At 35.3% G+C, this 115,343-nt stretch carries 123 protein-coding genes, 1 tRNA gene, 1 other RNA gene, 2 pseudogenes, 3 riboswitches and 1 other annotated feature (1 of these 131 running past the window's edge); of the genes and pseudogenes, 63 read left to right on the forward strand and 64 right to left on the reverse strand.

The window, feature by feature from the left end:
• Positions 1-27 precede the first annotated feature (27 nt).
• Positions 28-1,167: pseudogene (locus H7K77_RS07635) on the reverse strand (IS256 family transposase); the annotation flags it as partial.
• Positions 1,168-1,233: 66 nt separating this feature from the next.
• On the opposite strand from H7K77_RS07635, the gene H7K77_RS07640 reads away from it, so the two are divergent.
• The 3 genes from H7K77_RS07640 (at position 1,234) to H7K77_RS07645 (ending at position 2,687) form a co-directional block, all read left to right on the forward strand.
• Positions 1,234-1,644: a hypothetical protein gene (locus H7K77_RS07640; protein WP_235988871.1), complete on the forward strand. Its 411-nt coding sequence runs from the start codon at positions 1,234-1,236 to the stop codon at positions 1,642-1,644.
• A 166-nt stretch (positions 1,645-1,810) separates the two neighbouring features.
• On the forward strand, positions 1,811-2,029 hold the full coding sequence (locus H7K77_RS21010) for a hypothetical protein (protein WP_222599270.1): 219 nt from the start codon (positions 1,811-1,813) through the stop codon (positions 2,027-2,029).
• Between the two features lie 76 nt (positions 2,030-2,105).
• Complete coding sequence (locus H7K77_RS07645) at positions 2,106-2,687, forward strand: hypothetical protein (protein WP_222599271.1); 582 nt, start codon at positions 2,106-2,108, stop codon at positions 2,685-2,687.
• Between the two features lie 343 nt (positions 2,688-3,030).
• Here the strand turns inward: H7K77_RS07645 and H7K77_RS07650 are convergent, their stop codons facing one another.
• Both H7K77_RS07650 and H7K77_RS07655 read right to left on the reverse strand, forming a co-directional pair.
• Positions 3,031-3,762: an SDR family oxidoreductase gene (locus H7K77_RS07650; RefSeq protein WP_186577145.1), complete on the reverse strand. Its 732-nt coding sequence runs from the start codon at positions 3,760-3,762 to the stop codon at positions 3,031-3,033.
• Positions 3,762-4,031: an Atu4866 domain-containing protein gene (locus tag H7K77_RS07655; protein ID WP_186577146.1), complete on the reverse strand. Its 270-nt coding sequence runs from the start codon at positions 4,029-4,031 to the stop codon at positions 3,762-3,764. The genes H7K77_RS07650 and H7K77_RS07655 overlap by 1 nt, the downstream gene beginning before the upstream one ends.
• Positions 4,032-4,198: 167 nt before the next feature.
• On the opposite strand from H7K77_RS07655, the gene H7K77_RS07660 reads away from it, so the two are divergent.
• Positions 4,199-5,080, forward strand: a complete 882-nt coding sequence (locus H7K77_RS07660; RefSeq protein WP_186577147.1) for an AraC family transcriptional regulator — start codon at positions 4,199-4,201, stop codon at positions 5,078-5,080.
• A gap of 122 nt (positions 5,081-5,202) precedes the next feature.
• Here H7K77_RS07660 and H7K77_RS07665 read toward each other — a convergent pair whose 3' ends face one another.
• Positions 5,203-5,601 carry a hypothetical protein gene (locus H7K77_RS07665; protein WP_186577148.1) on the reverse strand — a complete coding sequence of 133 codons (399 nt, stop codon included), beginning with the start codon at positions 5,599-5,601 and terminating at the stop codon, positions 5,203-5,205.
• A gap of 798 nt (positions 5,602-6,399) precedes the next feature.
• Here H7K77_RS07665 and H7K77_RS07670 point away from each other — a divergent pair.
• The 3 genes from H7K77_RS07670 to H7K77_RS07680 all read left to right on the forward strand — a co-directional run bounded on the left by H7K77_RS07670 (position 6,400) and on the right by H7K77_RS07680 (position 8,606).
• The gene (locus H7K77_RS07670; protein WP_186577149.1) at positions 6,400-6,852 is read left to right on the forward strand and encodes a hypothetical protein; all 453 of its coding nucleotides are present in this window, start codon (positions 6,400-6,402) and stop codon (positions 6,850-6,852) included.
• Between the two features lie 171 nt (positions 6,853-7,023).
• The gene (locus H7K77_RS07675; protein WP_186577150.1) at positions 7,024-7,716 is read left to right on the forward strand and encodes a hypothetical protein; all 693 of its coding nucleotides are present in this window, start codon (positions 7,024-7,026) and stop codon (positions 7,714-7,716) included.
• Positions 7,717-8,084: 368 nt separating this feature from the next.
• Complete coding sequence (locus H7K77_RS07680; protein WP_222599272.1) at positions 8,085-8,606, forward strand: hypothetical protein; 522 nt, start codon at positions 8,085-8,087, stop codon at positions 8,604-8,606.
• 562 nt (positions 8,607-9,168) lie between these two features.
• Here H7K77_RS07680 and H7K77_RS07685 read toward each other — a convergent pair.
• From H7K77_RS07685 to H7K77_RS07720, 8 genes are all read right to left on the reverse strand, one after another.
• Positions 9,169-10,341: a DUF4317 domain-containing protein gene (locus H7K77_RS07685; protein WP_186577152.1), complete on the reverse strand. Its 1,173-nt coding sequence runs from the start codon at positions 10,339-10,341 to the stop codon at positions 9,169-9,171.
• Positions 10,342-11,195: 854 nt separating this feature from the next.
• Positions 11,196-11,762 carry a polysaccharide deacetylase family protein gene (locus H7K77_RS07690; protein WP_186577675.1) on the reverse strand — a complete coding sequence of 189 codons (567 nt, stop codon included), beginning with the start codon at positions 11,760-11,762 and terminating at the stop codon, positions 11,196-11,198.
• Between the two features lie 85 nt (positions 11,763-11,847).
• The gene (gene phnC / locus H7K77_RS07695; protein WP_186577153.1) at positions 11,848-12,621 is read right to left on the reverse strand and encodes a phosphonate ABC transporter ATP-binding protein; all 774 of its coding nucleotides are present in this window, start codon (positions 12,619-12,621) and stop codon (positions 11,848-11,850) included.
• Positions 12,622-12,687: 66 nt separating this feature from the next.
• A complete protein-coding gene (gene phnE / locus H7K77_RS07700) occupies positions 12,688-13,422 on the reverse strand; it encodes a phosphonate ABC transporter, permease protein PhnE (RefSeq protein WP_407926426.1) in 735 nt (244 codons plus the stop codon).
• A 32-nt stretch (positions 13,423-13,454) separates the two neighbouring features.
• Positions 13,455-14,321 (reverse strand): phosphate/phosphite/phosphonate ABC transporter substrate-binding protein, encoded by an 867-nt coding sequence (gene phnD, locus H7K77_RS07705; RefSeq protein ID WP_186577155.1) that lies wholly within the window; start codon positions 14,319-14,321, stop codon positions 13,455-13,457.
• A 201-nt stretch (positions 14,322-14,522) separates the two neighbouring features.
• Positions 14,523-15,557, reverse strand: a complete 1,035-nt coding sequence (gene selD / locus H7K77_RS07710) for a selenide, water dikinase SelD (protein WP_407926427.1) — start codon at positions 15,555-15,557, stop codon at positions 14,523-14,525.
• An 81-nt stretch (positions 15,558-15,638) separates the two neighbouring features.
• Positions 15,639-16,649, reverse strand: coding sequence for a glycosyltransferase family 4 protein (locus H7K77_RS07715; protein WP_186577156.1), 1,011 nt, complete (start codon positions 16,647-16,649; stop codon positions 15,639-15,641).
• 122 nt (positions 16,650-16,771) lie between these two features.
• Positions 16,772-16,868 (reverse strand) — tRNA-Sec (locus H7K77_RS07720).
• A 222-nt stretch (positions 16,869-17,090) separates the two neighbouring features.
• On the opposite strand from H7K77_RS07720, the gene selB reads away from it, so the two are divergent.
• The 4 genes and pseudogenes from selB to H7K77_RS07740 all read left to right on the forward strand — a co-directional run bounded on the left by selB (position 17,091) and on the right by H7K77_RS07740 (position 21,765).
• Complete coding sequence (selB, locus tag H7K77_RS07725; RefSeq protein WP_186577157.1) at positions 17,091-18,983, forward strand: selenocysteine-specific translation elongation factor; 1,893 nt, start codon at positions 17,091-17,093, stop codon at positions 18,981-18,983.
• 70 nt (positions 18,984-19,053) lie between these two features.
• Positions 19,054-19,239 (forward strand): annotated as a pseudogene (locus H7K77_RS21500) (Rdx family protein); the annotation flags it as partial.
• Positions 19,240-19,351: 112 nt separating this feature from the next.
• Positions 19,352-20,758, forward strand: coding sequence for an L-seryl-tRNA(Sec) selenium transferase (gene selA / locus H7K77_RS07735; protein ID WP_186577158.1), 1,407 nt, complete (start codon positions 19,352-19,354; stop codon positions 20,756-20,758).
• 176 nt (positions 20,759-20,934) lie between these two features.
• A complete protein-coding gene (locus H7K77_RS07740; RefSeq protein WP_186577159.1) occupies positions 20,935-21,765 on the forward strand; it encodes a sugar nucleotide-binding protein in 831 nt (276 codons plus the stop codon).
• Positions 21,766-22,019: 254 nt separating this feature from the next.
• On the opposite strand, the gene nhaC is transcribed toward H7K77_RS07740, so the two are convergent.
• A complete protein-coding gene (gene nhaC, locus H7K77_RS07745) occupies positions 22,020-23,405 on the reverse strand; it encodes a Na+/H+ antiporter NhaC (protein WP_186577160.1) in 1,386 nt (461 codons plus the stop codon).
• A gap of 377 nt (positions 23,406-23,782) precedes the next feature.
• On the opposite strand from nhaC, the gene H7K77_RS07750 reads away from it, so the two are divergent.
• The 8 genes from H7K77_RS07750 (at position 23,783) to H7K77_RS07785 (ending at position 28,891) form a co-directional block, all read left to right on the forward strand.
• Positions 23,783-24,367 (forward strand): histidine phosphatase family protein, encoded by a 585-nt coding sequence (locus H7K77_RS07750; protein ID WP_235988873.1) that lies wholly within the window; start codon positions 23,783-23,785, stop codon positions 24,365-24,367.
• A 28-nt stretch (positions 24,368-24,395) separates the two neighbouring features.
• Complete coding sequence (locus H7K77_RS07755; RefSeq protein WP_186577161.1) at positions 24,396-24,926, forward strand: NUDIX domain-containing protein; 531 nt, start codon at positions 24,396-24,398, stop codon at positions 24,924-24,926.
• 71 nt (positions 24,927-24,997) lie between these two features.
• Positions 24,998-25,246, forward strand: a complete 249-nt coding sequence (locus H7K77_RS07760; RefSeq protein ID WP_186577162.1) for a hypothetical protein — start codon at positions 24,998-25,000, stop codon at positions 25,244-25,246.
• A 254-nt stretch (positions 25,247-25,500) separates the two neighbouring features.
• A complete protein-coding gene (locus H7K77_RS07765) occupies positions 25,501-25,941 on the forward strand; it encodes a hypothetical protein (protein ID WP_186577163.1) in 441 nt (146 codons plus the stop codon).
• Positions 25,942-25,955: 14 nt separating this feature from the next.
• Positions 25,956-26,558, forward strand: a complete 603-nt coding sequence (locus H7K77_RS07770) for a hypothetical protein (RefSeq protein ID WP_222599273.1) — start codon at positions 25,956-25,958, stop codon at positions 26,556-26,558.
• Positions 26,559-26,655: 97 nt separating this feature from the next.
• Positions 26,656-26,811 carry a hypothetical protein gene (locus tag H7K77_RS07775; RefSeq protein WP_186577167.1) on the forward strand — a complete coding sequence of 52 codons (156 nt, stop codon included), beginning with the start codon at positions 26,656-26,658 and terminating at the stop codon, positions 26,809-26,811.
• Between the two features lie 678 nt (positions 26,812-27,489).
• The gene (locus H7K77_RS07780) at positions 27,490-28,014 is read left to right on the forward strand and encodes a sigma-70 family RNA polymerase sigma factor (RefSeq protein ID WP_186577168.1); all 525 of its coding nucleotides are present in this window, start codon (positions 27,490-27,492) and stop codon (positions 28,012-28,014) included.
• Positions 28,007-28,891: an LCP family glycopolymer transferase gene (locus H7K77_RS07785; protein WP_186577171.1), complete on the forward strand. Its 885-nt coding sequence runs from the start codon at positions 28,007-28,009 to the stop codon at positions 28,889-28,891. Before H7K77_RS07780 ends, H7K77_RS07785 begins: the two co-directional genes overlap by 8 nt.
• 771 nt (positions 28,892-29,662) lie before the next feature.
• Here the strand turns inward: H7K77_RS07785 and spoIIP are convergent.
• Together spoIIP and H7K77_RS07795 are read right to left on the reverse strand one after the other, a co-directional pair.
• Positions 29,663-30,583, reverse strand: coding sequence for a stage II sporulation protein P (gene spoIIP, locus H7K77_RS07790; RefSeq protein WP_235988887.1), 921 nt, complete (start codon positions 30,581-30,583; stop codon positions 29,663-29,665).
• Positions 30,570-31,112: an RNA polymerase sigma factor gene (locus H7K77_RS07795; RefSeq protein WP_186577181.1), complete on the reverse strand. Its 543-nt coding sequence runs from the start codon at positions 31,110-31,112 to the stop codon at positions 30,570-30,572. Before H7K77_RS07795 ends, spoIIP begins: the two co-directional genes overlap by 14 nt.
• Positions 31,113-31,367: 255 nt before the next feature.
• On the opposite strand from H7K77_RS07795, the gene H7K77_RS07800 reads away from it, so the two are divergent.
• The 8 genes from H7K77_RS07800 (at position 31,368) to H7K77_RS07830 (ending at position 35,824) form a co-directional block, all read left to right on the forward strand.
• Complete coding sequence (locus H7K77_RS07800) at positions 31,368-31,868, forward strand: DUF2975 domain-containing protein (RefSeq protein WP_186577182.1); 501 nt, start codon at positions 31,368-31,370, stop codon at positions 31,866-31,868.
• 438 nt (positions 31,869-32,306) lie between these two features.
• Positions 32,307-32,618: a hypothetical protein gene (locus H7K77_RS07805; protein WP_186577184.1), complete on the forward strand. Its 312-nt coding sequence runs from the start codon at positions 32,307-32,309 to the stop codon at positions 32,616-32,618.
• 263 nt (positions 32,619-32,881) lie between these two features.
• A complete protein-coding gene (locus H7K77_RS07810; protein ID WP_186577185.1) occupies positions 32,882-33,523 on the forward strand; it encodes a DUF6518 family protein in 642 nt (213 codons plus the stop codon).
• 119 nt (positions 33,524-33,642) lie between these two features.
• Positions 33,643-33,849, forward strand: coding sequence for a hypothetical protein (locus tag H7K77_RS21015; protein ID WP_235988874.1), 207 nt, complete (start codon positions 33,643-33,645; stop codon positions 33,847-33,849).
• 71 nt (positions 33,850-33,920) lie between these two features.
• Complete coding sequence (locus H7K77_RS07815; RefSeq protein ID WP_186577187.1) at positions 33,921-34,166, forward strand: hypothetical protein; 246 nt, start codon at positions 33,921-33,923, stop codon at positions 34,164-34,166.
• Positions 34,167-34,237: 71 nt separating this feature from the next.
• Positions 34,238-34,714 (forward strand): NUDIX hydrolase, encoded by a 477-nt coding sequence (locus H7K77_RS07820; protein ID WP_186577188.1) that lies wholly within the window; start codon positions 34,238-34,240, stop codon positions 34,712-34,714.
• Positions 34,715-34,799: 85 nt separating this feature from the next.
• Entirely contained in the window at positions 34,800-35,390 is a 591-nt protein-coding gene (locus tag H7K77_RS07825; RefSeq protein WP_186577189.1) for a histidine phosphatase family protein, read from the forward strand.
• 50 nt (positions 35,391-35,440) lie between these two features.
• Positions 35,441-35,824: a hypothetical protein gene (locus tag H7K77_RS07830; RefSeq protein ID WP_186577190.1), complete on the forward strand. Its 384-nt coding sequence runs from the start codon at positions 35,441-35,443 to the stop codon at positions 35,822-35,824.
• Between the two features lie 224 nt (positions 35,825-36,048).
• On the opposite strand, the gene H7K77_RS07835 is transcribed toward H7K77_RS07830, so the two are convergent.
• Positions 36,049-36,624 carry a CBO0543 family protein gene (locus H7K77_RS07835; RefSeq protein ID WP_186577192.1) on the reverse strand — a complete coding sequence of 192 codons (576 nt, stop codon included), beginning with the start codon at positions 36,622-36,624 and terminating at the stop codon, positions 36,049-36,051.
• A gap of 309 nt (positions 36,625-36,933) precedes the next feature.
• Between H7K77_RS07835 and H7K77_RS07840 the strand changes: the two genes are divergently transcribed.
• The 14 genes from H7K77_RS07840 to H7K77_RS07900 all read left to right on the forward strand — a co-directional run bounded on the left by H7K77_RS07840 (position 36,934) and on the right by H7K77_RS07900 (position 47,061).
• Positions 36,934-37,929 (forward strand): ABC transporter substrate-binding protein, encoded by a 996-nt coding sequence (locus H7K77_RS07840; protein ID WP_222599275.1) that lies wholly within the window; start codon positions 36,934-36,936, stop codon positions 37,927-37,929.
• A 37-nt stretch (positions 37,930-37,966) separates the two neighbouring features.
• On the forward strand, positions 37,967-38,998 hold the full coding sequence (locus H7K77_RS07845; RefSeq protein WP_407926423.1) for a FecCD family ABC transporter permease: 1,032 nt from the start codon (positions 37,967-37,969) through the stop codon (positions 38,996-38,998).
• A complete protein-coding gene (locus H7K77_RS07850; RefSeq protein ID WP_186577195.1) occupies positions 38,991-40,031 on the forward strand; it encodes a FecCD family ABC transporter permease in 1,041 nt (346 codons plus the stop codon). The genes H7K77_RS07845 and H7K77_RS07850 overlap by 8 nt, the downstream gene beginning before the upstream one ends.
• On the forward strand, positions 40,031-40,654 hold the full coding sequence (locus tag H7K77_RS07855; RefSeq protein ID WP_186577196.1) for a hypothetical protein: 624 nt from the start codon (positions 40,031-40,033) through the stop codon (positions 40,652-40,654). Before H7K77_RS07850 ends, H7K77_RS07855 begins: the two co-directional genes overlap by 1 nt.
• A gap of 207 nt (positions 40,655-40,861) precedes the next feature.
• Positions 40,862-41,281 (forward strand): hypothetical protein, encoded by a 420-nt coding sequence (locus H7K77_RS07860; protein ID WP_186577198.1) that lies wholly within the window; start codon positions 40,862-40,864, stop codon positions 41,279-41,281.
• Positions 41,282-41,384: 103 nt separating this feature from the next.
• Positions 41,385-41,732 (forward strand): DUF6054 family protein, encoded by a 348-nt coding sequence (locus H7K77_RS07865; protein WP_186577199.1) that lies wholly within the window; start codon positions 41,385-41,387, stop codon positions 41,730-41,732.
• Between the two features lie 166 nt (positions 41,733-41,898).
• Positions 41,899-42,450, forward strand: coding sequence for an NUDIX hydrolase (locus H7K77_RS07870; RefSeq protein ID WP_186577200.1), 552 nt, complete (start codon positions 41,899-41,901; stop codon positions 42,448-42,450).
• Positions 42,451-42,460: 10 nt separating this feature from the next.
• Positions 42,461-42,793, forward strand: a complete 333-nt coding sequence (locus H7K77_RS21265) for a GNAT family N-acetyltransferase (RefSeq protein WP_235988875.1) — start codon at positions 42,461-42,463, stop codon at positions 42,791-42,793.
• Positions 42,778-43,002, forward strand: a complete 225-nt coding sequence (locus H7K77_RS21270; RefSeq protein WP_235988876.1) for a GNAT family N-acetyltransferase — start codon at positions 42,778-42,780, stop codon at positions 43,000-43,002. The genes H7K77_RS21265 and H7K77_RS21270 overlap by 16 nt, the downstream gene beginning before the upstream one ends.
• Before the next feature lie 280 nt (positions 43,003-43,282).
• Positions 43,283-43,711: a GNAT family N-acetyltransferase gene (locus H7K77_RS07880; RefSeq protein ID WP_328701067.1), complete on the forward strand. Its 429-nt coding sequence runs from the start codon at positions 43,283-43,285 to the stop codon at positions 43,709-43,711.
• Positions 43,712-43,718: 7 nt separating this feature from the next.
• Positions 43,719-44,468: a class I SAM-dependent methyltransferase gene (locus tag H7K77_RS07885; protein WP_186577202.1), complete on the forward strand. Its 750-nt coding sequence runs from the start codon at positions 43,719-43,721 to the stop codon at positions 44,466-44,468.
• Between the two features lie 165 nt (positions 44,469-44,633).
• Positions 44,634-45,170 (forward strand): ATP-binding protein, encoded by a 537-nt coding sequence (locus tag H7K77_RS07890; RefSeq protein ID WP_186577204.1) that lies wholly within the window; start codon positions 44,634-44,636, stop codon positions 45,168-45,170.
• A gap of 337 nt (positions 45,171-45,507) precedes the next feature.
• The gene (locus H7K77_RS07895; protein ID WP_186577205.1) at positions 45,508-46,344 is read left to right on the forward strand and encodes an alpha/beta fold hydrolase; all 837 of its coding nucleotides are present in this window, start codon (positions 45,508-45,510) and stop codon (positions 46,342-46,344) included.
• A gap of 129 nt (positions 46,345-46,473) precedes the next feature.
• The gene (locus H7K77_RS07900; RefSeq protein ID WP_186577207.1) at positions 46,474-47,061 is read left to right on the forward strand and encodes a GNAT family N-acetyltransferase; all 588 of its coding nucleotides are present in this window, start codon (positions 46,474-46,476) and stop codon (positions 47,059-47,061) included.
• A gap of 506 nt (positions 47,062-47,567) precedes the next feature.
• Here H7K77_RS07900 and H7K77_RS07905 read toward each other — a convergent pair.
• A complete protein-coding gene (locus tag H7K77_RS07905) occupies positions 47,568-48,146 on the reverse strand; it encodes a CGNR zinc finger domain-containing protein (protein ID WP_186577209.1) in 579 nt (192 codons plus the stop codon).
• Positions 48,147-48,270: 124 nt separating this feature from the next.
• On the opposite strand from H7K77_RS07905, the gene H7K77_RS07910 reads away from it, so the two are divergent.
• From H7K77_RS07910 to H7K77_RS07925, 4 genes are all read left to right on the forward strand, one after another.
• Positions 48,271-49,503 (forward strand): MFS transporter, encoded by a 1,233-nt coding sequence (locus H7K77_RS07910; RefSeq protein WP_186577211.1) that lies wholly within the window; start codon positions 48,271-48,273, stop codon positions 49,501-49,503.
• A 16-nt stretch (positions 49,504-49,519) separates the two neighbouring features.
• Complete coding sequence (locus H7K77_RS07915; protein ID WP_186577212.1) at positions 49,520-49,984, forward strand: DinB family protein; 465 nt, start codon at positions 49,520-49,522, stop codon at positions 49,982-49,984.
• 389 nt (positions 49,985-50,373) lie between these two features.
• Positions 50,374-50,832: a DUF523 domain-containing protein gene (locus H7K77_RS07920; RefSeq protein WP_186577213.1), complete on the forward strand. Its 459-nt coding sequence runs from the start codon at positions 50,374-50,376 to the stop codon at positions 50,830-50,832.
• A gap of 435 nt (positions 50,833-51,267) precedes the next feature.
• A complete protein-coding gene (locus H7K77_RS07925) occupies positions 51,268-52,347 on the forward strand; it encodes an NAD(P)H-dependent flavin oxidoreductase (RefSeq protein WP_186577680.1) in 1,080 nt (359 codons plus the stop codon).
• 70 nt (positions 52,348-52,417) lie between these two features.
• Here the strand turns inward: H7K77_RS07925 and H7K77_RS07930 are convergent, their stop codons facing one another.
• Complete coding sequence (locus H7K77_RS07930; protein WP_235988877.1) at positions 52,418-53,317, reverse strand: LysR family transcriptional regulator; 900 nt, start codon at positions 53,315-53,317, stop codon at positions 52,418-52,420.
• Between the two features lie 67 nt (positions 53,318-53,384).
• Between H7K77_RS07930 and H7K77_RS07935 the strand changes: the two genes are divergently transcribed.
• Positions 53,385-54,479, forward strand: a complete 1,095-nt coding sequence (locus H7K77_RS07935; protein WP_186577216.1) for an oxidoreductase — start codon at positions 53,385-53,387, stop codon at positions 54,477-54,479.
• 170 nt (positions 54,480-54,649) lie between these two features.
• Here H7K77_RS07935 and H7K77_RS07940 read toward each other — a convergent pair whose 3' ends face one another.
• Both H7K77_RS07940 and H7K77_RS07945 read right to left on the reverse strand, forming a co-directional pair.
• Complete coding sequence (locus H7K77_RS07940; RefSeq protein ID WP_186577217.1) at positions 54,650-55,552, reverse strand: LolA-like protein; 903 nt, start codon at positions 55,550-55,552, stop codon at positions 54,650-54,652.
• Entirely contained in the window at positions 55,542-56,057 is a 516-nt protein-coding gene (locus H7K77_RS07945) for a sigma-70 family RNA polymerase sigma factor (protein WP_186577219.1), read from the reverse strand. Before H7K77_RS07945 ends, H7K77_RS07940 begins: the two co-directional genes overlap by 11 nt.
• 64 nt (positions 56,058-56,121) lie before the next feature.
• On the opposite strand from H7K77_RS07945, the gene H7K77_RS07950 reads away from it, so the two are divergent.
• From H7K77_RS07950 to H7K77_RS07960, 3 genes are all read left to right on the forward strand, one after another.
• Complete coding sequence (locus tag H7K77_RS07950) at positions 56,122-56,313, forward strand: hypothetical protein (protein WP_186577220.1); 192 nt, start codon at positions 56,122-56,124, stop codon at positions 56,311-56,313.
• Positions 56,314-56,553: 240 nt separating this feature from the next.
• Positions 56,554-56,988, forward strand: a complete 435-nt coding sequence (locus tag H7K77_RS07955) for an SMI1/KNR4 family protein (protein ID WP_186577681.1) — start codon at positions 56,554-56,556, stop codon at positions 56,986-56,988.
• 217 nt (positions 56,989-57,205) lie between these two features.
• On the forward strand, positions 57,206-57,508 hold the full coding sequence (locus H7K77_RS07960) for a hypothetical protein (protein ID WP_186577222.1): 303 nt from the start codon (positions 57,206-57,208) through the stop codon (positions 57,506-57,508).
• 328 nt (positions 57,509-57,836) lie between these two features.
• Here H7K77_RS07960 and H7K77_RS07965 read toward each other — a convergent pair whose 3' ends face one another.
• The 4 genes from H7K77_RS07965 to H7K77_RS07980 all read right to left on the reverse strand — a co-directional run bounded on the left by H7K77_RS07965 (position 57,837) and on the right by H7K77_RS07980 (position 63,931).
• On the reverse strand, positions 57,837-58,046 hold the full coding sequence (locus H7K77_RS07965) for a hypothetical protein (RefSeq protein ID WP_186577224.1): 210 nt from the start codon (positions 58,044-58,046) through the stop codon (positions 57,837-57,839).
• Positions 58,047-58,263: 217 nt separating this feature from the next.
• The gene (locus H7K77_RS07970; RefSeq protein ID WP_186577226.1) at positions 58,264-62,019 is read right to left on the reverse strand and encodes an alpha-L-arabinofuranosidase C-terminal domain-containing protein; all 3,756 of its coding nucleotides are present in this window, start codon (positions 62,017-62,019) and stop codon (positions 58,264-58,266) included.
• Positions 62,020-62,271: 252 nt separating this feature from the next.
• The gene (locus H7K77_RS07975; RefSeq protein WP_186577228.1) at positions 62,272-63,426 is read right to left on the reverse strand and encodes a serine hydrolase domain-containing protein; all 1,155 of its coding nucleotides are present in this window, start codon (positions 63,424-63,426) and stop codon (positions 62,272-62,274) included.
• Positions 63,427-63,556: 130 nt separating this feature from the next.
• On the reverse strand, positions 63,557-63,931 hold the full coding sequence (locus H7K77_RS07980; RefSeq protein WP_186577230.1) for an rRNA methyltransferase: 375 nt from the start codon (positions 63,929-63,931) through the stop codon (positions 63,557-63,559).
• 182 nt (positions 63,932-64,113) lie between these two features.
• Here H7K77_RS07980 and H7K77_RS07985 point away from each other — a divergent pair, with 182 nt between their 5' ends.
• Positions 64,114-64,380, forward strand: coding sequence for a hypothetical protein (locus tag H7K77_RS07985; RefSeq protein ID WP_186577231.1), 267 nt, complete (start codon positions 64,114-64,116; stop codon positions 64,378-64,380).
• Between the two features lie 710 nt (positions 64,381-65,090).
• Here H7K77_RS07985 and H7K77_RS07990 read toward each other — a convergent pair.
• The 16 genes from H7K77_RS07990 to H7K77_RS08065 all read right to left on the reverse strand — a co-directional run bounded on the left by H7K77_RS07990 (position 65,091) and on the right by H7K77_RS08065 (position 79,985).
• Positions 65,091-65,369: a DUF3219 family protein gene (locus H7K77_RS07990; protein ID WP_186577232.1), complete on the reverse strand. Its 279-nt coding sequence runs from the start codon at positions 65,367-65,369 to the stop codon at positions 65,091-65,093.
• A gap of 37 nt (positions 65,370-65,406) precedes the next feature.
• Positions 65,407-66,384, reverse strand: coding sequence for a ring-cleaving dioxygenase (locus tag H7K77_RS07995; RefSeq protein WP_186577234.1), 978 nt, complete (start codon positions 66,382-66,384; stop codon positions 65,407-65,409).
• A gap of 209 nt (positions 66,385-66,593) precedes the next feature.
• Complete coding sequence (locus H7K77_RS08000; protein WP_186577236.1) at positions 66,594-67,073, reverse strand: YjdJ family protein; 480 nt, start codon at positions 67,071-67,073, stop codon at positions 66,594-66,596.
• A gap of 189 nt (positions 67,074-67,262) precedes the next feature.
• Positions 67,263-68,282 (reverse strand): thiazole biosynthesis adenylyltransferase ThiF, encoded by a 1,020-nt coding sequence (locus H7K77_RS08005; RefSeq protein WP_186577237.1) that lies wholly within the window; start codon positions 68,280-68,282, stop codon positions 67,263-67,265.
• Positions 68,279-69,046 carry a thiazole synthase gene (locus H7K77_RS08010; RefSeq protein ID WP_186577239.1) on the reverse strand — a complete coding sequence of 256 codons (768 nt, stop codon included), beginning with the start codon at positions 69,044-69,046 and terminating at the stop codon, positions 68,279-68,281. The genes H7K77_RS08005 and H7K77_RS08010 overlap by 4 nt, the downstream gene beginning before the upstream one ends.
• A 1-nt stretch (position 69,047) precedes the next feature.
• On the reverse strand, positions 69,048-69,251 hold the full coding sequence (thiS, locus tag H7K77_RS08015; protein WP_186577241.1) for a sulfur carrier protein ThiS: 204 nt from the start codon (positions 69,249-69,251) through the stop codon (positions 69,048-69,050).
• A complete protein-coding gene (gene thiO / locus H7K77_RS08020) occupies positions 69,235-70,392 on the reverse strand; it encodes a glycine oxidase ThiO (RefSeq protein ID WP_186577242.1) in 1,158 nt (385 codons plus the stop codon). Before thiO ends, thiS begins: the two co-directional genes overlap by 17 nt.
• A gap of 15 nt (positions 70,393-70,407) precedes the next feature.
• Positions 70,408-71,040, reverse strand: coding sequence for a thiazole tautomerase TenI (gene tenI / locus H7K77_RS08025; protein ID WP_235988878.1), 633 nt, complete (start codon positions 71,038-71,040; stop codon positions 70,408-70,410).
• Between the two features lie 46 nt (positions 71,041-71,086).
• Positions 71,087-71,186, reverse strand: a riboswitch (TPP riboswitch).
• A gap of 24 nt (positions 71,187-71,210) precedes the next feature.
• Positions 71,211-72,014: an energy-coupling factor transporter transmembrane component T family protein gene (locus tag H7K77_RS08030; protein WP_186577244.1), complete on the reverse strand. Its 804-nt coding sequence runs from the start codon at positions 72,012-72,014 to the stop codon at positions 71,211-71,213.
• Positions 71,968-73,500 carry an ABC transporter ATP-binding protein gene (locus H7K77_RS08035; protein WP_186577249.1) on the reverse strand — a complete coding sequence of 511 codons (1,533 nt, stop codon included), beginning with the start codon at positions 73,498-73,500 and terminating at the stop codon, positions 71,968-71,970. The genes H7K77_RS08030 and H7K77_RS08035 overlap by 47 nt, the downstream gene beginning before the upstream one ends.
• Before the next feature lie 13 nt (positions 73,501-73,513).
• On the reverse strand, positions 73,514-74,095 hold the full coding sequence (locus H7K77_RS08040; RefSeq protein WP_186577251.1) for an ECF transporter S component: 582 nt from the start codon (positions 74,093-74,095) through the stop codon (positions 73,514-73,516).
• 14 nt (positions 74,096-74,109) lie between these two features.
• Positions 74,110-74,784: a thiaminase II gene (gene tenA, locus H7K77_RS08045; protein ID WP_186577256.1), complete on the reverse strand. Its 675-nt coding sequence runs from the start codon at positions 74,782-74,784 to the stop codon at positions 74,110-74,112.
• 126 nt (positions 74,785-74,910) lie between these two features.
• Positions 74,911-75,018, reverse strand: a riboswitch (TPP riboswitch).
• A gap of 123 nt (positions 75,019-75,141) precedes the next feature.
• On the reverse strand, positions 75,142-76,890 hold the full coding sequence (locus H7K77_RS08050) for a methyl-accepting chemotaxis protein (RefSeq protein ID WP_186577258.1): 1,749 nt from the start codon (positions 76,888-76,890) through the stop codon (positions 75,142-75,144).
• 330 nt (positions 76,891-77,220) lie between these two features.
• Positions 77,221-77,637 carry a VOC family protein gene (locus H7K77_RS08055; protein WP_186577260.1) on the reverse strand — a complete coding sequence of 139 codons (417 nt, stop codon included), beginning with the start codon at positions 77,635-77,637 and terminating at the stop codon, positions 77,221-77,223.
• A 149-nt stretch (positions 77,638-77,786) separates the two neighbouring features.
• Positions 77,787-78,782 carry a hydroxyacid dehydrogenase gene (locus H7K77_RS08060; RefSeq protein WP_186577261.1) on the reverse strand — a complete coding sequence of 332 codons (996 nt, stop codon included), beginning with the start codon at positions 78,780-78,782 and terminating at the stop codon, positions 77,787-77,789.
• Positions 78,783-78,845: 63 nt separating this feature from the next.
• Positions 78,846-79,985 carry a DUF2264 domain-containing protein gene (locus tag H7K77_RS08065; protein ID WP_186577263.1) on the reverse strand — a complete coding sequence of 380 codons (1,140 nt, stop codon included), beginning with the start codon at positions 79,983-79,985 and terminating at the stop codon, positions 78,846-78,848.
• A gap of 432 nt (positions 79,986-80,417) precedes the next feature.
• Between H7K77_RS08065 and H7K77_RS08070 the strand changes: the two genes are divergently transcribed.
• Positions 80,418-81,287: an AraC family transcriptional regulator gene (locus H7K77_RS08070; RefSeq protein ID WP_186577265.1), complete on the forward strand. Its 870-nt coding sequence runs from the start codon at positions 80,418-80,420 to the stop codon at positions 81,285-81,287.
• A 300-nt stretch (positions 81,288-81,587) separates the two neighbouring features.
• Here the strand turns inward: H7K77_RS08070 and H7K77_RS08075 are convergent, their stop codons facing one another.
• Positions 81,588-82,301, reverse strand: coding sequence for a YebC/PmpR family DNA-binding transcriptional regulator (locus H7K77_RS08075; RefSeq protein WP_186577267.1), 714 nt, complete (start codon positions 82,299-82,301; stop codon positions 81,588-81,590).
• A 227-nt stretch (positions 82,302-82,528) separates the two neighbouring features.
• Here H7K77_RS08075 and H7K77_RS08080 point away from each other — a divergent pair, with 227 nt between their 5' ends.
• The gene (locus tag H7K77_RS08080; protein WP_186577269.1) at positions 82,529-82,948 is read left to right on the forward strand and encodes a VOC family protein; all 420 of its coding nucleotides are present in this window, start codon (positions 82,529-82,531) and stop codon (positions 82,946-82,948) included.
• A gap of 415 nt (positions 82,949-83,363) precedes the next feature.
• On the opposite strand, the gene H7K77_RS08085 is transcribed toward H7K77_RS08080, so the two are convergent.
• Positions 83,364-84,017 (reverse strand): DUF4396 domain-containing protein, encoded by a 654-nt coding sequence (locus tag H7K77_RS08085; RefSeq protein WP_186577271.1) that lies wholly within the window; start codon positions 84,015-84,017, stop codon positions 83,364-83,366.
• A gap of 159 nt (positions 84,018-84,176) precedes the next feature.
• On the opposite strand from H7K77_RS08085, the gene H7K77_RS08090 reads away from it, so the two are divergent.
• Entirely contained in the window at positions 84,177-84,428 is a 252-nt protein-coding gene (locus H7K77_RS08090) for a DNA alkylation repair protein (RefSeq protein WP_186577273.1), read from the forward strand.
• A 30-nt stretch (positions 84,429-84,458) separates the two neighbouring features.
• Here H7K77_RS08090 and H7K77_RS08095 read toward each other — a convergent pair whose 3' ends face one another.
• Both H7K77_RS08095 and H7K77_RS08100 read right to left on the reverse strand, forming a co-directional pair.
• Positions 84,459-85,292 (reverse strand): deoxyribonuclease IV, encoded by an 834-nt coding sequence (locus H7K77_RS08095; protein WP_186577275.1) that lies wholly within the window; start codon positions 85,290-85,292, stop codon positions 84,459-84,461.
• 14 nt (positions 85,293-85,306) lie between these two features.
• Positions 85,307-86,116: an Fpg/Nei family DNA glycosylase gene (locus H7K77_RS08100; protein WP_186577277.1), complete on the reverse strand. Its 810-nt coding sequence runs from the start codon at positions 86,114-86,116 to the stop codon at positions 85,307-85,309.
• 90 nt (positions 86,117-86,206) lie between these two features.
• Between H7K77_RS08100 and H7K77_RS08105 the strand changes: the two genes are divergently transcribed.
• From H7K77_RS08105 to dapA, 3 genes are all read left to right on the forward strand, one after another.
• Positions 86,207-87,157 carry a DNA polymerase beta superfamily protein gene (locus tag H7K77_RS08105; protein WP_186577279.1) on the forward strand — a complete coding sequence of 317 codons (951 nt, stop codon included), beginning with the start codon at positions 86,207-86,209 and terminating at the stop codon, positions 87,155-87,157.
• Positions 87,158-87,252: 95 nt separating this feature from the next.
• Positions 87,253-88,068: an ATP-grasp domain-containing protein gene (locus tag H7K77_RS08110; RefSeq protein ID WP_186577281.1), complete on the forward strand. Its 816-nt coding sequence runs from the start codon at positions 87,253-87,255 to the stop codon at positions 88,066-88,068.
• 132 nt (positions 88,069-88,200) lie between these two features.
• A riboswitch (Lysine riboswitch) is annotated at positions 88,201-88,386 on the forward strand.
• A gap of 219 nt (positions 88,387-88,605) precedes the next feature.
• A complete protein-coding gene (gene dapA, locus H7K77_RS08115; protein ID WP_186577289.1) occupies positions 88,606-89,493 on the forward strand; it encodes a 4-hydroxy-tetrahydrodipicolinate synthase in 888 nt (295 codons plus the stop codon).
• 158 nt (positions 89,494-89,651) lie between these two features.
• Here dapA and H7K77_RS08120 read toward each other — a convergent pair whose 3' ends face one another.
• The 3 genes from H7K77_RS08120 to H7K77_RS08130 all read right to left on the reverse strand — a co-directional run bounded on the left by H7K77_RS08120 (position 89,652) and on the right by H7K77_RS08130 (position 92,102).
• Positions 89,652-89,903: a sporulation protein gene (locus tag H7K77_RS08120; RefSeq protein WP_186577291.1), complete on the reverse strand. Its 252-nt coding sequence runs from the start codon at positions 89,901-89,903 to the stop codon at positions 89,652-89,654.
• 101 nt (positions 89,904-90,004) lie between these two features.
• Positions 90,005-91,147, reverse strand: coding sequence for a M20 family metallopeptidase (locus H7K77_RS08125; RefSeq protein ID WP_186577293.1), 1,143 nt, complete (start codon positions 91,145-91,147; stop codon positions 90,005-90,007).
• A 94-nt stretch (positions 91,148-91,241) separates the two neighbouring features.
• Positions 91,242-92,102 carry a CvfB family protein gene (locus H7K77_RS08130; RefSeq protein WP_186577295.1) on the reverse strand — a complete coding sequence of 287 codons (861 nt, stop codon included), beginning with the start codon at positions 92,100-92,102 and terminating at the stop codon, positions 91,242-91,244.
• A gap of 131 nt (positions 92,103-92,233) precedes the next feature.
• Here H7K77_RS08130 and H7K77_RS08135 point away from each other — a divergent pair, with 131 nt between their 5' ends.
• Positions 92,234-92,680: a YaiI/YqxD family protein gene (locus H7K77_RS08135; protein WP_186577297.1), complete on the forward strand. Its 447-nt coding sequence runs from the start codon at positions 92,234-92,236 to the stop codon at positions 92,678-92,680.
• Between the two features lie 100 nt (positions 92,681-92,780).
• On the opposite strand, the gene ssrS is transcribed toward H7K77_RS08135, so the two are convergent.
• From ssrS to H7K77_RS08150, 3 genes are all read right to left on the reverse strand, one after another.
• Positions 92,781-92,968: non-coding RNA, 6S RNA (gene ssrS / locus H7K77_RS08140), on the reverse strand.
• Positions 92,969-93,063: 95 nt separating this feature from the next.
• Positions 93,064-93,540 (reverse strand): VanZ family protein, encoded by a 477-nt coding sequence (locus H7K77_RS08145; RefSeq protein ID WP_186577299.1) that lies wholly within the window; start codon positions 93,538-93,540, stop codon positions 93,064-93,066.
• Positions 93,537-93,686: a hypothetical protein gene (locus tag H7K77_RS08150; protein ID WP_186577710.1), complete on the reverse strand. Its 150-nt coding sequence runs from the start codon at positions 93,684-93,686 to the stop codon at positions 93,537-93,539. Before H7K77_RS08150 ends, H7K77_RS08145 begins: the two co-directional genes overlap by 4 nt.
• A 212-nt stretch (positions 93,687-93,898) precedes the next feature.
• Between H7K77_RS08150 and H7K77_RS08155 the strand changes: the two genes are divergently transcribed.
• Positions 93,899-94,267 (forward strand): hypothetical protein, encoded by a 369-nt coding sequence (locus tag H7K77_RS08155; RefSeq protein WP_186577301.1) that lies wholly within the window; start codon positions 93,899-93,901, stop codon positions 94,265-94,267.
• Between the two features lie 254 nt (positions 94,268-94,521).
• On the opposite strand, the gene H7K77_RS08160 is transcribed toward H7K77_RS08155, so the two are convergent.
• The 3 genes from H7K77_RS08160 to uvsE all read right to left on the reverse strand — a co-directional run bounded on the left by H7K77_RS08160 (position 94,522) and on the right by uvsE (position 97,181).
• Positions 94,522-95,166 (reverse strand): SDR family oxidoreductase, encoded by a 645-nt coding sequence (locus tag H7K77_RS08160; protein WP_186577302.1) that lies wholly within the window; start codon positions 95,164-95,166, stop codon positions 94,522-94,524.
• A gap of 22 nt (positions 95,167-95,188) precedes the next feature.
• Positions 95,189-96,109 carry a cysteine synthase A gene (cysK, locus tag H7K77_RS08165; RefSeq protein ID WP_186577304.1) on the reverse strand — a complete coding sequence of 307 codons (921 nt, stop codon included), beginning with the start codon at positions 96,107-96,109 and terminating at the stop codon, positions 95,189-95,191.
• A gap of 106 nt (positions 96,110-96,215) precedes the next feature.
• Complete coding sequence (gene uvsE, locus H7K77_RS08170) at positions 96,216-97,181, reverse strand: UV DNA damage repair endonuclease UvsE (RefSeq protein WP_186577306.1); 966 nt, start codon at positions 97,179-97,181, stop codon at positions 96,216-96,218.
• A gap of 558 nt (positions 97,182-97,739) precedes the next feature.
• Here uvsE and H7K77_RS08175 point away from each other — a divergent pair.
• Complete coding sequence (locus tag H7K77_RS08175; RefSeq protein ID WP_186577308.1) at positions 97,740-98,666, forward strand: 3'-5' exonuclease; 927 nt, start codon at positions 97,740-97,742, stop codon at positions 98,664-98,666.
• A 176-nt stretch (positions 98,667-98,842) separates the two neighbouring features.
• On the opposite strand, the gene add is transcribed toward H7K77_RS08175, so the two are convergent.
• The 5 genes from add to proB all read right to left on the reverse strand — a co-directional run bounded on the left by add (position 98,843) and on the right by proB (position 104,976).
• A complete protein-coding gene (gene add / locus H7K77_RS08180) occupies positions 98,843-99,901 on the reverse strand; it encodes an adenosine deaminase (RefSeq protein WP_235988880.1) in 1,059 nt (352 codons plus the stop codon).
• Between the two features lie 186 nt (positions 99,902-100,087).
• Complete coding sequence (gene ilvA / locus H7K77_RS08185) at positions 100,088-101,347, reverse strand: threonine ammonia-lyase IlvA (protein WP_186577312.1); 1,260 nt, start codon at positions 101,345-101,347, stop codon at positions 100,088-100,090.
• Positions 101,348-101,513: 166 nt separating this feature from the next.
• Positions 101,514-102,437 (reverse strand): manganese-dependent inorganic pyrophosphatase, encoded by a 924-nt coding sequence (locus H7K77_RS08190; RefSeq protein ID WP_186577314.1) that lies wholly within the window; start codon positions 102,435-102,437, stop codon positions 101,514-101,516.
• Between the two features lie 176 nt (positions 102,438-102,613).
• Positions 102,614-103,858, reverse strand: a complete 1,245-nt coding sequence (locus H7K77_RS08195) for a glutamate-5-semialdehyde dehydrogenase (protein WP_186577316.1) — start codon at positions 103,856-103,858, stop codon at positions 102,614-102,616.
• A complete protein-coding gene (gene proB, locus H7K77_RS08200) occupies positions 103,855-104,976 on the reverse strand; it encodes a glutamate 5-kinase (protein ID WP_186577318.1) in 1,122 nt (373 codons plus the stop codon). Before proB ends, H7K77_RS08195 begins: the two co-directional genes overlap by 4 nt.
• An 81-nt stretch (positions 104,977-105,057) precedes the next feature.
• Positions 105,058-105,268: a binding site (T-box leader), on the reverse strand.
• 205 nt (positions 105,269-105,473) lie between these two features.
• Between proB and H7K77_RS08205 the strand changes: the two genes are divergently transcribed.
• Positions 105,474-106,097, forward strand: a complete 624-nt coding sequence (locus tag H7K77_RS08205; RefSeq protein ID WP_186577320.1) for a YitT family protein — start codon at positions 105,474-105,476, stop codon at positions 106,095-106,097.
• Positions 106,098-106,179: 82 nt separating this feature from the next.
• A complete protein-coding gene (locus tag H7K77_RS08210; RefSeq protein WP_186577322.1) occupies positions 106,180-107,160 on the forward strand; it encodes a tripartite tricarboxylate transporter substrate binding protein in 981 nt (326 codons plus the stop codon).
• Positions 107,161-107,252: 92 nt separating this feature from the next.
• Here H7K77_RS08210 and H7K77_RS08215 read toward each other — a convergent pair whose 3' ends face one another.
• The 5 genes from H7K77_RS08215 to H7K77_RS08235 form a co-directional block, all read right to left on the reverse strand.
• Positions 107,253-109,217 (reverse strand): tripartite tricarboxylate transporter permease, encoded by a 1,965-nt coding sequence (locus H7K77_RS08215; RefSeq protein ID WP_186577324.1) that lies wholly within the window; start codon positions 109,215-109,217, stop codon positions 107,253-107,255.
• Between the two features lie 57 nt (positions 109,218-109,274).
• Positions 109,275-109,556 carry a hypothetical protein gene (locus tag H7K77_RS08220; RefSeq protein WP_186577326.1) on the reverse strand — a complete coding sequence of 94 codons (282 nt, stop codon included), beginning with the start codon at positions 109,554-109,556 and terminating at the stop codon, positions 109,275-109,277.
• Positions 109,557-109,572: 16 nt separating this feature from the next.
• Entirely contained in the window at positions 109,573-110,769 is a 1,197-nt protein-coding gene (locus H7K77_RS08225) for an MFS transporter (RefSeq protein ID WP_186577683.1), read from the reverse strand.
• A 185-nt stretch (positions 110,770-110,954) separates the two neighbouring features.
• A complete protein-coding gene (locus H7K77_RS08230; protein WP_186577327.1) occupies positions 110,955-111,914 on the reverse strand; it encodes an LLM class flavin-dependent oxidoreductase in 960 nt (319 codons plus the stop codon).
• A 115-nt stretch (positions 111,915-112,029) separates the two neighbouring features.
• Positions 112,030-113,103: a branched-chain amino acid aminotransferase gene (locus H7K77_RS08235; protein ID WP_186577328.1), complete on the reverse strand. Its 1,074-nt coding sequence runs from the start codon at positions 113,101-113,103 to the stop codon at positions 112,030-112,032.
• 283 nt (positions 113,104-113,386) lie between these two features.
• Here H7K77_RS08235 and H7K77_RS08240 point away from each other — a divergent pair, with 283 nt between their 5' ends.
• Entirely contained in the window at positions 113,387-114,133 is a 747-nt protein-coding gene (locus H7K77_RS08240) for a CBS domain-containing protein (protein WP_186577329.1), read from the forward strand.
• Between the two features lie 71 nt (positions 114,134-114,204).
• Positions 114,205-114,567 carry a hypothetical protein gene (locus H7K77_RS08245; protein ID WP_222599277.1) on the forward strand — a complete coding sequence of 121 codons (363 nt, stop codon included), beginning with the start codon at positions 114,205-114,207 and terminating at the stop codon, positions 114,565-114,567.
• Positions 114,568-114,620: 53 nt separating this feature from the next.
• Here the strand turns inward: H7K77_RS08245 and gltD are convergent, their stop codons facing one another.
• Positions 114,621-115,343, reverse strand: partial view of a glutamate synthase small subunit gene (gene gltD / locus H7K77_RS08250; RefSeq protein WP_186577330.1) — the end only. Its footprint extends 774 nt past the window's final position; only the last 723 of its 1,497 coding nucleotides appear in the window; the start codon falls outside the window, past its right edge; the stop codon is at positions 114,621-114,623.

The raw sequence follows: 115,343 nt of genomic DNA on the forward strand, positions 1-115,343 counted from the left end.
GGGCTTGTCAAGAAAAGTGTGTAAGTTTTAAATATATTTTAAAACCCTACTCTCCAATTTATCATGGATGAGTAGTTGATTCATGACCATGGACCAGTTTTGAATGTGGCCACCGTTCCACTTTTTCTCCAGTTCTTTTGTACGTAAAAATAAGACTTTCAGTAGAGCGTTCTCGTTGGGGAATGCTCCTTTTTTTGTGACTTTTCTGAAGCTGGAATGGATGCTTTCTACGGCGTTAGTGGTGTACATAATCTTACGAATGGCACTACCATAATCATAGAGCTGCTCGACATGGTGAAAGTTCCTTATCCACACATCAATGGCACCTGGATAAGCAGACCACTGCTGTTTAAAGGCTTCAAATGCACTTTGGCATGCTTTTAAACTTTGAGCTCCATAGACTTTCTTCAAAGAAGCTGTAAATGCTTTATAATCTTTGCTTGGGACATATTTAATAGCGTTTCGAATTAAATGAACGATGCATCTTTGAACGGTAACGTCAGGAAATATGGCACGGGCTCCTTCTTCTAAGCCACTTACGCCATCCATAGAAATAAAGAAAATATCTTCAATCCCTCTAGCTTTTAACTCATCAAATATCTGCATCCATTTATGCTTACTTTCTGTTTCATTCAGCCACAGACCTAGAATATCCTTCTTTCCATCTATCGTATAACCTAAAATGGTGTAGACTGCATATTTCTTTGTCTCATATTGATTCCTAATCGTTGTGTACATACAGTCGACAAATAGGAAAGCGTAGCAGTTGCTTAATGGGCGTGTCTGCCACTCTTCCAGTTCAGGTAGAACTGCATCTGTAATATCTGAAATCATTTCATGGGATACAGAAAAACCATAAATGTCCTCAACGGTGGCGGAAATATCTCGCTGCGACATTCCCCTCGCATACATAGAAATGACCTTATTCTCCATTTCCGAAACATCTTTTTGACGTTTTGGTATTAAATACGGTTCAAACGACCCATCACGATCTCTAGGAACGGATATTTCCACTTCTCCAGCTGTTGTTTTCACCGACTTTTTCCCGTATCCATTTCGTCTATTTGACGTTTCTTTTTCTCCTTTATCATTGGATTCATACCCCAAGTGATGGTTCATTTCACCTTTTAACATCGCTTCAAACATCGGGCCGAATATATCTTTTAAAGTAGGAAGCCAACATATAAACCTCTTTCGGAATTAAAACTAAAAGGAATTAGTTTAGATAAACATTTGAAAAAGAATAACGGTTCTAAACTCGTAGAGGTTTATGAAACAGAAGAAGATGCAAATGGAATTGATGTTTCTGACTTGATTTCTGGATATGAACCAGTAAGAAATAAATTTACAACGCCTTTTGTATATGAAGTACAAGGATACTTGCATGCAACCAATACACCGGGTCAACGTAAATCAATCAAATCACTTTTTAGTTATATTGATGAACATTTATTAGAAGGGGATTTCATTGAAATATACTCTTGTTGGGATGGGCATGAGGAAAAAGAAAAAGATGACAGTAAAGATGTAGTAATTAACCTTAGTACGTTACAATACGGAAACCATATAAGATTAGAAGACTTAAATCACCTATGCGAAACATTCTTTTTAAATGATAAGCAATATGTATTGGTGAAGAAATAAAAGAGTAAAGCACTCTTCAATTAACGGGATGCGAAAATAGAATAAGCAGTGGTCGATGCGGTAACTCCTATTGTGCTAAAGAAGCATTAAGTTTAATAAACGTTCAATTCAATTTATATGTGTAAATTATTGATAAAAATAAACGGAGAAAAGGGAAGTTATAACTATGAAAAAAAATTGTATGACGACTCTTCTTATTTTTATACTTATGATTACGTCAGCTTGTCAGAAGAGTTATAACGGGGAATATATTCAATGGGGAGATTCTGAGAAGACTGTTGATACAAAAAGTTTAGAAGATAGTAATATCCCTTATAAAATAAAAAATGGTCGAGTATATATCCCCGAAGATGCCTTTGATAAAGCTATTTACTGTTGTTCATAATAATATATAAGAAAATTGAATGGGCTTAGCAAGATAACGAGTGCGAATCTTCTACAAGGTTCGCTTATTTCCTTTATTGAAGTATAGAAGCAGTAATGTGGAACAAGAAAAGAAAATACAAGTGCCTAATATTATTGAAAGGGTTGATCTTTTGCGTTTTGTAATCTCAATATTGATAGTTTGTTTCATTTTACTTTCAGGTTGTAGTGAGGAAGAAATTAAAACTATTGAACAATCTATTTTGTTGGATAGTGACATTAGTTTAGATGCAGTATTCCACACGGAGGAGTTAAACGAGCAACAAGCTATTTCTCTTTACAACACTGATACTGGCTATGGCATACTACAATTTAAGAAACAAGACAATGGTTGGGAATATCAACAGGCATTAAGTGCAAGACATGAAGAATCTGAGCATCCACTGTCAACCAATTTTGTTTATAAAGATAACTATTCAGTTGCTATCGGAGAGATATTTGACCCTGAAATTAGTAAAGTTACAGTCGAGTATAATAACAATGAAAGAGTTGCAACGATAATAGAAGTTGATAAGAGAATGTTTTGGTATTTTGTATTTAAACAAGGTGGTGAAGACATTTTAAAAAGTCATATCTCTGGCTATACAGCAGATGGTGAATTGATTTATCAGAATAATTAGCTAATAGATCTTATTAAACATAAATTTGAGAAATTGATGGCTAACCTTATTTTGTAAAAATAGCAGTTTAGTTAAAGATAGATGTCTAACTTGTGTTCAACAATCGGGCCTATGGTGGACTAACTAACCTAAAGTGATGAATGAATGTACTTAATAAGAAATATGCTTAGGAAAAAGAAATACCCTCAAGTCCCTATCGTATGAGGAGTTAATGGCATTTAACTACATACAATTCTTCTTTGTGATGATATGGAGTCAGAAAAACGATGAATCCTAATGGTTAATTCGTGATCGGAGAAAGCTATATTTTTCTATTTGCATTCCTGATATCTCTTTGTTTCATTTACATTGCAGGTTTAATAACCAGTTCACTTACATCTACATGAACAGGCTGTTCAAGCGCATAGACGATCGCATGGGCAATAGCCTTAGCTGGCAGAGCGTTATGTCGGTATTCCTTCATAAATTCTCTAGCCTGGTTGTCGGTAATGCTCTCAGCTAGTTCTGATTCTGTTACTCCTGGCGATACAAGGGTCACACGGATGCCTTGGCCTACAGTCTCTTGCCGCAATCCGTCCGTTATTGCACGTACGGCATATTTGGTCGCGCAGTAGACAGCTGCCGTCGGGGTCACTTCGTAGGCGCCGATGGATGCGATGTTGATGAAATGTCCAAAACCTTGTTTTTTCATGACCGGAAGACCTGAGGCAATGCCATGGAGGACACCGCGTATATTGACATCAATCATCCGGTTCCATTCCTCAATTTTTAATGCTTCAAGCGAAGAGAGCGGCATCACCCCTGCATTGTTAATAATGGCATCAACTCTTCCAAAACGACTTTGGGCTGCACCTATAAATGCCTGCATCTGTTCAAGTTTTGTCACGTCGAGTTGTTGAATAACTACAGAACCGCCATCCCCTTGAATATCAGATGCCAATGACTCTAGTCTTCCCACACGTCTTGCCCCGATCACAACATGAGCGCCCAGGCTTGCGAGCAGTCGGGCTGTTGTTTCACCAATTCCGCTGCTTGCCCCTGTAATCACAACCACTTTTCCATTTAGTACAGACATTATTTCTTGCTCCCTTCTTCCAGATATAGCACCATACCGGCATGGTACAGAACCCCGTTGATAAAATCACCATTGGCAGTAAAGCCTGTATCATCAACATAATCGATATGATTGTCTTTGACGATATAGCTGCCTTGATATGCGCTTTCGCGGTTGCCGCGGGCTTCATCGTATCGGCCGTTTGAAAGCAGCTCGTGCCGAATATAACCGTCCGCGGTCAACCACATCCCCACATAGGGATGAGAATTTTTTATAGGATCTTTTTTCATTTTTAATCTCCTCCTAATTGAAGTGTCTGACCATAAACTAATTATGAACTTTTGCGCCAAAGAGGAGGTAGTCGGAAAATATACAATTGTTGCCTAATACTCCAATAAATTATAGTATAGAGAGCAAGAGATCCATAAATGTAACTGGAAAGGCGGAGGAATGGTTCATGGAGCGAATTAAGGAGTTAGCGGAGTTGATCGAGAAAAATGTGGCGGTGGATGGAACGTATGACACGTCTATATCAGGATTGCGATTTGTTCGTACCACCCAGATTTCTGAACCCGTTTACTCTGTTTATGAACCTTCCCTATGTGTTGTAGCCCAAGGATCAAAATTGGTCATGCTTGGGGAAGAAAGCTATCAGTACGATTCTGCCAGTTATCTGACTGCTTCCGTTCATTTGCCGATTACAGGACAAATCATAAAGGCTTCGCCCGAAAACCCTTATTTATGCGTACATTTGCAGCTTGATATGAACCAGATTTTCGAAGTCGTTCAGTCATCGAGTCAAGTAATTTCTAATGACTCCCCGGGACGTGGTCTAGTAATCAGCCTAATCAATGACTCGCTCCTTGAAGCGGTATTACGGCTTATTAGGCTACTTGAGACTCCACAGGATATACCAATTCTTGCCGATGGTATCAAACGTGAAATCATTTACCGGATTCTACAGAATGACCGGAATGATTCCTTGAAGCATTTTGCACTTATAGGGAGTCAGGCCCAACGGATTGCTAAGGTGATCGGGGTGATAAACCGTGAATTTGCGCAACCCTTAAAGGTAAACGAATTGGCGAAAGAAGCTAGAATGAGCTCCTCATCCTTCTACAATCATTTCAAGGAAATCACGGGCATGAGCCCAATCCAGTTTCAAAAACAGCTTAGGTTGCAGGAAGCGCGCCGATTGCTTTTAACGGAAAACCTAGAAGCGGCTGAGGCAGCGTTCCAGGTAGGTTATGAAAGTCCATCTCATTTCAACCGGGAATACAGCCGTAAATTTGGTCTGTCCCCAATCAAAGATATACGACGTCTGCGGGAAATGTTGTAATCAAAGAAGCATGCGTTTATCGAGACTAGAAGGGTTATTCTATGTACGTAGAAGGCCAAAGGAATAGTGAATTCAATGAGCTAAATATCGAACTAACGAGAGTATATCTGGAAAAAGAGATTTTAATCTACAACACCATTTCCAATGTAGTCACAAGTGTTCACATCTGCATAGACAATCATGTTATTTGGGACTGATTTACTTTTAGTAGGGAAATCGATTATATAGACTTCTTTTCCTTCGTATGACTTCTCATCAAGTTGAGTGATCATATTTTTGGTTAAGGTAATTTTAGAGACCTTTCCATCCTTCCAAGTACCATCAATCCATTCTTTTTGTTCTGATGATAATTGATTATAAACCACTTCTCTTATATCACTTTCGTTTATTTCCTCAGTGATTAACTCATTACGAACAACGTTTTGTTCATCGTTATAACTTACTTGTTTATTCTCGCTAGAACATGCCAATAAAGCTAATAAGAGACATGAGGAAAGAATACGCAAAACGGCTTTCTTCAAAACTATCACCTCCATTTAAGTAGACGACACATCTCACCTCTTCGTTTCAACTTCGAACAGATTTTCCTTTGTCATGATAACCGATTACAGCCATTGAAATGTACTACCTGACATATCATTTACAAGCAAATGAAAAAAGTACACCAATGAACGACAGAGCGTTTACGACTGAGAATGATCTATAAGAAAACAAAAAAATGTAATCAATATGATCAGCTCTCCCGTATGGTGCAGGTTAACTCTTTCTTACATAGTAGACTTATACTACGCAACAATGATATCCAAAAAGTTGGAAAAAGTGACCAAATACTCGTTCACATCTGGTATGATTTTGGTATAGAAATTTATGATATTGTGAAGTGTTGATCTTAAGCTAAAGAGCAGGTTTATTCAATAAGCTTGATAGCATTTTGTGCTAACAAAGCAAGATTATACAATAAGTAAGCTAAAAGGACGGTACTTTTTTAGAGACCAATCGTTATAGGTGCAAAGGAGGTAAAAGTAATTAAACATCTAAAGAATAAACGTTATTGGATACTTATGCCACCATTTATGATAGCTGCTACAATAATATTATTCTTTATTCCAAGTGAATACAGGGGTTATTATCCTCTTTTAGTAATCGTGGTATTTTGGATGACCTCTCATATTTGGAATTATCACGCAGAGAAGAAGTACAACAAAAAATTCAAAAATGAATCTTAAACAAATAGGTGATTATGTTGAACAAGAGGCTGTTAAATACGGCAGCTCTTATTGTGTTAAAGAGGCAGGTTAATGAAAGAAAGGGGAGATTAAATGGATGAAACACAATGGGATATAAAAGAAGTTAAGCATTTAAAAAAGAAGCAATTAGTCCAATACAATCTCGTAATGCTTTTGTTATTCGTGCTGTTTGGTTATTTTGCTGAGAACGGGAAGTCGACCCTCCTCATTGGCGGTTTTTGTGTACTGATATGGATAATAACAGGCATCACGCTGTACACTCTAATGTCGGGAATACCTATTGGTACAAAGACAAGTAGGATGGTGCAGGAATTTGACAGAAATCGTTTGGGCGAGAAGCGTTGGAAGCGAAAAGAAATAACTGAGGCTGTCATCATCAGTGTTATAAGTGTTTTTATTACAGTTTTAGTGTTTATGAAGGGTTTTAACTCTGTGAGATTGGACTTTCCTATAAATGCTTTCCCTTTTATCGGGGCGTGGGTAGGCTATAATATTGGAGAGATTATCAGAATGAAGAACTTGTAGTAAGGATAGTTGAAAAACAAGAAGAAGCTCTTCTTAAAGTAAAGGGAGCGAATGCTTAACAAGAGTATTCGCTTATCTTGTTGAAGTAACGAGAAGGAATGTTGAAATAACCTTGCCAGAAAAAGTGATGGAACGTCTATATACATAAGGACTTAAAAAAGGAGAAGAAAAATGAACTCTCACATTAAGGGAGAAATTAAATTATTGGTAGTCGTATTAAGCATCCTCTTTGCTTTATTTGTTGTTGTCTTGTTCTATTGCTACTTCATAAAGTCAGATTATAAAGGTGTAATAACAAACCTACAAGAAAATAATTTTACTTTAGAACCGATAAACGCTGATGAAGAAGCAGAGTACAGCGTATATAAAATTTTCTTTAACGAAGATACAAAAATAAGTGGAAAAGGAACCGCTGTCGATGACCTAGAAGCAACACAGCAAATAAAAGTTTGGGTAGAGGAAATTAACGAGAGCATGGTAGCTAATGAAATAAATATTACTAATCAAGCCATCATTTCTTTACCCGACATTACTTTAGAAGATGTTATAGCTGCTATAACCAAGCAAGGATTTGAATTAAAAGAAGCAGATTTACCTAGTAGAAACGCATTTATTCAAGAATTAAACGGAATCTCACCTAGTTATTATTATTTAGAAGGTGATGTTCTATCTATTTATACATTTCCAACAATTGCTGCAAGAGAAAAAGGAATAGCTATGTTTGAAGAGATGAATGCTGCAGCAGATGTAGTTGACCACAAAGAAATAGTTAGTAAAAATATATTGATTTTTTATGAAATGGGAACCGAGAAAACAGCAACTAAATTGAATAACACAATCAAAGCATTGGGAAAAGAAAACTAATTGTGAATAAATATACTTAAAGTAACGGGATGCTTATCTTGAACAAGGCATACAGTCTTTTTGGGTAGGATAGAGGAGGTTACTATGGATTGGTTATTTTCTTGGATTGCGATTTCAATTGCAATTGGTGCATATGTTGAAGTAGCTAATAAAAATAAGAAATTAGAAAAAAGAATACAGGATTTAGAAGATAGAATAAAGTAGTTATTTTTACTGAAATAGAATAAAGATATTTCTTATTACATTAACGGGATGCAATAGCTGAACAAGGGGATGTCATTGCGGCAGCTCCTATTGTGTTAAAGGGCAGGTTTATGTAAGAAGAAATGGTAATTTAAAACTCTAATGTAATAGAATAATGTTTGGTGATGAAAATGATAAAAAACGTCGAACTAATTACAAATGAAATTCAAGATTTTTCTTTCGTAAAAATTAGACTAATAAATAGCTTCTATGTTTCTTTTTATAAAGAATTTGGAGAAAACAAATCCTTACTTGAAATTGATTTTGTTATTGATGATGATAACGGTAATAGATTTCTCGTAAAATTCCACTTCCATAATCCAGAGAATATTCATTTCGAAAGTGGAGGTCCTTATCATCAAATATCAATAGAAATTCAGGACATTAAGGATAAAGGTTGGGAAAATAAAAGGTTTGAAGTGATTGACTATGAAGAAAATACACTTCACTTTTATAATAATGAGATTAAAGGTTTATATATGGCATTTTACGATGGAACAGCACAAGAATTTCAAGCAATTGTTAATTTTCAACAAGGCAATAGTCTAAATAATCAACAACAAATGGAAAAGAGTATTGAGCAATTTGAATTAGCTGATAAGAAGTTTAATGACTATTACGAATTAAAAGAAAAAGTATCTCATTAGTATGTATTTTTATTATGTCGTTACTCTCTTACCAAGACTCAAATAAAGTCAAATATATTTATAAAAGGTGTAATTACTCAATAAGGAGTTGCTGGTTTGATGAATCTATTTCTTATTTGAGCAGTAATGGGAAACAAGGGCTTATGTTCAACAAAAGCACTAATGCGATTTGCTTGGCAGTACAACTAAACTATGTAATAGAATAATAACCTTTAATCATCATTTATTAATTGGAAAGTCATAAGAATAAATTCCTTGCCAAATAACGCAAGAAAGGACTTTTTACTTTTCAAATTCCTTTTTCTATTAGTAAACGTAGTGAAATCAAGTTGTAAAGCCGTTGCAACTTGATAAAAAGTATCAGTGATGGTATATTCCTGTGGGGTAATCAATAAACCTTGAACGGCGCTTTATTGAATAACTCAATAAAAAGAAACGCTCACAGTAAAAAATCGGAGCGTTTCTATGTTGTGATTTACTATTATTCAAATAATTCCAATTCAAATCTTCTTCTCTATTGTTACCGATAATGTTTATTAATTATGATATTAAAATTAGGTAATTATCTACTGCCAAAAGCTTCTGGAATCATTGTGAACCCTTCAATGACTGTATCTTCTTCTACTTCAATCATAATACAAAGCTTTCCATTAAAATTAACCTGCTTTACATACCTTAAATCCTCTGGGCTAATAGAGATGTTCGCTACCTTTGTACTTATTTTAATAGATTTCGATTTATATTTAGGTAGTACACTACTTGCTTTTATTTCGTATTTTTCGTCATCAATAACTCTCTGATAAGCTTCTTCAATTTTTTCTGAATTGACTTGCTCCAATCCACTCATCTGTAGAACGCGTTCCACATCTCTACGGTCTAGTTTAGGTGTTTCTTCTTCTTCATTTTCCTCAATCACACGATTTATCTCTTCGTAAACATTCGCGAGGGTAGAGGTATTTAACTGATCACCTGTAACATGTTTTACGATCTCTTCAAATACAATTTTATCATCTTGGGCAGTCATGGTTTCTTCAGCGTTTAATACTTCTTCAATAAACTCTGGATCAGGCTCATTTACCTTTCCAGATGAATATAGTACGTGGTTAACGTCAGCCGCATTATCAGTAATACTAGGAAATAAAAATCCGGCTAATGGAGCATTGAGGTTGATAACTGGATCAACTTTTACATTGTACTTAAATTCCTTTTCCACATAATCAAATTGTAATTCTTTTTTAGGTTCCTGTGTTTTGTTTATACTACATAGAATGAATGAATGTGAATAGACGGTATCGCGTTCACTTTCCTCTGACTCTTCACTTCGACGCTTCATTGGTTTTAGAAATTCGGCACGTATGAATGTAACGACAAGGTCGTGCTCATACTGTTTATCGTTCAGCATCTTTTCTACAATTAAAAGCATTTCCGCTTTCCAGTCTTCTACGTCGTTACTCAGCAAGCCTCTATGAAGAATAAACTGGCTATTGTTCTCTGATTCTGACTTAAATTTCAATTCAAATAATTTTTCATCCATTTGACCAGTAAGTACTTTTTTGAAGTTACTAAGAAATAACTCTTGCTGATCTTCGTCTAACATCTCAAAAGGCTGACTTTGCTGATGATAAATGTCACTAGATTCTTTCATGACATAAACATTGAAAATTTCTGTGATTTTTAAAAGGTCATTACCTACTTTAAATTGTTTGCGAATATTAGCTACGTCTTTTTTGTTCATGTTACGTCCAACTCCTAAACTATGATAATCTTGTATTATTTTTAAAAAGAAAGATACATATCTTGCGCTAAAAAGGAGAGAGAACAAATTAAGTACTCTCTGTGAATTAAGTATCTACTTATTTTAACATAATGGTAGATTTAAAGAAGGGTAACACGCTCTTCAAATTACAACACTTCTCTACATAATGTAGAATCAATTAATGAGAAGGAGTTCTAATTATCCAATTTGATGTAATAGAGGGCTTTACTAATAAATTCTAGACAGATGCAACTCTATACCTTTTTTAAACCGTTGATAATTGGTTGGAGGAGAATGTTGAAGAATAAATTAAACAGGCCTAATTAGCCTTGAGTTGTTCTGTAAAGGAGGAGGTAGTTAATTTTTTCATCCCTATAATAGGTAAGGAAATATTATTCACAAATGGGAGAAGAGTTGGGAAAATATCTTTGTATTTTACAAGTATGTTGAAATCACACAGCTTTTAAATCGTATTATAAATAAGAGGTAGATATTTTTTTAAAACATCTCTATTATAGGTCGGGTGGGATAGTATGAATGAAATATTGTTTGGATCAATGCTCTTTATTGGGCATTTAATAACGGTTAGCTTAGCCTTAGCCATTTTATCTTCATTATTTGTTAGAAATAATAAAATGGGGTATATTTTCATCTTTTTTTTATTGATTTCTAGCGTGTATACTTTGGGGGTAGTGTTTAACTTTTCAGTAGTTCTTGGCTTCTCTATATTGTTTATGTACCTTTGTTTAGGTGTTTTGACATATTTTAATATAAAACGAAAAAGAGAAAGTCAAACATAGTAAAAGGGTATTAGAAGCTACTTCTAATACCCTTTATATTAAGCTGAATGTATATCCTTTTGCTCGAATTTTCTCAATGAGAATCGGGAGTACGTCAACGGTTTGTTTTAACTCATGCAGCAGAATGATAGCACCATCCTCTAGATTTTCGATTACGTTGTCAACGATTGTGTGTGGATTCCATTTTAGCTCCCAATCGATGGAAGCAATTCTCCACATAACCGTAGTTAACTGTAACGCCTTAGCTGCTTGAATTGTCTCGTTGTTGTATTGACCGAATGGAGGACGAAAATAGGTAACATTCTGACCAGTAATGTGCTCAATTTTAGCCTTACTACTTGCTAATTGCTTATATTGCTGTTCGTAGGTGAGTTTCTGTAGATTAGGATGATTAATCGTATGGGTTCCTATTACATGACCTTCATCTAAAACTCTTTTCCACGGCCTTTGTTCATACAAAAGCTTAGTTTGCCAAAAGAAAACAGCGGGTACCTTCTCTTGAGATAATATATCTAGTATTTTGGGTAATACCTTACTTGGACCATCATCAAAAGTTAATACAACTGACTTTTGGTCTTTTGTACTTGCTTTAGTTAACACATGTTGATCTGAGGAGTCGTACACGACCCTTGATTGATCAACAACTCATGGACTTTTGATTTGCATTCATATTCATCCTTTCATTCTAGTTATAAATCGGTAAAGTCCCTAATTTCTCGTTAGTGGAATGATAAGTTAAATGAAACTTATCTTCATCAAATGCTTCGGGACTGTCGTCAAAAATCACTTTTCCGTCTTTTAACGCAATAAGTCGAGTAGCATATCGTTTAGCAAGATTCACGTCATGTACATTGATAATCGTTAAAAGTTGATGGCGATTATGCATTTCCTGAATTAAATTAAAGATATGGTTGGATGTACCAGGATCAAGGCTCGATACAGGTTCATCCCCAAGAAATACTTTTGGTTGTTGTATCAGTGCTCTAGCAATGCCAACTCGCTGCTTTTGACCACCGCTCAGTTTTTCCACTTTTCTATCTAATTGATCGATTAAACCTACATCCTCAATTATTTTCTTGGCACGATTGATCTCATCGTCAGTAAACCACCCAATTAAGTTTTTGAATGTAGAGCGGTAGCCAAATGTACCGGTTAGAACATTTTGGATAACAGAGAGCCGGGGGACTAAATTAAAGTGCTGAAAGATCATCCCCATTTCTCTCCTAACTTTCCGTAACTGTTCTTCGTTCTTTTTGGCTAAGGAATTACTATTCCATAAAATGTCACCATTAGTAGGTTTTTGGAGTCCATTCAAACATCGAATGAGTGTAGATTTACCTGCACCGCTTTTCCCTAAAATACAAACGAAATCCCCCTTGTCAAAGGAGAGATTAATATCACTTATTGCCGCATCCTTACTACCTTGAAACTGTACAGATACATTTTTTATTTCTAACATGTAGTATTCCTCCCGAATTGCCTTGGATAATTAGGTGATACTTAGAAAATTAAACTAAACTGAGGGTCAAATAACTTTATTACGAAGATGACTACCAAGTAAATCAACAATGATCACGATAATCATAATAATGAAAACATCGAGTGATACAGAAGAGTATTGGAATGTTTTAAAGTCATTAAATAAGCGTTGACCAATTCCACCACCACCGATGAAGCCAAGGATAAGGGAAGTACGAATAGCAACCTCAAACCGGTAAAAGAAATGGGATAAAACGTTAGGCCATATTTGTGGAATAATACTGAAAAGATAGGCAAAGTTTTTCTTAGCACCTACGGCCTTCATCGCTTCCTGCGGGCCAGGATCAGATGCTTCCACAAGTTCTGATACTAATTTTCCTAGTACACCGACATTATGAAACATGATCGCCAGTACTGCAGGAAAGGGACCAAGGCCAAGTGCGGTGAGTAAGATAAGTCCAAAGACAATTTCTGGGATGGAGCGAACAAAGCTTAATGCAAATCTTGAAAAATGATAGAGATAACCCGATGGTGACGTATTTCTTGCAGCTAAGAAACTAATAGGAAGGGCGATTAGTAATCCGAAAAAGCTACCAAGAAAGGCCATTGCTAAAGTTTCTAAACTGTCATGAATCATGTCAGGTAGCTTAGAGAAATCCATAGGAAACCATTGAGCTAAAAAGTCGATCATATTTTTAAAATCTCTAAACTTTGATAAATCAAATTCGGTCAGCCTCATGCTTAAATAAATGAAAACGAGCAAGAGGAGAACAGTAACTATACTCTTGCGTTTAAACCACACATCAATCAGCTCTATTCTTCAATAATTCCTTGTTTAATTGCCGCATCCTTGATACTTTCATAATCTTCATTACTTGCTTCCGTAAATCCAGTTGCACCAAAGGCATCCAGAATTTCTTGATCTTCAATAGCTAAAAATGCACGTTGTAATGTTTCAATAGTTTCCTCGTCTGTATCTTTATGGACAGCCCAAGGGTACTGGAACAATTCTTCAGATTCCCATATTACTTTTAATACATCTCCATCCACTTTGCCACTCTCTACTAATTGGTTGAAAATCGCGCTATCTATGGCACCAGCATCAACTTGCTGGTTTTGAACCGCCAATGCAGTTGCGTCATGGGAACCAGTAAAACGGACAGAGTTAAATGTATGCTCTTCTTCAGAGGTATATACCCCATGATCTTGCAATTCAATACTAGGAATCAACGAACCAGATGTAGAATTTGGATCACCAAATGCAAAGTCAACCTCGCTAGTATCTGCCAGCAACTCTTCTAATGAATTCCAAGGATTCTCATTATGTGTAATAATGTAGGAATGATAAAAAGGTTCCCCATCAATTAGTTGTGTAACGACTGCCTTTGCACCACTTTTTGCGTGTGCAACAACATAAGTTAGCGGTCCAAAATAGGCCATATCTATTTTGTCATAATTCATCGCTTCCACAACACCGTTATAATCAGGATAAACTTCAATGGAAACTTCTCTACCTAGCTCTTCCGTTAGCGTTGTTTGTAATTTATCCATCGCGCCTTCCATTGCACCTTCTGTTTGAGATGGTATTACTCCTATCGTAAACGGCTCACTTTCTTTTCCTCCACATGCACTAAGAAGAGTTATTAGAACAAATAAAATTGCAAGTATTCTTTTCTTCATATCTTTCACCTCTTAATCAATATGTATCTTTACTCTGTATTGGACTATTTTGTCCACTGAATCTGGTAAATAACACTATTGTTAGTTTATTTCTGTTTTTCCTATTCATGTATTTGAAAATAATAAAAAGCAAGCTAAATAATTAAATAGTAAGTAAAGAAGGACCCTAAGGAGGAGTCCTTCTACGGTAAGGAAAGTTAATTAAATAACTGTAATCCTACCAGGTTTTTCTTCTGTAACTGTTCCGATTATCGATGAAGAAACATTTCTTTCGAGTAAATCACGGTGTAACTGCTCAGCTTCTTCTTCTGGCAACGCTATTAACAATCCACCTGAAGTTACTGCGTCACAAAGAATCATCTGGTCAACGCCTGCAATATGATCGCTATAATCAATACATTCAGCCAACCATTTGTGATTTTTCTTTGTTCCACCTGGAATTATATTCTGATCAGCTAATTCCTTCGTTCTTGGTAGGAGGGGAACCTTGTTGTAATCAATTGTAATTCCAACATTACTGCCTTCCGCAATTTCACGGGTATGTCCTAACAAACCAAACCCAGTTACATCTGTACAGGCATTAACCTGATAACGTTCCATCGCTTCTGCTGCATCCTTATTCAAAGTGGCCATTGTATCCATAACTTCGTTTAAGGTTTCTTCGTCAAGAAGTTCTTTCTTAATAGCAGTAGTTAAAATGCCAACCCCAATAGGTTTTGTCAGAATCAGCTTGTCACCAGGTTTTGCACCAACATTTGCACGTATTTTATCAGGGTGTATCGTACCTGTAACAGATAAACCAAATTTTGGTTCCTGGTCATCGATGGAGTGACCACCAACTAAAGTAGCTCCAGACTCTATTACTTTATCAGAGGCACCGGCTAGAATATCTGCCAAGATGCTTTTGTCTAGAATACTTATAGGGAATCCGACTATGTTCATAACTGTTATCGGCTTTCCACCCATAGCATAAACATCACTTAGCGAATTAGCCGCAGCTATTTGCCCAAACATGTACGGGTCGTCCACTATCGGCGTGAAAAAGTCTAGCGTTTGAACAAGCGCTATATCATCCGTTATTTTATATACTCCTGCATCGTCTGATGTATCCAGTCCAACGAGTAGATTTGGATCTGGAACAGATTTTGGTAAGTGTCGCAGAACCTGCGACAGGTCTTCAGGACCAATTTTGCATCCTCAGCCACCTTTAGTCGATAAAGAAGTTAACTTTATAATTTCATCTTTTTTAGACACAATACTCACTCCTTATAAAAATCCTTAGATTGTAAACCACATGAGTGTACGCCATTTATATTTTTATTTAGAAGCGTCCAATTCCTTCAAAATACGTTGATATACGCTCAGCAAAAATTCAGCTTCATGCTCACTTGAGTGGTGTTCGGCAATATATTGTTTGGCATGTTTCCCAATAGATTGCCTTAATTCGATATTATTCACGATTTGTTCTGCACAATCAAGAAATTGGTTTGCAGTAGAATAAATCCATCCAGTTTTTTGGTGAGAAACAATACTAGTATTCCCGTGATTATCTGATACTAAAACGGGAAGACCATGACCCATTGCTTCAATAACAGTCGATGGTTGTCCTTCTGTAACGGAGGTATTAAGTACACAATCGGCTTGATGATAAACGAGACCCATTTCATCATGTGGTACTTGTCCAAGGTATTTAACCCATTCCTTATTTTTCTCCACTAAGGCAGTTACTTGTTTTCCTTCTACGTCTTCAATAATAGGCCCAATTAACCACAATCGAATTTTATTATTTTTTTGATATAGTTCTTTTAATAATTCGATGGCAAATGGAATATTTTTCACTTTACGTATGCCAGCAGGTAAGACGAATAAAAAAGTGTTAGCTTCTTTTGAAACTCGATAATCTACTATATTAAATTGACTAGCACCTTGTGGAAGGAAGAATAGTTTAGGCAATACTTCTTTTGCTTCTGCTTCTATAATTTGCTTTGCTTCCTCATTAAAGACATGAATTGCTTCAGCATTCTTTAAGCAAGCCAAAACATCGTTTCGAGTATCTGGATCGAATAAGTTATGATTTAGATCTGTACCAGTCAATGTAATCACATACGACTTGGATTTTTTATTGAGTTTATTTAGAAATTTATAAAATCGATAAGCATGGAAGCCATGTAACAAATCAGCATCTGGAAGCGTATGGAGGGAATCATCTGTTATCGAGATAATTTCTGTGTCTACACCTAATTTTTCTAATCCGTTTGCTATTCGCTGTACGGTCACCGTATTTCCCCTTGGTTGGTGAAAATTCGGAGTAGCTAAAACTAGTTTCATTTCATGAGTCATCCTTTAAGAATACTTTAATTTATCTTGTTCCATTTAACCATTCATATCCATACATACAAAAACCGTAACAAACCACAAAAAAAGTTCTGTTACGGTAAAATTTTTAATTATGGCGGGACTGTGTGGGAATCGAACCCACCGGAGACGGCACGCGCCTCCCTCAGGGTTTTGAAGACCCAGGGGGACACCAGTCACCCATCCAATCCCATATGCTATAAAATGTGACAGAATTGATTATAACTATTTAGAAGAATAAGAACAAGTAATTTAACTAGAAAGACCTGAAAAAAAGCGAAAATAAAGTCGAAAAAGAGATTAAATTTGAAAAAAGTCTAAAACATTGTCTCTTAATAAAATCGTCGTACTTGAATCAATCCATGCTTAAGATTAAAGTAAATAGTAACTAGAAAAATAGAAAGCGGGTTCGTCGTGGAAGAAAGTTATTTTACTATTGGTATGGCTGGTCATATAGACCATGGGAAGACGACATTAACAAAAGCTTTAACGCATATTGATACAGATCGATTAAAAGAAGAAAAAGAACGTAAGATTTCAATTGAATTAGGTTATGCACCGCTAGAGTTGAATGATGGCATGCATGTATCCATTATCGATGTACCTGGCCATGAACGCTTTATCCGTAAAATGATTGCAGGGGTGGCAGGAATCGATTTAGTTGTCCTCGTCATAGCAGCTGATGAAGGGGTGATGCCCCAAACAAAGGAACACGTAGAAATCCTAGAGTTTCTTGGTGTAAAACGTGCTATTATTGCGATTACTAAAGTGGACAGAGTAGACGAGGAAATGTTGGATTTAGTGGAATTAGATATAAAAGAAACGTTAACTAGTTCTGTATTTCAGCAGGCCGAAATCGTACACGTGGATAGCTTATCAGGAAAAGGATTGGATGAATTAAAAGAGACGATTGTTAATCACCTTGGTAAAATGGAAGTTCGTGATCGTTACGGCTCATTTCGGATGCCTGTTGATCAGGTTTTTACGGTACAAGGACAAGGAACAGTTGCTCGGGGGACTGTTTATGAAGGTTTTGTCAAAAAAGCGAGCGAACTAACAATTTTACCTAGTGGAAAAACAGTAAGAGCAAGGAATATTCAAGTTCATCACGAAGACGTCGGAGAAGCACGAGCAGGGCAAAGAGCCGCCATTAATTTAGGTGGTGTGAACACTGATGATGTACAACGTGGCGATGTAATAGTTGCGTCGGATCATTTCTTAGTAACAGATGTGATTGATGTTGCGATTCAATTTGTGGATCCACTGGATTTTGAAATTAAACAACGATCTCCAATAAAACTACACGTCGGGGCTTCTGAGGTGATGGGGAAAATTGTATTTTTTGATAGAAACTCCGTTCAAAAAAATACAGATGAAGTTCTATGCCAAATTAGATTAGAGGAAGAAATAGTCGTCAGGAGAGGGGATCGTTTTATATTAAGACGGCCGACTCCAGTCGAAACAATTGGTGGCGGATGGATAATTGACCCAATGGGTAAGAAATACCGATTTGGAGCGGAAACAATTACGATGCTTCAACAAAAGAAAGAAGGAACTCCAACTGACTTAGTCGTCCGAGCTCTTGAAGAAAGGTTTGTATTATCGATTGACGAACTGGTCCAAGCTACCTCCTTAGATGAAAATGAAGTCAAAGAATTATTAAAAGGGGTACAATTCCAACCGTTAACGAATAATAAGTTTACGCTTGAACAAGTGATGCAGAGGACGATTGGGACAGTCTACAACCTAGTAGAGACATATCACCTGAACTATCCAATGCGCTTGGGAATCAATAAAGCGGAGGTAATGCAGTCTGTTGGAAAAAGGTATCCAACCATTCTTGTTGATTATTCCATGGATAGAATGGTTGCTAATGGAGATCTGAAAAAAGATCATCAATTTATTTTTCTTTCAAACTTTAAACCGCATATAACAAAGAAATGGCAAACACGTATGGAGGAAATAATTTTAAACTTAAAACGGGATGGTTTGTCTGTTAAGAAGTGGGAAGAATACGTCAGCAATGTGCCATTTTCAAAAAATGATACGGAAGAGTTAAAAAGCTACCTATTACAGACGAATCTGGCTTATCGCTTAACAGAAGATCTAATCCTTCATAAAGATTCATTGAACAGTGCTGTTCAACATTTAAAAGAGAACACGAGTGGTTCCTTTACATTAAAAGAGGCAAAGGATTGTTTAGACGTATCTAGAAAATTTTTAATACCCTTTTTGGATTTGTTAGATGAGTTAACTTTCACTGAAAGAGATGATAACTCAAGGTATTGGGTAAAAACTAAAAAATGAAGCAAGGGAGTTAGCAATGATGAAGTTTAAGATTATGATAAAATTTTGTATGCAATGAAATTATGCACCTAAAGCCGCAAGTTTTGCGGAGGACCTATTTTCACATTACCGAGCGTCTATTTCGTCATTAGAATTAATTCCAAGTTCCGGTGGGGCATTCGAAGTCTACGGAAACGGAAACTTGTTATTCTCAAAGCTTGAATCTGGAGAATACCCTTCTGTAGATTTAATTATTGAAGAATTAGAAAAACTTTAAACTAGAAAAAAGACGATTCGGAAGGCCGGATTCGTCTTTTTTTCTGACCAATTTGGTAATTAAATCGTTTACCTATTATAATGTAAGAGGATTCCCAGAAAGGGTGATACAATTGAAACAGTTATTACGAGAAATCCCACCCGTCCATGAGCTTCAGAATAGTCGGCGATTTAAGGATTTAATAGAAAAAACGGATGTACCAGTAAAACTATTGACCAAAGTTATTCAACAAGTAATCGATGAAATAAGGACTGAAATTCTAGATAGTCATGTAACCATAGATCTCTCTAAACAGAGCTTTATAGATTATATTTGGATGAAAGTTGAAAATAATCTATCAAAACTTTTGCAAGAACGGTTAACTCCTGTTATCAATGCAACAGGTACGGTATTACATACAAATCTAGGACGAGCTAGATTAAGTGATGCAGCTATTGAGCATATCACACATATTGCCGGTAACTATTCTAATTTGGAGTACAATATAGATGAAGGGAAACGTGGCTCTAGACATGATATTTTAGAAGGCTTGTTGAAAGAAGTGACTGGGGCAGAGGCGGCAATGGCCGTCAATAATAACGCTGCTGCCGTTTACTTGGTGCTAAGAGCGTTAGCAAAAGAGCAAGAGGTAATCGTATCCCGTGGGCAACTAGTTGAAATAGGAGGGTCTTTTCGAATCTCCTCCATCATGGAAGAGAGCGGTGCACGTCTAGTTGAAGTGGGTACTACAAATAAAACGCATCTCTATGACTATGAAAATGCAATAAGTGATGAAACTGCAATGATCTTAAAAGTACATACAAGTAATTTTAAAACGATAGGATTTACAGAATCTGTCGATACAGAAGACCTGGTTGCGTTAAAGAATGAACATAATGGTCTGATATTTTATGAGGACCTAGGAAGCGGATCTATCTATGATTTTAAACAAGTAGGCGTTGGGGAAGAACCGGTCGTAAAGGATGTGATCGAATCTGGCGTCGATCTTGTCTCCTTTAGTGGGGACAAGTTGTTAGGTGGACCTCAGGCTGGGATTATTGTTGGAAAAAAAGAGCTAATCCAAAAATTAAAGAAACACCAGCTAGCAAGAGTATTACGTGTCGATAAAATGACATTTGCTGGCTTAGAAAAAACATTATTAGCTTATTTGACTAACAAAGCGGAAATACAATTACCTACCATCCGCGACATCGTAAAACCATTAACTGAAATAGAACAGCAGTCACATTATTTTATATCGGAGTTGAAGAAACAGGCTAGTGAGTATGAATCGGAAGTAGTCGAGTCAACCTCACAAGTTGGTGGAGGCACAATGCCTGATGTAACCTTGCCTACAATTGTCGTTGTCGTATCTCACCATGCCTATTCTGCAGAACAGCTAGGAGAGCGATTAAGACATAGTCAAACAGCAAATGTTATTGCAAGGATTAAAGACGAAAAAATACTAATTGATTTTAGAACAATATCGCAAGAAGAGACTGATATTCTTATTCAAACCTTTGTAGAATTACTTAAATAAAATGGAATCCTAAAGTTAGCGGGCGTACTAGTCTCGCTATTTTTTTGTTTTGAGTTAATAAAGTACTATTAGTTAGCCAACCTATTAGCAACTTCTACATCAAAATTGGATATTTATGTTAAAATTGGTGTGAACTAATGTACATTAAGTAAGGATTTTATTGGGGGAATATCATTTTGAGAATTCTTATATTAGGAGCGACTGGTTTTCTAGGATCGGCTTTATATGGTTTAGCTAAAAATTTAAATTACACCGTATTGGGTACTTCACGGTATGCAAATGAAAAATCAGATATTATTAAATTGGACGTATCTAATATACAAGCTGTAGAAAAGGCTATCAAAGATTATCTTCCAGATGTAGTAGTGTGGTCATTGTTGAGTATGAATGAAGAAGACGTTCTAATAAACATTGGCCTGACAAATCTTTTATCAGCGATGAGTAAAAAGATGAAACTTATTTTTATATCTACAGATGGTGTTTTTGCAGAAGGAAAAGGCGGTTATTCTGAGCCTGATAAAACGATGCCGTTACCCGAAGAGGCACCTTTAGCTACCTATGTCAATTCAAAAATAATTGGTGAAAAGAAGGTTCAATATAACCATCCAAATCACATTATTATTCGTACAGGTCCTCTTTATGGAACAGATTTAAATGATGATATGGAACAGCGGACCCAAAGGATTATTTGTCAAGTGGAGGAAAAAGGAATCTTTCAGGCGGCTACAAATATGTATCGGACATTTGTGCATATTGAGGATTTATCAAAAGCGATCTTAGAACTTACCCATACAGACTTTAATGGGATGTTACATGTAGGACCATTGCAAAAAGAAAGTTACTTTGCGTTTTACCAAAAGCGACTAAGAGGTTTAGGTTTTAGTGAAAATAGTGTACAACCATCCGAAATTAATATAAATGAAACACCTTATATACTGTTGGATACTTCATTAAATACACAAAGGGTACATGACCTGCTTAACACACAGTTTAGAAGTCTAATATAATGTCGGATATTGAAAGAGAGAAGAGGAGCTATAATAATTTTTTGGTGTAGATCTTCTAACCAATTTCTTCATTTGCCATTACCTATCTAAATTTAAGTTATAAATCATGAAGAGATGAAAATTATGTGACATGAAATACAAATAATCATTCAACGCCTTTCCGACTTTTCACAGGTTAGTCTATAAATCCGGTTTATCTCTTAAGAAAGATAAATACCCAGTTTTATAAAAAGACTGGGTATTTATCATTTAACCTATTTAGAAGTAGTTGTTAATGTCCAACCTGTAAATCCAAGGATTATGGTGATGATTGGTGATAGCAGACAAAAAAAGGCGAATGGGAGATACTCTAATGTAGGAACGCCAAGTACGGTGGTAATAAAAGCTCCACAAACTCCCCATGGAACAAGTGGGTTGATGACTGTTCCTCCGTCTTCTAATGCGCGAGATAGATTCTTATTAGCTAAGCCAACTCTTTTAAAATGGGATTTAAACGATTCACCTGTTAATAAAATCGATAGGTATTGTTCACCAGCTAGTACATTTATCCCTATTGCTGAGAAGACGCAAGCAAGGATAACGGATGATTTAGTTTTTAACCAGTGCTCGATTCCTTCTAGGATAGCTGGTATAATTCCTAGTTTAAATAACAGTCCTCCCATGCCTAATGCTAACAACACCAGAGAAATTGTAAACATCATGCTATTCATCCCACCTCTGGAAAGTAGGGAATCAATTGCTTCATTTCCTGTCTCCGAAACATATCCATCGAACAAAACTGATAATAACTTGACTATTGTTAATCCTTCCTGATGAAAAAATGAAAGAATGATGGCCGATAGACTGCTCAATGCCAGAACAAATATAGCTGGAATCTTAAACAAGATTAAAACAAACAACAAGATTATTGGAATAAGACTATTCCATTGAACACTGCTACTATTTATTAATACTTCCTTCATTTCGATTACTTTTGTAAAATCTGTAGAAACTTTTGATGGAGACATGATCATAAACAGAATAAACGTAATAAGAAAGGCAGGTACAGTAGTCCAACTCATGTTGCGAATATGTTCGAATAGATCCACCTTAACAACAGAGGCAGCTAAATTCGTTGTATCAGATAGTGGCGACATTTTGTCACCGAAAAAAGATCCAGATACGATTGCGCCAGCTGTGATAGCTAAAGATAAATCTAGCGCTTCAGCTATACCAATAAAAGCAACTCCAATCGTTGCGACAGTTGTCAATGAACTGCCAACACACACACCTATGATTGCAGTAAGCACAAAAATAATGGCATAAAAATATTCAGGTGTGATTAATTCAAAACCTATGTACATGACTGTCGGAATAGTAGAGCTTAACAACCAACTACTAATAAGGACTCCAATTAATAAAAAGATAAAAATCGCTTGAATTCCTGATTTTGCTCCATCTACAAGTCCATTTTCTAATTCATTTATGGATACTTTACGAAAAAGTCCATAAGCCATTAGTATAAGAATGGATAATAGAATAGGGATATGTGGTGCAGAAGAAAAATAAAAAATGGAAACAAATATCGAAGACAAAATACCGATAATTAATATGATTGCCTCTGACACTTTTGGTTTATAAACTGGTTGAATTTCAAACATAAACGAGCTCCTTCTAAAAAATGAATTACTTCACTAACTTTCATACTTTATCATAAAATCTTTTGAAACTAAACTTGATTTGCATATAAATGAAATGATTTTTGTGTTTAAAGTCTTGATTATAAACTTTGCAAGTTAAAAACAAAGCGACAACTTGTTATTGTAATTTTTATAAAAGGGAATTGGAATTTTATGTTAATATATACACGGATGGATAATTTACTTTCTCAGTAATGTTTAGCTTTTGAACTTACTTAGTTTTTTTTGAAAATGTCAGTATACCCATAAGGGCGTATAAATTCAAGAAAGGTTAGTGCTAATTGTTATTTTCAGAACAGCTGAGGAAGATAGTTTATTAAGATGGGAGAGAATAACCTTTGTCTACATCTATTTATATGGTACGGCATGCGAAGTCTCCGTTTACATTTGGAAAAGAGAGTTCTAGGAGATTGTCAAAAGAAGGGGAAACCGATGCAAAAAAAGTAACTCAAATATTAATTGATAAGGACATTGATGTAGTTGTTTCGAGTTCTTATACTAGAGCAGTTCAAACTGTACAAGAACTTGCAAACTATAAAGGGTTGAACGTAATAACATACGAAGAATTAAAAGAGCGACCAATTAAAGGATTAAATTACAAACTACCTGAAAAAGAGATAACAGATGCTATAAAATTATCTTTTGAAGATAAAAACTTTTGTTTAGAAGGTGGAGAATCCGTATATAAGGCTCAAAAACGAGCAATCCCTATAATTATGCAATTACTAAAAATTTACCAACAAAAGAATATTGTAATAGGAACGCATGGAAACATTATGACTATAATTATGAACTACTTTGATAATCGATACGGCTATAATTTTTGGAAAAGTACTTCGAAGCCTGATATTTATAGGTTAGATTTTGATAATAAAGGTAGTTTAATAGAAGTAGAGCGGTTATGGAATAGTTTATTCAAATAGAAATGATCAATGAATGAGGAGAATTATAATGAAACTTAGGCAAATGTCTGTAGCATTTCTCATTAATGAAAAGGACGAGGTATTGATGCTTCAGAAAAAATCAAATAGTAAATTTCTGTCTGGGCTAATGGTTCCGATAGGAGGACACATGAAAAGGGAAGAAATAGATAATCCATATATTGCTTGTTTAAGAGAAATGGAAGAAGAAACAGGATTAACGACACAAAATTTATCTGATTTAAAACTACGATATATAGTTATCCGGATGAAGCACTGCACCGAGATTCGGATACAGTATGTTTATTTTGGTCGTGTCCTTCCAGATTCCCAAGTAGTTGATAGTGAAGAAGGCCAGTTATTATGGATCAAGAGTAAGGATATTAGTTCACAAAATGTAACGGCTACAACAAAGGAAATTTTGGATCATTATCATAATTTGAGTAATGCACAAGATAAAGTGTATGTAGGTTCAATGAAATCTTTAAAGGGGGAGCCTACGATCACTTGGGCTTTATTAGAGGATTGGGAACTACCCGTTCGAACGGATAATGTACTGTAAAAATAAAGTTCCCCTAACTCCACATAACTCAGTAACAGTTATAAGACTAGAACTATAAGGAGGTCCATATTATGATTAGATATTGGTTAGGTTTTGCGTCCTTTGTCTGTATGGTAATCATGTTATTAATTGCTTTCGTAATAGGAGAAAGGTTAGATGTAGCACCTGGGACTATAACGAAAATCCTAGCTGCTTTATTTGTTTTTACGACTATCTTAGTAATTATGGGAAAAGGGATATGGAGGATCATCACGCTTTGTGTTGTAGGTTTATATGTAGTCTTCCTACTAATCTTGATGTTTGGATATATGATGGCTTGACTAGTAATCTCATTTATTTAACTAACCAAATTAATTAATAAGATACAACAATAATTAAGCACTGTTTTAGCTGAATAAAGAACCGATTTATCTTTCGAATCGAGGAGTAGTTAAGGAAAGAGTTGAACTAGGGAATCCTCTATAATGGTGCTCCTTTTTTTATGGAAACCTGGTGAACATTTGGAATATTATGTTAAAATTAAATCATAAAATCATAAAGTTAACCTAACTGAAGTGACCGAGGAGGAGAACATTTGAAGTACAGTGCGAATAAGAAGTGGTTTAGAGAAGGTATAACTTCTATATTAATCGTGCTAATGATTATCATCACAGGTACCTGCTTCTTTATAACAATGGATGCAAGTAAAACAGCAAACACAATTTTTATTGTTGCTTGTTCTATATTTATTTTGTTAGGGATAAGTAAGGCTATATATTACTTCAGATTACATAAAAAAGATTACTTATTCATGCAAGACAATTCATTATCAATCCATAGAGGGAGTATCCTTTCGAGAAAAGTAATAAATTTCAATAAGGTAGAGCGTGTTGCTCAAGTCAACGACGTAATTTTACTGATAATGGATGATGGGAAGGAAGAGCCAATATATACAGACTGGTTATCTAATAACGATACAATAGAATTGAAGAAAAAACTTAAGGAGAGGTTTGCTTCTAAGGCTATTTCGTTTTAGTGGAGGGTTGAATGTTGAAACGATTACTCATCTTATGTATCACAATTGGATTTGCATTAATCGGCTGTGATAATGACTCAACCATTAGTATCGTGAGGAACCAAATGAAAGACAAACCTGAAAATACTCCAGTAACAAATCGTTTGGATAATTCTAATGCTGTAGAATTCGAATTGTATAACGGTAAAGCATTAAGAATTGGGGTGATTGGAAATCCACCTGAAGTCAGAGAAGGACAGGTTGAATTTGAAGAGATAACTTTTGATGGACTAATAAAGTGGAAAAAGAATCCTTATGATGCCATCTTTGTTATGCCAGAAAACCTTACAGAGGCTTCCGAAAGTCAATATTCAAATTTGTACTTGCGTTCCACCGTCCCATATTTTTTTATATCTGCTAGAAGTCTTATTCCTTTTACTTCATCTGAGAACATTGAATATAGTGACACTTGGCACTGGGAACCAGGTTTCACCTATACAAATGGGGTATATAATCAAACTAATGAAGAGAAATTAAATCGGTTGGGTTTTGGTTTGTACAATGACGAAAAGACAGATGCTCACATAAATGCAATGTATTCATTAGTATTTAAGAAAATAGAAGAGTTAGATCTATAAAAACATAGTCATAATTATAAGATTATTCGTTTCAGCGAGAAAAATAAGGAAATAAAGCTTTGAATTGGAGTTGCTTTAAAAAGGTAGGGGAGAGTTTTTGTCTAAGGTAATGGATATATTTAAAAATATGTTTTTAGATTTATTTTCCATGGGGAAAGGCTTTGTTTATGGGTTTGTAATGGTTGGATTGTTTATTGTAGCTTGTGGGGCTATCTTATACGGAGTTCTATTTCTAAGAAATTTATTCTTCTAATGTGTAAAGATGTAATTATACATTAGAAGAATAAATGTTCTATATGGAAGGACGCCTTATCTACTAATTAAAGCCTTAAAGACTAAGGTGTACATCGTTAGATGATGTACATCTTAGTGTGACCGCTAGATTGGATGGTTCAATATTTGCTTGATAAAATGAAACACTATTTTCCAGTTAAGGACTTCCCTATTTTATGAAAGAATGTGTATGAGGGTATTAAGGATGATGCAACCACTGTTTGTCTTTTCATCATCAATACTCACGAAACAATGTATATACACTAATAAATATGCATGTTACCGAATTAGTGCTTTTTGCACTAACGGGTCAGTTAGCGGAAGAAAAAAAGTAATATTTTATTGATTGTATGACGATATTCTAATGTGCAAATTTGTTTAACACCTTTTGTGCTAACTTGTGTAATGTTTTAAAACTATAAATAAGGGTGTAGGTTCCAATTAAGTTCATTAACATGTGTTAATAAAATTGAGCATTATTTGCAAGATTTACGTTATCTTGTATTTAATGCTTTTTTCTTTATATATAATATTCAATTTAAGGCACTTTGTAACTGGTGAAAAAGTTAAAAGTGATTACTAACGAATCCTGAAACTATTTTTGTTCAGCTATCGTCTAAAGGTCAAATTCTGAAACGGGTTGGAAAAGAGGGTAGTTATGGAGAAGAGCGGAAAAGAAGACATATTAGAAGAAATTATGATAGAACATGGGAGTGATTTGGTTAGGTTGGCATTTAACTACGTGAAAGACAAAGAAACTGCAAAGGATATGGTTCAGAATACCTTTATTAAATGTTATCAGAACTTAGATAACTTTCGTTTTGATTCATCGATAAAAACGTGGTTGTATAGAATCACAATTAATCAGTGCAAGGATTATTTAAGAAGTTGGAATTATAGAAAAGTTCATGTTAAAAGTTTTTTTGGAAGTGCTATTACATCCTTTTTACCTTCAACAGAAGACAAGGTGATTAAAGATTCAGAACACGAAGAGATGAAAAATTTTATCATTTCTTTGCCCCAAAATTATCGGGAAGTTGTCTTTCTGTATTACTATAAGTCTTTATCAATTGGTGAAATATCCGAAGTAACCGAACTGAATATTAATACAGTTAAAACAAGGTTAAGTAGAGCAAAGCAAAGGTTAAAAATCTTAATTGAGGAGGCGGATATTTATGGATAACAAGTTTAATAAGGAGTTATTTTCATATTTGGATGAGGAAGATTTAGCCTTTACTAAAGAAGATAGGGTGGAAACTTTAAACAAAATTCAGAAAAATAAATATAAAAAACAAAACAATCACCCCACCCTCCATCATATTGTTAAACGTTATGTAGGTCCCATATTGGGTAGTGTAATGGCATTAATCTTAGCAATTGGCTTACTTTTACCAAATTTATATTCAGGCAATGATATTAGTCAGGAAAATCCGAATAAACAACAAGCATCTCAACAGGAAGACATATCTTTTTCAGCCTTACTAATGGGGGAAGATTCAAATCATAGAAGTGATATTAATATTTTACTAACTTATAATAGCGGTGACAAAAGTATCAATTTGGTCCCAATTCCACGTGATACGTATGTTGAAATTTTTAATTCGGAAGGAAAAATGATTGGTAAGAATAAGCTACTCCATGCGACTGCTTTAAATGCAAAGCATGAACCAGTCTTGACAACTGTATCAAACCTATTCGATATTTCTATTGATTATTATTCAGTAATCCCAATAGAGAGAATTTTCGGAGTGTTAGGAATTAGTGAAAGTGATAAAAAAGATAATATTATTCAAAAAAATGAAGTTGGAAATTTATTAAAAGAACGATTATCCTTCTCTCAATTTAAAAATCTTTTAGAAGAAAGTGAAACTAACATACCAAGTGACATATTAAATCAATTTCAACTGGAGGACAGTAATTCTGAATCCATTCAGGTGATTGATATGGAAAAGGGGATAGAAGAAAAATTTATTAATGAGATCTATTACGTAGAAATTAATCAAAACCTGTTAGAAACAACCTCTAATACTTTAAAACAGCATTTGAGTAAGAAAGAATAATGAGATAAAATTGTTACGGACTGCGGATGTCAGGATTAACAGAGACTATCAGTATTGTATCCTGACATCTTTTTACATTCTATTGCAATTTCTAGTTAAGCGACATCATAGTTTGTAATTTATTGCACTTAAGCTAACGGGAGCTTATGTTCAATAACTCCTATATCTAGATGAGCCAAAATATACATCAAACTGTATATTTTGGCTCTTTGTTTTTTTACCTTCATTAAAAAATCAGGAAACTGCTTAACAGATGTCTTGTTATTAGTGGTTGCAATTCACTATAAAATTGGGATGTTAATTTCCAGTAAAGTGTGTCAGTGAATATTGCCATGCGTTAGACCCGCCTTTGCCAAGTATTTGATCCACTTATGACAACATTTTGAGCCACCTCTGACATGGAGAGATCTGGTATTATAGACCTATTATAAGGATTATAATTCGGTCTTTACAATGAGAGGTGGAAATGGTAGGCTTCCTTGCCAGGCAAGCTTTTAGCTGCCGTTTGTTGCCTAAGACTATTTCCACAGAGGCTCATTGTCAAGGCCTCACAATAGGTCCAATCCTAAAAGGTAGAAGGTAATACCTGTTTTGAATCAACCTTTTTAGGTGGGTCAAAAAGATGGCAATCATGGATCTAATAAATGGCTGTATTCAGTCAGTTATTCTAGCAGAAACTGTTTCATTTTAAATGACCTGTCACACTTAGTCTTTATCATCTTTGTGATATATCCCAATTTTGAAGCACATTAAGTTATTAATTTACAATCTTTATAACTCCTTAAGAACTTCACTAACAACATTAGCTAATAATTCAGCGCCTTTGTACTCTTCTTCTAAAGTGTTACTAACGCCTCCTATTTCAATTAAGAGAGCATTAGATGATAAGTCTTGATTGTAAATCCCACTAGTTTTACCTTCAACAGTTTCAACTTTAGAAATACCTGGGTACTTTTCTTGGAATTTTTCATAGAATAATTTTGCAATCTCAAGATTTTTTTGATAATGCTTGTTATTCTTTGAGATAATGAAGGATATTTTAGGAACTATTTTTCCTTTGAAAGATGTGGACGTTTTATCTTTATCAATATCTGCGCCTCTATGAATATCTAAAAATAGTTGGATGTTTTCCTCATCCTCTAGGCCCTTTTTAACTATTTTTCTTGAAAGGGAGTATGCCTCGCTAAACTGCATACCATTATCTTTAAGTAGTTGCATGATGTCTGTGTCGTCATGAATAACACGGAGTCCTTTTGCTTGTAATGTACTAGCTAATTTCCCACCTACTTTCACAATATTCTTTTCCTTATGAAAGGCTTTACTCAACTCATTGGTGTCAAAGGAAGGAAAAAAGGATTCACGATTGTGGGTATGATAAATAAATATAACTTCATCCTCGTTATTTGGAATAAAACGTTGACTCTCACTTTTATTTGAATTAACTGAAGTCGAAATGGAATTAACAGTATTGACTACAAACTCTGCTCCGTTAAAAGATAACAACCATACCATTAAAGCTAGTGTAATGGTTGTTGAGAAAAAATAGGTTAATCTCTTTTTAAAATAATTATGATAATTGATTTTTCTTGATTTTCTAATTAGCCTTTGTTTGGTTTCCTCTATAAATTCATCTCGCGGTTCAAGATCATAGGAATCACTAATTTGTTTGATTAGTTCTTTATCCGTTTGCATCCCCAAAAACCTCCTCCTTAGATGGGTAGAGTTTCCTTCTAAGTATTTTTAAAGCACGATGATAATCTACCTTCACTTTAGATACACTACAATTCAATACTTCAGCCGTTTCTCTTATGGAAAGCTCATTAATCCCTCTAAGTATTACAACCGCTCTATGTTGTGATTTTAAAGAGGAAATGGCAGCCTGAATAACTTTTTTGCTTTCCATGTCAAAAATCAATTGGTCTGGGATGTTCTTTTGATCAGGAATCTCACTAAAAAAATTGTGCTTAAATAAAGAAGTGAATTTTTTTCGTCTAACATGATCGATTGCAACATGCTTTGCTATTGATAGAATCCATGTAGATAATTTCGACTTGTAATTGTATCTGGAACTATACTTAAGAATTCTAATAAATACTTCTTGGGCCAAATCTTCTGCTTCATTACGATTACCAAGAAAACATATTAAGAATCGGTACACATCTTGAAAGTTATCTTCATATATTTGCTCAATATTATTGTTTATTTCATTTGAGTCAATCAAAAAATACCTCCCTCTTTTTCTTATTCAACTATTAATCGGATAACTATAAGGAAAAGTTACAACTAATTTTAATAATTCCTTTTTATTGTAATTACCTATTATGTTCAAAGATAGAACTGTAACCGAAAATAAGGTGAGAATATAGATGCATTATTCAAATAACAATAATAATATAAAATAAAATGGCATTTATTTATTGATAAACGATATGTGATGTATTAGAATTAACTCAATGATTAAAGTGAGGTGCTTACGATGGCAAAAGGCTTATTAAACAATTTAAAACAAATAAAAACCATTTTATTGAAGATAGCTATTTTTGTTATAGCTGTCACGATCGGTGTGTTGTCTGTTTTCTGGCTACCGTGGCAAGCTAATATATTGGTAAACATGTATCCAGAATTTGATTATTTGGAATACCCTCTCTTGGTTGGTATATATCTTTCAACCATTCCTTTTTTCTTTGCTTTATACCATGGTTATCAACTTTTAATCTATATTGACAAAAACATGGCTTTCTCGGATTTATCTGTAAAATCTTTAAAAAGGATAAAATACTGTGGGATTGCAATCGCTATACTATATGTTATTGGTTTTATTATTTTATTTACTGAAGACGCAGAGCAGCCAGGTATCTTGCTTTTAGGTTTAGTTATTATGTTTGCTTCCGTTGTTATTGCTGTGTTCTCGGCTGTTCTCCAGAACTTATTAAAAAGTGCCCTAGAAATAAAAAAAGAAAATGATTTAACAGTATAAAAGGAAGTTGTCTATCTTTAAATTGATAGAAACATAATGAATTTAACTAAACTTTAGGTTGGCATTACAATAGCGAATCCTCAAAACCCAGCAAGCTATACTAAAAACATTAGGTCATAGGTAGAGGTGAAAATTAATACGCTCCAACATTCCACTTAAATTGATAAATGTTATTCTCACCTCTTTCAAATTCTACTCTTCTGGTAGGAATAAGCATTTTTTTATTGAATTATACAGTTGAACGAAAATGTATATAAGAGGCCAAAAGAGTATTGCTTCAAGATAATAACTTGTTTCTAAGTTTAATATACTCATGCTGTTAGAGCATCTATTTTAATAGAGGGATACATAAAACACATCCAGAAACTTAGTCGTTAATCACCAATGTTATATGGAATAATTATATCTTCAGGAAAAATCAGTTGGATGGGGGATAAAATGAGAAAAATTATAATATTTGGTTTAGTATTTATAGCTTTATTTTCAATTGTGACCACTTTTTTCTTATATAAAGCTGACTATCATGGAAGAATAGGTGAAATAACAGAAAACAACTTCTCATTGTTTCCACTTAAAATAAACCCTGAAGCTGAATATGTTACACCAAAAATATATTTTGATAACAATACTAATGTAGTAGGTATTAAAGACAAAGTAGATGACTTAAAGGACGGCCAAGAAGTAAAGGTATGGGTGGTAGTCAGTAAAGGGGAAAAAATAAGTAGTAAAATTAAAGTTCTATCTGGATAATATAAAGGTTCTACGGAGAAAGAGTGGATGAATGAAATGATCATCTTCTCTTTTTTTAGAATGTTTTTATATTAATTGGCTTTGCTAAATAGCTCCATATGATTGAGAAGAAACTCAATACAAGAAAGAAAAATAAATGTCGGAAATAAATGGAATTTAATGTTAAAATAGTCTTGAAGTATTAAATAGCTAATTAGACAATAGTGTTTAAAATCGAATAATAATAGAAGTGTTATTTGTAAGGTGGGGATGGTGGAGGCTGGATGGCAGTTAGCTTTTTAAAAGAAACTCAGAAACCTAATAAAATACAAGTTATCATAAACTTTGGTGCTTGTTTAATTTTAGGTGTATTACTGGGTACAATATCCAAATTTAGTGATACGGTTTCCTCAAATGGGTTGAACGGAATGTTATTTAGTTATGTTAGCGATATTACCACTAGCTTAGGTGTATGGGTGTTTTTTGCAACACTCATTGCTGTATGGAGTAGAAGTCCTATCTATGCGGGCATAAAAGTATTTTTATTTTTTGGAGGGATGTTTTTAGCGTACTATACCTATTCACAAATGTTATTTGGCTTTTTCCCAACCTACTATTTTTTACGTTGGGGAGTTGTTGCACTTTTCTCACCTATAGCAGGTTATATCGCATGGTATGGTAGAGGTGAGGGGTGGGTCGCAGCCTTTTGCGCAGCATTACCGATTGGATTACTACTCTCACAAGGATACCCTTTCTTTTATTTATTTTCGGTAGTTTTTGTATTTGATATATTAGCTGCTACTATACTGTTTATTGTATTGCCAAGAACAAAATATCAGAAACTAAAGGTGATCACGGTGTCGTTACTTATTAGTTATTCACTCGTAAATTCTGACATTTTATTATATATATTTGGGGGATTATAATCAGTCGTGTAATTAGAAATAGCTAAATTAGGTAGGATGCTAAACTATTATGAGGAGAACATGAAATATTACGTGGTTCATTTATAGGAGAGGATTACATAATGAAACTATTTAAAGCAATGAGCAGCAAAGAAAAAGCAAACTGGGATAAAAGTGCAGTCTTTGGCTTCTATGTCTATATGCTACTCTTATTTATAGACCAATCGTATTATTTAATAATAGAAAGAAGTCTTATATCAACTTATTTAATCTTTTGGGCGGGATTGATTTTAACTTTTGGACATCATTTCATCTTAAATTTAAAGACCAATTTATTCGATAAATGAATTTATTATCTATACCAGATTTATTATCCAATACCAGTTGTGAAAAAATGGTAAGGAGAAGGAGGAAGAGTATGTACTTACTTTTGTCAATTATTTTAAGTACAATATTAGGTCTGATTCTATTTTATATGCCGGCGCAGGCAGGTTCAATTATCACTTTTGGAATTGTTATCGGTTGTCTATTTAGAGCAGTGTATTTACTACATGACATCCAAAAAAGAATTGCGTCTAAAATACCAAAGAAAAACATATTACAAGAGACATACGAAAATCATCAAAAAAAACGGGACAAGGATAAAAATTCTTATTTAAGTTAATTAAGCGTGTAAATTGATCAAAACAGAAAGCATATCGATACATAAATCCATATCAACCAGAGGTGTATTAGATGTATGAAGAAACGATAGGGCTATCTATTAAATGTACTGGAATTGCAACTGTGTTGTTAAAAAAGATAGATAATGAATACAAAGTATTACTTTTAAAAAGAGCAACTTCGGTTTTAAGAGATGTTTGGTGTTACATCGGAGGCGGTATAGAGAGAGGCGAAAAAGCATGGGAAACATCGCTAAGGGAAGTGAAAGAAGAAACAGGGATAACAAAGGTAACTTTATATACTTCAAACAAGTTTGACCAAATCTATTCCCCGAAGGAAAACTATATATATCTTGCACCTGTATTTGTTGGATTTGTTGAAGAAAATCAAGTAGTAACATTAAATCATGAACATAGTAAATATAAATGGTTATCATTTAAGGAAGCGATAGAAACTGTTTCATTGCCAGGTAATGATGAGGTCCTAACATTCATAGAAAAACATTTTGTAATGAGAAAACCACCTACGTATCTGAGGGTTGAAGTTTAATTAATTGGTAATTATTTGTCAATAAAGTCTTCTTATATCACAAAAAATTATGAATTAATTTTAATATATTTAAGGGAGAGGACTAATGAAAACTTTTATTTATATGGTCAGACATGGCGACTCACCAAAAGAAGGAAACGAGAGGACAAGAGGTTTAACTGAAAAAGGAAAAAAAGATGCCGAACGTGTTTCAAACCTGCTTAAAACTGAAGGTATTCATCTTGTCTTCTCAAGTCCATATACTCGTTCCATCTTAACAGTACAACAATTAACTGATGAAATAGGCCGGGACGTTATAGTTGAGGAAGATTTAAAAGAGAGAGTGTTTTCTAATCAAGACAAGCGAATATCTGATAAGGAATTAATTCCCCTAATAAATAAATCATATTTAGATCCAAGCTTCTCCATTTATGGAGGAGAGTCAAATAACGATTGCCAAAATAGAGCTGTAAAAGTATTGAATGGTATATTGGATGCTTATAAAGGTAAAAAAATAGTTATAGGGACCCATGGGGCAGTTATGTCATTGATGATGGGCCATTATGATGAAAATTATGCTCTGGACTTTTTATACAGTACCTCCAAACCGGATATTTACAGAATGGAATTTAGTGAGCAGAAATTGATTAAGGTTGAAAGACTATGGGGTTCATCTTCAAACAGTATACTAGGATAATGATGAGGGTTAATTGGAAATGTAATGGAGATTGATGAGGAGATTATACCATGAAAAAGATATTGGGTATTGTTTTGTTGAGTGCCACTTTGCTTTTTATAATTCTATACTTCGCAATCGGTATAGATATAAAGTATGAGGAATTGGCGATGGAAGATGCACCTGCATCAATCCAGGATGCTATACAAGAGAACGAGGATAAGTTTACTTTCTTGTTAGAGAAGGGCAGTACATATATTTACTATAAAAGTAACCATAAGGTCAACGAATATATCTCTACTGATTTAAAACTGAAATGGAAAGGTGGCAATTATGTGGCGACTGGCACAATTTCTAATGCAGTAAATGATAAGAGTGTGAATTACGATAAATTGATTAAATTAGACAAAGTATTAGATGAACAGGTTTTATTAAGAGTAAAGGATCAGCGTTAGTGCTCTATAATAAATGATGGGAAAGAATATTTAGTGTTCGATGATGTAGGGGGTTAGAAATGGCGTATCATCATTATTTTATCTCGACGATTGAATTGATTCCTAAACGTTAGTGGAGAGTTTTTTTAAACGGTGCTAAAAAAGTCTGAATAACAAAGTTCATGTTGCAATCTCCAAAATAAGTCTATAAAAGAAACGCCCAACGTGCTGATGGGCGTTCAATCCTAGTTTCTTTCCATTTTGCGAGCTTTTAACATTATTGCTCTAAGTATAAATCCAATCAAAATGTATAAAGGGAAGGAATAGATGTACTCCCAATGATAAATTTTATAAATATCTAACCATACAGTCAAAGGTTCTAAGATAAATGAGAAAGTAAAGGAGGCGATTACGACAGATACTAGGTAGGATCTCCAAGTACTAAAGTATTGGTAAATAATCATATAAGTGATAGGTAGATGAATTTTGTGAATTTCCGCAATCGGTGGAAGTATCGGAATTACTCGGTCAGGATAAGACCATAAAACTAAAGCTACCCCGATGGAATCTAAGATAAAGGTGGTTGTACCAACTAGGAGACCAAAAGCAGCTATCTCAATAATTCTCTTCTTATCTAATACGATTATCCATACAACGAAAACTACAATCGAGGAAATGGCAAGTAACCACCAATTGAACGTAAAAACTGTTTCAGAAAACCAATAATCGATTTGCAGATCTCTTATTTCTCTTCTTAAACCTACAACTTCACCCCAACTTATATGTAATGCTCCTGTGTTAAATGGTGTAAATATTTTCATTAATGCACACCCCAAAATAGAAGTCCTATCATACGTTATCATGGACTATTATTACGTATCTATACTTCAATCAAAAAATGGTGTATTCAAATTTTTTTCAATCTTAATACCGTACTATTGAAGAATTGGAATAGAAGGTAATGGAAACTTCTTAAATGAGACAGATCCTTTTTGAAAAACAGATTTATTCTATCCGCATAAAAACTAACATTATAGAAAGATTCCCGTGATGATATTGACAATCATTCTCATTTAAGTTAACTTTAACTACGGAGATGATAATCATTATCAATTATAGGAGGAGTCATATTGCAAAATTATGTAACTAAACGGGGAATATTCTTACTAATCTTACTTACTACTATACTTATCGTTAGCGCTTGCGGTAACAAAGAAGATTCATCAGAAAATACTTCTAATTCTAGTGATAAAGAAGAAGCCTCATCTGAAGAATCAAATTCACGGGTGATCGAACATGCTATGGGATCTACGACAATTGAAGGAACACCAAAAAGAATTGTTACGCTTTATCAAGGGGCGACGGATGCAGCCACTTTACTTGACGTAAAGCCAACTGGAATCGTTGAGTCTTGGGTGGAAAAGCCCATTTATGAATACCTACGTAGCGATTTAGAAGGAACAAAAATTGTAGGCGAAGAAACACAGCCAAATTTAGAAGAAATTGCTGCGTTAAACCCTGACGTGATTTTTGCTTCCAAAACTCGTCATGAGGAAATATATGAAAAATTAAAGCAAATAGCCCCTACAGTGGCGATAGAGGAACTGTTCGATTACAAGGGGACAGTTGAATTAATGGGAGAAACATTGAATAAGCAGGAAAAGGCTGATACTATCATAGCTGATTGGAATAATAGAATCCAAGACTTCCAGGATAAAGCTGCAGAGAAGTTAGGAGAGGATTGGCCAAAAAACGTTTCTTTAATAAATTTCCGTAGTGACCACGCGCGCATTTATTTTGATAGTTTTGCCGGAACCATTTTAAGAGAAGCAGGATTTAGTCGTCCGGAAAATCAGCAAGAAGATGTGTGGGGGATAAAGCTAACGGATAAAGAAAGTATAACGGAAATGAACGCAGATGTATTTTATATCTTCATGAGTGATGAACCTGCTGTTAAAGAAACTTACGAAGATTGGACAAGCCATCCTTTATGGAAAAATCTTGATGCTGTTAAAAATGATCAGGTATACATGGTTGATGAGGTTACCTGGAACATGGGTGGAGGAATCCGCGCAGCTAACCTGATGTTAGACGATTTATACGATCGTTTTGATTTAGAGAAATAAAAAAACAAAGATAGGAGATTCTCCTATCTTTGTCCATATGGAGAGAAGTGACATGCTACTATTTAATACTAAGCCATACGCTAGATGGATTACTCTAGCAGTATCTTTATTGTTGTTAGTGATAGTTGGGATCGCAAGTCTTTCCCTTGGAAAAATGTCAATTCCATTCACGGAGACTGTGGAAGCTTTGTTCCAATATGATCCATCGAATACGAATCATATTATTGTTCGGACATCTAGATTAACAAGAACGTTGATTGCCATTACAATTGGAGCAAGTTTATCTATCGCTGGCACGCTGATGCAAGCTTTGACTCGAAACCCTATGGCTGCACCAGATATCTTCGGTGTTAACGCGGGTGCCCTCTTTTTTATTGTCTTTTCCTCAACCTTTCTATCTGTTGAATCACTAACAAGTTATATGTGGATTGGATTTCTAGGTGCGCTAGTTGCAGGAGTAATCGTATATTTTCTTGGTTCTCTTCGTGAAAGTGGTCTTTTACCGACTCGGCTAATTCTTGCCGGTGCTGCAATTAGTGCCCTTTTTGTTTCCTTTACGCAAGGCATGTTGGTGTTGGACGAGCAAAAAATGCAAAGTGTATTATTCTGGCTTGCAGGGTCTGTAGCTGGAAGAGATATGGAAACGCTTCTTCCTGTCCTTCCTTTTATTATTATAGGTCTACTCCTTGCATTATCTATGGGAAAGAACTTGAACATTTTAATGTCAGGTGAGGACGTAGCGAAAAGCTTAGGACAAAACACTTTTATGATAAAAGTGTTGGCTGGATTTATTATTGTGTTTCTGGCAGGAGGATCTGTTGCGATTGCTGGTTCTATTGGTTTCATTGGATTGGTAGTTCCTAATATCGTGAAAGGACTTGCTGGACCTAATTATCAATGGGTCATACCGTTAAGTGGGATAATGGGTGCAGTATTGCTTTTGTTGTCCGATGTAGTTGCAAGATTAATTATTGCCCCTTCTGAAATGCCGATAGGAGTAATGACGGCTTTCATCGGCACACCGTTCTTTATCTATATCGCTAGAAAAGGAGTGCTTAAAAATGACTAAATATATTTCCTATAGAACTAAGTCGGATTCCTTTTCCATACAAATTCACATGCGTTCCATTATGATGATTTTACTTTTATTACTAGTTCTCCTATTTATATTTGTCATCAGTATGTCTGCAGGCAGTAGTTATATTCCTATTCAAGTAGTTTTGGAAGAATTATTTGCTACAAGTGACCAGGCTTTTGTATTAAATGAACTCCGCTTACCCCGAATATTGATGGCAGGAATTGTTGGGGCTGGTCTTGGTGTTTCAGGGTTAATACTACAAGGAATGATTCGCAATCCACTAGGTTCTCCTGATATTGTAGGTGTTACTGGAGGAGCATCAGTTGGTACTGTCTTATTTATAGTATTTTTACTAGGAGAAGTCAGCGTTCAGTGGTTACCACTTTCCTCTATTACGGGTGCTGCAATTATCACGTTCATTATTTATTTACTTTCTTGGAAAAACGGTGTGACACCTATTCGGCTAATTTTAGTAGGGATTGGAATCTCTGCACTGACAAATGCTATCGTCACGATGTTCATGGTTTCTAGTGAAGCTGCTGTAGCTTCCAAGGTCTATCTATGGATGACAGGTAGCTTATATGGTGCTAATTGGCAGGAAGTGATGATTATATCTCCTATTATTTTGTTGCTAATCTTTGCTTCTTTGTTCTTCACTAGTGTGGTGGATGTGAAGCAACTAGGTGATGATGTTGCATCAGGCTTAGGTGTCAGAGTTCAGTTTTTTCGTACGCTGCTACTAGCTATAAGTGTAGGCCTTGCGGGAACGGCTGTTTCATTTGCGGGAGGCATTGCATTTGTTGGATTGATTGCTCCACATATTGCAAGACTTATGCTCCATCGTTCCTTTGGCATTCTAGTCATAGGTTCTGCTTTAATGGGGGCAATTATTGTGATGGTTGCGGATATCATCGCTAGAACAGCATTTTTACCGTCAGATATCCCTGCCGGAGTATTTACTGCCGGCATTGGGGCGCCCTTTTTCATTTATCTACTTTACCGAAGTAAGGGGGAAATCAATTAATGTTAGCTAGTGTTGACCTTCTTGAACGAGAAAAATGTAGAGAGTTTTTGGAGTTCCAAAAAGACCGAATTAAAGCTCCCAACTTAAAGGTAGCTGCTTCTATGGTTATGAAACGGTATGCGAAGGACTATCTAGATTATACTCTACCCTCTATATTGAGTGATTCTGAGGTAAAGGTTATTCCAATAACTGCTATTAACTTAAGCGAAAATCTAAAATTTACTGTTAATCATACAATGTCCTTTTATGTTCGTAAACAGTCTGAAGGCTGGAAACAACTCTTTGCAGGACATTTAACTAAGATAATAATGAGTCTACATAATACAACCAATCTTCCTCTAATTATTTTATGGGAAAACATTGCTGTACGAATTAATTCATTTTTTAGAAAAGCATTAGATCATAACCCTGGGCAAACAGACATGATTAATACTCGTTTTAAAGAGCTTCACGAACTAGATGGAAGTTATTTTGATCAAAATTCACATCCTATGAAAAACTATTTAACCCCGGTTGAGTCCATTGGTCAGCAGAAAATTAGAAGTACCTGTTGCTATTTTCATAAGTTGAAAAAAGATAAAGAGCTCCCATATTGTTTAGTTTGTCCATTAACAAATAAGTGAAGATGTATAGCTATTGCTTTAAATAAAAACCGAATCCATTTAATGGGTTCGGTTTTTATTTAAAGCAATAATGGCCCCTTATTTTTTTATAGTTAATAACTAAATTGGATAATTATGTTAAAATAAAGAATGCATCTTAATTAATTTATTCGATTTATTCGATGAACTAACAGATTCTTTATTTGTTTTTATTAGAGGAGGAAATATGTGGTCAAGCGAAAGAAAGTATTATTTATATTTATTGGTCTTTTAATATTAATGGGGTGTCAACCAGGCTCTAGTCATGATCAAGGTAATAATGAATTAGTTAGTTATGAATACCTACCTTTGGATAAAACATATTCTAAAACAATTAATGATTGGTTAACTAAAGCAAAGAATAGTAGTGGCCAAGATTTTCATTCACTTAGTTTAGATAATGGAGAAGAATATGTTTATGGAAAGGGATATAATATGGCAAAGGTTTCCTTTACCTCGGAAAATTTCGAAGGGAAAATAGAAAGTAATTTAAAAGCGACAATGTTTAAGGGTGAAAGTAAGGAAGAGGTGCTAATAAAAATCACATACAATACCGAATTTTGTTGTGATGGAGTTACAATAGATGTAACAGACGAAGAATCCAACTAATATTATTTTGAAGCCATTGATACAAGGTATTTCAATAAGAAAGCTTTAGTCAACACGAGTATAAATAAGCTCCAATATTGATAATGACAAGAGGTGTTGAAGTATGAGGAAATATAAGGAATTTAGATTGAATATCAAGCCATTAGAAGCGGCTGTTAAGTTAGCATCTGATGAACAATTAAAGGCATATATCGCTCATAGTGATTATAAGGAAAGTGGAGAAGATGATAAGCAAATTAGCATTATTGTACTAGAGAAATTTTTCTTTAGAAATGGTAGCTCAGCGTCATTAACTATAACCATTGACAATTTTGGTGGAGAGACAGTGATGAAATGTGTTTCGACCGGTAATGGGGAAGGCATCTTGGATATAGGTTGGGGAGCTGGTACTAGTTTTATAAAGTCTGCTAGCCAAGCCTTAGATGAACATATAGTAGCAGTTGGTCCATGAAGCTGGATGTTTGCTAAAACAGGTAACTTTTCTTGAAAAAATATCTTACTAGATTTATGTAGTGAGACGATTGATAAAAATTATAAGTAACACTTATTATTATTATAGTGTTAAAAGCCCAATTAGTTGTTTTATACGTGAGCCCATATAGTTTGGAGGGGATAACTTGAATAAATGGAAAACGGTAGATTCAGAATATCTGTTTAAAACAGCATTCGGTAATTTGAGAAAGGATAAATGCCTGCTTCCCAACGGAAATATTATTGATGATTATTATGTCAATGAGTACTCCGTGTGGGTAAATGCCGTTGTTCTTACTAGAGATAATAAAATCGTTCTGGTTGAGCAATATCGACACGCAGGAGAAGACTTTTATTTAGAAATTCCTGCTGGGAAAATAGAAGAAAATGAGTCATATGTGGAAGGTGTTTTAAGAGAAGTAAAAGAAGAAACAGGATTTACTTCTAAGGTGAAACCTGTTAAGCTAGGCGAATTTATGGTCAATCCTGCTACTCAGAACAATAAGGTGATAACCTATTTATTATTAGATGCTTATCTAGCGTTTGAACAAGAATTGGATCCAAATGAAGAGATTAAAGTTAGGTTATTTAACTTTGACGACTTTGGAAACTTAATAAAATCAAATGAAATTAAAACACAACTGTTTACTGCTAACGGTTATTTTATGGCAAAAGATTATCTTAATAATAACTCATAAGGTGGATTTTATGATAGAAATTAGACTTGCTAGTATAGAAGATGCTGAGGCATTAGCCTTAATAAAACATGAAATAGTAACATCTACTGACTTTTACCTTCGAACACCACAAGATCCAAGAGAAACTACAGAGGACTATAAAAGAAAAATTATCCAAAAACAGCAAAATGATGGTCTAACTATTGTCGCAGTAGAAAATATAGACAATACCAAGATAGTTGGTTTTCTCTCCTTTTCAAGGCCTACATATCAGCGGATAAATCATACAGGTTCATTTGGTATGGGGATTAAGAACAGTTCAGAAACAAAAGAATTGGAACAAAGTTGTTGTCATACTTTGTAAATTGGGCAAAAGAGCAACAAGGACTAGAAAAAATTTGTCTAGAAGTATTTTCAAATAACACTTTGGGTATACACCTTTACAAGCGCTTTGGGTTTAGAGAAGAAGGAAAGCAAATTAACCAAATTAGGCTTAAAGATGGATCCCATGCAGATGTAGTGTTCATGTCACTATTTCTAAAAGAACTAGATGGACAAGAACTATCCTACTAAAAAGATAAAAAAAAGCCATGCTTTTCATGAATAGAGAGCTTTAGCCGGGGTTCTAACTTAATTTGAGAATAAATTTTAAACATCATAAGAACGTACGTTTCACTGACAAGAAGTTAAATACTAATTTTAAGAATAGTTAATATTGCCGGTTTACATATTCCTGAAAAATCTCTGTCCTAATAAGAGCAATAAATCGCCCGCTTTTTACAAATCAAAAAAGCTTTCGAATGTTGAAGTTGACTAGTTAAAGATTTTCACTTTATTTAGAAAGGATGATTTAGTGAACATTAGATTAGTAGAAGAAACAGAGGTAGATACATTGATAGAGATATGGTATGAGGCTTCATTAATAGCCCATGATTTTATTGATAAAGATTACTGGAAGTCAAACCGAATGAAGATGAAAGAGCAATATCTTCCAATGTCTGAAACCTATGTTCTAAGCAATGAAAAAGATGTTTTGGGCTTTATATCGATGGTGGATAGTTATTTAGCAGCTTTGTTTATAGATATAAAGCATCAAGGTGAAGGATACGGCAAAAGATTGTTAAACTTTATAAAAGGAAATAGGGAAAACATACAATTAAAAGTTTACAAGAAAAATATCAATGCTGTTAATTTTTATTTGAGAAATGATTTTGTAATAAAAGAAGAATTGGTGGATAATGAGACTGCCGAGGAAGAGCTTTTAATGGAATGGGAGAGGTAGTAATAAGTTGAATAAATTAGATTATGAGAATTTCTATGATAAAGTTGGAAAAATAAACGGGTGGGACTTTAGTAATATTAAGTCTTTCTCAGAAGGTGTTAGGTGGGAACTGTACGAAGAAGTAATCAAAAAATGTAAAGTAACTGACGTTCTTCTAGATATTGGGACTGGTGGTGGAGAAAACATTTTAAGGATTGCACCTTCACTATTTTTCTTAATTGGAATTGATTTATCCAGTGGAATGTTGGAAACGGCTCAATCCAATTTAAATGATTCCCATGCTCAAAACGTGAAATTTTTTCAAATGTCATCTGACGATTTGACATTTCCATCTGGATTTTTTGATATCATTTCAAATTGTCATGCACCATTTTGTTCAACAGAAGTTGCTAAGGTATTAAAAAGTGGTGGATGGTTTCTGACTCAACAAGTGAGTGAAGCTGATAAATTAAATATAAAAAAAGCATTTGGACGAGGACAGGCATACGATGATACTGATGGAACATTAAAAGAACAATATATTCGGGAACTTAAAGAAGCTGGTTTTTCTGAGATTCAATCCTTTGAATATGATGCAATCGAATATTTTGATAGACCAGAGGATCTTATGTTTTTACTTACACATACACCAATTATTCCTAATTTTGGTGAAGAGGAAAAGGATTTTGAAATATTGAATGATTTTATTGAAAAAAATAGAAAAGAGAAAGGAATCCAAACAAACTCACAAAGGTTTCTCATAATAGCTCAAAAGTAAAATACTACACTACACTAAACTAAGAAAGAGAGATAAGCGTGCAGCAAGGAGTTGTCGATTTGACAGCTCCTATTTAGTTAAGTCAGAAGGAATTATGAGTTTTAAGTTAGAAACCTTTGTGGAATATGAAAAAATTCCATAATAAGTGTTGATGGAGGGGAAATAATGATTAGGAAAATTCACATAATGGGGGCTTCGGGTTCTGGTACCTCTACACTTGGTTCTGCATTATCGATGGTACTGCCTCATACACACCTTGATACTGATGATTATTTTTGGGCAACCAAATTCACTGAACAGAGGGAAATTCCTGAAAGAAGAAGAATGCTTGAAGAGGATCTATTACTTGAAGAAAAGTGGATTCTATCGGGTGCAGTTTGTGGGTGGGGCGATCACTTTAAAAGTTACTTTGATCTTGTTATATTTCTATGGATTCCACAAGAAATAAGACTTGAAAGGTTAAAACAGAGGGAATTACAGCGTTATGGAAATGAAATGTTGGTAGGTGGCAGCAGATATGAACAATCGAAAGCATTTCTAGAGTGGGCTTCTTTATATGATAGTGCAGGAATGGAGGTTAGAAGTAAGGCTTTGCATGAGTATTGGATGGCGGACCTATCCTGTCCAGTATTAAAAATGGAGGGAAATTATTCAATCAGAGAAAAAGTTGAAATTGTTATTGATTATTTAAAGCATAATTGAATAAGGGGTTCGATTAACTTTAAAAATTTTCCACTTTTTACGGGTGAGTGATTGCCCCCTTTGAAGACTTATATTTTGGTAAAACCATATAGGAAAGTCTTACGTCACTTAAAATCGGCTTCTGTATTTTATTATTCGAATCCCAAAATTCTTTAATTCAGGCATCACAATAGATGTCCTAGCAGTCATTTTTTTATTGTAAGCAACGAATAGCGAAAGTTAAACAAGATGACCGTTAATCAAGTACATCACTATTTCCATCAATAAGATTGGGATTTTATGTTAAAATTAATATGTTTACAGGAAGCCACTTATACCAATATATTGGGAGGAACTTATGCATTCAAAAGTTATTACACTAGATAACGGACTAGAGGTAAACGTTAATAGGTGGGGGACAGAACATAGAAACTCTATCATACTTTTGCACGGACTAGGTAGTACGGGAGCAAGTTTTGATGAAGTAGCAACTCAACTTAGTAAAAGTTTTAATGTTTTTGCTTTTGATTTACCTGGGCATGGAAAATCAACGTGCGTTAACACTGAAGAATTTTTTTCAATGAATTCTTTGGCAGATTGGGTACATAGTGTGGTTAACCATCTAAACATAAAAAACTTTCATCTAGTCGGTCATTCACTTGGGGGTTACATTGGTTTGACTTATGCTAGTGAATATGAATCGTCTTCATTAATCTTACTTGACGGTGGATATATTAGAGCTACAGTTTTACCAGAAAATACCCTAGATGAAGAACTAAAAATGACAGAACAACATGTTCAGGATTATACTTTTTCTTCTTGGGAGATGTATGAGCGGAATCTTACCAACAACGGTTTGGCTAAACATTTAATTGATTTATCTAAACATAGTATGAAAAATGAGCGGGGAGATATAAAGTTAATTATCAAACCTCAGACCGCAAAGTTTATCGTGAAACAAAAGTTTAACGATCCGTCTATTGAAACATTAACTGGACTAAGTATACCTGTTTTATTGCTTAGATGTACCACCCCAAAGGAATTTAATGATGTAAGGATTAGCGAAACAAATCACATAAAAGATTATTTGGATTTAACTATAATTGATGTAAAGGATTCATCACACGATATCTACTGGGATCAACCGGAAATCGTATGTAGTCAAGTGACCAATTGGGTTGGTAAGAACCTATGAAATTCCTTAAATAACAAATAGATAATAGTATTAACATGACTTTGTGAAGAAAGAAGCTTGAACGAAAACTAGGCTAATGCAATAATACTTTTAAATTAAAGTAGTAAAAACTAAGGGGATATATGGTCTATGGAAATTAAAAGATATAATCAAAAAGATGAAAAGGGCTGGGTGAGGTGTAGAACCTTATCATTTCTTGATACTGCATATTTTGATAATGTTTTGAGAGAGAAAGAAACTTATGAAAATCCCTCACTTGAATTAGTAGCAGTAATTGATGACAGAGTTGTAGGACTTATAGATATTGAATATGAATTAGAGGCAGGGACAATCTGTTCAAGAGGAAAGGGAATTGGTGGAATGATATGGCATATAGCAGTGAATCCAGATTATCAAAGGAGAGGAATAGGTACTAAACTATTAAATGAAGCAGAGAAAATAGCTAAGGAAATAGGCTTAGACTACTTTGAAGCTTGGACACGAGATGATGAATGGGTTAATAAATGGTACGAGAGTAATAACTTCAAAGTCGTAGAGTCATACCTACATGTATTCATTGAGGGGAGTGAAAAGTTAACAGATGTATTAAAAACTAAAATAGGTGGATTGCATCCAGTACAAGCATTTGCACATTATGTTGGTGATGAAAAAGAAAAAGTAAAGCGTACGTTTGAGAGAGTTCATGAATGTTTTTGTTATGATAAACAGTTAAGTTAAACTATTCAACAAGCAGGAGCTTTTCTTTAATTGGTAAAGATTTATCCCGATCTGGAATTTGGATACATGAATACATTTATTTAAATATAGGATATATTTAAATGATTACGGACACTGAAATGTACCACTTCTGACATATATTTTACCAACGAGTACCAAAGATTGTACCAGTAAATGAGAGACGCTTTACCACGGAATAATCCACTTAATGCTATGCCTACGATGGTTTACCCTAGTATTACATAGTAGACTTTAAACTACGCAGCAAATAACTTTTTTAAAGGTGATTGATTTCCATTGTGGCCAGATTGTTGAGTAAAACTACCGATTTAACTTTGAGCATTTTTATAGCAAAATCTACATTTTTTCGTAGCAACGTTTTTAATGTATGCAAAGTAGGTTATATAGATATGGAGATCTACACATTTGAAAAGAATCTCTATCCTTTATTTCACTCATACTATTACTATTTGAAATTACCCTCTGATCTTGAGTTAAGTTTACTCTTACAAATTCTTACGCTTTTGATGACGAGTAACTTTCTCCCTATTACCACAAATTTTCATTGAGCACCATTTTCGTCTTCCTCTTGTATCCATAAATAATAGAACACAATCCGGGTTTGCACAACGATGCATGTTGGATAATTTATTATCAGCAAAAAGTTTCATAGCATCATAAGCTAATAGTGCAGTCAGAGCATCTTCAGGCTTACCAATCGGCTTAGCTATTAAACCCTTTTCCTCTAATAGGTAAGTGAATGGAGCTTTTTCAATAAAGGATTCTAATTTACTGATCCACTCCTCTTTAGGGTGATTTCCATCCGCGAAACCTTCATATACCTTTCTTATGGAAGAGCGAATGTTTTTAATCAACGGTAAAGCATCGACAGCCCATTCTACAGGATCGTTTGTAATTTGTTTTTGAGATAGAATTCCCTTCTTGTCCAATATATTTATCCAATTAATTAAATCTTCGGGTGAAGTAAGTAAATCAATCCGGGTCCCATTGCGCACAACTTCAGTATTTACTAGATCTAGTGATAGATGACCAGAGAAAAGTGGAAAACTATTATTTCTTCCCATCAAAACAACTCCCTTCTTATTATAACATTAACCTATTATAACACACTTGACAGGTTAGTTAAAAAAGTTTACGCTATTAACCACTAAAACCATTATTTAATGGTTAATTATAGGAGGAGCTAAAATGCAACAAACTTTTTTAGGTAACCGCGTAGTTCTGGTAGTATTTATTACACTGATGGGAGCTTTTGGATTGAATTTAACAGCTGGTCAATTTTTTGAGCCTTTACATACGGCCTTTGGTTGGGAGCTAACGACCCTTAGTTTGGCAGTGTCACTCAATATGATTACTTGGGGAGTTTTTCAACCGATTATGGGGAGACTAATTGATCGATTTGGACCTAAGTCTGTTATTGCTAGTAGTGCAGCATTGATGGGTATCGCATTTTTACTGTCTGCAACAATCACGCAAGTGTGGCAATTTTTTGTCTATTATGGAATTTTGACGGCTATTGGTTTTGCTGGGTGTGGGTCGATGGCTAATTCCGTATTAGTATCGCGATGGTATATAAAAAAAAGAGCAAAAATGCTCTCCAGAAGTTCGATGGGAATGAATATAGGTCAGCTTGTTCTATTACCGTTGACTGGTTTGTTAATTGCTAATACTGGTTTTCGTACTGCATTTATCGTACTAGGGTTAATTATTCTTGTAGTGGTGGTACCTTTAGTATTGTTTTATGTAAAAAATAATCCGCAAGATGTCGGGCAGTTTCCTGATGGGGACGGTACATCCTCTGTTTCACCAACAAAAAGCGCGTTATTGTCTGAGGCATTACGAAGTAGTCATTTTTGGATTGCAAGTTTAGGTTTTGCTTCATGTGGTTTCACCTTATACTTTGTAACCATGCATCTCCCTAAGTTTGCTGTAGACTTAGGAGGATCTACCTCACTGGGAGGCCAGTTACTGGGGATTGCAGCTTTAGCAAGTGCCATTTCAATGTGGCTGACCGGGCAATTAAGTAATAGATTTGGGAAGAAGAATTTATTGATAGCACTATATGTTATTCGATTTCTTGCATTTTTATGGTTAGCAATTGCACCGGGTATCCCACAATTATATTTATTTGCAGTTATTTACGGTATGGCTTCGATGCCAATTATTCCACTAGTGACTGGCATTATTGGTGATAGATTTGGTAAAAATGCCATGGGAAGTATCCTAGGTTTTAGTTGGTTATTACATCAGGTTTTTGCGGCATTTGGTGTGTTTTTAGGGGGATATCTTCGTTCCACTTCAGGTAATTATAATATTGCATTTTGGCTTGGGGCAGCAATATTGGCACTGGGTATTGTTGTTACAATTTTTATGAAGAGAGAAGAAGTAGTCTTACAAATTAAAGCAGTTGAAGCAAAATAATAGAGGAGTGATTGTGATGGAAAATGACCTTGTAAAACAGTTATTTATTGCAAGAGAGAATACAATTAATTTTGTGAAAGATATGGAAGAAGCAACTACTGAGCTTGTACCTGATAGGCTGAATAATAGTATTAAGTGGAATTTAGGACACATATTTGTGATTAGTGAAAAATTCTTGTTTCAACTTACAGGAGAAGATACAAAAATTCCATCTAATTATTCTTCATTTTTTAATAATGGAACTAGACCAGTAGACTGGAAGCTAAATCCACCATCTTTAGATGAGTTAATTAATATCTTGAGTGAACAAATGAATAGAGTCAAATTGACTTTATCGGGAAGGATGGATGAGAAAGTAAAAGAGCTCTACTCTACATCAACGGGATTTGAATTAGTATATGTTAGAGAGTTTGTTAGTTTTTGCTTGTATCATGAAGGTATGCATTTTGGTGCTATGAAAAATATTAGTAAATTTATTTAAAGAAAGCGATAAACAAAGGCGAATCATTTTGATGATCCGCCTTTTAAAAAAATATTAATATAGCTAGATTGGGCTATTTACAAAATTAACTTTTTATTTTCGCGAAATAATGACATTAAAGGGATACAAAGTGTGTTAAATGGCAGGTTTTATTATGAAACGATTACATAAACATATTGCTCATTAATTAAAAGAGATGATAGGATTGTAATATAAGAGAGTATAGCTAATGCTACTTTAATAGATAGATTCTTAAAGATTAGTTTTGAATTAAAGGTTAACCTTTAAAAAGGAGAGTGTGGGGATTTAACAAGGTTATCGCTTGCTTATTGTGTTAAAGGGCATATATAGTGCGAAAGCTATGAAATATGTTTGTGGAGGCGTGGTTTATGATATTGGTAAGTTCTTGTTTAGCGGGGTTAGAAGTAAGGTACAACGGTACACATAGTTTAAATAATAAGGTAAGTAGATTAGTAGAAGAGAATAAAGCTGTAACAGTATGCCCAGAATTGCTTGGTGGATTTTCTACGCCAAGGGAACCTGCTGAAATAATAGGTGGAGACGGAGAAGATGTACTGGAAGGAAGAGCTAAAGTCGTTGAAAAATCAGGTGAAGATGTAACTGACCTCTACATTAAAGGTGCTTATGCTACTTTAGACAAAGCAGTAAAAATGAATGCGACAACAGTTGTTCTCAAGGAAAACAGCCCATCTTGTGGTAGCTCAACCATTTACAATGGTGAATTTAAAGGGAAAAAAGTAGTAGGAAATGGAGTAACATCCGCATTGCTTAAAAGAAATGGATTTCAAGTGATATCAGAGAAACAATTAGCTACAAATAATTATTAATTATTCCACAAATATAGATGCTTAGTTCTACAATACGAATATTCAAAGAAGTTTAATAATGCTCTAATTTCTAGTATTAAGATTTATAAGTGTCTTGTTGTTGGGGGTTACTATTTACACCGGGTGCAAGCTAAGTTCCAGAAATTTAATCAGTTAGATCTTCACAATTAACAAAACTCAATTCATCTGTCACTATTGTTATGCCTTCTGCCTTTGATACAGTTTAAACATTATTAAATTTTGCAAGTAGTTATTGTACCTCGTTCCATAAATACCTATTTATTGATGTAATAAAGTTGGGTAAGCTAGTAATTTTTGAATATTAAAAACTAAATAAATATATACATAATAAGTGAAATGATCTTGTATTTAATAAAATAGAACACGTAACTGCCTTAAATAACGATAATAAATTATTTAAATGAGGTGTTGATTATTTTTAATAATGAGGTCACAAAAATATTACGGATTCAGTATCCAATCATACAAGCACCTATGGCAGGAGGAGTAACGACATCTAAATTAGTAGCTGAGGTTTCTAATTCTGGTGGGCTAGGAATGGTCGGAGCAGGCTACATGACTTCTAGTCAAATTCAAGAGCAGGCTAGAGAAATAAAAAAGTTAACATCCAACTTTTTTGGCATAAATCTATTTGTTCCTAACGAATTTCATGTCACGGATCATGAATTAAAAACTGCTAATCAATTATTAAAACCTTTTCGCGAAAAACTGCATATACAGGATACAGATGACGTAGAAATTCCTGACTATAAAAAAGTTGTTGAGACCTTCCATGACCAAGTAAAGGTCATAATTGAAGAAAAGATTCCAGTTTGTTCCTTTACATTTGGTATTCCTTCAAGAGAGATAATTCATGAATTAAAACAACATAGAATTATAGTATTAGGAACAGCAACAACCGTCAAAGAAGCAATTGAAATCGAAAAGAGTGGAATGGATATGGTTGTTGTTCAGGGAAGTGAAGCAGGAGGACATCGGGGCAATTTTTTAGAAGACCATCAAGAAAGTCAAATTGGTCTATTTTCACTTATACCACAAGTTGTTGACAATGTAAGTATTCCTGTAATTTCTGCTGGAGGAATTATGGATGGAAGAGGATTAATGGCTTCTATCTGCTTGGGAGCAAAGGGGGTACAAATGGGTACAGCTTTTTTAACTTGTATTGAAAGTGGTGCAAGCGAGATTCATAAAGAGGAAGTTCTTCATACACCTGAGGATCAGACAATTATGACACGTTCTTTCTCTGGAAAGTGGGCAAGAGGAATAAAAAATAGATTTATTTTAGATATGCAGAAAAGTGAAGAATCGCTACCAAAATTCCCTGTACAAAACACGCTAACCAAAGGAATTAGAAAAGCCGCTACTGTACAAAAAAATCACGAATATATGTCTCTTTGGTCTGGGCAAAGTCCAAGGTTAGCTAAAAAACAAACGGTTAAATCACTTATAGAAAGTATTGTTGAGGAATCTACTTTAATTCTCAGTAATAAATAAGCACGCACAATTTTATATCGTATTCTTCATTCATGTAAATAAACACATTAGACATACCTAATGCGTTTATTTACAGTTCATTTTTTTTGATTTTTTCAATAAAGGAGGATAAAGCCTTATTAGTTGCTATATCCTTGCGTCTAACAAGGTGTGTTTCCATAAGTCGATATTCTTCTGGTAGAGGGGTTGAGTTGTACTTCATTTCTTGGGTTTTATTAATTACTGATAAAGGAAGAACTGCTGATGCTAACCCTGACTTCACACAATTTAACAAGGTATCTAAGGTAGTAACTTCTATAAAGTTAGTCGGCTTTTCCCCGTTACTGTCTAACCATTCAACTAGTACCTTTCTAAATGGGCATCCTTCAGGAAACACTGCCCAAGTTTTTGGTGTCTGTTCAGGTTTTAATCCTCGTTTGGTGATTAAACTAACTACATCTTGAATCGTGTATTCAACTTCAATTGAATTAGATTTTGTTTGTCCTGTTATAAATGCAGCATCAAGCTTATATTTTTGAATCATTTCTAATAATTTGGGTGATGTTCCTGTAATGAGCGAAATGGAAACATTAGGATGCTGTTTTTGAAAATCAGAAAGTATATTCATAAATTTATTTGAGGCAAGAGTCTCAACAACTCCAATAGCTAACTTTCCTCCAAAATTTTCTGCTTCTTGAACAGCTGCAATCGCTTCCTCAGCCCGTTTATTTATGGATGCTGCATGTTCATAGAATATCAAGCCTCTGTCAGATAAACTAACACCTTTTGGGTGTCTATTAAATAGAGTAACACCTAGTTCAGATTCCAGTTTTTTAATTCGATTGGTTACATTAGATTGTACATAGCCTAACTGGTCTGCTCCCTTAGAAAAATTCCCCTCATCAGCTACAGTTAGGAAAATTTTTAAATCAGTTAACTCCATAATAACCTCCTCATCATTTTTATTGATGGATGTATCATTTTTAATCATTTTACTAAATGTCAGAACCTACGTAAACTCTTAATTGTAAGTAAATAAGAAATAGGAGTGAGTAGATATGGCAAAGTATACTAATTTATTTTCTGATTTTAAGATTGGTGCGCTGGAGTTATCAAATAGATCAGTGGTTTCTCCAATGACTAGAACAAGTGCTGAACCGAGTGGGTTGGCTAATAACAGAATGGCTCAATATTATTCACGGTTTGCAAGTGGTGGTTTTTCTTTAATTATTACAGAAGGTACCTATCCTGATTTAGCACATGGGCAAGCGTATGAGAATCAACCCGGAATAGCAACGGAAGAACAAGCTGCCGCTTGGATACCGGTGGTAGATGCTGTTCACAAAGAAGGTGGAAAAATATTTTTACAAATTCAACACGCAGGAGCACTTGTTCAATATAATCGCTTTACGGACTATTCATTAGCCCCATCAGCTGTTAAGCCAAAAGGTGAAAAACTTAGAGACCATGGGGGTAGTGGTGAATATTCACTTCCAATAGAAATGAGTAAAAAAGAAATAGAGTCTGTTATCGAGAGTTTTGCCAATGCAGCATTAAGAGCCAAAAATGCAGGATTTGATGGTGTTGAGGTTCACGGAGCTAATGGATATTTATTAGATCAGTTTCATACAGACTATACAAACTTTCGAGAAGATGAATTTGGGGGAACACCTGAAAATCGTGTCCGACTAAGTGCACTAGTGTTAAAAGCTATTAGGAATAAAGTAGGCAACAATTTTGTTGTTGGTATCCGTGTTTCTCAAGGAAAAGTGAATGATTTCTTTCATAAATGGAACGGAGAAGAGGTTGAAGCAAAAATAATCTTTGAGAGTCTAGCCTCAGCTAACCCAGATTATATTCACACAACCGAGTTTCAAGCGGATAAACCAGCATTTAGAGACCATGGTGATACACTTGCTAGTCTTGCAAAAAAATATGGGCATTTACCTGTCATTGCAAATGGACAGTTAGGAGACCCTGACAGAGCAGAAGAAATGATAAGTAAAAAAGAAACTGATTTTGTTGCAGTAGGAACTAGTGCACTGGCCAACCCTGATTGGCCAAACAAAGTAAAAGATAATAAAACAATATCTAAGTTTGATCATCGTGTATTCGATCCTATTGCGGTAATAAGAGATGAAGAAACTTATTAGAAGAAAAGTTAGTGAACTGGAATATGCGAAGACAAAAAAAAGTATTTAAAGATTTCTTCGCTAGTATGTTTTTTCCTGTTGTTGAGAATTTTCACATCGGACATTGCCAACCTAATTATGAAAATAGAGGCGTACATTGCTATAATCTACGCCTTTTAATGTGAAAAATATTATTCTTTTTTATATCCCTCAATATTTGGTGTGTAGTCAATTTCCTTTAAGTTTGTGTTTAAAGAAATTTCCTTTACCGTAAGACTGCTAGTGACGTTACCATCTAACGAATACAGTTTATACTTTAATAATATCCCAGTTTCCTTATCAACCCAAAACTCATAGGTATGAATTCCATAGGCCTCTGTATTGTAATCATTTAAAGTTCCGGTAATATACAAGGCATCACGTCCTACTATAGATTGAACCTCTTCAATGTTCCAATTTTCTTCATTTTGCAAATACGTATTCGCTATATAATCAGTAAATAAGATGGAGGAAGTGAAATTTAGTGTGGTATCATCTTTTTCTGTTTTAAAATAAGTTTTGTGTTGTAAATCCAGGTCCCATATATAATTTTCATCAATATAAGTATAGTACTTACTTCCATCATCTTGGACTGCTTTCTCATAACCACCAGATGGGTTTTTCATATTCATTTCAAAATCTATGATAGTCTCACGAGAATATGTTTTTATATAGGTAGAATAGACCCCCTTAGCAGATGAGAAGTTTTCCTCACTATTTCTTAGCAATTCCTTCACCTCTTGCTTAGCGCGCATATCACTGTTTATTTCTGATCTATTATTGTCAGAAGGTAATTGTGTAGTTTCATCTGCATTAGGTGGATTTGGTTCAGATACAAATAAATGTTCAAAACCAAAATAAGAAATACCAAATAGTATGAAAAAAGAAATGGCAACGTTAAAAGTGAGTTTCCATTTTGGATACTTTTTACGCTTGGATATATTATCTATTTTCTGCATTACTTTTTTCCTGCTTTCCTTAGAAAAATCAATATCTTGGAATTTTGAAGACATTTCCATATTCCGCTTTAAATTTTTAAATAAATTACTTTTCATACTTATAAACCTCATTTCTGATCATATTCTTTGCCTTCCTTAAGTGGGATTTAACTGTATTTTCATTTCTGTTAAGAGTCTGTGCTATTTCTTTAATAGTAAGATCTTTATAATAATAAAGAACAATAACCTCTCTATATTTAACACCTAGGTTTAATACTATATCCGTTATTTGATCAGCTTCACTTTTTACTAAATATTGATCTTCGGCGGAATTATACTTCTTATTCACTGGTAATATAGTTCCTAGTATAACTTTCTTGTAATAAGAACTTCGTAAATAATCCTTCGATTTGTTTATGGCTATTTTAAATAGCCACCCTTTTAATGAATCCCCTCGAAACTGATGATAGTTAGTAAAACATTTAATAAATGTTTCTTGTGCGATATCTTCTGCTAAGGCACTATTTTTTACGTATGTATAAACAAGTGCCTTTATTTCGGTACCATATAGTAACATGATTTTTTCATAATCTACTGGAATGTTCTCATCCTGGTTATTCATTTTGTCACCTCATATATAAGACGTTCTAAATGGAAAATAGTTTAATTTTTTTTGAACTAGAAGATTGTTTACCACAATAGAAGAGGACGTAGAAGTTCAGTTAGATAAAAATATCACTGGACATTATAATGAAAATTTAGAAGAAATATCTTTGACTTGGATTGATCCTAATCTTAGGAATACAGGGTTAGTATATGGTATTGGAATGGCTAATTTTAAAAAAGATACTTATGAAAAAGTGACAAAGATATTCTAAAAGGAGGATGCAATTAAGATCGCTAATTCCATAATAGGACAATATTAATCTAGTATATAAACTCTAGGGTGGTACGATTGGGAATAGTAAGTAGATAGAAAGGTTCTCTGATCCTCACTGGACTCCTTTACTGTGTTAACTCCGAGTTCTTATTTAAGTAACGTACAGTTATGTGGAAGCAGGAATGTGTGTTAGTAATGGCGAATTATTTCTCAGATGCTTAAGGATGGTGTTACATTGATGTGGAAAGATCATATAAATTCAGTATCAAAAGAATATTCTTTCAAACCACCAGCGACTGATATTGAAATAAAACAAATTAAAAATAAATTAAATGTGGAATTACCTAAAAAGTTATTTGAATTATATAGTGAAACGAATGGAGTATTTGATAGTTTTGACTGTCCTTTAATATGGTCAACTTCCCAAATCATAAAGGATAATGTATTTTTTAGAGATTTCGATGATTACAAAGACATCTATATGCCATTTGAACATTTACTATTTTTTTCAGATGCAGGAAATGGCGATTTGTTCGGTTATAGAATATTAAATGGCAGTATTCAAACGGATGATATTTATGTTTGGAACCATGAAGATGATAGCAGAATTTGGGTTGCTCCTTCATTAGAAGTTTTTATTAAAGATTGGATAACAGGCGAAATTTCTATTTAGATAAGCCTTTGCTTATTAAAGTAACGAGTGCTTGTGCGGCCGAGTATAGGTCGTAACATATAGTGGGTGGGATTCCCGTCGAGTAAGAACTAGCCATTCGCTCGTAGCAAGTCTTGGAGGACTGAAGGTAACTTTAGTATTTAAGCGAAGACAGAAGTGATGGGCCGAAAGCCATATGTTTAACTACTTATAAACAATTCATTTGGGAGAGGAAGCATTGGGAATTTTACTTGATTTGTTAAACCTTGCTGTTTATATACCTTTTCTAAAGGTCGATGAAGAAGGTATAGGTAGAAATATAAAACATCTAAAACAACATGAATGGTTTCAAAGTTACCTTAATGATGAAAAGTATAGGGAACTAATCATACACAATAAGGATGTCCGTCAATGTATTGGGAAATTCAATAGAGATAAACTTAATAAGCAGTCATACCAAAAAAAGTGCAAAGAAAAATTACACCATGTTTTACTAATGACAAACAAAGAACTTAACAATAATAATTATTATAGGAAGTAACCATAATTCTCAAAATTTCAATTTCTGTCTCAATATCACAAGTATTCTTTGTTAATGAGACAACAAATTTCATTCCATTTATAACTTCCGATAATATATATTATGTTCGGGGCGTTATTTTATAATGATATCCAGATGCCCTTCCTACATGTGATCGTTATTCAATTTTTCTAATGATCATTATCTCTTACGTTCATTAAATTTTCAGCAAATTATGTGACGTATAGGCTTAAGCAATCTAGATATTAAAAAGTCACCTAGCCTCCATAATGTTATAAAAGCAAGATGACCTTTAGCAAAACGTATATAATTTATTATCGCCACTGACTTAGCGTGATACTTTGGGTGGTTGGCACACATCACATTTACGCTGGTTTTTATTTTTGAATTTAGTAAATGTTTTTTCAAAATTACTTCCACATGCGCATTTAAATAGTAGTTTTTGTGAAAAACCGTGATACTCTGTAGTTAGTAGCTTACTTTCAGAATTTTTTTCCACAAATTCTTTAATTTTATCAATTGTCCATCTTTTATTCATTCTCTCATACCTCCCTATTTGGTATTGTAGGCGGAGGCTTACGTGCATCCGTACTATTATGAGTATAAATCATAATTACCCTAAGTTTATTATTATAACATTAGTTCTTATACAATCAAGCTAGTAAATCAGTAATTAAGAACTATATAGATTTAGATCTAATCCTATATAGGTAAAAAGGACAAGCTTATTACAAGCATGTCCTTTTTAATCCCTTTTATTTCACATCTAACACTAAGATATTCACTGAATTTGCTGAAAGCGTAACAACAGCAGAATCTTTTTCCAACTTAATTTCTGTTTCAAATGGCACAACTAATTCCGCGCTCTTTTTGTTTACATTAGGTGTATGGACAAGAGATTCTTCTCCAGTTACTGTAATCATTCTTCCCTCTTCTGCAACGTCAAGGTCTTTCAATATTACTTTTGTTGTTTTCTCAAATGGATCTGCATTGACAAGCTTTACATAAACATGATTTTCATCTTTTGTAACGGAGTTGAAAATATCACGATTATAAGCTTCTAATTTATAGTCCAGTACTTTACTTGTAAAAGAGCCATCTGTATAAGAACAGATAAGACGATCACCTGTACCACCGCCATAATCAACCGTAAAGTCATAAGGCGTATTCTCACTTAACTCTTCATAGCAGCTTGATCGTAAGTTACCTGCAGCTGTACTCGATGAATAATCACCTAAGACGTAACCCTCTATTCCCTCTTTATACACCTTCACACCTGTAGCGTTTCCGTTATAACCTATCGCATACTCGTGTACATTCTTTTTCTCAGGTGAAATATCTGTTAAGCCGACTCCGATATAGATACCGTCGTTTCCAGATACTTTTGTCGCGTTTACTTCTACTTTATAATTAGTCCAATTTTCATTGATTATATAGATACCATTTAGCCCATCGTCTTGTGCCTGTAAAACCAGTCCTTTTTCTGGATCAATTGTAAACCCAACGGAACCAGGAATAACTTCCCATGATGGGTTTAGTTCTTCGGTAAAATCTTGTTCCAGTAATACGGCTCCACTAATGTTATCAACAACTTTTACATGTTTTACATTAATTTCAGCATTCCCTGTAGCGATTTCAATCCCACCACGTGGAACAAACTCGGTTAATTTTCCATTTTGGTAAGCTGAGAAAGAAGTATCTAACAGTTTGTTTCCAAGATATTTTCCGAAAAGTCGCTGAACATGATAATTTGGTGTGTACCAAACTGTTTCATCATCAAACCAAATTAAATCTGGAGTCCAACGATAAGTTCCGTCAGTTAGTACTTTGTTAAATAACGGTGCATATGCAGCTAATCGTACGACGTCAGAATTTCTTTCGAATCCTGTCATTACTGCTGCTTCAGCAATCGCGCCAGCTAATGTATTCTTATCCGTAGAAGCAAATTCTCCTACGAAAACCTTTGATGTTTCTCTTTCGTTGATATTCCCGTCTTGCTCATAAGCTCTATAGTAATAATTATATCTGTCCGCATTGTTTAATAAATACTCATTAGAACGGTAGTAGTGCTCATCTGCAATTGTATCCATATAGTTTGGCTGCTTTTCATACCAAGTCACAGTTTCTTCCATTACGTTTTTACCATCCGTAAAGTTTACAGTTGCTGATCCTTCTAAGTTACCACTTAGGAACTTCCAACCTTCTTGGTAAGCATCATCGTCTGCTTGTGCACCAACAGTCGAAAGGATGTGTAATTCGTATCCAGGATAATGCTTGTCCATATATTCATCAATCGCAGCTTTAAAGTATTCGAAATTAGCAAAGAACTCCGTACCCCAGTTTTCATTTCCAACTCCTAAATAATGGAGATCAAACGGTGCTTCATGCCCCATATTTTTACGTATAAGAGCCCACTCGTTATTTTCGAAGTCAGTACTAATCGCAAAATCAATTAGATCAGTAAAGCTTTTCACAAAATGATCTCTAAGTTCCCCACCTGCAGGATTGACATAATCTGATCGAGCTTGACAGAGAACACCACAAGCCATAACAGGAAGTGGAGTGGCATTCAAGTCTTCGGCTAATTGGAAGTACTCCATGTAACCAAGTCCCATCGTCATCATGTAACCCCATACATTAAAGTTTTCTTTACGCAACTCAATATCACCAATAGAGTCCTTCCATTCATATACATTGTCCCAAATATAGGACCCTTCTGAAATACATCCCCCAGGGAATCGCAAAAATGTTGGGTGTAAGTCAACTAGTGCATGGACCAAATCTTTTCGAAGTCGATAGTTTGGATTTCCTTTGTAATTTGAATGGGCCGTTTCCGAACGGTCTTCCTCAGTAGCACCCCAAACATCTTGTGGCATCAAGGATACCATGTCGACAGAAATATCACCATTAAACGTTAAAGCTAACTGACCTAGTACATTTTTCGCTCCAGTCAAAACAAGCTTCGTATCAATTCCGTATTTATTCCAGTTGTTACCGCTTTCTATTTGAACCGTTACAGTGTCACTGATTGCTTTACCATCTTGGTCTTGAAGTTCTATGTCGATGCTACCACCAGATTCTGATTTTGCCCATAACGTTAAGTTGTAAGCATCATCTTGTTTAATAAACATCGCACATTGATGGTTGGAATCAGTAAAACCTTTATTTATAATGGTACTCCCATTTGGTACCGTTATATAATGAGAATTGACATCTTTATCAGAAATACCAAAGAACTCGTTCAATCCTCCTGTACTTTTCACCGTTACTTTATCCATATCACCAAACCATGCATGCAATGGTTCATGATTTCTACCAGTAGAGCAACCGCATTCACCAGATGTATGGGAATAGGTATCAAATACAAATGATTCGAAAGAACGGTTTTGTACTAACTCTGCATAAATACCACCGTCTGCAGCGTTATTAATGTCCTCATAAAATAGTCCGTATAATATTTCGCTAATATCTAAAACCTCATTACTTCCGTCAATGGTTAAATGATGAGAAGGAATATTCTTAGGAAGTACGGACACGGTAAATGCTTTTTCAACTGTGTCATTTCCTATACTTAAATGAGCCGTTAGTGTTACGCCTTTTGGAGCGTCAACCTCTCCTACTTCCCCATTGTTTGCTATCGCAGTAGAATCACTAGATGTCCAAGTTACGTTAACCTTTCCACCCATTAGGGAAGAAGGCAATGTAAGATCCTTTGTTACTACTTTTACAGGAAAAGATAAATATTTATCCTTAGCAAGCTGAACGATTTCCCCATCTGTTAGTGATTCACACATAACCTCAATCACTTGATCATTTGATAAACCCGCTTTGTATATACGGAAGTCTGCTAGTGATCCATTAAAATCTTCATCAGCTTCATGTTGTGATCGTCCAATATAGTTATTACGATATACAGTCGGATCAGAGAACGTTTCAAACCAATTGCGTAACTTCTTGTACGTACCACTAGAAGTTTGACTGATCGATCCATCTGCTACTACTTCCCCGTTTACATAAACAATAGGTCCAGCACTACTTAACGTACCACCCTCCGTTCCTGTTACTGACATGGCAACGTGAATCCATTCGCCTGAACCATATGTCCTTCCAGCATCTGCTACAAGGTCTGCATCCGAAAAACAAACACCACGCAAATTTCGTGATAAGAACATATATGGTCCTGTGGAACCTTTACCAAAATCAAAAATTCTCTCCCAGACATTTGTTCCTTTTCTTAAGTAAACCCAAGTACTTACAGTAATTCCCGTTTGATCATTAATGTCTTCTAGAAATCCCGAAGGAAGCTTTAAATATGAAGATCCGTTTTTTCCACCTTCCAGCGTGACAGCTTTTCTTCCGCCTACTGATTGTATGCTAGGTTTTGTTATACCCTCTGTTACGGCGTGGTGTTGATTCTCCGAGCTGTCTTTACCAACGTTGGTCGGATCATCAAAACTATAATGTGCAATGATTCGATCTTTAAATGAAATATCTGCCTTGTTTCGTTTCATGGATACTCTCCTTTGACGAATAATATATAAGTATATAAGTACAACTTATTTTAACACACATCATATATTTAAACTTGTACTTATAACTATTATAATAGTAAACCACAAAAATCCCAATAATTTATCATCATTTTTCATAAAAAGTATAAAGATTGTATTTACTTATCAATCGTAGTAGTTACTTTATATTGGCTAAAATAAAAATTTCGCAATCAAAAAGGTTAGAAAAATAATTTCCTAACCTGTACTATCTTATAGGCAACTATATATAACGGATCGTAACCTTGGTTGCTGATATGCCTCAAAATTAGGAAACATTTGCTGCATATAAACAGCCGATAGTTTTTCTTTAGGGTCGATCAGTACCCACGTGCCTGCTAGACCTGACCAACCGAATTCCCCGATAGAGCTATTAGCCCCTCCTTCTGCTCGATCAATCATTGTTCTAACACCCAACCCGTAGCCGTAACCGCGAAGATAATCCCAATTAAAATATGTCATTTGTTCAGCATTTAGGTGGTTTGTTGTCATAAGCTTGATCGTTTTTTCTCCAATTATACGTTGTCGATTCCCAACCCCACCGCACGCAAGCATATGTGCGAAACAACTGTAATTACTTAATGTTGATAAAAGTCCAGCCCCACCTAATTCCAAGCTTGTATCAGGGTGAAATTGTTCATCAACGGATAGATTTTTTGTCAATATTCCATCCTCACTCCTGTTATATAGGCTAACTAAGCGATGCTTTTTCTCTTCTGGTATTTTGAAGAAAGTATCTTTCATTTCTAAAGGATCAAATATATTCTCTTTTAGGAAATCTCCAAATGTCTTTCCGCTTACCACTTCAATTAGCACTCCTAGCACATCGTGACTTAAGCCATAGCGCCACTGTGTTCCAGGGTCAAATGCTAAAGGAATGGATGTTAACGCTTTCGATAAATCGCGAATCGTTACCCTTTTATCCTCCATTAATGTGCCCATTAGACTACTAATCTGTTGTTCTGTCTCATCACCATTTCCAGGGTATGGCAAACCAGAAGTCATGGTAAACAAATCTTTTATCCTAATAGGTCTAGTTGATGGGAATGCGTAAACCTCTCCGTGTTCATTAGTCCTGTTTACTTGGATGTTTTTATACTCAGGTAAATAGTTTTCAACAGGATCGTTCAATAAAAACAGCCCACGCTCATATAACATTAGAGCTGCGGTACACGTGACTACCTTAGTCATAGAATAAATTCGAAATATACTCTCATCTGTAATAGGAGTCTTTGTTTCTATATCCGAATAGCCTATGTAATCTTCAAACAATTTCTCACCATCACGCATAACGTTTAAAGAACATCCTGCAGGTCCTTTTTCTACAAAACTATTTAACAACGGTAGTAGTTTCGATGATAATTCCATTCCTATTCCCCCTATTCACCTAATATAATAAGACACTGTAAAAGATTAAAATCATCCATTTCCTAACAGTTTCAGCGAAATACGTCACTATTCTAGTATGACAGAAATGTCTATTTTTTATTTTGTAATATTAATATTCGATTCTATTTTTATAATCCCTCTTTTTACTTTTTTCAATATCGATATATTTCGTACTATATTCAATAACGTCATTTATATTTAAGCTGTTCCTCTTAGCAAATTCTTTGACGGTTTCTAACAACTCTTTGTCATAGGTGGTTTTGTATTGTACGCGATCTTTTGGTCTTAGCTCTTTATTATAGGAAATCGTACCATGGTCAATTAAATGTTCCAAGCCACTCTCCAACAAATAATTAGCATACGTATCATTATTTAAAGCTATGTCATTAAGTTCTTCGATTATGGATTTACTTATATTCGTCCGAAACTTCACTCTTTTTTCATCCGTTGTTTGAATTAATCTACCGTTAACTTTTTTCCACATAGTCAGTCTCCCTAAATTAAAATACTATACCTTTATTATAGCATGATTGAGTGCTTTCAAATTTCAGGAACTAAACATTCGTTTATAGTCTGGTTCATCAATTGCCACAAAACCAAACGGTTGTCCTCCTCTCTATAATAAATCTGTCATACATTAGTATAAGAAACAAAGGAGGCGTTATTTTGTCAATTAATCGTTATCATGGACTGTGCCAGAAAAATCAAGGACGTCCTGTTCAAATTAGAACAAACAGCGGAGAGATTCATAGAGGAATAATTCGTCACGTAACAAAAGACAGAGTTTATTTACAACCCCTTGGACGGAGAGCTAATTTAGGTGGTTATGGTTATGGATATAGAGGCTATCGTGGTTACGGATACGGTAGTGGATGGGGCGTTGCGTTAGCTGCTATTGCTGCATTTGCCTTTTTACCTTTATTCTTTTGGTAACTAACTCAAAAAGCTATCCTTGAGTTCGGATAGCTTTTCCTTACATATCATTTTTCTACATATCAAGATTGTGATCGAACAAGGATAGAGCAATCTCCTAATTTGCCTTGTTTATACCAGATCTTATCCCCTTTTCCAGAATGTGATTCGTCACTAAATCGGACTACGGTTGAGAGTTTAATCCCCTAAGATCCAATTTGGAAATTATGTTAACATGGAATAAAATGTAACTAAATAACCACGGATTTGTTAAAGAAAGTATAAACCATTTATTAAAGCACCAATAATAATAGTAACTGATATTGGAATAAGAAAGGAGTTTTTAAAATGGAATGGTTAATGATAGTACTTATAATTATTGTAATAGGAGCTGGACTTTGGGGATGGATAGCTAGAGCGAAATGGTCAGACGAGCAAGCTAAGAAGATTAAGCGAGATGATGATTAATTATAACTAGCTGATATTAAACTATTCACATCCACATAATGGCTTGCAATTTCTTATCAAATATAGGCCTATCATAGTTTATAAGATTATGATTAGCTAATACATAGTAAGGAAGTAAGAAGTTAAGAAATGTTAAAAACACCTCGACAGTTAGAAATCAAAACTCTAACTGTCGAAGGCGTTTAATACTAATTTCTGAGCATGTATAGTTCCACAACTATTTTGTGGATTGAACTAGTAAATATATAGAACCATTTTACTTTTTATTCTTCTAATAATGTAACTCTAAATTCTCCCACTTCTCCCTTATTATATAAATTAGTAATGGAAGTCGAGTAATTGACTATTTTGCCTTTAAACTCCAGATCACGTTTGGGTACTTTTACATGAAAGGAGCCTCTGTAAAGTAAAGTCGATACATCATGATATTGCTCATGTGTAACCTTAAAAACAACTGTAATTTTATTTATATTATTTTCTATTTCTTCATCGTACTTTGTCAGGTGGAGCAAATAATCATCTAAATATATCTCCGTAACCATCTGTTTAACTCCTTATTCCGTCTAGATTTACAGAATACTATTCCTTTGTAAATTGCTTTGTACTTCTAACTGTATCAATTGGCCTTACATAATTTTCAATTTCTTCACGTTTTGCCTCTAGGAACGGAGGTAAAGAAAGTTTTTCACCTAGTGTCTCATATGGCTCATCCCCCATAAATCCTGGACCATCTGTAGCAAGTTCAAATAAAATCTGTGGTGCCACACGAGCATAAAGCGATTTAAAGAAGAAGCGATCCACATACCCAGATGTTTGAAAACCAAATTTGTGATACCACTCATCCCAGGCATCTAGTGCAGCACGGTCTTCTACCCGAAAAGCTGCGTGGTGAACAGTTCCAAATCCTTGTTGGGCTTGAGGAAGAATAACATTATGTTCCACAATTACTTGAGCACCATTTCTGCCTTCCCCAACCTCAAATAAGTGAAAGGAACCATCTTGATCTATTTCTTGGAATAGTAAAACTTTTTCCATCATCTCTTTAAAATAATCAAAGTTTTGAATCCGAACAAAGATTGGTCCTAGACCTGTTATGGCATATTCAAGTGGAATAGGTCCGTCTTGCCATGGTGTACCTGATTCTACCCCCTGATTCTTTTCGTCAGATATTAATTGGTATTGTTGTTCATCAAAATCTTCAAAGGAGAGTGTTTTTTTGCCAAATTGCTCCTTTATACCTGTATGTTTGATTTCCAATCTATCAAAACGCTTTTCCCAATATTCTAAAGCGGCATCACTTGGTACCCTGAACGATGTTTTAGATATTTCATTCGTTCCATGTACCCCTTTTGGAATACCTGGAAAATCAAAAAACGTCATATCAGTCCCAGGGCTACCAGTGTCATCTGCGAAAAACAGGTGATACGTTTGGATATCATCCTGATTAACTGTTTTCTTTACTAATCTCATTCCTAACACGTATGTAAAAAATTCATAGTTTTTTTCCGCACTACTAGTTATAGCTGTAACATGGTGAATTCCTTTTAACTGATCCATTTATATTCCTCCAACTCTTTATAACAAACAATATTATGCTTTTATATTCCCTTATATAAGGATGGAAATACATTTTATGAATCAAGTTTATCATCGAATTTATCTTTAATTCAAGATAAATGTTCTGTTATTACTATATAACCTATTCTATGCCCTAAATCATGGCTAATTATATCAACTATTACAGTATTCACTATCAAATAACTTAATCATGAAACTTTTGCAAATTTTCTTCTTCTTGATTTACCTAAAAGAATAAGTACCAATATAATGTTAGCGCTAGAGCAAAGTATAAAAAACCAAGTAAATAATTTTCCGCCTAAAGTAGGTGAATCCTGAATTAGGAACCCTATAAATAATAGTACGCTGCCTAATAAAACATGGAATAAAATTTTCATTTTTGGACGTCGCTTTGTTAACAAATAGGCCGTCATCATTAAAATGAAGGTAAAGCTTAACACCATTAAAACAGGAAAGGTGGGTTTAAATTTTGCTGCATATATAAAGTGATCTAGTTGGGAAATTTGACTAGAACTTGTTATGTTCTCCTCATTGCCCAACCTAGTAAAATCAGCAGAATAATTCCATTCCCATGGATCGTCAATGATTGTGCTTCCCTCATACCAAGTGGCCAAGGTAGCAAATATAAAAGTGGATATAGCTATTAGATAGGATAGTATAAATTTCAACTTAATACCTTCTTCCCAAAAAAGTTTCTCCGTATTAGATATTTTACACTTCTAATATTAACATAAAATTCCAAGTTGTTTTATATGTGAATCACGATCTTATATTATTGTATAATTATCACCTACTAGTATAAAAAAAGATCAATCTACTAGACTGATCTTTTTCAACTTATTTATTTTTTATTAGAACTATTCTATGTACCGATGATATAGCGTTTTAGCTTCTACTACATCCTTTGTACCGTGGATTAACACTCGACCATCTTTAAAAACAACCATTCTGATTGCACCAGAAGAATAAGACAGTAAAAAATCATTTTGCGAGATCTTACCACCTAGTTTGGAAAGTTTATCAGCGAGTGTGACTAGATCTCTAGGCGTCTGTCTCGGTGGTCTAATTTGAACCGTATCACGGCCGCATAATACAGCTGTTTTTGTTTGATTATCTGGATGTAAATATGGGTAAATTGGGCTATTTCCACAGGAGGTACAGGTACCTCTTCTCAAGCTATCTACATTAATCGCTGTATGGTCATTTTTCCATAAATCAAATGAAACGAGCTTAGATAGCAGTACTTTATCGTCTTCTACTAAAATCTTAAGTGCCTCTGTTACTTGGTGCGCCACGACCATTTGTACTGTAGGACTGATGATTCCCGCTGTATCACATGTCAATCCACCAATTGGGACTGTATGAAGTAAACATTGTAAACATGGTGTTTTACCTGGAATGAATGTATAGCTAAGACCGTAACTACCAACACAAGCTCCATAAATCCAAGGTGTTTTATATTTTTGGGAAATGTCGTTAATGATCATCCTTGTATCAAAGTTATCAGTAGCATCAATTATCACATCTACTCCACGAACTAGTTTTTCCATTTCTTCTACTGAAACATCCATCACAAGCGCATCAATAGTCACATCAGAGTTTATCTGTGTCAACCGTTTCTTTGCAGCTATCGCTTTCGGCAATCGATTCTTTACGTCTTGCTCTGTATATAGCTGTTGTCGCTGTAAATTACTTGATTCTACATAATCGCGATCCGCAATTGTAAGTCTTCCAATACCTGCACGAACTAGTGATTCAGCATTTCCTGCGCCAAGAGCCCCGGCACCAATAATTAATACATGCTTATTTCTTATCCTATCTTGGCCTTTTTTGCCAATAGGAGAAAATAGTTCCTGACGAGAATACCGATTACTCATCCAATACTAATCCCTTCGGTAGGGCTGCTAGCTGATGCATACTGTTTCTTCGGAATCCGCCCAGCTTCATAACCTAATCTACCAGCTTCAATGGCTAGCTTCATGGCTTTTGCCATTTGAACGGGATTTTTGGCACCAGATACTGCAGTGTTTAATAAAACACCATCCGCTCCCATTTCCATTGCAATTGCAGCATCTGAGGGTGTCCCGATTCCTGCGTCTACAATAACAGGTATATTCGCTTGCTCGATGATAAACTTCAAGTTTAGCGGATTAATAATCCCTTGCCCTGAACCGATTGGTGATGCACCTGGCATGATAGCGTGACAACCTAGCTCTTCTAATCGCTTCGCTAACAGTACATCATCTGATGTATACGGTAAAACGGTAAATCCTTCTTTCAATAACTCCTCTGAAGCCTTCAAAGTCTCGATAGGGTCTGGTAATAAAGTTTTTTGGCAACCAATAACTTCCACTTTAATCATATCGCAAAGTCCTGACGCTTTTGCTAATTTAGCTGTACGAACTGCTTCCTCTGCGGTTTTGGCTCCGGCAGTATTTGGGAGTAGTGTGTACTTGTCTAAATCTAGTAGCTCTAAAAAATTTGGCTGACTCGGTTCGAATATATTCATTCTTCTAACTGAAAATGTCAGTACCTCCGTATCTGACACCTCTACCGCTTGTTTCTGTATATCAAAATTCGGATATTTTCCCGTACCTAATAATAACCTAGACTTAAATTTATAATTTCCTATTTGCAACATCTCAACCGCCTCCTACAAAATGAACAAGTTCTAATTTATCTCCGTCAGAGATTGCCGTCTCTTGATGAGTGTCTTTCTCTAAAATAGTCGCATTTAATTCAACAATGACAACCTTGTCGCCCAAACCATAATAGTTTAGTAAACTACCTACTGTTTTAATAGAATCTGAGAGCTCCACACTTTGACCGTTAATGAATAAATTCATTACTTACCTCCTTTTGGTTTACATACAATCGGTCGTGTCTATCCAACCGAAACGCCGATATATCGATTGTAGGAGATTGTCGCTCCATTAGATCTGCCATAACAACTCCAGTTATTGGCGAAAGTAATATTCCGTTCCGAAAGTGGCCCGTGGCAACAAATAAACCCCGGTAGTCTGGATGTTCTCCTAGATATGGTAATCCGTCTTCTGTTTGAGGTCGAATTCCCGCCCATGCTTTTTCCCATTCAGCATCTTTTATCTTGGGGAGTAACTTGATCGCTTTATCCAATAACATAGAAATGCTATGAGCAGATACTTGTTGATTAAACGTGTATGGTTTAACAGAGGCACCCACAAGGATCCGATTGCCTCTCTTTGGCACAAGGTAACACCCATCAGAAAATATCGTCCGTGATAAGATAGGTTTGTTTGTTGTAACAGACAAGCACTCTCCTTTTACCGGATATACATTTAGGTTAAGACCGGTTTCCCTTAATAGCCCCCTACTCCATGCACCAGTTGTCACGACAACATTTTCACTGTGAAAATCGCCCTCATTCGTTTTCACTCCAACTACTCGCCCCTTTTTTAATAAAAGGGATTCCACATCAGTAAATTCTTTCACTTCAGCCCCGAATACGATAGCTGCCTTAATCATCCCATTTGTTAGTTGTGGTGCAGAAACCTGCCCATCATTTTCCAAAAACATAGCCCCAAGTACTTCATCAGACAGATAAGGCTCTCCTTCTAGCAATTGATCCTGTGACATCCACTCCGCTTTTTGGCCTGTTTTCTTTTGTGAGGAGAGGATCTGTTGATAGTCCTCTACCTCTTTATTCGATACTGCAACTTTATACATACCACGGTTGATCAATTCAATATCAATACCACACGTATCCAGAATCTCCTCCGAGAGATTTGGGAACATATTTCGACTTTGAATTGCCGAATAAAACAGCGGGTTCTCTTCCTCCAATTCTGCTTGAACTGCCAACATTCCAGCAGCAGCAGAGGACGCCTTACTTGCAATTCTATCCTTTTCAATTAGTAGAACATTCTGGCCACGTCTAGCTAATTGGTAAGCGATGGAACCACCTATTACTCCACCGCCGATCACAATAGAATCATAAATTTGGTTCATCTTATCACCCGTTTCTTATAGATTTGATAGCATATTTTTATATCTTTTAACGGTCGTTTCTGGGTCCTTATCCTCTAATATCCCTGACATGACCGCTATCCCATCTGCACCAGCATTTAGCACTTGTCGAATATTGTTAGGTTTAATACCTCCAATTGCAATTACGGGAATTGTACTTTGTTTCTTTATATCTCGTAATTTCGATAAGCCAGTGGGTGGCAATCCTGCTTTTGAATTTGTCGGAAAAATATGACCATACATAACATAGTCGGCACCTTGCATTTCAGCTTCCGCTAACTCCTGACTAGAATGTATAGATTTCCCTATCTGCAAGGTAGGATAGTTTTTTTTAACTACAGCTAGTGGTAAAGAGTGGTGTGCCAGCTGAACACCTCGTACCATGGTAATTTGTGCAATATCAAGTCGGTCATTAATCATGATTTTAGATGAAGGAACCCCAGAATCAATCAATCTTGTTACTAGTTGATATATTTCGATTGCAGATCTATTCTTTTCTCTAATATGAATGACGTCTATAAATGGATGAATACAACTAAGAATCGTGAGGAGATGTTCTGTTGTTTGATTTCCCGTTGATACAACATGTAATTGTTTAGCTATTCCTCTCACCTCCATTCCTCTATACAACAAAAGCCACCCCGAAATAGAGTGGCTTTACTACTACATGTTAAATCACATGATACAGCCACTTCCCTACGCTAGTTTTAACTAGATCAGGTTCAAAGGGTTAGGTATAACCATCTCAGTCCGTATAGACACCCCTAGTGAGTTAGAAAAAATATGAAATTATCGGAAAGTCATCCCTCGTACCGAACATCATGTATATCAACATAAGGAAAGTAAATCATCGCTACATAAGAAATGGTAATGATCAAAAGAAAGAAAACAACAAATAAAAAGTCGTATCTCGAAAATCCTAACTGATAATAATACGTACGCTTACTCGTTTGACTAAAGCGTTTAGCTTCCATCGCCACTGCAATTCGGTGAGCTCTTCTAATACTTTGAGCAAGTAAAGGGATGGAGAAAAACTTCAATCTTTCATATAAACCTCTTAACCCTTTATGGTGTTTTACCCCACGTATTTTTAATGCATATCGCAGCGTTTGTAATTCCTCTATCATAATGGGTAATAATCGAATGGCTGCCATAAAGCTATAAGCATATTTTGGCTTTAACTTTAACTGTTGCATAAAGGAATAAAAGAGATAGACAGGTCTAGTCGTTAAAGCAAACGTAACACCTAGTAAAGCAAACTCTATCCCACGGACACCTAGATGCACTCCTCTAAAAAAGCTTTCCTCCGTAATGTGAATGAATCCCCACTTAAACCACGTTACGTCTCCTTTCCCAAAGAAAATCATAGAGGTTGAAGATGTGATAAAGATCAACAGGAAAGGAATAGCGATTAATAAAAGCCGTTTCCATGGATGTCCAGTAAAGCATACATATAAGATTAATGTTCCGAACATCAAATTGACCATCACATTAATATCATGGATAAATAGTAACCCGAGAAAAAGGATGACAATGATTACAAACTTAAAGCTCGGATTAATTTTGTGTAACCAAGTTACTTGAGAGCTTAACTCCATTGTCATTACTTCTCCCTTCATCTGTTATTTTAAGTGAATTTGCAGACCTTTTTATCCATTCATTCGGTGTACAATCCTCTACTAGTTTACCTTCTCTGATTTCCCAAACCCTTGTAGCAAAATTCTCTACAATCTTCATATCGTGTGTCACCATTAAAATAGTGGATCCTTGTAACCTAATCGCTTCTAACTGCTCCAAGATATCAAAGGTATTCCTTGCATCTTGTCCAAAGGTTGGCTCATCCAATAGCAGAAAAGGCTGTTGCCTAACCATTGCAGAAGCAACACTTAATCTTCTTTTTTGGCCTAATGACAACTGATAAGGATGATTCGTTTTAACCTTAGACAGATTATATACGTCTAAACATTCCTCTACTCGTTTATCAATTTCTTTTTGGTTCCAATTCTCTTGTGATAATGAATACGTAATTTCATCGTAAACGGAATTAGAGATAAATTGAAATTCGGGGTTTTGAAAAACAAATGATAAATGCTTAGTGACCTCGTCGACCTTGTTGTATTGTTGTCCATTAATTTTGTACAAGCCTTTAGTTTTAATTAGCTTCATTAAAGCGTGTAAGAGTGTGCTTTTCCCCGCACCATTTTCTCCAATGATCGCAATCCATTCTTTTGAATGAATATCCGCTTTCCTCACCTCAATTTTTTTTTCTTTCCTTCTAAACCCCGTAAACTCAGATAAACAAATCCTTTCCTGGTGACTATCCTTTTCCTCATGATAGGTTTGTTTTAAAGATGAATTCGCTAAGTAATCATCCCATACACCTGGATACCAAATGCCATGTTCACGCAAAGTATCTGTATAATACTTGAAAATGTAATCTTTTGTGCCATCTGCAATTAGTTTTCCGTGCTCATTAAGTAAGATAACTCGATCAACAAAATCGACAATTTTCTCAATGTTATGCTCTACAATAATTAATGTCTTATCTTCACCGATGTGCTTTATTGTCTTCCATACTTCATCGGTACCCTCAGGGTCCAACAAGGCAGTTGGTTCATCTAAAAAAAGCACCTCAGGCTGTAATGCTAAAACGGATGCAATCGCAAGCCTTTGCTTCATCCCACCAGACAATGTTTGAATAGAAGTATGGATATCTTCGAAGGATAATCCAACCTGATCCAGGTTTGCTTTAATCCTTTCTTCCATTTGCTCTCTAGGTATTTGTAGGTTTTCTAATACGAATGCAAGTTCCTCATCTACATATGGCATACAAAATTGGGTATCTGGATCTTGAAATAAGAAGCCCCAAGACGAAGGTGTTGTTACATTATCTGTTTTTATTGGCACTTCAATTGAATCTGGGATTAAACCAGTTAACACTTGTAACAGTGTAGATTTACCAGAACCTGACGGACCAACAATTAAAACCTTTTCTCCTTTTTGAACAGATAATGAAAAATCTCTAAACAGTAGAGAGTTGCTACCTGGAAATTTCAATCGTAAATTTTCAACGCTTGTAACTACTGTCATCTTATCCCCCTATCTACTGATCCAATGCCTGATAATCATCTTTGGATATTGGTCGTACCAAATTCGTTACCCCTGTTTTTTCTAAAGCAATGACAATAAAATGAGCGAAAACACCTGCAATCAGAATACCGCCTAATATTCGTGCACCAAACATTAGTCCTAGATTCCAAAGCGCTAAATCTTCAACATATCCATAAAAGTAATCAATGATAATGGAAGCTAGTGCTGATGCTAATCCTGCTAATGACACAACCCATACTCCAAATCTTTTATATCCAAATGCCATAAAAATAAGTTCTGCTGCTAAACCTTGACCTAAACCAAAAATAAGAGTTGTTACTCCCCATTCTCCTCCGAAAATAAATTCACCATGTGCTGCAGCAACTTCTGCCAATAAAGCAACACCCGGTTTTCTAACAATTAAAAATGCCACAGTTGCTGCAATAAACCACATCCCATAAATGAGTTGTTCAGCATGTAAGCCTACGGTAGAAACAACTCCGTATAAAGGACCCCACAGTTTATAAATAAGTCCAAAGATAAGAGAAATAATAATTGTTACTAAAATGTCGGATAATTTTAATCCTTTATTCATTTGTCATCCATCCTTTAATTTGATAGTTTAATAGGCCAGTCTTCTAAGTTATAAGCCATTTCCCAAAATCCATATTCATATTGACTGCTAATTACGAAATGTTCTTCCATTCGTTCTAACTCTTGAGCACTAGTGTTTCTTGCTATTTCATCTAGTCGATCAATTTGTTCCTCTACAAGATTTCGGAACCAGTCTCCGCCATACGCTTCTATCCATTTTTGATAAATAGGCTCTTGTGGATTATGCATTTTCAATCGTTCTCCAATTTCATAATATAGCCAATAACAAGGTAAGATGGCAGCGAGTAAATCGCCTAAATGACCACCGAATGATGCGCGATACATGTGCGAGGTATAGGCATAGGCCGTTGGTGACGGTTTAAAATTACGCTGCTCTTCTTCGGTAATGCCTAAAAGCTTCGAGAAGGTTCGGTGTAACTCTAATTCTGCTTCATATGTACCTTGTGCATGAATGGCCATTCGATTTGTTGTATGCAAATCTTTTGCCAATGCCCCGCCTAAAGACTGAACTCTGGCAAAGTGTGATAAGTAGTACGCATCCTGCATGACATAATACTTAAAATTTTCCAATGGCAGATTTCCATCACCAATGCCTTTTACAAATGGATGATCGAAACTTGCCTGCCAAATGGGATCGGCAACCTTCCTTATTTTTTCTGAAAATTTCATCCTCATTCCCCTTTTCTAAGATTTGCAACCCATAGTAAAATACAAAAAACCCACTTTCTAAAGCCGTTAGGGCGCAAAGAAAGTGGGCATAATCGGAATATTTCATATAAAAGCACAGTAATACAAAATTCCGTCATTCCACTTCCCTACGCTGGTATGATCCAGATCAGGTTCTAAGGGTCTTAAAGTATCACTTTAATCTCAGTCTTAACAAAGACACCCCTAGTGGGTTGCTAATTTATTCAATTTTCGTACTTATCATATCATGATTCTAAATATTGTCAAACAGAATTTAACACTTTTGGCAGAGGTTCATCATATACAAACGCTTATTAATAGTTAAAGCCCAATCCAGTGTTAACTATTAAACTTCCGTACTAAACCATTTAATTTCGTAGATAAGCTTGTTAATTGACTAGCATTTGATGCAATTTCTTCCATTGTTATACTAGTTTCTTCTGTTGTTGCGGAAGCTTCTTCTACACTTGCTGCAGATTCTTGCGCGATCCCGGCTACATCTTGTATGGCCGTATTCATTTGTTGACTATTTAGGGATATTCCTTGTAAATTTGATTTTACTAGTTCGATATTATCAGCCATTTCTTCAACAGAGTCACTTATCCGCTTAAACATGTCCCCAGTTGTTCTTATTTGCTTGGTCCCTTCTGTAACCTCCCTGTAACCATCCTTTAGGGAATTTGTTACATTTCCCGTCTCCGTTTGAATTGTTTTGACAATCGTAGTAATATCTTTGACAGAATCTCCTACTTGTTCCGCTAATTTACGAACTTCGTCTGCTACAACCGCAAAACCTTTTCCATGTTCCCCTGCTCGAGCCGCTTCAATAGCAGCATTTAAAGCTAAGAGATTAGTTTGATCTGCTATATCTTTAATAACGGATACTAATTTTGTAATTTGTTGTGATTGGGTATCTAATCCATTTACTTTTACAACTGCCTCTTTTACGATGCGATCAATTCTAGCCATCTGTTCAACGGAGGTATTCATCAATTGTGTTCCTTCATGGGTTAAATGTATAACAGCTTCCGACGACTGATGAATACTGTCACCACTTCCGCTGGTTTCATCTACCTTACTCGTGTAAATAGCCATTTTAGAAGAAAGATCACCGACATAGCTAGCCTGTGACTCAATACCAATTGATAATTCTCCCATAGTAGTAGCAACCTGTTCGGAACCAAGTTTGACTTCATTAGCTGAATCTGTTAACACATGACTTTGCTTGTCCAATTCATCTGATATTTCCAATACATCATGAATCATTGCCCTTAAATTCGTTCCCATTGTGTTCATACTATGTGCAATTCGACCTATCTCATCATTGCCTTTATAATCAATTTGGTCAGTGTCAAGATTACCACTTGCAATTTGGTTACTTACTTCCACTACTTGATTTAAATGTTTAGATATGGATCTACTAATGACGAAAACTAAAATACTCCCAATGATTACAGATACTAACATCGAAACGATTAACGTGATAAATGAAGTTTGTTGACTTATTTGGACATTATCAACAGCTATTTGTTGCTCTTGAATGACTAAGTCACTAATAATATCTATAATTTCATCGGAATCAATAAACAACCTATCCAGTTCAAGTGCTGTTCTTTTGGCAGTTACAAAATCCGCCTCTTTTACAGCAGGTTTTATTACTTGCTCAAATTGTTCATCAATCGTTTGATGATTGGTTACTACTTGTTGAAGTAATTCTTGTTGTTCGGGTGTTTTTAATTGCGAAGTTACAGATTCCACAATACTATTAAACTGCTCTTTACGATCTTCGTATTCCGCTAAGTATGTTTCCGTAGAATAATGAACGTAATTTGCTATACGTAACCCCATACTTTCAGATAATGTATTCAATTCCGTTATTTGCATCGCTTTATCACTGCTAGTAGCCATGTCTTCTACGTTACCACCGATATCATTAACAAGTTTCGTAACGACAACTGTGGAAATACCAAAAAGTAAAAAAATAATAATTAATGAAAGACCATATTTTTTACCAATATTCAATTTCGAGAACAAACCCCTACCTGTTTTTTTCGGTTTAAAAAACGTTACTTTTCTCTTTTTCTTCATAGCACCCAACCTCCACAAATTTGTTATCGCTTACATTTTATGTGTAATAAAATCAACTCCCTATCTGTTGCCATCCACTTATACGTATAAATATTACTAACTATTAAGGTTGACATAATTATATCATAAAAATTTTGTTACCTTATAGAAATATACGTACAAGGTGGATGGTCATCTTATGTAGTATATTATTAAATATATCACATTTACACCATTATTCAACATAATTCGATAAAATATGTACGTACATATGGAAACTGTATGAACATAAAGAATAACCCATATCAATTTTCCGAAATGGGTTATTTATTCTTAAGAGTAATTATCACTTTACTCCAGATTATAGTTGCTTTTATAAATTGGACTTAATTCACTCCATACATCAAACATATTATTGTCTAAATCCCAGAAGACAAAATTTTGTCCTGAATGTCCCCTTTTCTCGATTGGCCCAACTTTTACATTCGTATCTTTAAATATCTTATACATGGATTCAAGTGCCTTCAAGCCGTCAACTTCAAATGTTAAAGAAAAATGGGGAATGTCATGGATCGTTGTAAAGTTAGCGGTTTCCTTTTCAATTGCCTTTACTAAGAAAAAACTTTGATTTGCAAAATTAACAATTGCTTTATCTTCATCTTCATAGCTAAGCTTTGCCCCTAAATTTTTTTGATACCAACCACTAGCCTTTTTAACATCACTTACTGGTAAATAAGTAGTCCCTACTCTTATCAACTTTTCACCCATTATTAACCCCCTTACCATTCTTAACAGTGCGGTTTTAATCCAATCTAATTCTTCATCCACTCCATTGTACTAGTAATAAATGTTATATAACGAAAGTATGGATATGTTTAACTATTTGCTATAGCACGTATACTAATTAGTTGTGTTCATTAAGCTAAAATATTAAAAAGCTCTTTCTTCACTTGCCATTGTAGCGGCTCCCCGTTTAAGTACCGCTTAAACTCTTCTAGCATATAGTAGCCCATTCTTCCGCATTCATCGCCCTCACTTCCAGCTAAATGTGGTGTTAATACCACGTTTTCTAACTGATATAGTGGGGAATCTTGACTTGGTGGCTCTGGAAACGTTACATCCAAGACGGCAGTTATATCTGGTCTATCCTGTAAAACCTCAATCATTTCCGGTTCTCTTACAATAGCACCTCTAGAAGTATTGATAAAACTAGAATTAGGAGGCATAACTGAAAAGTGTTCTTTTGTAATCATGCCTTCCGTTTCTTTTAGTAGAGGGGCATGTAAAGAAACTACATCAGACCGTTTGAAGGTTTCTTCCAAGCTGCATAGCTCAACACCTAACTGTTTAGCTTCTTCATCGCTTATGTATGGATCATAACCGATTATGTTTATATCAAATGGCTTCAGCAACTCACATACAATTCTTCCAACAGTACTTAACGAAACGATTCCAACAGTACTTCCAAAAGCACCTGGAATGTTAAACGGTTTTTGGGGGAATTGCTTGGTTTTTCTAATACTTCTCGTATACGCCCACCCATTCTTTAAGCAGAATAAAATTTGTGATAATGTAAATTCTGCAACTGGAATCGCATTTGCCCTAACAGCATTAGTCATTAGAAGATTACGATTCCAAGTTGCTTCTGTTACGATATTCTTTAACGATCCAGCAGCATAGAAAAACGCCTTTAGATTTGGTGCGGCATCAAGTAATGCTTGGTCAAGCTTCGGACCACCCCACCCAGAGAAAATGACTTCTACTTCCTTTAAGATAGAAATGTCCTGTTGGATTTGTTGATTGGTCATAGGTGGTCGATAAATATCTGATATCGCTTCAATTCCTTTCCTCACTTGTTCGGGATACACGATATCAAATGTATCTTGATTCATTATATACAATCCTTTTACCATCGCTATCACCCTTTCTATTTGGTTGGAAACACTTGCATCTATTTAATTTGTTTCGACTAAAAGTTAATAAAGAGCTGAGTCAATTGGTATGAATTTTCCAGACCATGCTTTTTTTGTGGTCCAATCTTCTTCACCTTGCCAGAAGGGATCGTCTGACGGCAAGCCTAATGGGAGAAAAATGGTTGCACACAAATATAAACTACCAGTAGAAATATAAGGTTCTCCCAGATTAGGTTGATGACCATATAATCCTATTTTAAGCCATCCTTCATCATCAAAGGTTCCTGGTATCTCTATCGACCTCCGCATAACTGCTGTCAATGCACAACGTACCTGGGCTGGTTTGAGACTATCATCTAACCTGTGTTGCAAAGCCATTTGTGCTAAATGCTGGAATGCGCCAAAACGATAGGCTATTGATCTTCCTACTATTGGATACGTGCCTTCTGGTGAAATACTTCTTTCCAAAATGACAGCATATCTAATCGCTCTTTCGTGTATAGTTTGTTTCATATCCATCCAATCAGGTGATAGATGGGCAATTTGGTCAATAATATCTACCATCATCGGTTGAATCACAAAACTATTATAGTAATCTGCATGATAAGCAGGCCCATCTCCGTATATACCATCTCCTACATACCATTGTTCATGTTGTTTCAATGCATAGTCTATCCTCATGGGATCCCAATCTTCATCAAACAAAAATAGAGCTGTTTCGATCATCGCTGCAAACAATAACCAGTTGTTGAAAAAGGGTTTTCGGTTTCGTGTTTGTTTTAGTGCTTCTACAACATTAAGTTTAACGGATGGCTCTAGTTTTTCCATTAGCTCTTTAGGAGCACGTACTAAAGCGTGAGCAAGGAAGGCTGCATCAACAATTGGTTGATGTCCCTCTGTAAAATTCATATAATCAGGCGAAGACGGGTCCGTTGCCTCTTTCATGCCAGTTCGAATAAGCTCCGCATAGTGTTTTCTTAGCAACCCTTCTTCTCCGTCATCTGGACCATTTTCTATCCACGGAGCTATACCGCATACAAGTCTGGCGAACGCTTCTAAATGACTATAATCTCCTCGGTCATCCAACGTTCCTTCAACAGGCATCAATTGCTTCAATTGCTGATTTGCAAGGGAACTGAGGACTGGATGAGCAATTTTATCCATTGTTTTCAACCAATAGTCTCGATCATAAGTAGGTAACATATATACACCCCTTTTGTTAGTTTAATAATTTCACTTTTTGGCTAAGACTTATTTCTTTTACTATACATTTTAGTTTGGAATGCCCAGCTAAACGATCTCTGTCATTACAATTACTGGTATAGTATAACTTAGAAATTTTCATTAAAGTTGTTGTATAATTACTAATAATATCGTTCTGTTGTCCTAAGATTATTAGATAGATAGTCTAATTTAAAATGGAAAATGATTATGAAGATGAAGAAAAACTAAGTATTTGATTCTGATTTGCATACCTTCTAAAAAGTTATAATTGATATTATAGTTGAATTTAAGTAATACTATAATCTTTCATTTTTCACTTCTTCTAGATTTTATAGTAGGGTTAAGCTTGGCAAATTTGGATCTGTTCTTAACAAAAACAACAAGACTTAATAGAATTATGGAGGGTCTATGGTGAATAATTTATTTGAACAAATTGATCTAAAACCTTTTCATTGGATTTATCGAAGAGTATCTGAAGAAAACTTTCAAGGTTTTTATCATTGGCATCAAGGATGTGAAATATTATTTGTTTATCGTGGGCAAGGTCGTGTAATTGTGAACCAACAGTCATACGAAATAAAAAAAGGCATGCTTTTCTTTTTTCAACCGTTTCAATTACACAAGGTATATGTTGATGTCTCCCCTCACACTCCTTATGAGCGGAGTATCTTGCACTTCGATCCATTATCTCTTGGGAGAAATTTGCACTTTTTTCCAGGTCTTAGTGGGTTATTAAAGCAATTGCAAAATGGTATAAATGAACCACAAGCATTTGATCTAAAAGATGCCTTTCCATACATAAACGATATATGCGAGATATTTAATAAATCGTTACAAACAAGCAACTGGGAAGAGGATAGCCAGCTTTTTCTAATGCAAATACTCTCTTGTATCCGTTCAAATATTCATGATGTTCAGTTAAATACATCCTCTAATAAAGAATTCCGTTCACTTTACTACTCAGAACGTATTATGCTTTGGATAGAGGAACATTATAAGGAACCATTTGACTTGGGACAATTATCGGATGAACTTCATTTATCAAAATCATATGTCTCCAGAATATTCAAACGTGAAACTGGAAGTAATTTAACTGAATATATTACTATTCGTAGAATCCAACAAGCTTGTCAATTATTACAGATGACTAATAACCCTATAGAAATAGTTAGTCAAAATGTAGGGTTTGAAAGTGTTTCTTATTTTATCCAGTTATTTAAAAAAATGATAGGTACTACGCCACACCAATATAGACTTTCGCAGCAGTCATCCACAAACTAATAGAAACTGTAGTAATATAATAGTTCCAATACCCTAAAGAATAGACGGAAAACAAAAACGCTTGGATATTAAAAATCCAAACGTTTTTGTTTTTATCTAGTTTCAAAAGTATCCATCACTTAGAGACGGACCAAAAGAATGGAAACAACTTGATTGTCAAGGTTATTATATTTAATAAGAGATTTTCAAATATGAAATGAGACCCATCTTATAATACTCGAATTGGCCAACTAATTGTGTTTCATAGTTTATACACATAACTAATAAAAGACCTTACCATTTGTATTGCTTCCTTTATCCTCACATGTCAACGTTATGGAAAACTTGTTGAACATCCTCTAAATCTTCTAAAGCATCAATCATTTTTTCAAATTGTTCTTGTCCATCAGCAGGAAGTTCCACGTCACTTTGAGCAAGCATTGTTAATTCTGCTACAGAAAATTCTGTTACACCAGCATTTTTAAATGCCTCTTGAACTGCGTGGAATTGATCGGGTTCTGCATATACAATCACAACATCTTCTTCTTCGATAATATCACGCGCGTCCAAATCAGCTTCCATTAGTATCTCAAGCACATCATCTTCCGTTTTACCTTCCACACCAATTACTGCAGTAGCATCAAACATATAAGAAACAGAACCGCTAACACCCATGTTTCCGCCATTTTTGTTAAAGGCCGCGCGCACTTCTGATGCTGTACGATTAACGTTATTTGTAAGGGTATCTACTATAACCATTGATCCGTTTGGCCCGAACCCTTCATAGCGTAGTTCATCGTAATTTTCTTCTGAACCACCCTTTGCCTTTTCGATGGCACGGTCAATAATATGTTTCGGTACATTGTACGTTTTGGCACGTTCAAGAACAAATTTTAATGTTTGGTTAGATTCAGGATCAGGTTCCCCTTGTTTGGCCGCAACATAGATTTCACGTCCAAATTTAGCGTAGATTCGACTAGTATTTTTATCTTTTGCGGCTTTCTTTTCCTTAATATTATTCCATTTACGTCCCATTTAAGTTCACTCTCTTTCAACTTTAATGTCTGATTAACAGCAACATATCTATTAACCAATAAAATATAGTAAAATTTCCATTAATCACAAACTATATTATACCTCATAAACAGTATTTGTTAATAGTTATACTAGACATTTACTAGAGACGGTTGAATATCTTCATTCTTTGTTCACTATTTGCTACACTATACCTTGGAAAGTAAAAGGAGGAAAAGGAGAGCTAAATGAAAAATTACGCATTAGATCACATAGGCATAGCTGTTCGTCAGTTAGAAGATATGATTCATTTCTACCAAAATATATTAGGTGCTCAATTAATAGATCGATACAGGAGTGATGCAAAAGGAGTAGAAAGTGAAATAGCTATAATGGAGGTGAATGGGCAGAGAACAGAATTATTAGCTCCAACAAATAATACAACTTCACCTATTGCTCGCTTTATAAAGCAAAAAGGAAAAGGTGTCCATCACATCGCATACTGTGTTGGTGATCTCGATATAGCATTAAAAGATTTAGAAGAAATAGGAATTCGTACTATGCCTGAAACCTTAAGAACGAATAAGCATGGAAGAAGATTGATCTATCTGAACCCTGCTGATACAGAGGGAACCATTATAGAATTTTGTGATTACCCTAATCTTTAATTCCTGTCGTTACAACTATTTGTAATATGCGGTACTTAGACAAGTTATTACAAAATATACTGTAACCATATAGGAGAGGGGGATGTTTTCTGAAATACTTAGATTGGCAGCTAATATTTTTTGTTGGTACTTCCCTAGCGCATGAATATTGGACTACATTAGGACTCCCTCAAGTTTATTATTGGGAAGTAAAACGGGAACATAACAACTTACTAAATAAAGAGATAAAATAGCATTAAACTAACACTAAGTCGTAAGCATGTATAATTAAAAAAGCTTGGCAAAGTCAAGCTTTTTTTCATTTTCATTTAGACCCAGTTAAATTTATCCCATAATTAGAAGTGTAGGTAAGTTAATAATGGTGTTTTAAATTACTCCATCCTATATAAAACAGGTCCCTCTATTGGGACCTGTTTTACATTGTACTTTTAATCCCTTTTTTTACTAGTATCATATTCGCAGGGTAACTAGTTATAAAGCCTAAAATCATAGCAATTTGCATCATCAGCCAGTAAGTAGGTTCACTAGGTATAGGGGGATTATTAAAAGTAAGATGCACGATGGCCATCCAACCAAACATCCCTATTTCAAATGCTATTAAAGACAATGAATCAGCCTTAAGTGAAGCTTTTAAAGAATGTTTAATCCCTTTTTCTTTGTTCATCGGATAAAGAGCTAACAGCTGGAATACAATTCCAAAGATAAAAGCCAAAACAAATTCTAATACATAATGGGCAAGTAATGTTGATTGAAAAACTGTCCAACCTGTTAAAGCAATGATCGGAACACCAATTGCATCCCCCATCGAACAGCCAGAAGAGCAGTGACTCGTTGAAACAAATACTTTTTCTTTTAAGCCAAGATTAGATTGCTTGGTGTTATCTTTTGCCTTTAACCTTCCCCATCTAAAATATGTCCAAATCGCTATTGGGCCAAGAAACCAACCATTTATCGGCCAGACTACGTTCATTACTTTCATCATTTGCGGATGTTTTCTCACATCCAAAGCAATCACTATGGAAGATAAGATACCTATCCCTAACGTTAACCATGAAACAATAGTTAACAAATTATCCCTCCTAAAAAGTGTATAGGTATCTTTTCCCTATCTCTCTACTCATTAATCATTACTTGTTTACATAATATGATTATTGACAACTCGTGAACTTTATATATTTCTCACATAAATTTCTAACAATTTGGGATAATAAAAATGGAGGTGTATAATATGACAAATCCATACTTATGTCCAAATTGCAAAACAAATCGCTCTAGATTTAATGTAATTGAACAAGTCGTTACTCCTGTAAAGCTTCACCCACAATCAGGAGAAGTTACAGAGCAATACACAAACGATAACTTAGACCCCTTCCATACTGCTTATAATGGACCTAGTCACCGCGTTCAATGTGGTGCTTGCGGGTTAGTAGAAGATGAAATAAGATTCATTAAGCAAGCTGAATTAAATAATAAAAAATAGTAGGGCTCTATTGCCCTGCTATTTTTATTATTATTGCCATTTTTCTTGTAATTGTTTGATTTCGTCTTGTTGGGTTATGCCAAGATCATCTGGCGTTTCCAAAATAAAGGGTATCTCTTTAATAAAAGGTGATGAGAGCAACTTATTCCATTGATCCTCCTTAATTTTACCATTATAAAAGATATTAGCATGACGGTCTTTTCCTGATCCCACTTCATATTTGGAATTATTAAAATGTATCGCAACCAGATGATCAAAGTATTCCAGTTCATTCGCTTTGTCTGCAAAGTCGTCCCAGTTATCTCCGGTCCAGATTCCACTTGCAAACGCGTGACAGGTGTCAAAACAGAACCCTATTTTATCAGGATAATCTACCAACTTCCTAACCTGTGTAACTTCTTCTATTGTTGTGCCCATAACACCTGGAATTCCGACATTATTCTCTATTAAAACCTTACAATTACCAGACCACGCTTCAAGGGTTTGATTCAATGTCTCGATCATCAACTTATAACTATTAAGCGGATTGTCATCGTCCTTGTCTTTCCCAAAATGAACGACAACGCCAATTGACCCACAGGCTTCTGAAATATCTAAATCATTCAAAAGTGAATCCACCACATTTTGTTTCTTATCAAAGGTTGGTGTAAGATTTGTCGGATATGGTGAATGCGAAATAGAGATCATGCCGTTCTCTTTACAATATTTTTTGCAAAGTGCGGCATCTGCTTTGTCATAATCCTTTACAGTTAAACTTCTAGGGTTTTTAGGAAAATATTGAAATGCTTGACAGTTGTATTTTTTGGCAAGTTTTGCAGCACCTAAATAACCATTTTTAATGCTGACATGGCATACAAATTTCATAGTACCCACCTTTGTTATTTTTGGCATCCTGTACAAAAATATGTCTTTCTTGAAGAAACTTCTTCCTTGATAATTTTGTTCCCACACCTACTACAGTTATCACCCTCTCTGTTATATACATGGAAGGATGTTAAATAGCTACCTGTTTTCGTATCATCCTTATATAGACGTTCATCCATGTAACCACCACCACTTATCGCTTGTTGAAGTGTAGCTCTAATGGATTGGTAAAGAGTAATTAATTCTTGCTCGGATAACTCGTTTATATTATGCGTGGGTAACAGCTGCGCTGACCAACAGATTTCATCCGAATAACGGTTGCCAATCCCCGCTAAAAAATGTTGATCAACTAAAGTTGTTTTCAGTTTTCCTCGTTTATTTTTAACTATCTCAAGAAATTGATCTGTTGAAAAGTTAATATCTAATGGCTCTGGACCAAGATCAGATAATTTTTCTACTACTTGTTGTTTAGTAAGGAGATGGAGATACCCTAACCGCAGTCCAATAAAATATAAACTTTCCTCCCCAAATGAAAGTTGTACTTGGATGGTACGATCTGGTTTATCTTCCTCATTTCCATAAAACATCCACCCACCTAACATTAAATGTAATAAAAGGACATCCCCACTTTGTAAATGAAAAACTAAGTGTTTTGCTCTCCGTTCTATTGCGATAATCGATTGCATTTTCGTTCGATTTATAAATTCATTTACGCTTAGATTAACTGATTTGGCACGGTTTACTTCTATCCTTTTAATTGCTTTATCTTTAATTTTGTCTGTTAGTAACGTTCTATAGTTTTCCATCTCTGGAAGTTCTGGCATGTCAAAATCCCTCCGATTCCTGTATTATTGCCTAAATGAAGTGAAAAATGAGAATAGAATAAAACGATGAAATTTGAAAGGAGTTTTCCTTTGAAAAAAGATGATTTCCACCAATTACTTAAAGAACATACCATCTATCAGGTTATAACTGGATCCACCGCGTATGGTCTTGCTAATAAAGACAGTGACATTGATGAGAAAGCGTTTGTTATCCTTCCTGCTCCGTTCACCTTAACATTGGGACATGAATGGGAAACAGAAACATTACATAAACCAGATATAGAATATCACTCTTTAAAAAAAGCAATGAACCTTCTCAAAGCACAAAACCCTACTCTGTTAGAAACCTTGTTTGTGGATGACAAATTTATTAAAAAACAAACATCTATAGGTCAAACACTAAGGGATCATAGACATTTGTTTCTCTCACAAACCTGCTATTATACGTTTGGAGGTTATGCTAAAGACCAACTAAAGCGAATAAAAACTAATTTGCAACACCAACAAAAGTTAAACTTATGTAGCATAAATGATTCCTTGAAACAGTTTCAGAATAATATGAACGATAAGTATGGACCAATAAATACGCAAAATGTAATCATAAAGCGAAACGATAAAGATAATTTTGTTGAACTATCGATTCCGAGTTCCATCCCTTTAGCTGACATTAATCAGTTAACCAATGATCTAACATCCCTTTTAAAAAAGGATAGCCATCATAAAAAGAAAGAGACAGATCCTCAAAGGTTATTCAAGCATGCCATGCATTTAGTTCGTTTACTTCTCACTGGAATAGAAGTATTAGAAGCAGGTACACTAACTGTTTATCATGAACAGAACCAATTGTTGTTACGAAATGTTAGAAATGGCGACATGACATGGGAAGACATTTTTAACCTTACCGATAATCTGTTAGACAAATTGGAAAAAGCAAAGGAGTCTTCCTCTCTACCTGAACAAACTGACTATAAGAAAATTAATGACCTATATTTTTACTTAATGAGTCGATATTACGGGTTGGGAACTAATAAATATTTTTAGAGAATAGATAAGGTACAAAAAACCATTGACTGTTCCCCTCTTCAAGCCTATAATAATCTAGTTTATAAGACTTATTATGGAGAGGCGAAAGCAAAATGAATATGGTTACATTTAACCCGTTCCGTACGATCGGGATCCCAGGTGTGAAATACATTAAACCAGAGCAAAGTTTCCGTGAAATAGATACATTAAAAGGTGCAGACGTATTGCTATTTCCTGAGAACTGGCAAACTACGTTTTTAGCCTATGGTGTTAAGAAACCTATTTTTCCAAGTATTGAAACAATACAATTAGGATATAGCAAAATAGAAATGACTCGAGCCTTATGGACCGTTTGTCCAGAACATGTTCCCTACACTGAAATTCTTGCCAACACACGCACAAATCAAGCCAATATTCTAGACACCTTTCCCTTTCCGTTTGTTGGTAAAGAAGCTAGGAATTCTATGGGTAAAGGCGTTTATTTAATTAAAAATAAAGAAGACTTTGATGACTACTGTGAAAAAACAGACACACTTTATGTACAAGAATACCTTCCGAATGAAGATAAGGATCTAAGAATTTGCATTGTTGGAGAAGAAATTGTGGCTAGTTATTGGAGAACTGGGGCTGAAGGTGCATTTCTTCATAATGTAGCTCAAGGAGGAGAATTGTGCTTTGATTTCATACCACAAGATTCCTGTGACTTGGTTTTACAAGTTGCTAAACAACTAAATATTAACCATGCTGGATTTGATATTTTATATTCGAATGGAAAAGCATACATTCTTGAATTTAACGTTTTGTTTGGGAATCAAGGAATTAGAGAACAAGGTATATCAATCGAAAATAAGATATACGAATACCTGTTGAAAACGATTCACCGTCCATACCCAACAGCACCACTCACTCCATTAAAAGGAATTTCTTAATAAATTAATAGAACATGTAATCTTCAGTAGAAATTTTCAGGCAAATTCCTTTATTTCATTGCAAGGGCAATTAATGTTTGATATAGTGGTATCTAACAAAAGAATAATGCTTTACTTCAATAAATTAATTGAAGTGAGGATAGAGGTGCAAAGACCATAAGTAAGTAGTTTGAGGAGAATGAGCCCATTGAAGACTACTGAAAGGGGAATTTGCCGAAGCGGGCAGAAGCTCATCATTCTGCTTCGCTGGTTCTGTATTGAATAAATACAGAGCTGTCATATAGCTACCTATACGCTATATGGAGGGCTATCTCACGCATCATAACGGAAAATAATAGTGATGCAACAACGATGCCCTTCGTTGTTGCTTTTTTTGTACTATTAAGATTTATGGTGTTGGAGGAAAAAACGAATGCTTACGCAATACAAATATGTTTTTCTTACCTTCATCCGTTCCTAGTGATGAGATACCCTCTATTCATACTGTTATTGGTTGTTAGAACGTTTGTTTTTAATCTATGAATAGAGGTGATGAAAATGGATTTTGGTCGTGTATTAACAGCGATGGTGACTCCATTTGACCAAAATGGAAATATTGATTATGGAAAGACAGAAAGATTAATTAATCACTTGCTCGCCAATGGCACAGATGCCTTAGTGGTAGCTGGTACTACTGGTGAGTCTCCAACTTTATCAAAAGAGGAAACACTAGCTTTACTAAAGTTTGTCGTAAAAACGGTGAAGAATCGTGTCCCAGTAATTGCAGGAACTGGCTCAAATAACACTCAAGCATCTATTGAGCTAACAAAGCAAGCTGAGACAATTGGTGTGGATGGAGTAATGTTAGTTACACCATATTACAATAAACCTTCCCAAGAGGGAATGTACCAGCATTTTAAAGTAATTGCTGCAGCTACCACTCTCCCTGTTATGCTTTATAATATTCCAGGAAGAAGTGTAGTTAATTTAGAACCAGAAACGGTAATCGAACTTTCAAAAATAGATAATATCGTCTCCATTAAAGAAGCAAGTGGCGATTTAGACGCTGTTACAAAAATTATTAACGAAACGGCAGATTCTTTCACCCTATATAGTGGTGATGATAGTTTAACTTTGCCAATTCTATCCGTAGGTGGACACGGAGTTATTTCTGTTTCCTCTCATATAATTGGTAATGATATGCAAGAGATGGTACGTAGCTTTATGTCAGGAGATCCTAGGAGATCAGCATCTATCCATCAAGCAATTCTTCCCATTATGAAAGCTCTATTTATGGCACCGAATCCAACAGCTGTTAAAGAGGCTTTAGGATTGGTTGGTTGGGATGTTGGTTCTGTGAGATTACCATTAGTCCCTTTAAATAAAGAGGAAAAGCAAGTTCTTGAGCATTCTATTCATTTTTTACGAAATTATAACGTTGGATAAGAAAAAGAAATAGTTAAGGCCCAATAATTATTAAATTGGGCCTTTATTTGTTCATGATGATTGTTGGAATCTCCCATTTTAGAGATAGGGGGCTTATGTGTAATCAGTTCCATCGCCTTCAGTCGCAACCTTAGACCTAGACCTCTTGCTCTTATTAACTAATATAATTGTTCATAAACACCATTTAGTTGATATCCACGTTCAAAATCTCCTGATTCATTAGCATGATTCATTTCTTTGTCAAGTAACTGCGTAAGCAATTGTATGTGTTCTTGCCCTAGGTCATCTACAAATTGTCTTTCTGAAGCATATTGTTTTTGCTCAAGAATACTTGTTATATCTCGAACTGCTTCGCTTTCTTCCGCATAGTTTGACAGCACTTCTCTTAAATACGCCAAATTTTGATCCATTATTTTGTCACCTCTCTAGTTGTAGTTCAATCTCGTCACTAGATTTAGGATATATATAACTGACTAAAAATATGCGTAAAAAAACCCCTTATTTAAGGGGTTTACCTTTTACCTTCTGTTAATCGTTGGATAAGAGCCGCTAATAATAATGTTCTAGGTACGAGTGAATCAATCTCTAAATACTCTTTTGTGCTATGGGCGTTACCACCGATCGGTCCAAGTCCATCTATAGTCGCAACACCAATAGCTGCAGTAAAAGATGCATCAGATCCTCCACCTGTAGCGGTATCATCGATTGTTACATCAACATTGTTTCCAACTTCTCTTATTATTCTAAGAAGTTTCCTTGTTTTCTCATTCTTTTCCATCGGTGGTCTATTTATTTCACCGTGTATCGATACTTTTGTACCAGACACATCTGTTGATGCACAAATTTGTTCTAATCTCTCAGTTAATGGTTCTGCTTGTTCCATTTCAGAAAAACGAATGTCTATTTGAGCACTTGCATGATCAGAGACTGTATTAACGGAAGAACCACCTTCTATTACACCTACATTAACATTAATACCTTGGTCTGGATCAGATAACTCGTGTAGTTGAATAACCTTATGTGCTAATTCTTCAATTGCACTTCTACCTTTTTCTGGTTCAATTCCTGAATGAGCTGCTCTTCCAGTCACTTCTAGCACATAGTTTCCTTTTCCACGCCTTGCAGATACGATCGATCCATTTTTTCTAGCAGGTTCCATGACTAGCGCATATTTTTTGTTCCTGGCATGCTTTTCTATTAAGGAACGAGAAGTTAAGGAGCCGACTTCCTCATCGCTATTAATTACTATTTCAACATTTTGAAAACCTTCGTTTCCACTATTCATTAACGTTTTCATCGCATATAATACAGAAACAAGACTAGCCTTCATATCGATCACTCCGGGTCCGAAAGCCTTATTCCCTTCGACATGAAATGGTCTTTCATCTACAGTTCCTTTTGGAAAAACGGTATCCATGTGAGCAGCAATAATAATCGAAGGTCTATTACAGTTCGCGTGCTTAATGACCAAATGATTTCCAAATTCTTCTTCTTGATAAACTTTAACCTCAAATCCCATTTGCTGATATTCTGACGTTAAGATTTCGCCAATCCTATCAACACCTTGCTTATGATAAGTTCCGCTATCAATGTTAACCAATAGCTCAAGTAAATGAAGCATATTTTTTTTGTGACTCTCTAAAAACTCCTTCATTCTTTCTTCCCCTGTCTTTCACATAACGTTATATAGTAAGAAAATAATACTATAATTTTTAAATATTATCTATAGTGAATAGATATGCATTCGTTTAGTTGGTTGTGAGATACGTTTTCCCATCTTTTTGTTCAATTTTCCTGTCTTTCATTAATTTACCTAACGCCCTCTTAAATGCTGCCTTACTTATGTTAAATGTACCTTTAATGTCCTCTGGATCACTCTTATCGCCGAACCCCATAACACCGTTGTGATCACTAAGGTATTGTAAAATCATATCAGAGTCGTCCATCATGGAATGTTGCTTTAATGGTAGTAACGAAACATTTAGACTGCCATCTTCTTTCACATCAATTACTCTTCCATTTACCCATTCCCCTAATCTAGGATCTCGTTTTCTTTCCGTATGATGGATAAAGCCGCGGTAACCTTCCTCAGTTAAGATAACAGCTCCCTCTTTACTTGTTCGAAAAACCCGTCCATTAATTTCTTGATTTAATAAGGAAGCTGGCGCTGTGTCCCATTGTCCTTCGAAATCACCCTCCGTAACTGGTTTTGCAATGAGGCGTCCCCTTTTATCCTTATCTAACGTGACATACAACTCGTCCCCAACCTCTGGCCAAACTCTTTCAATCAATGGTAGGTGATCATTGGAAACTAAAACCTCTTTACTAGTTCCAATATCGACAAAGACACCTAACCCCTTTACAACCTCTACAACTTCGCCCCAATCGAAAATATCAAATTGAACATCGGGAATACTCATCGTTGCAACCACTTGCCCTTTTTTATCATGATAAAGGAATACTTCAACAGTTTGATCTTCGTTTAAATCGCCTTTTATTTCATTTGTATGTAACAGAACTTCTTCTTCCCCATCTGTTAACACGTAACCAGTATCAATTTTTCTTGCTATTTTTAAATTTTGAATGGTGCCTACCTTTAAATTTTTCATTTCATTCAGCCTCTTTCTTATTGGTCTTAAAGTATAGTCTTCTCTTCTCTCTCTTGACATTATACAAGGTTACATTTAATATCACATCATATCCAGAATCATGGTTGTTACGGTTAGGAGAGGATATATTAATGAAGGTTTATGTAGATGCGGACGCATGTCCTGTAAAAGAGATAATTATCGAGGAAGCAAGTAAATATAGCCTTCCCGTTGTGCTTGTTAAAAGTTTTGCTCATTTTTCGCATGATAAAGACCCAGTCGGTGTCGAATCAATCTATGTAGACACTGGAGCTGATTCTGTGGATTACCGTATTATGCTATTAGCAACCTCTGATGACCTTATTGTCACACAGGATTACGGTCTTGCATCACTTGCTTTAGGAAAAGGATGTATTGTCCTGCATCATAAAGGTTTCCAATACTCGATGGAGAACATCGATGAGCTTCTAAACACTCGGCATGCACATGCAAAAGCTAGAAGAAGTGGAGCAAAGACAAAAGGGCCAAAACCTTTTACGGATACAGACCGTCACAAATTCAGAAGTCTATTTAGTAATTTATTATCTAGAACAATTTAATTTCTTTAGATACTATCTTATTTGAGATCTACCATAACTTTATTATGTACGAAAATAAAAATACCAGTCCCAATATGGAACTGGTATATTTCATTTAAAGTTAACAGCCACAATTGCCGTAAATCTTTTAAGAAAGTTTTAAACCACCACTCCTCAAAGTGGGTGTTCGCAGAAACCTTCCTGTCTTCCACACATGTTGGAGGCCTGACATTATTGTTTCAATGTAAAACTCCCTATTCCAGCTTAAAGGTTAAAACTTAATTAGTATTACGAACATCGTAGCTTGTATCATTATAATATCGTATTGTGTTCCATAATTCAATGTTTTTTTTTGGATAGTTATTCAATTTAACTATAACTTTAAACTGTAAACTTAGCGAATATTAATTATCAAGTTTAATAAAACTCTTTAATAAAACACGGAAGATCATATACCCAATTATGCCACCTACAGTATTTAATAAAATATCATCGACATCAAAAGCCCCCACCCTAGCGATTAGTTGTGCAGTTTCTACGGAAACAGATAGTAGAGAACTGAAGATGGTTACAATTCTCGAAGATCTCATTCTACTAAATAATATGGGCAATAAAAGACCTAGTGGAACAAAAGCCAACATATTACCAAAGAAATTATCGGTTAATAAATGTAACCCAAATTTCTCAAACCCACTAACGTATTGATAAATCGACTGGAATGGAATAATGTTGTAATCTATGCTCCCTTTTACTCCTCTTCTGTATGCAGAAAAAAACAATAAATAAAAGAGTACTAGTAAGTAAAGAGAGAAACTGATTGCAGCGAAGAGCTTTATCTTTCCTGAGAAAACATAGTTTGTACTTCTCAACTTACCAATCATTTATTGTTGTCTTTACTTTTCATTATTTTAGCAATTCTACTAATATCCCAACGCTTAGCTGTCTCATCCGCAACGTCATATTCTTTCCCTTCTCTTAAAAGCTGGCCATTATACGTTGTTTGGACTAGCATCTTAACTTTAGCCAATTTGTTCACCTACTTTATTAATTATTTAAAAAATTGAAAAATGAATCCTTTTATCTATCCTAATATGTTATCTTATCCTAATTTATTGTCAAGAATTACGAAAAACGTATGAATCTGGGTATCTGTCCCTTTCAATTATTCTGCCTAATACATATGCTACTAACGCATAACCCATTAGATAGAATCCCTAAAGGGGAGGAAGGAGAATCAGTATGTATCAACATCAACAATACGCAATGCACCCACAAATGAGAGGTGCTAATGATTACAGATATGCAGGAGGCTTTGGACCTGTTGGAGCTGGATTATTAGGTCTAGGTCTAGGTTATCTTGGAGGAGAATTACTTGATAATGGACCTGGATATGGCGGATACGGTCCAGGATTCGGTGGATTCGGACCTGGTTATGGAGCAGGCTTTGGCCCTGGATATGGTGCTGGATTCGGGGGTTATCCTGGAGCAGGATTCGGACCTGGCTTTGGTGGACCAGGTTTTGGAGCAGGATTCGGCGGCTTTGGTCCCGGATATGGAGCAGGCTTTGGCGGATACGGTTATCCTGGATATGATAACGACTTATTTTAATAGATAGTTTAAATAAAGGAACATCCCGTATTTTGTATAAACGGGATGTTCCTTTATTAGTAATAACTGCATAACAGAAACTGAATATCCATGCGCATTAGAAATTTACTAGAAAAAGAACACCTGGGTTTACAACAAGGATGTTAAAAATTAAACAAACGTTTGATTAATTTTATAAATGTAAAAGGTAGAGCGTTTATCATGTACAACTGAAAACGGAAGACTATGGTTTTTACCTTAGTCTTCCTTCCTTTTTAAGACAGTTGTTCGATTGAGTTCGTTATCGATGTGCTACCTGATACAAGATCAAACGATTTTTTGTATGTTCTATTATCATCCAATGCAGCTACCACCACCGAAGCTACGTCTTCACGTGGGATCGATCCTGCCAGCATATTTTCTCCAATTGTAATAGTACCTGTGCCTGGTTCATTTGTTAAACCACCTGGTCTAATAATTGTATAGTTTAATGTACTAGCTAACAATTGTTTATCAGCAAAATGTTTTGCTACATAGTATGGTTTTAATGGTTCATACCAGTTTTCTCTGTTATTTGCTTGAAAGGCACTTACCATAACAAACCGTTCGATACCCAGCTTTTCGGCTGCTTCAATTGTCTTAGCTGCTCCGTCTAGGTCAATTAGTAATGTCTTATCATCACTTGTTCCTCCACCGGACCCAGCTGTAAAAATAATGGCTTCAACATCTCTGGCTGCATTGACGATTTCGTCAACACTACCCTCTAAATCTGCAACAACACTTTCTATCCCTTTAGATTTCCACTCATTAGCCTGGTCTATTTTCCTAACCATTGCCTTCGCTACATGGTTATTTTTAGATAGTTTTTCTACTACATGTTTTCCTATTTGGCCGTTAGCACCTACTACTAAAACTTTCATCTACTCATTCCTTCAGATTATTCTATTCGTCTAACAGGTTCATGCTTAAATATCTCTCACCCGTATCGGGAGCAATGCAAACAACTTTTTTACCAGAACCTAACTTTTTTGCGACTTCGATCGCTGCGAATACGGCTGCTCCAGCTGAAGGTCCTACAAAAATCCCTTCCCTCGACGCTAGCTGTTTAAACGTGTCTATCGCATCCTTATCTTTTATTTGAATTATTTCATCATAAACACTTGTGTTCAGTATACTTGGAACAAACCCCGGGCTTGTTCCAACTAATTTATGTTTTCCAGGCTTTCCTCCTGACAATACAGGAGAACCTTGGGGCTCTACTACAGCAATATGTATTCCAGGAATTAATTCCTTTAGTGTTTCACCTGTACCAGTCACCGTTCCTCCAGTTCCTGCAGTCGCAACAAACCCATCTAGCTTTCCTTCCAGTTGACCATAAATTTCTTGGGCAGTTGTACTTCTATGGATATCTGGATTAGCCATATTTTCAAACTGTTGCGGCATAAAGCTATTAGGAATTTCTTCGCACAGTTCTTTAGCCCGTTTTATAGCACCAGGCATTTTGTCTTCACTTGGTGTTAACACAACCTTAGCCCCATAGGCCTTCAATATGTTGATTCGTTCCTTTGTCATGTTATCGGGCATAACCAAAATTGCTTGATATCCTTTAGCAGCAGCTGTCATTGCTAATCCGATACCTGTATTTCCACTTGTTGGTTCAATAATCGTATCACCCGGGTTAATTACACCTTGCTCTTCAGCAACCTTTATCATATTATAGGCAGCACGATCCTTTACACTTTTGGAAGGATTAAACATTTCTAGCTTTACATATACTTCTGCTGCATCATTTGGAACGATCCTATTTAATTTTACTAATGGGGTATTTCCGATTAATTCGGTAATATTATTTACTACTCTCACACTACACTTTCCTTTCTATGCCAGATTCCTTGTAGGAAGATTTAAAATACTATACTTACTATATTATCAATTGGTTTACCGGTTACCAACCATTTTGATTTACAAACTACTTTATTTTTACAGTGCTTTGGTTAATCCACTCCACACTAGAATGATTTCGTAAATCTCTCATTAATTGAAAGAGCGCTTCATCTTTCTGTTTTGCTTCAATCATACAATCAACTTGAGGTGTAGTACCATTAACCCTTTTAGCAAATTCTAAAAACATAGACGAATCAACAAAATCAGCATGATGGCGAAACTGTTTATCATTTTTAGGACTAGAAAGGTGAACTTTAATAGGTAAAGCTGAATTGTCCCAACTTTTTAATATTCTGTCCCAATAAATAATCCAATCTTCTTCCCTATGATTTGCCAGGTGATGATGGAGATCAAACACGAGTGGAACAGCTAATTTTTCAGATAAGTATAAAGCATCCTCAACATCAAATGTTTTATCATCATTTTCTAAAATGATCATTCGCTGAATTCGTCTCGAGATTCTGCCCCAATTTTCAACGAACCGTTCCAATGCGTTTGGCTTATCTCCATAACTCCCACCTACGTGTAGGACACAGCGATGCAACGGATCTAACCCCATAGCTTTTAAAAGGTCATAATGATACTTGAGGGTTTGAACGGAACTCTTTACTATGTCTTGTTTCGGTGAATTCAACACAACAAAATGGTCAGGGTGAAAGTCAATTCTCATTGCCTTTTCCTTTGCATAATTACCTAGTTTTTCTAAACTGACTTTCACTCCTTTTAGATAATCCCAATCAGAAAGTTCCTCATGAGTAGCAAGTGGTACTAGCTTTGAGCTTAGACGAAAAAGTGAAATATCAAAAGCATGGTTATGCTTTAACAGCCGGAGACAGTTTTCCACGTTTCGATTAGCAATCAACTCCAATTTCCTGATTGCAGCTTCACGGTTTGTCTGCTGACTGAAATTTTTATAGGTCATCGTTTGTGACGGTGAACTATTTTTTACATGCACGCTCATTGCGACATAACCAAATCGAAATATAGTCATTTATATCCCTCCAACAACAAACATATTGCCTTATTATCACCTATTTATGTCGGATTATTGATACATCTTTCAGTTAATTGGTGATACTGTCAATTCTTGCGCTTTCCCAGGAAATGAACTGTTTGAGTGTACGGTATTCAATTCGAAAATAGAAACAGTAGAATAATGAAGAGTAATTCAAAGGTAGGATAACAAGGCTTTAATACTTATAAAGGTTTTGGGTTCGCAATATTTTTCGTTTGCTTCTTATCCCTAAAACGTTAATTATCGTTATAAAATATTACCAATTAATACTATGATGGAAAAGGTTGTCTTTATATTATCAGCAATGCCAAAGCGTTCATGTTGACTAACATCCTGTTTTTTTAATATATAGACGAAGAGGAAACAGCAGTAATCACTACTATATACTCTAGCCTTTTAGCTTTGTTAAGTATCCCGGTTATATCGTTGCTCACGAATTGGTGGTTGTAGAAACATTTCGTCTGGAAATATTTACTCCTATAAGACTACGAATACTTTTCGGTATAATAGTAAGCTAGATGGAGGTGATTAAGTTTGTCAGATGTTAAGTACTATGTCTTCTTTGATTTTGAAATGCTCTGTTCAAACAGAGGGATGCTTCAGGAGGAAATGGAGGCTATTAGGCTTGGTGCAGTAAAGTACGAACTTGCAACAGAAAAAGTAACCAGTTTTGATGCGTATATCCGTCCTTTACAACAAAAGAAATTAACGCCATTCTGTAAGCAGCTAACTGGAATTCAGGATTCAGATCTAGTAGGTGCCCAGACCTTTGATCAAGTTTTCTCCAATTTTCTTACTTGGGTTGGAGGGGTTAAAAAGACGAGGTTTTTTTCTTGGTCAAAAAGCGATCTTCAACGCCTAAAATTAGATTCTCAGTTACACGATATATCTATCAGAACTGTAGAAAAAATAGAAAATAGGTATGTGGATTTCCAAGCTATTCTCACAAAACGAGTAACAAAAGAAAATCTATCCGTTCAGAATGCCTTAGAATTATATGATATGACCTTTGTAGGGGAGCAACATAACCCTATGTACGATGCATTTAACACACTACGTATTTATTTAAACTTTCTTAACTATCCAATAAAGTCTGATCTTCTGATGATAGATCGTTATATATTACAAGGTCAATTAAAACGTAATAAATCAATTAATGAGCAAGTAAAACAACTAATGAAATTAGATTTAGAATCTCTATTGGTTGAATTACATGATATGTACCGCTTACGTAATGCTCAGAAGTTACTGAAGAAGGTAAAGCGGTTAGTTAAAAAATATGAAAATATTTCTATAAACCGTTCTGGCATATTTAATGATGATCTTATTGAATCAGTTAGTTTACTGAAAGTTTTTTATGATGAACTTCGATCTACCTACAATTATCACTTTAAGCATGCTGCGAAAATAATGATAATTGATGAGCATTTAGTTTCACCGATAAAACAATTAGCTGTTTGAAGCAGAAGGGAATCTTCCTGCTTCGTACATATATTAAAACAACGGAATGCCAAATACTAAAACATAAAAATGTGCTCGTAACCTATTACCACAGGAATTCATCTTTTATCACACTATTCTAGGATATGATAGATCCAGTTATATACTAAATAAAAAAAGATCAACATTTGTTGACCTTAAATAACCTCGCTTATCTTACCCTCTAACTGCTTATATTCTTGAAGACAAATATTCTTTAACTCTTTTTTGTCAGATACTTCTAAAAACGATGCCTCTATCCCATTCATAACAAGCTGCGCTAACTCGCTTGTAGTAAATTCAAAATGTTTAGCTAATATCATGTATTCTTTTGTTAAAGTTGTTTTCGAGACTGTCAAATTATCTGTATTGACCGTTACCAACAAACCCTGGTCAAAGTATTCACGAATCGGGTATTCTTTCCAACTGTCTGATGCTTTTGTTTGAATATTACTAATTGGACACATTTCTAATGGAATTCCTCTAGAATACACCTCATTAAATAAACTCATATCTTCTTTTAATCTAACACCATGCCCAATCCTGGAAGCACCTAATTTATGGATAGCATCTTTGATATTGTTTGCCCCTGCCGCCTCACCTGCATGAATCGTAATGGGTAATCCCTTTTTATCAGCAATTTTGAAGACGCTTCGAAATAAATAGGCTGGATAGGAAGCCTCATCTCCTGCTAGATCCACCCCAACTAATCCTGAATTTAAAAAGGATGATGCTGCTTCAATTACTTCCATGTTAACTTCGACGGAGTGATGCCTTAAACAACAAGCAATGGCTTTTGCTCGCACACCAAATGTTTGTTCACCTTTATTTAATCCTTTAATTACAGAGCCAATAACTACTTCAAGACTTAACCCTTTTTGACGGTGCAATTGTGGACCAAATCGGACTTCAATATATTTACAGTTTTGGCTATGTGCTTGTTCAACTAATTCAAAAGCAACTCTTTCCAGTGCTTTTTCTGTATGCAGAACTTGTGAAACTAGGTCAAATTTACTTAGATATGATTTTAAATCAGGGCAGTCATCCTCGATCTGTAAATATGGCTTTAAACTAGAAAGATCAGATTTAGGTAACGCTACTCCTTGCTCAGTAGCTAACTCCAGTACTGTTTTTGGTTTTACACTCCCATCTAAATGCAAGTGTAAATCTATTTTCGGTAAACTTTTCACCACTTGTAACATATTATCCTTTAACAAATTCATTCTCCTTTCAGTAATGAGAATATTGTTACTATTTTAATATGTACGTAAGTATTTTGCCACAATGTTGTTAGTAATATTTACAAGATATTTAATGAATAGTGTTAAGCATCAAAAGCATTCGTATAAATTACTAGATAAAAAAAGAAAGCAAAAAACGAATCGCTTTTTGCTTTCAAAAAGTTAAATTAACAAATTGAACAAGTTTTGATCTTTGTTAATTTCTATATAAGTAAAGCCCTTTTTCTCCATACGTTCAATTAAAGGTTGATAGTCGTTCGTGTGTTTAAGTTCAATTCCAACAAGAACGGGTCCTTTATCTCGGTTGTTCTTTTTCGTATATTCAAAGCGTGTGATATCGTCTGTTTCTCCAAGTACTTCATCCATAAACTCTCTCAATGCACCAGCACGTTGTGGGAAATTAACAATAAAATAGTGTTTATATCCCTCATAAATCAAGGAACGTTCCTTGAAATCTTGCATTCTATCGATATCATTATTACCACCGCTTATAATACACACTATATTTTTTCCTTTAATTTCGTCCTTGTAAAAATCTAGTGCTGCTACTGGAAGTGCACCAGCAGGTTCTGCAACAATAGCATTTTCATTATATAAGTCTAAAAGGGTGGTACATATTTTACCCTCAGCTACCACGGAAATGTCATCAATTATTTCTTGGCCAATTTCAAAGGTTAAATTCCCTACCTTAGCTACACTAGCACCATCAACAAACTTGTCTATTTGACTTAATTTAACTACTTGATTCTGCTTTAATGACTCTTTCATGGAGGCAGCTCCAGCTGGTTCTACTCCAATCACCTTTGTAGATGGGCTGATATTCTTAATGTAAGAACCAACTCCAGATATTAATCCTCCTCCACCCACGGCCATAAAGATGTGTGATACTGGTTCTTCCATACTATCTAGTATTTCAAGTCCAACTGTACCTTGACCAGTAATAGTTCTGTAATCATCGAAAGGATGAATAAACGACATATTGTGTTCATCACAGTATGCCTGTGCTTTTTCATAGGAATCATCAAAGGTGTCACCTGTTAAAATTATCTCGACAAATGGCCCTCCAAAAAACTCTACTCGATTTACTTTTTGACGAGGAGTAGTACTTGGCATAAAAATTTTTCCTTTAATTCCTAAAGCTTTACAAGAATAAGCCACTCCCTGTGCATGATTTCCTGCACTTGCACAAACAACACCATTAACTAGTTCTTCTTTCGGAAGGCTTTGCATAAAATAGTAAGCTCCTCTAATCTTAAAAGAACGAACTACCTGAAGGTCTTCGCGCTTCAAATACACGTTACATTGATAACGTTCTGATAGAATAGTATCTCGCTGTAATGGTGTCTTCACAACAATATCCTTCAATACTTGATTGGCAATGATTATATCTTTAATTTGAATCGGATTTACTTTTGTGCTCATACTTAGGATCCTTCCTACATATAAAATGATTAGACTCATACTACCACACTAATTTAATTAAGAAAACTTAAAAACGCAAAAAATGAAAATTTTCAGACTTTTAATATAAGCAGAGTAAGAAGAAAACAACTACCATTTATGATAGTTGTTTTCCATAGTTCAAAAATTAGAATGCTGCTTGTAAATTTGGAACAATTTGTTTTTTACGTGAAACTACACCTTTTAGTGTTGCTATTCCGCCTTCTAAATTAACATCAAAGGCTTTTTCGACTACTGTTGCAGCGTCCCCTAAAGAAAGTACAACGGAATCGTTATTCAAAATATCCGTTACTACAAAAACGAATAAATCTAATCCTTTACTTGTTATGGTGGATTCAATTGCTTTTTCAATCTCCGCTTTATTAGCAAAGACTTCATCTGTGTCAACCGTGTTTACTTGAGCTACTTCCACCTTTTTATCGCCCATGGTAAATTCTTTTGCATCCAATGTAATTAATTCGGCCACTGTTTTGTCACTTAAATCAGCACCAGCTTTTAACATATCTAAACCGTATTTTTCAGAATCAACACCAGCGATCTCTGCTAATTCTTTAGCTGCTGCTATATCCTCATCTGTACATGTTGGTGATTTGAAAAGTAAAGAGTCTGAGATAATCGCCGAAAGCATTAAACCAGCGATTTCTTTTGAAATAGAAATATTATTTTCCTTATAAAGTTTATTCAATATTGTAGCAGTACAACCAACTGGCTCTGCACGGTAATATAGAGGGTCCTTTGTCTCGAAATTAGCTATTCGATGGTGGTCAATTACTTCTAGCACTTGAACTTGGTCAATATCATTTGCGCTTTGTTGTTTTTCATTGTGATCAACCAGAATAACTTGATCTGCTTCACTAGAAACACTTTCAACTAACCTAGGAGCGTCTACTTTAAAATAATCTAATGCATATTGCGTTTCTCCGTTAACTTCTCCTAGACGTACGGCCTCTACTTCATTACCCAATTTTGATTTTAAATCAGCATATGCAAGTGCTGACGTAATTGTATCCGTATCCGGGTTTTTGTGTCCAAAAATAAGAACTTTTCCCATAATCAAAACTCCTTATATATCATATTTATGTATTGAAAATCCTTTACTATTGTAACGTAATTCCTTATATTTTTCACTAGTAAGGTTACATTTAAGCAAATTTTGTTACTACTAGTCTTCTATCATAATTCACGATCCTGCTACGACTAAATTCAAATGGGATCGTGAACGAATTGTTATTTTATCTGTCCATCACCGCGAACTATATACTTTGTAGAAGTAAGGGCAGGTAACCCCATCGGCCCTCTAGCATGGAGCTTCTGTGTACTTATTCCTATTTCAGCACCAAATCCAAATTCAAATCCATCTGTGAAGCGAGTTGATGCATTATGATAAACTACAGCAGCATCAATTTTATTGAGGAACTCAACAGCATGCTGGTCGCTTTCAGTTAGAATAGACTCTGAATGTTTGGAACTGTATTTCCGAATATGATTAATTGCTTCATCTAAGGAATCTACAACTTTAACGGCTAAAATCTTGTCTAAAAACTCTGTATCCCAATCTTCTTCCGTTGCAACAGATGATTTAGGAAAAGTAAAGTTTAGTGTAGGATCTAATCGAAGTTCCACATCATTTCCAACTAAATTTTCTAATAACCTACTAATATTATCTTTGCCCCATTGTCTATGAATAACCAATGTTTCAATCGCGTTACAAACAGACGGACGCTGTGTTTTTGCGTTAACTGCTACTTCGAGTGCCATCTTTACATCTGCTGTGGCATCGATAAACAGATGACAATTCCCCGCTCCAGTCTCTATGACAGGCACTGATGCTTGTTCCACAACCGTTTGGATTAATTTCTTCCCTCCTCTAGGTATTAATACATCCAGATAATCACTCATTTTAAACATCTTGGAAGCTGTTTCGCGACTTGTATCCTCTACCAATTGCACGCAATCCTTTGGTAGTTCTGATTTCGCTAGTGCTTGTTGAATAACCTGAACAAGTGCCTGGTTAGAATGAATAGCGGAGGAACTACCTCTAAGTAAAACTGCATTCCCTGTTTTCAAACATAAGCTTGCAGCATCCACTGTAACGTTAGGTCTCGCTTCATAAATCATACCAACTACACCTATTGGTACACTTATCTTGTCAATTTTTAAACCATTAGGTCTTTCCCATGACTCTATAATTTCCCCAATTGGGTCATTTAGTTTTGTTAACTCCCTAAGTGCGTCAGACATATCTGTAATCCTATTTATATCTAATATTAATCGATCTATTAACGACTCGTGAAATCCATTAGCTCTTGCACTGTCGATATCCTTCGTATTCTCATTAATGATAAAGTCTTTCTGCATGAGTAACTCTTCAGAAATCATTTTTAATGCATCATTCTTTTGTTTTGTGGTCTTTTGCCCTAAAAGAATTGCACTATCTTTTACTAATTGTGCTTTATATAATAAATCGCTCATGACTCTACCTCCTCAAATATGATTACTAATCGGTCACGATGAACAGCTTCTGGTTTTCTATGTCTAGTAAGAAGCATAGCCTCTTGGCTCCCCTTACCTTTTATTTCTTTTAATTCGCTGGATGAATAGCTAACTTGCCCTTTCCCAACTATCTGATTATTGTTCCTGATTTCCACTACATCCCCTATGTTAAAATTCCCGTTTATTGTCGATATACCGGCAGGCAGCAAACTTTTCCCTTCGTTTAAAATAGCATGGCGGGCACCATCATCAATTTCAATTGCTCCTGAAATCGAAGAATGAAAAGCTATCCACTGTTTTTGTTTTCGAGGACTCGTTTTCTCAATGTCTCCAATATAGGTTCCTTCACCAGTCCCATCAATAATATCTAAGAGTTTATTAGGTCCTGTACCAGAACCGACAAAAACTTTTACACCAAGCGATAATGCTCTTTTGGCTGCAAGTATTTTTGATTTCATGCCACCCGTACCAAACTTAGATCCTGAATCACTTTTAGTTTGTTCTAAAATATCCTCTGTGATAAATGGCAAATAATCATAGCGAGTAGAAGCTGGATTGATGTGTGGATTATCAGTATAGAGCCCATCAATATCCGTCAACATAACGAGGAAATCTGCGTTAACCAATCCACTAACTAAGGCAGACAACATATCATTGTCTCCAAATGTTAGTTCCTTGATAGATACAGTGTCATTCTCATTTATGATGGGCAAAACCGATCGCTTCAATAACTCGGATAAGGTCGAATAAACATTTGTATATTGTTCTTCATTAACAAACACATCTCTCGTAATTAATAATTGAGCCGCAACGATTTCAAATGACCTAAACACTTCTGTATATGCTTGCACTAATAAACCTTGCCCCACTGCCGCTGCAGCTTGTTTCCCAGCAACAGTTACCGGGCGACTTGGATAACCTAGGTCTGTGAATCCTGCTGAAATGGCACCTGACGATATTAAAATTACTTCATAATTACTTTTTATGAGACGCGCAATAGCTGCAGCATGTTCATTTAGTAATTTTTTATCCAATCCGCCTGTTTTATTTGTTAACGAACTACTACCAATTTTGACTACAATACGTTGTTTTGCCATTTTTATTCACGCCTTTACCATTAATCGAATCGTTAATATATACATTTAAACATCAAAAAAACTCTTTCTGTCCTGTAATTAAGAAAGGACGGAAAGAGTTTGGATCCGCGGTACCACCTTTAGTTGGCAAATATGCCCACTCGGTCCTGTAACGTAGGTAACGGTTAAGTTATTAGCTCAACAGTTCATAGGGTAGGTTCAATAGGAAGTTAAACGGTAGAATCTTTCAGCCAGTGAATTCTACTCTCTTTCGTTTCTGGTCCTATTTACTAGTCCTAATCTGCACAGTTTATTTGGTTTTGTTACGAAATATTATGCTTTACACGTCGGAATATGTCAACTAAAATCTGAAAAATCAATTAGCTATCACAATATAAATCATATTCTACTTTTATTATAAATACAATCTATAGGACAAGCATTATATTTACGGAAAGAGGATGTTAGATGCGTACAGCCATAAAGAAACAAAATTGGATCTGGGAGTATATGAAATCATGAAACAACTAATAAATCATTATTTACTGATTACTTGCGGTTCCTTTATTCAAGGAATGGCTATGTCCTTGTTCCTTTTCCCTCACTCCATTCCGTCTGGGGGTTCGGCAGGAATAGCTGTCTTGCTAAATTACTGGTTTGGCGTGCCACTAAGTATTGCACTTTGGGCAGTTAATTTTTCCTTACTTGTAGCAGCCATTTATTGGTTAGGCAATGCAAGTACAATTGGAACGATGTACGCTATTACGATGACATCAGTAAGTGTCCAATTGTTCGAGCTTAATATATTTGTACATCAAGCACCAATCTTAATCGATATACTCTTAGGTTCTGCTACATTAGGAATAGGCGTGGGTATGCTGCTTAGACAACAGGTTTCAAACGGTGGAATGGGTGTGCTCGCATTAATTGTAACGAAATATCGAAACGTTGCTCCTGGTAAACCCTTGCTTTTATTGAATGGATTTATTTTTATACTTACTGGATCTATTATTCAATGGATTATTGTGTTAGAAGCTATCTTTGTTCAATTTATATCAACAAAGCTAATTAATATTGTCTATAATTGGAGGTTTCCGCGAATATATTTTCCTGTGCTTAGCATTCGTAAAAAGAAATCCTAACTTTTTCTTAGGACAACATTTATTCCTCTTACTAGAAGCATATTCTCGTATGTAGAGTAAATGCGAAAGGATGTGCCTCTAATTGAAACATATATGGAAAGTCACCTTTATAAGCGCTCTCTTGGTGCTACTCACGCTTAGCGCGTGTGCTAATTCTAATAAGGAAGCTGAGGTTGATAACTTCCCAAGTAAGACGATTCAGCTTATTGTGGCATATTCGCCTGGTGCTGCTACAGATACCCAGGCACGAATTATAGCTAAGTACGCAAATAAATATTTAAATCAGGAATTAGTCATCGTAAATAAACCTGGAGGTGGAGGTCAAGTCGGGTGGAACAATTTCACAACAGTTAAGCCCGATGGTTACACATTAGCTGTATATAATCTTCCACATATCATAAGCCAGCCTTTAGTAAATGATACAACTTTTTCAGTGGATACATTTGAACCGGTTGTCAATTGGGGTGGTGATCCAACCGTTTTTGCAGTACGAGCGGATAGTGACATTAACAGCCTTGAAGATTTAATCAAACAAGCTCAAGCATCGCCAAATACCGTTACAGTTGGTAATGCTGGTAAATATGTAGGGCAACATTTAGCGATCTTGCAGTTAGAAGATGCTGCTAAGGTAAAATTAGAAGATGTTCCCTATCAAGGCTCTGCTGATGCAATAGCTGCTTTACTAGGTGGTCATATTGACGTAGTGTCAGGCAACCTTTCCGATATATATCGTCTAGGTGAAGAAGTAAAGCCACTCGCAATAGCAAGCGAAGAAAGACATCCATTTGATCGAGATATTCCTACTTTTGGAGAGCTTGGATATCCAGAGGTAGTAATGAGTACAGACCGTGGTATCGCAGCCCCTGAAGGAACCCCGAAAGAAATCATCAGCAAATTAGAAGAAGCTTTTATGGAGCTACTAAACGATGAGGAGTTTATAAAAGAGATGGAAAAAGCCGGAGCCGACCTTCTTATTATGGATCGAGAGCAAGTACTAGATGAAATGGAAAAAAGACAAGAAACTTATGAGGGATTGTTAAAAAATATTGGTGTAATCGAATAAACATAAGGGGAAAGAGTACATTGACTCTTTCCCCTTTTCATTCTCAAAAGGTTTAAAATATCATTGGGTAGCCTTACTAAAAGAAAACTTGCTTATACGTTTAATACAGTAAAGATTGTTGGAACTGGTACTTGAATGATTTGAGAGAAGATCAAATATAAAAAGGCCGTAAACACTATTGTTACGATAAATACAGTCCATAACCGGATATCCTTATTCTTTTTAACAAATACTAAGTAGCACGGAACTGCTAACATAAGCATAATCACCTGTAAATAATAGCCTGTAATACTAGTCAATACACTTAAAAATGCAACAATGCACACAATAGGAAGTGAACTCCATTTATAGGACATAGCATTATTTCCCTGGTTCTTTTCAGCTCTAATTGCTTTCAAGTACTCTACAACGATTAAAAGTAAAACGACTCCAAGAACAATCTGCGGAAATATCCTTTGTTCTAACTGAAAATTTTGTAATAAGATTAATCCTGTAATTACAAGAACAGCTGCAAGTTGCCATAGAATTCCCTTTAAGGATAGGAAATTCACTTTTTTCGAGGACCGTAATTCAATTGATTTTAATTTTATCTGTTGATAGATAGAAATTGAAATTGTTATGACTACTAACGCGCATAAAATAATGTTGATACTACCGCTTAAAAACATAGATAGAATTGAACCATTAGCTTTCCCTACTTGGATACCATGTAACAAACCTTGCTCGGCAATTGGTCCAAGTATAAAACCTAAAGCGACAGGAGCTGCTGCAAAGCCGAACTTATCTAAGATAAACATGACGATACCGACCATAACAACAGTATAAATATCAAAGACATTATTTTGCATACAAAAAGCACCAATAATAGAGAATGAAAGAATTACAGGTGCCATTATAAAAGTAGGGATTTGTGACAGTTTTGTCATGTACTTAATCATTGCTAAGCCCAAGAATAACAATAATATTTGTGCCCCTACCATACTGAACAGAAAAGTGTAAGCCACATCTGTATTTTCTACAAATAAGGATCTTCCAGGCCAAATACCATGAATTAAAAGTCCACCAAGGAATATTGCTGCTGTTGGAGAACCAGGAATTCCTAATGTTAATAACGGAATTAAGGAACCCCCAACCATTGCGTTATTAGCACTCTCAGAAGCTATGATACCTTTCTTTTCTCCTTTACCGAATCCTTCTTTATCTTTTGAAAAACGCTTTACTTCATTATAAGCAAGTATACTTGCAATATTACCACCTGCCCCTGGTATCATACCGATAAAGGCACCAACTAGACTTCCGATTCCTAAAGATTTAGGTTTTTTTAAAACATCGGAAAAGGATTGTCTTATTGTCGATTTTTTGATTTTATAAATTAGTGGTCGAGGATGATTAATGGCAGTTAAATGTTCAATCAATCTTAATGCTTGTGGAAAAGCAAATAGACCGATTAATATCGCAACTACATGAAATCCCCCTATTAAACTCTCAGAACCGAATGTAAATCGAGGCAATCCTGTTACTGTGTGGATCCCTACGAAAGAAAGATAGATACCAATACTTCCACCTAATAAATTTTTGGATATTGATCCATCTGAAATGGCTGCGATGACAGTTAACCCAAAAATGGCAATCCAAAAATTTTCGGTTGGGCCGAATTGCAACGAAAACTCAGAAACAATCGGTGCAAAAAATAGTAGTAAAACCATGCCGAATATCCCGCCAAACACAGAAGCAATTGTTGATACTTCTAGTGCTTTTCGGGCCTCGCCATTTTGTGTCATTGGAAATCCATCAAATGTAGTGGCTACTGATGCCGGAGCTCCTGGAACGTTAAATAATATAGCAGGAATGGATCCTCCATATACACTCCCACAATAAATTCCTCCCAATATTATTAGCCCTTCGGTAGCACCTAATGAGAATGTAAAAGGAATTGTTAAGGCTACACCCATTGTGGGTGTTAATCCAGGTAGAGCTCCGACAACAATGCCAAGAAATAACCCAAGGAATAATATGATTAAATAACGGAACTCAAAGGCTTGCCAGAAAACATCCATATCCCTAACCCCCATAACTAAGCTAGGATATGATATTCACCCATTCGGATTTATGTGTTAACTCTCTTTCTCACTAGATACATCTACTTTCTTCCCACCAACTGTCAAATAGGAATAAACTTCTAAGTCAGGCTTTAACTTAGCCAAACCTTGTAAGTATGGTTCAACAAGATCTTTAAAGTCAGCCTCTACCCCTTCATCTTCTAGTTGACCATATACATACATCTTTTTTTGTTCCATTAAGAAAGCAATGTACCCTACAGCTTTATTTTTATCATCTACAACATTTAATACCTGGGCATCTTCTCTTAAAAATTCTGGTGAAAAATAAATTTGCAACGTAAGTCCTCCTTCATTATTCTGTGGATAACTGTAATTTTTTAAAGACTGATTCAGAATTTTCATCTTCTTGTTGCGCTGGACTTTTTGCATGGATTAATGTTAGACATAAAATCGCAACAAGCAAAGTAAGCCCTGCGGTTGCAAGAAACATTGGAGTTCGTCCAATTCCCATTAACCACCCATAAATCGGTGGACCGGCCGCTACACCTAAAAACCTGACAGATCCGTATAAAGAAGTTACAAAGCCTCTCCTTTCTTTTCCAACAGAGCCCGTTATGAGACTGTTCAAACAAGGAAGAACCAATCCAGTACCAATACTGCTGATAACCAAAACAGAAAAGAATGGTACTAAGCTTGTAAAGAAAGTTAAAGAAGCAAATGAAATGGTCATTAATAACAACCCTAGAACGATCAAACGCTTCATTACTTGCATATTCTTCCCTATTTTGCTTCCTGTAACAAAAGAAGTTGTCATTTGAAACAGTAACGGTACAGCTAGTATCGCCCCTTTTAAAACCCCATCCATTCCATAATCTTTTTCTAACACGTCTGAAATATAAAAAAGGATTCCAAAAAGTGTAAAGAGACAGGTTGCACCAGCTAAATAGGTAGTAAATAACCAACGACCTTCATGTTTAAATACAGAAAATAAGCCCTTTACGTAATTTCCTATGGATGGTGGTTGTTTCTTTTTCTTTTTTTCTTTCACGAAAAACATATTTAGAAGTACAGAAACAAGACAGAAAATCGGGAACCCCCAAAAAGGACCATACCACACAATTAGAGCAAGTAATGAACCTACAATCGGTGATAAAACCTTCCCAAACCCATTGGATGCTTCAATAAGTCCTAGAACTTTACTTTGCTGACCACCTTTAAACAGGTCGCCTGCTAGTGCCATTGCAATAGGAGCTGTACCTGCTGCACCAATCCCCTGCATTGCTCTTCCTGTTAATATCCACGGGTAGGCACTATCAAACCATGCGGAGGCGGCACCCGCTAGTAATCCCCCAAGCCCATAAAGAATTAATGCTGGAACAATGATCACTTTTCTAGAGAACCGATCTGAAAAGTAACCTAAAATTGGGATAAATATAGCTGCTGTAACCGAAAATATTGTAATGGTTAAGCTGACTTTAAATGAACTCAAGTTCAATTCCGATTCCATCTTTGGTAAGATAGGAATTAACATGGAATTTCCAAGTGTCATAATGAGAGGGATGGAACTGATTGCTAATATGATTAACCCTTGCTTTGATTTTGCCAAGGTGACTGCTCCTTTCGGATGACGATTACCACATAGATAGCTTGGATTAAAATAGCCAATTCATACAGTAAATACAGAGGAAAAAAGTGGGATAAAAAAATACCCACCATGACTGGTGGATATTGCCATTATAATAAAGACTTAGCTAACAATTCATATGAGTACTGCCTTGAATCATAATCGTTAGTGATTGTTACTATCATAATCTCATCTAAAGGTGAGCTGTTAAATATATCCTTTATTTGTTCCGATACGGACATCGCTGTACCGTAAAGCATATTATTTTTATACTGGTTAAACATAGTTAACTCATCAGAAGACAGGTTTTGCTTTTTGTCTTTTTTGGGGTTTATTCGTGTTATAAGGTACTCTGTTACTAACCTTTGAGCTATTTCTTCTGTATCCGCACAAATAACAGATATCGTGACGATTGCATATGGTTTATGCATATATTCATTGGGTATAAAATGTTGTTTATAGTTTTCTATAATGTTTTCCCCACTATGTTCACTCATAAACCGACCAAAACAATAACCAGTACTAGTATTAGCTGCAAGTTCCCCGCTTTTAGGACTTGTTCCTAATATCCATGGTATTGGAGGTGTCTTCGGTTGTGGTAAAGCTTTTGTATTAGCAAACATATGATCACTTGGAAAATCATCATAAATAAAATGGAGTAGCTCCTCTATTAATTCGGGCGTTTGTTTAACATTTGCTAAGAAATTACCAGATAGTGCAATGGATGCTTCTGCTGATCCTCCAGGGGCACGTCCAATCCCTAAATCTATTCTATCCGGAAATAACGTGCCCAACATATTAAAAATCTCCGCAACTTTGTATGGTTTATAGTGAGGTAATAGAGTAGCACCTGATCCTATTCTAATCTTACTCGTTTTCATCCCAAGGTAGGTTAGCAGTACTTCTGGAACCGAACTTGCTAATTTGTCCATTCCATGATGCTCTGCAACCCAATAACGAGTATAACCAAGTTTCTCTGCAACCTGAGCTAATGTAACTGTTGATTCCAATGCGTCTAGAGCAGTGACACCATTAACAATAGGTGATTGATCTAAAATACTTAACTTCAAAAAAGGTGACTCCCTTCCATTATAGTATCGTATAATAGTAACTTTTATTGGACATCTGAGTAAACCGCAAAAAAAGATAGAAAAGACACCCCTATAGGGTGCCCTTATCATACAATTAGTTTACTTCTAGCGTCCAATTAAATAAATCTTCCTCGATACCATACTGAATTCCAGTTAGGGTATCATATAATTTTTTGGCTATTTGGCCAGTCTTATGATTATTTATTACTAACGTATTTCCTTGCCATGCAAGCTCTCCAATTGGAGAAATAACTGCTGCTGTTCCTGCTCCAAATGCCTCTTCAACTAATCCCTGTTGGTAGCTTTCATACAGTTCCTCCATTGAAATTTTTCGTTCTGATACAGGAATATCCCAATGCCTTAATAATTGTATTACTGAATTTCTTGTGACACCTTCTAAGATACTACCATTTAACTCAGGTGTCACAACTTCTCCATTAATTTTAAAGAAAACATTCATGCTACCAACTTCTTCGATATACTTTTTCTCTAAACCGTCTAACCAAAGAACTTGCGCATACCCCTTATCTGCAACTAATTCTTGTGCTTTTAAACTAGAGGCATAGTTTCCTGCAGTTTTGGCTTCTCCTGTCCCACCTTTTACAGCTCGAACGAAATCATTCTCGACTGCTATTTTCACCGGATTTATTCCTTCTTTGTAATAAGCCCCTACAGGCGAAAGAATAATAATAAACTGATATGCTTTTGAAGGAGCTACCCCTAAATATGGTTCAGTAGAAATAATAAAAGGACGAATATAAAGAGATGTTCCAGATGTACTAGGAACCCATTTCTTATCAATGCTTACTAGTTGTTTGATAGCATCTATCGCAAACTCTTCGTCAATTCTTGGTATACACATACGGTCATTAGACCTGTTTAAACGCTCCATATTTTTATTAGGTCTGAACAGCTTTACTTTTCCTTCTTTTGTTAAATAAGCCTTCAACCCTTCAAATACAGTTTGACCATAATGAAACACGATAGAAGCTGGGTCAAGCATGAGAGGTTGATATGGTACGATTCGAGAGTTATGCCAACCTTTACCTTCCTTAAAATCCATGATAAACATGTGATCTGTGAAGTGTCTACCAAACGCTAAAGATTCGTCAGATGGCTTTACTTTTAATGAATTACTTTTTTCAATGCTTATACTATGTTCTGTCATAACTATGTCTCCTTGTCAGCTAGTTTAAGATATATGTATAAAGTAAACTATTATTATCTATAAAGACTATTTTATTACTAATTTGTTATCTAACACAACCATTTACAGTTAAAAATTCTTACTATTTGGATATAACATTCTTTCTAACCATGCTATTGCGATGAGACAGAAATGCAAATCATGATTACTATTTATAATTTAGATCCTTTTTTCGTTTTTTCATAGTTAGCAAGAAGATATTTTGTGGTAATATATTTATATCTTCTAAGAGGAGTTGCGTGGAATGGAAACAATTGTTCAGGGGGAAAATGTTCACCGTTTTGAAGCTGCCTATAATCGTATTCACAATAAGTTAATGGAATTAGTGAGTAAATCAAGTGATCATGCTGCCTATGGTGAAGTTTTACAGGCTGCCCGCAAACTTCATAATGTTGTCCGTTATAATTACGATACGTTAAAACAATTCGGAAAACTAAGAAATGCATTGGTGCATCGAAAAGTCCGTCAAGATTTTTATATCGCAGAACCTCATCAAGAAATCGTACAAGAAATAGAACGTATTTGTGAATTAATGTATGAACCACCACTTGCATTATCAATTGCCTCACAACCTGTTACGAGTTTCCACCCGACAACTTCTATCCAAACAATCTTGGAAGCGATAAATGATAGTGGTTTTTCCCAGTTTCCGATTGTCAATGAAATTGGATTCCATGGCTTGTTAACAGAAGGAGGCATTGCCAAATGGCTTTCCTGCAATATTATAGATAGTCTAGTTTCCTTACACGATGTTACTGCAAAAGATATATTGGAATATGAGAAGCCACACAATGTTAAATTTTTAGACCGAAACAGTTCTATATACGATTTAGAGGCAATATTTGAAACAAGTTTTGACGATAACAAGAAATTAGAAGCAATTTTAATTACACATAGTGGATCAAAAAAGCAAAAACCAATAGGAATTGTCACTTCGTGGGATTTAGTAAAAATTGACCATGCAAACGTAACCATTGCTAGCCATGTATAACCAAACTTTTCTTCTTTAAGGAGGGATTAACCATTCAAGATGTTATTAGAATACTGGCTGAAATAGTAAATATGTGCCATGATATGCTTATTGAATTGTTTAAAACGATGGGATTCTCATTAACAGATAAACAACTACACTTTTGGATTATCGGTTTTATTGGTCTGTTTTCATTTTTTATTATTTATTTTGTTTTTAAATGGATTCAACAATTAAAGTGGAGTACCACTATCATCTCCTTTATCTATACTTTCACGATGATGGTCGTATTAGTATTCGCTATCGAAATTCAGCAGGCCATTACAAATCGCGGGAATATGGAATTTGCGGATGCTGTGGTTGGCCTTTGGGGATTTATCGTTTTTTTTCTTATTTATGTAGCCATAGCTTTGTTTATATATGTAATTTCTTACCTGTATAACAAACGCAGATAATTTCTGATATAATAAATACCCTGTTTCCGTGGAAACAGGGTATTTTCTATGGCTTACATACCAGCAACAGTTGGTAATTTAGATGACCCCATCAGATACTCATCTACTGCGTAAGCTACTTCACGACCTTCGTTAATAGCCCAAACGATTAGACTTTGTCCTCTTCTAGCATCACCTGCAGCAAATACGCCTTCTACATTAGTAGTGAATTCACCGTATTCTGCTTCTACTTTTCTATTGACTGTATTTATTCCAAATTCCTTCAATAATGGTTGTTCTGGACCTTCGAAACCAATCGCAATAAGGACTAGTTGGGCTGGCCATACTTTTTCCGTTCCCGGAACTTCTTCGTAAACGAACATACCATTTTCATCTCTTGTTTTTTTCATTTCAATCGTATGAAGTTCTTGTAACTTTCCGTTTTCATCAGCAACAAACTTCTTTGTTTGGATGCAATATTGGCGAATATCTTCCCCAAATTTAGCCTTCGCTTCTTTATGAGCATAATCTAAGCTAAAGACTTGTGGATATTCAGGCCACATATTATTAGAAGTTCTTGCCATCGGTAATTGTGGGTGTTTACCAAACTGGACAACACTGTTAGCACCTTGACGTAGTGCTGTTGCAATACAGTCTGCTCCTGTATCTCCACCACCAATAACGATTACATCCTTACCTTTAGCGTCAATGTAGTTACCATCTTCTAAGTTAGAGTCTAGTAAGCTTTTAGTGGAAGTAGTTAAAAAGTCCATAGCAAAATGTACACCTTCTGCTTC

Origin of the sequence: Aquibacillus kalidii (assembly GCF_014280935.1) — a bacterium.
In the GTDB taxonomy this organism is placed as follows: Bacteria; Bacillota; Bacilli; order Bacillales; family Amphibacillaceae; genus Aquibacillus_D; species Aquibacillus_D kalidii.

Coding starts and splice junctions, on each gene's coding strand:
- H7K77_RS07785 (WP_186577171.1), top strand. CDS start 28,007: ATGGATAACAAGTTTAATAAGGAGTTATTTTCATATTTGGATGAGGAA.
- H7K77_RS07970 (WP_186577226.1), bottom strand. CDS start 62,019: ATGAAACGAAACAAGGCAGATATTTCATTTAAAGATCGAATCATTGCA.
- tenA (WP_186577256.1), bottom strand. CDS start 74,784: ATGAAATTTTCAGAAAAAATAAGGAAGGTTGCCGATCCCATTTGGCAG.
- H7K77_RS08145 (WP_186577299.1), bottom strand. CDS start 93,540: ATGATTGGTAAGTTGAGAAGTACAAACTATGTTTTCTCAGGAAAGATA.
- thiO (WP_186577242.1), bottom strand. CDS start 70,392: ATGAACCAAATTTATGATTCTATTGTGATCGGCGGTGGAGTAATAGGT.
- H7K77_RS07780 (WP_186577168.1), top strand. CDS start 27,490: ATGGAGAAGAGCGGAAAAGAAGACATATTAGAAGAAATTATGATAGAA.
- uvsE (WP_186577306.1), bottom strand. CDS start 97,181: ATGACTATATTTCGATTTGGTTATGTCGCAATGAGCGTGCATGTAAAA.
- H7K77_RS08160 (WP_186577302.1), bottom strand. CDS start 95,166: ATGAAAGTTTTAGTAGTAGGTGCTAACGGCCAAATAGGAAAACATGTA.
- H7K77_RS07835 (WP_186577192.1), bottom strand. CDS start 36,624: ATGAAAATATTTACACCATTTAACACAGGAGCATTACATATAAGTTGG.
- H7K77_RS07995 (WP_186577234.1), bottom strand. CDS start 66,384: ATGGATCAGTTAAAAGGAATTCACCATGTTACAGCTATAACTAGTAGT.
- H7K77_RS07850 (WP_186577195.1), top strand. CDS start 38,991: ATGACTAAATATATTTCCTATAGAACTAAGTCGGATTCCTTTTCCATA.
- H7K77_RS07715 (WP_186577156.1), bottom strand. CDS start 16,649: ATGAAACTAGTTTTAGCTACTCCGAATTTTCACCAACCAAGGGGAAAT.
- H7K77_RS08125 (WP_186577293.1), bottom strand. CDS start 91,147: ATGAAGGAGTTTTTAGAGAGTCACAAAAAAAATATGCTTCATTTACTT.
- H7K77_RS08050 (WP_186577258.1), bottom strand. CDS start 76,890: ATGAAGAAAAAGAGAAAAGTAACGTTTTTTAAACCGAAAAAAACAGGT.
- H7K77_RS08030 (WP_186577244.1), bottom strand. CDS start 72,014: ATGACAATGGAGTTAAGCTCTCAAGTAACTTGGTTACACAAAATTAAT.
- H7K77_RS07660 (WP_186577147.1), top strand. CDS start 4,199: ATGGAGCGAATTAAGGAGTTAGCGGAGTTGATCGAGAAAAATGTGGCG.
- H7K77_RS07810 (WP_186577185.1), top strand. CDS start 32,882: ATGGCAGTTAGCTTTTTAAAAGAAACTCAGAAACCTAATAAAATACAA.
- H7K77_RS07855 (WP_186577196.1), top strand. CDS start 40,031: ATGTTAGCTAGTGTTGACCTTCTTGAACGAGAAAAATGTAGAGAGTTT.
- H7K77_RS08120 (WP_186577291.1), bottom strand. CDS start 89,903: ATGGATCAAAATTTGGCGTATTTAAGAGAAGTGCTGTCAAACTATGCG.
- thiS (WP_186577241.1), bottom strand. CDS start 69,251: ATGAATTTATTCATTAACGGTCAAAGTGTGGAGCTCTCAGATTCTATT.
- H7K77_RS08060 (WP_186577261.1), bottom strand. CDS start 78,782: ATGGTAAAAGGATTGTATATAATGAATCAAGATACATTTGATATCGTG.
- H7K77_RS08040 (WP_186577251.1), bottom strand. CDS start 74,095: ATGAATAAAGGATTAAAATTATCCGACATTTTAGTAACAATTATTATT.
- H7K77_RS07830 (WP_186577190.1), top strand. CDS start 35,441: ATGAAAAAGATATTGGGTATTGTTTTGTTGAGTGCCACTTTGCTTTTT.
- phnD (WP_186577155.1), bottom strand. CDS start 14,321: ATGAAGAAAAGAATACTTGCAATTTTATTTGTTCTAATAACTCTTCTT.
- H7K77_RS08065 (WP_186577263.1), bottom strand. CDS start 79,985: ATGTTACCTACTTATGATCGAGACTATTGGTTGAAAACAATGGATAAA.
- H7K77_RS08215 (WP_186577324.1), bottom strand. CDS start 109,217: ATGGATGTTTTCTGGCAAGCCTTTGAGTTCCGTTATTTAATCATATTA.
- H7K77_RS08240 (WP_186577329.1), top strand. CDS start 113,387: ATGGAAACAATTGTTCAGGGGGAAAATGTTCACCGTTTTGAAGCTGCC.
- H7K77_RS07815 (WP_186577187.1), top strand. CDS start 33,921: ATGTACTTACTTTTGTCAATTATTTTAAGTACAATATTAGGTCTGATT.
- H7K77_RS07680 (WP_222599272.1), top strand. CDS start 8,085: ATGAAAATGATAAAAAACGTCGAACTAATTACAAATGAAATTCAAGAT.
- H7K77_RS07945 (WP_186577219.1), bottom strand. CDS start 56,057: ATGAATAACCAGGATGAGAACATTCCAGTAGATTATGAAAAAATCATG.
- H7K77_RS08205 (WP_186577320.1), top strand. CDS start 105,474: ATGAAACAACTAATAAATCATTATTTACTGATTACTTGCGGTTCCTTT.
- nhaC (WP_186577160.1), bottom strand. CDS start 23,405: ATGTTTGAAATTCAACCAGTTTATAAACCAAAAGTGTCAGAGGCAATC.
- H7K77_RS07820 (WP_186577188.1), top strand. CDS start 34,238: ATGTATGAAGAAACGATAGGGCTATCTATTAAATGTACTGGAATTGCA.
- H7K77_RS07865 (WP_186577199.1), top strand. CDS start 41,385: ATGAGGAAATATAAGGAATTTAGATTGAATATCAAGCCATTAGAAGCG.
- H7K77_RS07930 (WP_235988877.1), bottom strand. CDS start 53,317: ATGATTAAAAATGATACATCCATCAATAAAAATGATGAGGAGGTTATT.
- H7K77_RS07675 (WP_186577150.1), top strand. CDS start 7,024: ATGAACTCTCACATTAAGGGAGAAATTAAATTATTGGTAGTCGTATTA.
- H7K77_RS07990 (WP_186577232.1), bottom strand. CDS start 65,369: ATGGTTACGGAGATATATTTAGATGATTATTTGCTCCACCTGACAAAG.
- H7K77_RS08135 (WP_186577297.1), top strand. CDS start 92,234: ATGAAGGTTTATGTAGATGCGGACGCATGTCCTGTAAAAGAGATAATT.
- H7K77_RS07920 (WP_186577213.1), top strand. CDS start 50,374: ATGATATTGGTAAGTTCTTGTTTAGCGGGGTTAGAAGTAAGGTACAAC.
- H7K77_RS07670 (WP_186577149.1), top strand. CDS start 6,400: ATGGATGAAACACAATGGGATATAAAAGAAGTTAAGCATTTAAAAAAG.
- H7K77_RS08055 (WP_186577260.1), bottom strand. CDS start 77,637: ATGGGTGAAAAGTTGATAAGAGTAGGGACTACTTATTTACCAGTAAGT.
- H7K77_RS07890 (WP_186577204.1), top strand. CDS start 44,634: ATGATTAGGAAAATTCACATAATGGGGGCTTCGGGTTCTGGTACCTCT.
- spoIIP (WP_235988887.1), bottom strand. CDS start 30,583: ATGCAAACGGATAAAGAACTAATCAAACAAATTAGTGATTCCTATGAT.
- H7K77_RS08095 (WP_186577275.1), bottom strand. CDS start 85,292: ATGAAATTTGTATGCCATGTCAGCATTAAAAATGGTTATTTAGGTGCT.
- H7K77_RS07650 (WP_186577145.1), bottom strand. CDS start 3,762: ATGTCTGTACTAAATGGAAAAGTGGTTGTGATTACAGGGGCAAGCAGC.
- H7K77_RS21265 (WP_235988875.1), top strand. CDS start 42,461: ATGATAGAAATTAGACTTGCTAGTATAGAAGATGCTGAGGCATTAGCC.
- proB (WP_186577318.1), bottom strand. CDS start 104,976: ATGGCAAAACAACGTATTGTAGTCAAAATTGGTAGTAGTTCGTTAACA.
- H7K77_RS07910 (WP_186577211.1), top strand. CDS start 48,271: ATGCAACAAACTTTTTTAGGTAACCGCGTAGTTCTGGTAGTATTTATT.
- H7K77_RS08035 (WP_186577249.1), bottom strand. CDS start 73,500: ATGACAGTAGTTACAAGCGTTGAAAATTTACGATTGAAATTTCCAGGT.
- H7K77_RS07975 (WP_186577228.1), bottom strand. CDS start 63,426: ATGGAATTATCATCGAAACTACTACCGTTGTTAAATAGTTTTGTAGAA.
- H7K77_RS07980 (WP_186577230.1), bottom strand. CDS start 63,931: ATGTGGAAAAAAGTTAACGGTAGATTAATTCAAACAACGGATGAAAAA.
- H7K77_RS21010 (WP_222599270.1), top strand. CDS start 1,811: ATGAAAAAAAATTGTATGACGACTCTTCTTATTTTTATACTTATGATT.
- H7K77_RS07895 (WP_186577205.1), top strand. CDS start 45,508: ATGCATTCAAAAGTTATTACACTAGATAACGGACTAGAGGTAAACGTT.
- dapA (WP_186577289.1), top strand. CDS start 88,606: ATGGATTTTGGTCGTGTATTAACAGCGATGGTGACTCCATTTGACCAA.
- H7K77_RS07800 (WP_186577182.1), top strand. CDS start 31,368: ATGGCAAAAGGCTTATTAAACAATTTAAAACAAATAAAAACCATTTTA.
- H7K77_RS07905 (WP_186577209.1), bottom strand. CDS start 48,146: ATGGGAAGAAATAATAGTTTTCCACTTTTCTCTGGTCATCTATCACTA.
- H7K77_RS07915 (WP_186577212.1), top strand. CDS start 49,520: ATGGAAAATGACCTTGTAAAACAGTTATTTATTGCAAGAGAGAATACA.
- H7K77_RS08075 (WP_186577267.1), bottom strand. CDS start 82,301: ATGGGACGTAAATGGAATAATATTAAGGAAAAGAAAGCCGCAAAAGAT.
- H7K77_RS07845 (WP_407926423.1), top strand. CDS start 37,967: ATGGAGAGAAGTGACATGCTACTATTTAATACTAAGCCATACGCTAGA.
- phnC (WP_186577153.1), bottom strand. CDS start 12,621: ATGTTAGAAATAAAAAATGTATCTGTACAGTTTCAAGGTAGTAAGGAT.
- H7K77_RS08100 (WP_186577277.1), bottom strand. CDS start 86,116: ATGCCAGAACTTCCAGAGATGGAAAACTATAGAACGTTACTAACAGAC.
- H7K77_RS07825 (WP_186577189.1), top strand. CDS start 34,800: ATGAAAACTTTTATTTATATGGTCAGACATGGCGACTCACCAAAAGAA.
- H7K77_RS07760 (WP_186577162.1), top strand. CDS start 24,998: ATGATTAGATATTGGTTAGGTTTTGCGTCCTTTGTCTGTATGGTAATC.
- H7K77_RS08090 (WP_186577273.1), top strand. CDS start 84,177: ATGACAAATCCATACTTATGTCCAAATTGCAAAACAAATCGCTCTAGA.
- H7K77_RS07685 (WP_186577152.1), bottom strand. CDS start 10,341: ATGAACAAAAAAGACGTAGCTAATATTCGCAAACAATTTAAAGTAGGT.
- H7K77_RS08190 (WP_186577314.1), bottom strand. CDS start 102,437: ATGGGAAAAGTTCTTATTTTTGGACACAAAAACCCGGATACGGATACA.
- H7K77_RS07935 (WP_186577216.1), top strand. CDS start 53,385: ATGGCAAAGTATACTAATTTATTTTCTGATTTTAAGATTGGTGCGCTG.
- H7K77_RS08130 (WP_186577295.1), bottom strand. CDS start 92,102: ATGAAAAATTTAAAGGTAGGCACCATTCAAAATTTAAAAATAGCAAGA.
- ilvA (WP_186577312.1), bottom strand. CDS start 101,347: ATGAGCACAAAAGTAAATCCGATTCAAATTAAAGATATAATCATTGCC.
- H7K77_RS07940 (WP_186577217.1), bottom strand. CDS start 55,552: ATGAAAAGTAATTTATTTAAAAATTTAAAGCGGAATATGGAAATGTCT.
- H7K77_RS07805 (WP_186577184.1), top strand. CDS start 32,307: ATGAGAAAAATTATAATATTTGGTTTAGTATTTATAGCTTTATTTTCA.
- H7K77_RS08155 (WP_186577301.1), top strand. CDS start 93,899: ATGTATCAACATCAACAATACGCAATGCACCCACAAATGAGAGGTGCT.
- H7K77_RS08110 (WP_186577281.1), top strand. CDS start 87,253: ATGAATATGGTTACATTTAACCCGTTCCGTACGATCGGGATCCCAGGT.
- H7K77_RS07900 (WP_186577207.1), top strand. CDS start 46,474: ATGGAAATTAAAAGATATAATCAAAAAGATGAAAAGGGCTGGGTGAGG.
- H7K77_RS07755 (WP_186577161.1), top strand. CDS start 24,396: ATGAAACTTAGGCAAATGTCTGTAGCATTTCTCATTAATGAAAAGGAC.
- H7K77_RS07955 (WP_186577681.1), top strand. CDS start 56,554: ATGTGGAAAGATCATATAAATTCAGTATCAAAAGAATATTCTTTCAAA.
- H7K77_RS07655 (WP_186577146.1), bottom strand. CDS start 4,031: ATGAAAAAAGATCCTATAAAAAATTCTCATCCCTATGTGGGGATGTGG.
- H7K77_RS21015 (WP_235988874.1), top strand. CDS start 33,643: ATGAGCAGCAAAGAAAAAGCAAACTGGGATAAAAGTGCAGTCTTTGGC.
- H7K77_RS07965 (WP_186577224.1), bottom strand. CDS start 58,046: ATGAATAAAAGATGGACAATTGATAAAATTAAAGAATTTGTGGAAAAA.
- H7K77_RS08195 (WP_186577316.1), bottom strand. CDS start 103,858: ATGAGCGATTTATTATATAAAGCACAATTAGTAAAAGATAGTGCAATT.
- H7K77_RS08005 (WP_186577237.1), bottom strand. CDS start 68,282: ATGAGTAATCGGTATTCTCGTCAGGAACTATTTTCTCCTATTGGCAAA.
- H7K77_RS08235 (WP_186577328.1), bottom strand. CDS start 113,103: ATGACAGAACATAGTATAAGCATTGAAAAAAGTAATTCATTAAAAGTA.
- H7K77_RS08080 (WP_186577269.1), top strand. CDS start 82,529: ATGAAAAATTACGCATTAGATCACATAGGCATAGCTGTTCGTCAGTTA.
- H7K77_RS08245 (WP_222599277.1), top strand. CDS start 114,205: ATGTGCCATGATATGCTTATTGAATTGTTTAAAACGATGGGATTCTCA.
- H7K77_RS08010 (WP_186577239.1), bottom strand. CDS start 69,046: ATGTTGCAAATAGGAAATTATAAATTTAAGTCTAGGTTATTATTAGGT.
- H7K77_RS08225 (WP_186577683.1), bottom strand. CDS start 110,769: ATGACACTTGGAAATTCCATGTTAATTCCTATCTTACCAAAGATGGAA.